Consider the following 115,343-nt stretch of genomic DNA (forward strand, 5'->3'; position numbering starts at 1 on the left):
GATGGGTTATGCCAATTGTCCACTGTCGTCAAGAAAGCGCTCTCTTTCATTGTTTCAAAAACGCGCATGGCATAAAAAATGAAAAAAATGAAAAAGCAGCTTGACGTAACCGGACGCTTTCGCTTAGAGACTTTTCCGCGCTGAACGCAATGCGTTTAGCGGCAAGCATAATCCCCGGTGGCTCAATCGGCAGAGCGGGTGACTGTTAATCACTAGGTTACAGGTTCAAGTCCTGTCCGGGGAGCCAGAGTGCAAAGCCCTCTTCCATATGGAAGGGGGCTTTTGACATTTCGCAGAGAATACGCGCAGCCACGCCATATGGAAAGAGAAATTTCATTTTCTGAGTTTTTTTCCTTGACGGACCAAAGCGAACTCCGTATAGCTCTCTCCTCGTTGGACGCGAGTTCATCTCAGCGGTCCACATAATCCCCGGTGGCTCAATCGGCAGAGCGGGTGACTGTTAATCACTAGGTTACAGGTTCAAGTCCTGTCCGGGGAGCCAGAGTGCTAAGCCCCTTTCCGAAAGGAAAGGGGCTTTTTCTTTTTCCATGAGAATTACAGCTGAAAACAAGCCAGCCATGCTGGACACAGGTTTGAGGAAAGGCTATTTGTGCCGGACGCGATTCAACGCGCAGACGCCAACCATGACTGCCTCCGGCAGAAGGAGACATGATGAAACGACTTGTACTGGCGGCTCTCATCACCTGCCTGTGGACCTCCCCCGGTTTTGCTGACGATAAATTCGGCAAGATGGACAAGGACGGCAACGATTCCGTCAGCTGGGAAGAATTCGAAGCCCATCACCCCAACATGCGCAAGGCTGCATTTGAAACCATAGACAAGGATTCCGACGGCGCCATCTCGCATGATGAATGGCACGCCTTCATGGGATCGCATGGTGCCGACGGCAAGGCCATGGGCGGCGGAATGGGCCAGGGCATGCAGATGCCTCCCAAGGGCGGCAAGGGAATGCCCCCCGGCCATCCCCCCACGGGCAAGGACGGGGGAAAGATGCTCATAGAGCCCCCCAAGAAAGCGGAATAATGAAAAAAGCCGGCGTTGAGCCGGCTTTTCTTATGCGCGTCATTAGCTGAAATTTAAGCGGAAGCGGCTTCAATAGTCCGCGATTCGGGAATGTACCTGAAGGTCACCGCCTGCAACGGGCTGGAAACGGTAAACATCGCCTCGCCAATGGTGACGACCGTACCCGGATGTACAACACCCGTCACCTTTATGGTGGTATCCTTCATCCGCTCTGCCGCCTTCTGCCTGGCTTCAAGCAGTATCTCCCGCAATGTATCAAGACGTTCTGTCAGCTTGTCCCGCAACCCCATGGCCGCCTCTATCACTTTATACTGATCAGGACGGGCATGCATGAGAATCTCCTCGGCGGGTGCTTCCCCGAACTTTGCAGACAGCTTCGCCAAGGCCTCCTTCACGCTGTCACGCTCTTTCTCTATATCCCGGGTGGCTTTGGAGCTCGCAGCCAGAATGATGTTTGTGGGAGTGCCAAGGGCATTGCCCACTTCCAACGCCCTGATCCCCTTGCGGCAGGTGATGCTGCCGCCTTGAATACGCCCACGTCCGGATGTGGCGAGTACCATTCCACCACACATGATGGTCGAGTGGAGTATGGAGTCATGCACGATCACATCCTCCCTCGCCTCAATCATGGCTTCGGAAATGAACTTGGCCGTCACGTTGCCGCCGCACCGGACAAACCCCTTGCCCTGCATGACGATTCCGCCGCTCACTTCAATATTTCCACCGGCAATGATGCGGGCAGATTCAACCGCCTCGCCCACCACAACAGCCCCGGGAGCCTTGACGGAAAAGCCGGAAAGCACTGCCCCCTTAACCTTTACGGAACCGGTGGCAACCTGCACGTTACCTGAGCTGAAATCCACGTCTCCCTTTACTTCCACCACTTCCTGCACAGACAGAACACCGCCGACATACTGGGCCAGCCCTGATATCTGAGCCACCGCGCTACAACCGTCCTGCGCCAAGACCACACTCTTGTCCAACGTCACGTTGGCCGCCTTCCCCATCTCGGCAGGCAAGGTTTCGCCATACACGTCCATTCCGCTGATGCCGGCTGTCGGAGGATGGATGACTGCCACGGTCTCACCGCTCTGCACGGAAGGCATGATGCCCCGGTTGCGGAAGTCAATGCTACCGTCCGACGCGGCCTTGCCCACCGCTGCGGCATCGTCCTCGCGCTGCAACATTTCCACAAAACCGTCCACACCGTGAAGCGGCAGCCTGCCACGGGCCAGAACCACATCCGCTTCCGGGCTTCCCGTACGCTCGCTCCGGGCCAGAGCGCTGGTTATGGCGTCAATGTCGATCAATGCATCAGGCACGTTCATGGCCTGCAACATGAGGCGCACCCGTTCCGCACTCACAGGCTTTGCCAGCATGTCCCTGTAGTACAGTGTTGCTGTGACGGTCAGCCTGTCCTCGGAAATACGGACCAGCGGCCTGATATTGATGGAAACATCCGTAATGGATACAAGTCCGTACACTGAGGGAACGATTTCATTGGAGCCTTCATCAAGATAACAGTTGCAGTCTGCAGGAATGGTTATCTCGCGAGGCTTGTGAGGAGACTGGGGGGGAAATTCAGTTCCATCCACGCGCATGCCGGATTTGGGCGGGGTGGCAGGCACAAGATTGCCAATAGGCTGGCCGGGAAAGACCGGAAAACTCGTGTTGCCGTATGGCACGATGCAGGCATCCGTACCGTTTTCCGGCTGCAGTCCCCGTGCAATGACTATTCTGTCGATGGGGCTTCCGCTGGCAATGCACTCCAGCAGTTTCTCCACCCCTTTTATGCTGACAGGAACTTTTACTCCCGCTTCGCGCAACAACTTCTGAATACGCTCGATAGTAAGCGGCCTGCCGTTACCCCGAGGAGGAATATATCGGGCCACTCCGACTTTCATGCGGTCCTGCGTTCCCGAAAAGCGAACGGATGCATCCGCGTGTTCAGGCGGCGCCTCGCCTTCCTTCTGAACAGCCGAGGCCACTGCAGCAACCGAGTCTTTATCTGATACGGCACAGCCCATTTACTACCTCGTTACAGAACATCGTATGGAATCTGTTGCCCTCAATGCAGGCGGGAGATGCACCTTTTCTGCATTCGCAGACGGCTGACAAATCTGATACGGTGGCTGCCGTCTGCTATACCAGTCGCATTGTTCAGGTAATACAGCAAAACAACAAAGGCAAGTAAAGCCCATCAAAAGCGGTTGTAAGCACTACACTCTCCCCTCGCCCAAGCCCTTTTGCCTTCCCAAGCTTCCCCTTGCCAGGAAAGCCCGCCATCCCTATATTCCGCGCATGAAAAATGCACCTGCACACACTGACCACCCTGCCGGGCGCACCCCGCTGCCCCAACCTGCCTTTCTGCCCATGACCCGAAAGGAGATGGACGCGTTAGGCTGGGATGAACTTGACGTCCTTATCGTCACCGGCGACGGCTACGTTGACCACCCGAGTTTTGCCGCCGCCCTGCTCGGCCGCTGGCTCATCGCCCACGGCTACCGTACGGGCGTCGTAGCGCAACCCCGCTGGGACACTACGGATGACGTTACCCGTCTGGGCCGCCCTGCCCTGTTCACGGCCGTAACCGCAGGTGCTCTTGATTCCATGCTGGCCCATTACACCGCCTTCCGGAAAAAGCGCCACGACGACGCGTACACCCCGGGCGGCAAAGCCGGCGCACGCCCCAACAGAGCCGTCATCGCCTACACCAGCCTCATCCGGCAGGCATTTCCCGGCATGGGCGTAGTCATCGGCGGCATTGAAGCCTCCCTGCGCCGCATCACCCACTATGACTTCTGGACCGACAAGCTGCGCCGCCCCATCCTGCTGGACAGCAAGGCAGACTGCCTTGTCTACGGCATGGGTGAGAACGCGCTGTTGCAGATTGCCAGAGCCATGGACGTCCACGGAGGACACTCCGGCATACCCTTAAGGGAACTGGTGGTCGGCATCCCGGGTACGGCCGTCATGGGCAAGCCTTCCGGCCATTTTTCCGACCTTGCAGACATGGGTATCCCCGCACCGGCAACAGGCCTCTCGCCAGATATTCCCGAAGACGCTCCCGCCTACCCGCTGCCCTCACATGAGGCAATGGAAGCACAGCCGGAGCTGCTCATGACCGCAACACTGACCCTTGAACGCCACGTACATCAGGCTCAGTCATGGGCCGTGCAGCCTGTTGCGGGCAGAGCCGTCCTGCTAGCTCCGCCTGCCGAGCCGTTGTGCGAAGCGGACATGGACAGACTGTATTCCCTGCCCTTTGCCCGCAGAGCACACCCCTCGTACACGGAAGCCATTCCTGCCGATGCCATGATCTGCACGAGCATCACCACCCATCGCGGATGCGGCGGCGGATGTTCGTTCTGCTCGCTTGCCCTGCATCAGGGGCGCCGCATTGCGTCGCGCAGCCACCAGTCCGTTATGGATGAAGTCAGGGCATTGGCGGGCTCCAAGAAATTCAACGGCTCCATCAGCGACGTGGGCGGCCCCTCCGCCAACATGTGGCAGGCAGAGTGCGCAGCCGATCCTTCCAAATGCACCCGAGCCAGTTGCATGCACCCAAAGATATGCCCCCAGTTCAAGGTCAACCAGACCGAAGCCGTGAACATGCTGCGCCGTATTCGTGACGAGGAAGGCGTAAAGCATGTCCGCGTAGCAAGCGGCGTGCGCTACGACCTTGCCCAGCAGGACGACACGGCTCTGCGCGCCTACACCATGGAATTCACCGGCGGCCAGCTCAAGGTGGCACCGGAACATATTTGCGACACCGTTCTCGACCTGATGAGAAAGCCCGGCCTGCCGGTTTTTGAAGCCTTTCTGCAAGCCTTTGAACGGTATTCGGAAAAGGCGGGCAAAGAGCAATATGTCATCCCCTACCTCATGAGCGGCTTTCCCGGCTGCGCGGATGACGACATGCGCCGCCTTGGAGACTGGCTGAAGCGCAGAGGCTGGAAGCCCCAGCAGGTACAGTGCTTCATTCCCACCCCCGGCACCGTGGCCACAGCCATGTTCTATGCCGGCATCGCGCCGGACGGCAGGCCGATAACCGTTGCCAGAACCGATGCCGACCGCCTGCGCCAGCATCACATTCTCATGCCTGAAATGGGCCGCAAGGGAACCGGAACGCAAGGGCGACAGGAAAAAGGCCGCAGTCATGGGCAGGCAGGCCCCGGCAAAAGCCCTGAAAAACGTCATGATGCCAGAAAGCCAAACAGCAAAGACAGTAACTGGTCCGAAGAGAGACCCCGGAACGCCGGAAGCGACAACCGTCAGAAACATACCGGACAAAGCGGCGACGGACGGCAAGGCACACACGGCGGGAAAGGCAGATCACAGGGCGGCAGGGGCAGACGCTAGACAGCCTGTCCCGAACCGATAGCTTACGATACGTTCTCACCGGAAGTCGCGACCAATGGACAACCTTCGGCAACAGCGAATGATTCAGAGGAAAGCGGAGAGTACGGGAAAACTGTCAGACGGGCTTGCAATCCGAGGGCATGGGGATACCGCTCTTTTCCATGACTTCAACAAGCGCATTGCGGGCGTCCACCTTCATAGCGCTCAACAGGACACGCGCATCGGACGAACACAGCAGCTCCGAACACCGCTGAACCGCACCGGCCTGTTCTGATACGGCCTTACCCGTACTGGCAGAACAGGCCACCGGAACATGCTCGCACAGAGCCTTTTCCACGGTATGCACGATATCAACGTCCACGGAACGGGGCATAAGCACCCGTTCAAACACAGGAGCCTGCGCGTCCTTCTGCAACAGGGCAAACACCGCGGCAGCCATTTCCGGCGCCTTGCGCAGCAGATGCCTGAGCACCATACCGCACACGCCATAGGTTTCATGCGCAAGCATTGAAGCAACCCCTTCGGTGCTACACATGGACAGACAGTCAAAGGGCAAGGCATGAGCGCCTTCCGCCAGCAGCTTGCTGACCTGTATGAACGTATCCGACGTGAAGCTGCGCATCAGCAAACGGCCCACAATGCCCTTGTCCACCACAAGCGGACTACCGCAGGCAATACCGGGATTATCTTCCGCACATATTTCCGTTGCCTGCGACGGGAACAGTGAAGGTAGCGTGGCGATAGTGCCCAGAAAACGGGCAGCCTTTTCAGGCGTGCACATGCGCAGAATGTGCGAAGTATATGCCTCGCCCATGAGCAGGGAGCGCACGGCCACACGCTGCTCCATGGAAAGGGTACGCAGAACGGAAGCGCGTCTGCCCATCCGGCGCACCAGCTCTTCCTGCAGTTCCTTGCTCATGCGCTGCAAAACCCGCAGACGCCTGTCCTCCGACATCTGGTAAAGCACCACGGAAGCCAGCAGCGGATGCGATTCACTCAGCACAACGCTCAACTGCTCGTCCGAAAGAATACGCAACCTGAGGAATGCCTCATCGTCCGTCTCCGTGGAAGCGGGCATGAGTATCCGCCTGTTGCTTGCCAGCAGCATCTCCAGCGGCCGCAACATATCAACAGGGAAGAGGAGCATCAGACGACCGGAGAACTCGCCGTCGGAAACGGAAAATGAAACGAGGATACACTCGTCCTGCTCACCGAATTCGATGATCGGCTCATCGGGAGCAAGCACCCTGTAGCGGGAGGTCTCCACCTCGAAGAAGGGGGCAAGCGCCCACTCCAGATCAAGCTGAAATACGTGCAGACAATGTGCAGCAACCGCCTGCGAGGCCCGGGAAAGCTGACTATCCTTGGCCTGCGGATGCAGTTCGGGGAACGTACGCTCCGGCCCTCTGTCCATAAGACGTGATGTGATAAGCTGGACAAGATCGCTGTCCGCCCCGAACAGAGCCACCCCTTCCAGCGGCTGCATCGTAAGCGTTGCAGACACCGGCTTCGAAAAGCGTGACCATGCCGCAAACTGCACTCTTCTGGCTGCACCGGGAACAACCACCCAGCGACGCGTGGACAGGGCATACAACCTGCGTCCGATGGCGGTTCCCAACCGCCCCATCACCCTGTCCAACGTGGGGAATCGCAGGGGTACCTCGGCCACATCCTGCCCCTCTCCCGCCGTGCCGGAGGGACCGAACTCCGGTATGGAAAGCAGCTCCAGCAGCTCTCCAAGATCAGACGGCAGATAGCCTTCGCTACCCCCGCTCCATTGTCCATTGCGTGACGCGGCGCTTTTCTGACGGGCTCCGAACAGGGGAAGCACAGCCCCGCCTCTCTCGGGGCCGGAGGGAGAACTGCCCTGGCCGGAATCTCCGCTCCTCAGTGGATTGATTCCGTCGTCCCCCGCGCCGGAAAGAGCGGATTCCCAGGCTTCATCGCCAGTCGGCAGTTCATCGTCCTTTACGGAATGCTCGTCATTCAGCAAAGGATCATACATCCTGTCCCCGTCAATGATGCCGTCCAGCATGTCCCCCCCAAAGCCATTGGGAAAGAGCTCATCCGAATCCGGATCGCTGCCTGAACGCGAGGCAGAAGTGTCATGATATGCATCGGAGACATAAGAAAAGCGCGATGCCGCCTGCTCTTTTCCTTCCCCTTCTGCCCCAGCCCCGTTGTCCACGGCACGACCATGCCCCCCGCCGCTGCCGAACAACTGCAGAACCTTTCTTTTCACTTTCTTCTGCTTCATAGCCGAGACCGTCCGTGGCTTGGTGCAGCCACTCCGTACCCTGTCACAAACCAGATATGCTCCGGCATGACCAGTACAGGAGTTTTTACAGCAATCAAATAGGGTTGGAATATATCCGCATTCTCATGTATGACTTTTTCTCAGACGCGGATCGCTACGGAATCCGGAATGCGGCATCCTGATGTATGAAACCTGACAGGATTTATCGCATAAATCCGCGCTCTGTGGAAGATAATTCCGTTATGCGACAGTGAGGGGAAGGTTATGAGCCGCTACCGCAAATTGTGCATCTATCACACTCTGGACGGCCTGCGAGAAGGTCTGTCGCACTTCTCCGGCCCCAGCCGCGCCGCGCTGTTGCTCGCACTGCATCCGGACGACCCCATCCATGTCCTTGACCCCCAGTTTCTGCTGGACGGCCACCAGCCCAAGCTGCGCGAACTGTTCATCGAATCCGTGGAATGGCAGGGAGCCTGCCCCACTCCGGACAAATTGCGACCGTACGAACTGTGCCCCTACCCTGATCCGCAGCTGACCGGCCTTCTGGCCTTTGGCGGCAGCAACAGGGATGTGCCCTTTCTCATGTGGTTTACGGAAGAGCACCCCGACTTCTGCTCCACCGGCCCGACCCGCTGCTGGCTGGAACACGCAGCCGCCCAGCTGGTGCTGGATCTTGCTGCCAACAACGACATGCGGGACAGTGCTTCCGGCTTTGTCCTGCAAAGCTACGCAACCCATGCCGTACGCGACTATATTGTGGATCGCCGCAACTCGTCCGTCGGGCTTGATACGTACCTGCGGGTCTACCCCACGCTGGACACCATTCTGGGCATTTCCCACACCCGGGAAGAAGGTGCATGGCCACGCGGTGCCCTTGTTTTTGTAGAGCCCATGTTCCTGAAGCATCTGGATTTTCTTGCGAGCTTTCCGCGAATGGAACAACCTTCCCTCGCCAACCTGCGTCACTGCCGCAAGTTACTGCAAGCGGTGGAGGAAACGCACCGAATGCTCGTTTCCGACGGCAAGACCATCGTAGGCATCACACAGGATAAGCTGCCCCCCGGAAGCATCATTGCCAACTTTGAAGGCCGGCACGGCTTCCTGTATCTGGATGATGAACTCATCTGCTCATTTGCAGACGGCGCCTTCCAGTCCACAAACCGCAGAGCCAACCTTGTGCAGCTGGAAGAAGCCCTGCTGGAATCTCGTCTGTCCTACGACACGCAACATGCCCTGTTCCGCATCGTCACGGATATCGTATCCTGCGCACAGGAACGCAAGCATGGCTGCACGCTGGTGCTCGACCTTCGGGCCATTCCCCGCAACCTTGCAGGACAGACGCTGCACTCACCACTGGACCTGACGACGAAAGACGGTATCGAACTGGCCTGCTCCCTTGCCAAGGTGGACGGCGCACTGCATATCGGTCACGACGCCAACCTCTACGGCTTCGCCTGCCTGCTGGACGGCAGAGCAGTGCCCGGTGAAAACCGCGCCCGCGGAGCCCGGTACAATTCCGCCGTACGCTTTACAGCGGCAAATGACGACCTTATCGTCATCGTCGTATCATCGGACAGGCCGGTCTCCATCATTCAGCGCGGGATGGAACTCACGGCCCGCTGCTCATGGACGCCGCTGCCGGGTCGTGCACCGGAGCCCCCCACGCTGGAAGAATGGCTCAAACTGTAGCCTGCAGCCCAGAAAGAAACCCGTACCAACCGTACGGCACAGCAGAGAATATCCATGCCGAAATACTGGCTCATGAAGTCCGAACCGGGCTGTTTCTCCATTGACGACCTCAGGAATCTTCCCGACGGCACAAGCCCGTGGGACGGCGTCCGCAACTATCAGGCCCGCAATTTCATGCGGGACGAGATGCGCAAAGGCGACATGGTGCTTTTCTATCACAGCGTAACCGATCCTTCCGTGGTAGGTTTGGCAGAAATCGTACGCGAGAGTTATCCGGACCACACGTCATGGGATCCGGAAAACAGCCACTTCGACCCCAAGTCCACTCCCGAATCTCCCCGTTGGTTCATGGTGGATGTACGATTCGTTGCCAAGTTTGACCGCCCGGTCCCGTTGCGTGTTCTCAAGGCAACACCAGGGTTGGAAGGCATGGAACTGCTTAGAAAGGGCTCACGCCTTTCCGTCATGCCTGTAAGTGAACAGGAATTTTCCATCATCCGCGACCTTGCCAAAGCCTGATTCCATCCGGCGAACGCAAGTGTAAAAGGGAAACGACTATGAAGACGCAGGAAGAGCGAATCGCTCATCTGGAAGAGACGGTCTATTTTCAGGATCAGACCATCAGAGAGTTAAACGAGGCACTCACCGCCCAGCAGTTCCAGATGGATGAAATGGAAAAACGGCTGGTTGCCATGCAGACCAAACTGCGCAGCCTGCTGCCCCTGGTTGAAGAAGGCGGCATGGATGATGGTCCGCCTCCGCATTACGGCTCAGTATAATAAAAGGAGAGGAACACCGCCTCCGCCCCCCGACACGCACACACGCCATCACACTCGGACACGCCCATGAACGACTACCTCTCTGCGGTTCAGGAAGATAATCAAACGGTCAATCCCATTCTCAACCATTTGGGCATACGGGTTGAACATGCCGAAGAAGGGGCTGCCACGCTGCGCCTTGATGCCGCCCCCAGCACCGCACAGGGAGCAGGAGCCGTTTCCGGCGGCGTCATTTCCACCCTGCTGGACGAGGCCATGGCCCACGCTGCGCTTTCCGCCCAGAAGGAGCAACGCCCCATAGCTACCGTGGACCTGCACGTGCAGTTTCTTTCCGGCCTACGGCCAGAGGCAACGCTGATATGTCATGCTGAGGTCGTGAAAAACGGAGGACGCATCGCCTTTGTTCGGGCGGAAGCTGAAACCCCTGAAGGCAGGCTGATTGCCACGGCGAATGCCTCTTTCATCATAAAATGAGAGAAATGAGACAACGCATTGCGGCAAAGTGACCGATTGCGAGCCTCTCGTCGTAGCGAACTGGCAGCGGACTCAGTCTTTACAAATGATGCTCCGGCTCGCAGCAGGGGCCTGTCTCAAGGGCAAGCCCTCGGGATACCCAGTCCTCCAATCCGCCGGGGTAATTATACACATCCGGAAACCCGCTGATGACAGCCGCACGGGCGGCAGAATCGCTGCGCAAGCTGTTAACATCCTGACAATAGAAGACCACATTGGTGCAGCCCTCATTGCATAACAGCTTCTTGAGCCACCAACGCTTGAACAGCCTAGCCTGAATCGTCAGCGGCAAAGGGTAACAAATGGCCCCGGGAATATGCCCCGCCTCGTAGTCCGCCCGATCACGGACATCCACAAGGAAGATGCTTCCCCGTTCCAGCTGCTCCTTGAGCGAAACCGCGTTAATGAGCCGATACCCCCCCTCCTGCGCCTGACGGAGCAACCGGGGAGAAAAGCTGTCTGCTGATGAGTCATTCATGGTTCCAGAATACCAGAACACTCCCTGCAGGCAAGCCTTTACGCCCTCATTGCCCTCCGTCACACAACAAGGGGACAATCCACCAGATGCTGCTTGTCTCCGTCCTTTCAAGCCGTTATGTTCACCCTGAAGCGACCAATCACCCTCAAAACGTCCGGAGGGACCATGCTAGCCGCCATGACCCGGCATCTCAGAGAACCCGTAAACGGCCTGACCCACTGCATAGGCGCCCTGCTTGCCGTGGTGGGGACCATATTGCTCATCGTGCGGGTCACGTCCCCCGCCCTGCCATGGCATATTGTCACCTTCGCGGTCTTCGGCACCGGCATGGTGCTGCTGTATACGGCCAGCACGCTCTATCACTGGCTGCCACTGTCCGAGAAGGGCATCCGCCTGCTGCGGCGAATCGATCACTCCATGATCTTCGTCTACATCGCGGCCACCTACACCCCCATATGCCTCATTCCCCTGCGGGGACCGTGGGGATGGTCATTGTTCGGTTGCGCGTGGGGCGTCGCCACGCTCGGCATTCTGGTCAAAATATTCTGGATGGGAGCCCCTCGGTGGTTTTCCACCGGTCTGTATCTGGGCATGGGCTGGATGGCCGTAGCAGGCATATATCCGTTAGTTCAGTCTCTGGAGACCGGAGCCCTGCTCTGGCTGGCGGGCGGCGGGGCGCTCTACAGCATAGGAGCCGTCATCTACGCCCGCAAGCGGCCCAACCCGCACCCCAGACACTTCGGCTTTCATGAACTGTTTCATGTTTTCGTCATGGGTGGCAGCTTCTGTCACTTCATGGTCATGTACAGCTACGTCAGCCGCTATGCCCCTGCAGCCTGATTGCTGATACACTACCCCCTTTATCGGAGACCTCATGGGAATTGCAGCTGATATCGTCATCATCGTCGTTGCCGGGTTTCTGGGCGGCCTTGTCGCCCAGTTCTTTCGACAACCCCTGATTCTCGGCTACATTCTCGCCGGCATACTTGTGGGCCCCTATACGGGAGGCATCACCGTATCCGGCATCCATGAAATCGAACTGCTTGCAGAAATAGGCGTTGCGCTGCTGCTCTTTGCACTTGGGCTCGAATTCTCGCTCAAGGACCTCAAGCCGGTACGCATGATCGCCCTGATTGGCACCCCGATTCAGATCATCCTGTGCATACTCATAGGTTTTGCGGCAGGCCACCTTGCAGGATGGGATACCGTTCCCTCCCTGTGGTTCGGGACCTTCATTTCGCTTTCCAGCACCATGGTCATTCTGAAAACGCTGGAAGGGCAAGGCTGGCTCGGCACACTTTCAAGCCGCGTCATGATTGGCATGCTCATTGTGCAGGACCTTGCCGTAGTTCCCATGCTGATCATCATGCCCAAGCTGGGCATGCCCGACGCCGGATACACCGACCTTGCATGGGCTGCACTCAAGGCCGGCCTGTTCCTTGCGGGCATGATGGTGCTGGGCACCCGCATCATGCCGCGCATACTGCGACTTGTGGCCAGTTGGAATTCCCGGGAACTCTTCATGCTGGCCTGCAGCGGTATCGGTCTCGGCATCGGTTACGGCACATACCTGCTCGGCCTCTCCTTCGCTTTCGGGGCCTTCGTGGCTGGCATGGTGCTCAGCGAATCCGATTACGGCCACCAGGCGCTGAGCGACATCATTCCCCTGCGCGACCTGTTCGGCCTGCTGTTCTTCGCCTCCATGGGCATGCTGCTTGATCCCCGTTTCGTCTACGGCCACCTCGGCATCATTATCGCCCTTGCCGGAGGCGTCTTCCTGCTCAAGGGCCTGCTCTTTTCCCTGCTGGGCAAAGGCTTCGGTTACGGCAACGTTGTGCCGCTGGCGTTGGGATTGGGCATGTTTCAGGCTGGCGAACTCTCCTTCCTGCTGGCACGGGTAGGCGTGGACAGCGGCAGTCTGCCGCAGGAGCAGTACTCGCTGTTTCTTGCCGTCGGCATTCTAGGCATGATTGCCACCCCGCCGCTTTCGGCCATGACAGCCCCGCTCTATTCTCTGCGCAGAAAATACATGCCCGCGCCGGTTCTTCAGAGCGTAAACATCCCCAGCGAAGGTCTGGAAAATCATGTTGTCATTATCGGCGGCGGCAAGGTGGGGCAGTATGTGGCCGACATTCTCTCGCGCCTCTCCTTCCCCATTGTCGTCATTGAGACCAACTCGCGACGCTTCGAAACATGCCGGGGAAAAGGAATTCCCACCATTTTCGGTGATGCCGCCCATGAAACTGTGCTGGAAGCCTCGCATCTGCACAAGGCATGCCTGCTGCTGATCACAATTCCTTCCATAACAGACGCCTCGCTCGTGGTACGCCTGGCCCATACCATCAAGCCGGAACTGGCTATTGCCGCCCGTGTTTCCGGCGAGGAGCAGATGGACGAACTGGCCGCCCTCGGTGTGCGCCAGACCATTCAGCCGGAGTTCGAGGCCGGGCTTGAGCTGACCCGTCAGGCACTCCTGCATCTGGGCCTTCCCGTGGGAGAGATCCAGCGTTTTTCCGACAACGTGCGCCACGAGCGCTATGCCGCCATCATCGAAGAGCATCCGGAATACCGGACCCTAAGCCAACTCGGCAACGCCGCCTCAGGCATGGACCTTTCATGGATTGCCATAGGGAACGACTCATCCCTCAGGGACAAAACCCTCAAGGAACTCATGCTGCGGTCAACCATGCACATCACGGTCGTCGGCGTACTGCGCCACGGACAGCTGCATGCCAACCCAGGTGCGGATTTCGTGCTGATGAAAGATGATATCGCCGGAGTGCTCGGCTGCATGCAGGATACGGAACGCTTTGCCCTGCTTGCCCAGCCCGTGACAGGCAGCGCCTGATCCGGCAAATGGAAACTCGGATAGAGGGTGATTCCCGTAAAAACAAAGCCCGGCTTCTGCCGGGCTATTCTTCTACCTTGTTCAGGGAAACCTCCACAACCAGATTGCCGTCCGGCGTGGTAAAGGGAATGGAAAGAATGGGCTGTTTGTTGATGTGGCTCAACGTGTGGTTCTTGCCGATGATGACAGAAGGGGTTGAAGCCTGAAACTTCATACCTTCATTGGCAAGATGCGCACGGGCCTGCCCTGCGATCATGTTGGTCAGCTCACCTACCGCGTCCGCAATTTCGTCATTGATCTTGGAATATTCCTCTCCAAGCATGTTGGAAACGATACGCAGAATACACTTTTCATCAAGCGTGAGAGATATCACCCCGTCCGCATATCCCGTAACACCGATCAGCCCTGTCACATCCCCCACCGCAGTGCGGCGGGTATTGATATAGGGCTTGCCGGGGCGTGCTTCCACCATGGCCATAGTGCCGAGCACGTCGATTACGGCTGCGAGAAAAGGGTTGATAAAGCTGACGTTGTATTGCGAACTCATGAAAGTCTTTCTTTCAGTCGGCGGCCGTATTGTCAAGAGGAGACGAATGCCAAGAGGCCGGAACACAGCTATTCCGGCCTTTGCATGCACTACAGGAAAGAAGCAAAGAGTTCATCAATATGCGTGTCGAAAAGTCCGACAATGGAAACAAGGTCACTGGGTTTAAGCCCGAGACGTTCCCAGGCCCCATCTTCCAGCCCGGGCAACACATACATGCCGCCTATGGAAATCTCCATTGCGTTGGTCATGTTGTCCGCGAGTTGAATAATGGCAGCCCCCTGAGGGTCCTGCGCCTCTGACGGCTTGTGATGCCAGGTCATGGCATCAACCAGGGTCTGCGGGAAACGCCATTCCGTCAGAATCATATTGCCCACCTCGGTGTGGTCGAAACCGAGAATGTCGCGTTCCGCATCCACCAGCGGCAACATGTTCTCACGGGCGTACAGCAGAGTCTGTACGGAAGCATACGGCAGTTTCTTGAAGATGATCAGACGCCCCACGTCATGCAGCAATCCGGCCGTAAAGAATCTGTCCGCCTTGAGACCGGGAATTCTGGATGCAATGAGTTTGGCAAACACGCCGCAGCTGACGGAATGCCTCCAGAAGGTTTTCACATCCATGAGTTCCGGCGGAATATCCTTGAACACCTTGATGGCCGAAATACCGAGAGCAAGGTTTGAGACTTCCGTTACCCCGACAAGGGCAATGGCGTGTGCCACGTCCTCTACCGTTTCCATGAGTCCGTAGAAGGGACTGTTGACCAGCTTGAGAAGCTTGGCAGTCAGTTCCATGTCGCTGCTCACGATACGGGCAACGTCGTCGGCCGAACTGACGGGGGAGTCCAACACTTCCTTGATGCGGAAATACACGTCAGGGAACGAGGCCAGCTGCGCTTCGCTATCGGCCAGCGTTTTGGGATCAACAAGCCCCGGCGTAAAGGTATCCTTCAGGTACTCAGTATTACGGGTCAGACGCGCATCATCTTCCGGTATTTCCCATCCCATTCCCAGCGCCGCGCTGGTACGGAACACACTCAACCGGAACAACTCGGCTATGGCGTCATTGTCATGGTCCGTATACATGAAAAAATTGCGCACATATTCTTCGCTGAGCGCCATCTGGGCTGCGGGCGAGTCGGGTTTCATGCCATTCCTCCGTTTGGCTGATTACGCCTTTGGACATGTATGCATGTCCGGTCCGTTGCCATCAAACGCAACTACTAGCCTTCCTTGCGGTAGCACATGCCACCGGGCTTGAGCACCGGCTTGAACGCAGTGGAAAGCTTGTGAATGCTTTCCGAATGGCCGAGGAAAAGGTGCCCTCCGGGAAGCAGGTTGTCATAGAACGCGCTGATGACGCTCTGCTTCATGGGATCATCAAAATAGATGATCACGTTGCGGCAGAATACTATGTGCGATTTGGGGACACGCTTGAGCGCCATGCCATCACTGAGGTTGATGGGGCCGAAGTTGATCAGTTTCTTGATGCGCGGCTTAACCCTGTAGTTATCGCCTTCCTGATCAAAATACTTGGCGATGATTCCCTTTGGCGTGGTTCGCAGGGAATACTCGGTATAAAGGCCCTCTTTGGCCTTCGCCAGCATGGCAGGAGAAAGGTCGTTGGCGGAGATGCGGATATTCCACCCGATGACCGACATGCCCAGCACCTCGCTGATCATGATGGCAAGCGTGTAGGGTTCTTCACCGGATGAACAGCCTGCAGACCAGATGGACAGCTCCTTGCGGCCTGCAGCCTCCTGCTCCTTGATGACATCCTTGAGAATCTCGTTCTGGAAAATGCCGAGCTGGCGGACATCCCGATAGAAACTGGTCTCGTTGGTGGTCACCTTTTCGCAGAGCTTGTCCATCTCAAGAGTTTTGTTACGGTCAAGCCTGAGATAGTCGTAGTACTCTTTGAAGGTCTTGAGTCCGAGTTCCTGCAGGCGAGACCCAAGACGGTTCTCCAGAAGATACTTCCGCTTGTCGGGAATACTGATGCCGGTCTTCTCGTAGATGAAGCCGCTCAGCTGAGCAAACTCTTCATCCGAAATCTTGGGAGTTTTACGCAAGCTGAGCCCACCGGAAAAAGAGCGCTCCTGCTTGGCGAAATCAGTCATAAGGCCGCCGGTTCTGCCGCCGGGCAGCCCGGTGGATGTCGTCGTCCGGGAACCGAGAGTGGAAGCTCCCGTCCCGAATTTACCGGATGATAACAATGCCATTGTTTCCTCATTTGTTATCAGAAGGTTATCAGGAATAACTCACAGTATACCTTGCCGAGAAACAAAGGCAACAAAAACTTACAGCATCACTCAGACAGAACCTTGCCCTGCAGCTTTTTGCCGAAGAAGCGCAAAAGGATATCGTTCACCGCCTTGTGCACGGCCTTTCTGTCTACTTTTTCTGAATCCCTGCACACAGCCGGATAATTTGTCCGCATGCGTTCGGAACATATGGCATGCAACGTAAAGCTGGTGGCATCAGACAGGATGAAATAGCTTGTCTTCTCAGGCAGCAGGGTGCGCAAATACTGGGCATGCAGTTCCGGCCAGTTCATGGCATCGCGCTCGGCTTCGATCAGGATGGAAGGCACCTGCATGGACGCCACGCCTTGTGCATTGAACAGCATGCCGTATGCCGGAGCCAGGAGCGCGACACACTTCACCCGTGGATCATGCCACGGACGGCCGCCCGCAGGCTGCAATTCTTCTGCTGTCTTGTTCATGAAAAGGGCCAGTCGGGCATGAGCCCAGTCCGAACAATACGGATCATCCGGCTTGGCTTTAGTGCAGTACGAACGGAGCCCTTCCGTATCCGGCATGGCTCCTGCCAGCAGCATGGCTGCGGCAGCGCCCGTTCCATAACCGATCACGCCGACGTTGCTCATGTCCGCCACCGGACCGATTTCGGGGTGGGCCTGAACGGCATCAAGTGCCAGCTGAAGATGGTAGGGTCTGTCTGTCACCTGATGCTCTGTGTAGATGCGTGAGGTATCGAGATAGTTGTCCCCGGGATGCGTCGGAGCGACGACAATGAATCCCTTGCGTACCAGAAACTCGGCTGAATCATGATGAGACAGACCGGATTCTGCCGAAGCATGCGAGAGCAGAATGACTGGGAACTTGCCCTCCTCAGGCTTTCCCTCGCGTGCCGCAGAAATGGCGTAAGGGTCCAGAAAGACGGAACGTTCCGGCCTGACGGTGGGATACCATACATAAATGGCTATACGCGCGCCGGAGTGCTCTTCCCATTCATTCAGGATGTGCAGCCCCACCCTGTTCACGCCATCACGCGCGCCAAGGGCATGCGCCGTTCCGGCAAGCAGCAGACTCAGCCCGAGACAAAGGCAAATACCCAAGGCAACCGCGCACAACCTGCGCCCTGCTGCAACACCAAACGTTCCGGCACAACCCACCCGACACAAAGAGACTCTTTCCATAAAAACTCCGATGCGAAATTCCGCAACAGGTAGCCTATCCCACGCCCTGAAGCAAGCATAACAAGAGCTGGCGCGGGCTCCCCAGCCTCCACGTCAAAAATGCACGTTCCCCGGTTTTATACCCGCAAAAAAGACCTGAAATTAATTAATGTCGACAATCGACTGTTTTTCTTAGGGATTGCCTTTCATGCTGGAATTCATGTATATTCCCCTGCTTCTCACACTTACGATTTTTGTGGTACATTCAGCATGAAAGTGCGTGAGAATTGCCGAAAAATGCAGCAACACCCTCGAATTACGCTTTTGTAGAAAAAAACTTACGAAGCATTTGGGTATTTAAACAATTTTTGACAATTCCGTCTTTCCACGTTAGTGTCCCGCACAGTAAGCTCCGAAATCCTATACATAGGATCGGGGGTAAAAATCGTAGGTTGAGGAGAGTGGTTAGGGATCATCTTTACTCCATATGTTGAGCGACAATGAGGAGAGCTTCGATGAAGAAACTGATTCACGCGCTGTTACTTGGACTTGTGCTGTCACTGCTGATGGCGGGGATTTCCTGGGCCGACACCATCAAAATTGGCGTGCAGGCTCCCCTGACGGGCAAATATGCCTCCGAAGGGCAGGACATGAAGAACATTGTGGACATTCTTGCAGAAAAAGTGAACGCCGCTGGGGGCGTGAACGGCAAGAAGGTTGAGATCATCGCGGAAGACGACGCTTTCGACCCCAAGACGGCCGCACTGGCCGCACAGCGCCTGACCACCAGCGGTGTGGTCGCAGTTATTGGTACTTACGGCTCGGCCATCACGGAAGCCGCACAGGGCATCTATGATGAAGCCGAAGTCATCCAGATCGCCACGGGTTCCACCATGGTGCGCCTTACTGAAAAGGGCATGAAGAACTTCTTCCGCACCTGCCCCCGCGACGACGCACAGGGCGCAGCCGCTGCCAAGATCATCAAGGAATTCGGCAGCAAGCGTATTGCCATCCTGCATGACAACAGCTCCTACTCCAAGGGCCTCGCTGAAGAAACCAAGGCGCTGCTCGATCCTTCCACCATCGTATTCTACGATGCGCTGACTCCCGGCGAACAGGACTACACCGCCATCCTCACCAAGGTTAAGGGCTCCAACCCCGACCTGCTCTATTTCCCCGGCTACTACAACGAAGCTGGCCTGCTGCTCCGCCAGAAGATGGAAATGAAGTGGGACGTGCCCATGCTGGGCGGTGACGCCACCAACAACGCCGACCTCGTGAAGATCGCCGGCGTTGAAGCTGCAAAGGGGTTCATGTTCGTTGGCCCTCCCGGCGTTAACGACCTCGACGATCCCGCTACCAAGGAATTTCTTGCCACCTATCAGGCTCGCTTCAACGCCATGCCTGCCTCCATCTGGTCCGTATTCGCTGGTGACGCCTTCAACGTGACCATTGAAGCCATCAAGCAGTCCGGTTCCACCGAGCCTGCCAAGATCGCTGAATACTTCCACAATGGTCTCAAGGACTTCCCCAGCCTCACCGGCACCATTTCCTTTGATGCCAAGGGGGACCGCGCTGGCAAGTTCTACCGCCTGAGCAAGGTTAACGAGAAGGGCGAATTCATCCTTCAGTAACCTTTCGGTCCATTAACGGAATGCGGGCGATGCGCTCGCCCGCATTCCGATTTTCTTCGTGTTTCATCTGCTACCACGGGACACTCCATGGAAGAGTTTTTTCAGCAACTGACCAACGGTCTTGCGGTGGGCGGCATCTATGCCCTCATCGCATTGGGCTACACCATGGTCTATGGTGTACTTAAGCTTATCAATTTTGCTCACGGCGATCTGTTCACCATAGGGGCCTTTCTCGGCCTTACGCTGCTCACTTCGCTGGGACTGACCGATCACATGGGCGCGCTTGTCGGTGTTCTGGTACTGGCCGCGATGGTTATCGCGCTGGTAGGTCTCATCGGTTTTCTGCTTGAACGCACGGCCTACCGTCCGCTGCGCAACTCCCCCCGACTCTCTGCCGTGGTGAGTGCCCTCGGGGCTTCCATCTTTTTCCAGAACGCCGTGATGCTCATCTGGGGAGCCCGGCCTCTGGTCTACCCTCACAACATCCTGCCCAAGACCGCCATTTCGATCTTCGGCATGGATGTTCCGCTGGTCCGGCTTATCATGCTGGGTACATCGCTCCTGCTGATGTACGGCCTGTACTATCTTACCCACAAGACCAAGATCGGCGCAGCCATACGTGCTGCCGCCATTGACCAGGGTGCAGCCAAACTCATGGGCATTGACGTGAACCGCGTCATCGCGCTTGTGTTCTGCATCGGCCCCGCACTGGGCGGTGCTGCCGGCGTCATGGTCGGTCTCTACTACGGCCAGATCAGCTTCACCATGGGCTGGTTGTACGGTCTCAAGGCATTTACCGCCGCTATTCTCGGTGGTATCGGCAACATTCCCGGAGCCATGGTCGGCGGCCTGCTGCTCGGCGTCATTGAGGCGCTTGGCGCCGCCTACATCTCCATCGCATGGAAGGACGCCATTTCCTTCCTCGTTCTCATTCTCATTCTGATAATCCGGCCCACCGGGCTGCTCGGCGAAAGGGTGGCAGACAAGGTATGATGGATAAACGCACACTCACTCTCTTTGCTGGCTGTATCCTGTTCGGCATTCTGCCGATGTTCATCAACCCGTACTGGACTGACGTATTCAACAACGTCGGCCTCTACACCATTCTGGCACTCAGCCTGAACATCATTCTTGGTCATGCCGGACTCTTCCACATGGGCCACGCGGCATTCTACGCCGTGGGCGCATACACAACCGCCATATTGAACACGCAATACGGCGTACCGGTCCTCTACACCATGCCGCTGGCGGGTGTGCTTGCTGCCGTCTTCGCCATGATCGTGGCGCGTCCCATCATCCATCTGCGCGGCGACTATCTGCTCATCGTGACCATCGGCATCGTGGAGATCGTCCGCATCTCCCTGGTGAACGACGTATTCGGCCTGACCGGCGGCGCCAACGGCATCTTCGGCATCGATCGCCCTATGCTGTTCGGCTTCAAGATCAAAAGGCCCGAGCACTTCTTCTATCTGATATGGGGCTTCTGCCTGCTCACCATCTTCTTCATGCACAGACTTGAGAACTCCCGCTTCGGCAGAGCCCTCAACTACATCAAAGAAGACGACGTGGCTGCTGAAGGTTCCGGCATCGACACCGCGTACTACAAGCTCATAGCCTTCGTACTCGGCGCATTCTGGGCAGGCATGACAGGCACCATCTTCGCCGCCAAGATGACCATCATCTCGCCAGAATCCTTCTCCTTCTGGGAGTCCGTGGTACTCTTCACCATCGTGATCCTCGGCGGCATGGGTTCCATCCGCGGCGTGCTCGTGGGGGCCTTCCTCATCATCGGTCTGCCCGAGCTGTTCCGCGACCTTGCCATGTGGCGCATGCTTGTCTTCGGCCTTGCCATGATCCTGATGATGATCTTCCGTACGCAGGGCCTCATACCGCCCCCGCCGCGAAAGTACGACGTAATGGCGTACCTCAAGGATGCCGTGACCACCGTCAGGAACTCTGTGGCAACCGCCGAAGGGGGAGCGCGCTGATGAGTCTCGTACAACTCAAGGACCTGACCAAGACCTTCGGCGGCCTCGTGGCCGTAAATGACGTATCCTTCAATGTCGAACTAGGCTCCATCGTGGGCCTCATCGGCCCCAACGGTGCAGGCAAGACCACGGTTTTCAACCTGATCACCGGCAACTACATCCCTGACACCGGACAGGTGCTCTTTGACGGCAAGGATCTGGTAGGCATGCGCACCAACCGCATCGTACAGCGGGGCATTGCCCGTACCTTCCAGACCATCCGCCTGTTCCAGAACATGAGCGCACTTGAAAACGTGCTTTCCGGCTGCCACTGCCGTATGCAGTCCGGCGTGTTCGCAGCCATGTTCCGCACGCCATCGCAGAAACGCGAAGAGAAACTGGCCATAGAACGCGCCATGAGCGAACTGAAGTTCGTGGGCCTTGCGGACCAGTGGAACAACGCCGCCAAGAACCTCTCTTACGGCAAGCAGCGGTTGCTTGAAATTGCCCGCGCCCTTGCCACACAGCCACGCTTCATCATTCTTGATGAACCTGCGGGCGGCATGAACGACCAGGAAACTCAGGAACTTATCGAACTCATCAAGGCCATTCGCGACAGGGGCATCACCGTGCTGCTCATCGAACACGACATGAGCCTTGTCATGAAGGTCTGCGAGCACCTTGTGGTGCTGGAATACGGAGCCGTCATCGCACAGGGCGGCCCTGAAGAGATCAAGAACAATCCGCGCGTTATCGAGGCCTACCTCGGTGCCGACGACGATTTGCTCTAGGGAGATTGCCGGATGCTCGAAATTCGTAACCTGCACGTGAACTACGGCAATGTGGAAGCCCTGCACGGAATCAACATCTCCGTGCAAAAAGGAGAGATCGTCACCATTCTCGGCGCGAACGGCGCGGGCAAATCCACCACCCTCAACGCCATCTGCGGCCTTGTCAAAGCGACCAAGGGCGAAATTTTGTTCAACGGAGAGCCGTTGCACACCCAACGGGCTCATACCATTGTTTCCAAGGGTATTGCCCAGTCGCCCGAAGGACGCCGCGTATTCTCCACCCTGACTGTGGCGGAGAACATGATGCTCGGCGCCTTTACCATCAAGGACAAGGCAGTCATCAACAAGAATGAGGAATGGATCTACGACCTGTTCCCCCGCCTTGCCGAACGGCGCGCCCAGCTTGCCGGTACCCTTTCCGGTGGCGAGCAGCAGATGCTTGCCATTGGCCGGGCGCTCATGGGCAACCCCCGCATCCTGTTGCTGGACGAGCCATCTCTGGGTCTTGCCCCCATTCTTGTGAAATCCATCTTTGAAACGGTTCGCACCATCAACTCCCACGGCGTGACCGTGGTACTGGTGGAGCAGAACGCCCGCGCAGCCCTGAAACTGGCCGACCGCGGCTACGTCATGGAAGTTGGCAACATCGTGATGGAAGACAAGGCAGATAATCTGCTCAACAATCCGGACATCCAGAATGCGTATCTGGGCGGCGGCCACTAGCCCCTGCCATAGACCAACAAAAAAGCCCTCCTTACGGAGGGCTTTTTTGTTTTCACATCATTATTACATAGTACTCAGCGCCAGATTATCCGCACGCCGCATGGCGTTTTTGAGATCGCCCAGCACATTGCCTTCACCAAAACGATTCAGGGTACCCAGCTTGCCGAGCACGCTGGCAACGCGCTCCTGCAGTCCGCACACAACCAGCTTGATGTTCATCCGGTTCGCATGAACGATGAAGGTTTCAAGAGCATGAATGGCTGTGGCATCAATTGTCGGCACGTTATCCATGCGGATGACGATAACCTTGGGCGATTCCCGCAACGTGTGCAGCACGCCGAGAAAACGCTCCGCGACCCCGAAGAAGAAGGGCCCCTCAATCTCATAGATCATGACGGAAGAGGGGCAGAAGGCACTGCCCTCACAGGCGATCTTCGACTCGTTGGAAAGCCCCTCGGCCTCCGCACTTCCGGCACTGCCCAATCGCAGGTTGCCCACCTCGCTCATGCGGCGCATGAAAAGCAACGCGGCGAGCACCACGCCCACCTGCACAGCTACGGTCAGGTCCACCAGAACAGTCAGCAGGAAAGTCGTTACCAGCACGAATACGTCAGAACGGGGGGCACGGAGCAGACGAGCAAACTTATGCGCCTCGCTCATGTCCCACGCAACGATACACAGAACGCCCGCAAGGCTTGCCAAAGGAATAAGTGAAGCCAACGGAGCCAGGCAGATCATGAACAGAGCCAACGTAATGGCATGAATGACACCGGCAACGGGAGACGCAGCCCCAGCACGAATATTGGTTGCAGTACGCGCTATGGCACCGGTTGCGGGAATACCGCCAAACAGGCCTGAGGCCACGTTGGCGATGCCCTGCGCCACAAGTTCCGTAGAGGGTTCATGCCGCTCGCCGGTCATACCGTCCGCCACCACCGCGCTGAGCAGGGACTCGATGCCGGCAAGCAGGGCAATGGCAACGGCATCAGGCAGCATCTTTGCGGCGAGACCGAAGAAATCCTCGGGCATGGCGAAAGAAGGCAGCGTTGCCGGAATACCGCCAAAGCGGGAACCGATGGTTTCCACCTCCAATCCCCCCAGCCAGACAACCAGCATGGATGTGGTAATCCCGACAATGTGTGCGGGTATCCGCGGACAAAAACGACGGATGAGCAACATGGCAAAGATGGTCACACCGCCGGCAATGGCAGCTCCGTGCTGCATGGTGCCTATCCCTGTCCAGCAGGATGCCAGTTTGCCCAGAAATTCCGGAGGCTGTGCGCCAATCTGGAGCCCGAGCAGGTCTTTGATCTGCGAAGAAAAGATGTACAGGCCGATCCCGGCCGTAAACCCTGTTGTTACAGGATAGGGGATAAACTGCAGCACTTTGCCGAGTTTGAAGAACCCCATCAGCATAAGAAATACGCCAGCCATAAGCGTGGCAACCACAAGGCCTTCATAACCGTGCCGCGCAATAACGCCAGCCACGATCACGACGAAAGCACCGGTGGGGCCGCCTATCTGAAAACGGGAGCCTCCGAGCAGCGAGATGAGAGCCCCGGCAACAATGGCCGTGAACAAGCCGCGCTCCGGCGGCGCACCGGAAGCAATGGCAAAGGCCATGGCAAGCGGCAGTGCGACGACGCCCACCGTCAGACCGGCGCAGACGTCTCGCGTTAAATATGGTAGGGGGTAACCTGCCTTCAGGACGGAAAGCAGGGCAGGCCTGATCTTAAACGAGAACAGGCCGGAACGCTGATCACTCATGGTAACCTCCGAATAGAATCCTTGCGAACAAGGCTCTGAACGGCATGGTCACGGTCCGGCAGCGGCTTAAGTGTGTCGGGCCGCCCATACCCGCAAAGACACAAGGCCGCTGGAGGCGGCCATTTCTTGAGCGGGTTGTCGTCAGGGCTGTCGTATAAAGTACTCACTAACCCCCCATAAAGACAGTTGCAACACCTTTTTTTAAGAGTAAAACTCACACAAAACAACGTAACATGGCAACTTTAAAGATATACCCCTCCCCCAGCCTTAAACACCATGACAATAGTGCAGGAGACATGAATCAAACTTTACGGAAAATGAAGCATTGTGCTTGACACCCGAAAACGAACTGTTATTCTGATTTTAAGGTTAGGAAACGTCCTAGTGAAACCTTCAGCCAACATCTAACGCAGTTTGTAGGCTTAAGGCCCTGGCCAGAATTAAACACCGATACCAATTCTGAACCGGGATCTCCGCGCAAGCGGAGGTCCCGTTCTTCATTCCCCCCTGAGCAATCCCTCAACCCCCGCAAATCTTACTCCATTCTTCCCCCGCTTTTGTTCCGCCTTGACGCCCCAGAACAAACGAACTATCATAAAAAGTTCGCAAATTTGGATTTTTACTTCAATATCAAGAGGTTGCAGTTGAGCACGGACAAACGGCCCGACTGGGTCGCCCCAGAACATCTGCCCGCGCACGTATCTATCATCATGGATGGTAATGGCCGCTGGGCCAAAGCCAGAGGGCTTGAACGCACGGCAGGACATCGCGAAGGCACGGAAACGGCCCGCAAAATCGTCCGCGAAGCCCGCTCCATAGGCATCCGTCATTTGACCCTGTACACTTTTTCCAGCGAAAACTGGGCTCGCCCCAAGCAGGAAGTGGGCTTTCTGTTTGAACTGCTGGTTTCCTTTCTCAAGGATGAACTGCCCAGCCTGATGGAACAGAATATCCGTCTGCTGGTTCTTGGCGACATCGGCGCATTGCCGCTTCCTGCGCGCACCGCTCTGCAGCATGCCATGAAAAAAACCGCCGGTAATACCGCCATGACACTGAACCTTGCACTCAACTACTCCGGACGCGGCGAAATCGTCCGGGCAGTGCGCGCCATCATGGAAAGCGGAATTGCCGCCAAGGACATTACCGAACAGAGCATCTCCGACTATCTGTATACATCCGGTCAGCCAGACCCCGACCTGATGATACGCACCAGCGGCGAGTTGCGTCTCTCAAACTTCCTGCTCTACCAGCACGCGTACAGCGAATTCCATTTCACCCAGACCTATTGGCCCGATTTCAGCGTGGATGAATTCCGCTCCGCGCTTACCGCATACGCCAACCGCGAACGGCGGTTCGGCAAGACCGGAGACCAGATCAAGGCATGACCGACTCACACAAGCAGCGGTGGATAACCTCCATCGTCGTCCTTCCCTTTCTGATTACCGCCCTGCTGCTCGGCGGCTGGGCTCTGCTCGCGGCTACCATCATTGTCGCGGCTCTCGGACAGTTCGAATTCTACTCCATGTTCTGGCCCGGCAAGAGCAATCTCCCCTACAAGGTGATCGGCTGCCTTCTTGGAGCCGGCCTTCTGTATGGCGCTTTCATCGACAGCCCGTATACCATGCTCGCCTGCATCACCGGCGGCTTCTGGGTAGGCAGCCTTGGCTTCCTGCTGAGCTACGGCGCCGGCGAAAGCCATTCTGCCCGCTTCGAACAGGCGCAGGTGCTCACTGCAGGCATCCTGTATCTGCCGCTGGTCATCCAGACCGTGCTGCGCTTCTCCCCCGTTGAGACCGGCCTCATTCTGCTGGCCTGCTTTGCCTCCGACATCGGCGGTTTCTATGCAGGCTGCAAATTCGGCAAGCACAAGATATGGCCTACCGTGAGCCCCAAGAAGACGTGGGAAGGCTCCATCGGCGGCATGCTGCTGTGCACACTGGTCTGCCTTACCATCGGCACCGTGTTCGGCACGGCTCCGTGGTGGGCATGGCTGCCGCTCGGCCTGTTCCTGAACGTATCCTCACAGCTTGGCGACTTCTTCGAATCCGCTCTCAAGCGCACGCTGAACATCAAGGATTCCGGAACATTGCTGCCCGGCCACGGCGGCATTCTCGACCGCATAGACTCCATATTGCTCGCCCTGCCCGCCTATGCGCTGGCGCGTGCCGTATATACTTTCTTCTAGGATTACCGGAGAGTTGCCCACATGAGCTCCCAGTCCACGGACTATACGCTTGATCTTGAGCGGCTTGATGACCATCTTGACCGCGTCATGCAGATCATCGGAGACTACATCCGCACCGTGCGGACCGATCCGGTCATTGCACAGACCACCTATGAGAATGTGCGGGCTTTGTTCCCCTCGGAACTGCCGCGCGAAGGCCACGATCCCGATCAGGTGCTGGACGAGGTGGTGGCATCATTCCCTCCCGTCAACACCCGCATCGGGCACCCGCGTTTTCTGGCCTGGATCACCACCAGCCCATCTCCGGCAGGCACCATCGGCGAGCTGCTCAGCGTAGGCTTCAATCAGGCCCCCCTTTCCTTCAAGGGCGGCCCTGCTGCCACGGCACTTGAAAACATCGTCCTCACATGGTTCGCCGAGCTGTTCGGCTACGGCGAAGGATGGGGAGGCACCCTTGTTTCCGGCGGGACAGTGGCCAACCTCATGGGCATTACCGTAGCCCGTCAGAAGCACGTGCCCAATGTTGCGGAAAAAGGCTTGCAGGGCATGGAAAAGCCCATAACGCTCTACGTTTCCGATCAGGGGCACATGTCCATCTCGCGCTCGGCCATGCTGCTGGGTATCGGTCACGATCATGTACGCAGCATTCCTTCCGACGAAAATTTCCGCATGCGTGTGGATGCCCTGCGCGAAGCCGTGGAGGCCGACCGCAAGGCGGGCTTTCATCCCTTCTGCGTTGTCGCACAGGCGGGTTCCGTTTCCACCGGGGCCATTGATCCGCTCGACGAACTGGCGGACTTCTGCGCCGAGGAAGGGCTCTGGCTACATGTGGACGCCGCCTACGGCGGTGCCGCACTGCTCTCAGATATGCACCGGCACAAGCTGAAAGGCATAGACCGTGCCGATTCCATCTGCGTTGATCCGCACAAATGGTTCTTCGTACCGCTGGAGTGCGGCATCACGCTCTTCAAAAGCAGCGCACAGCAGAAAGCCACCTTCAGGGCCAAGGCTGCCTACCTCGGTCAGGAATCCGACTGGGACCTGAAGAACACCAATTTCCAATTGTCCCGCCAGGGACGCGCTCTCAAGCTGTGGTTCTCCTTCCGCACATACGGTACCGAACGACTGGCCTCCATCGTGGACCGCAACTGCGCCATGGCCCAGCTGTTCCTGTCCCTCGCCGCAGATTCACCGCACTGGGCGCCTGCGGCACCCGCAGAGCTTTCCATCGCCTGCGCCCGCTTCGTGCCTGAAGGTCATGAACACTGGGCTCAGGAAGTACTGGACCAATTGCAAATCGACATTCTTGCGGAACTGGAGCGCAGCGGCACAGGCTTCCTCACCCCTGCACGCATCGGCGGCAAGGCGGCGGTACGGCTGTGCATTGCCAACCACCGCACCACTGAAGACGACATCCGGCTGCTCTTTGGCGTAATGACGGAAATCGGGCTGCGCCTCTCTGCCAACGGCGCTCAGGCTTTCGTCACCCGGACACAGGATTCCCGAGCATGATCAATTACATCTCACCGTTGCCGGACACTTCGTGGTCGGACACCTTCCCCCGTTCTGTCGTCATTCTCGGCTCCACCGGTTCCATTGGCACCAGCGCCCTGCAGGTACTGCGCGAGCAGCCGCACATGTTCAACGTGATCGGTCTGGCCGGTGCCCGCAATATTTCGCTGCTGGCCCGACAGGCTGATGAATGGCGCCCGCCCTACCTTGCCGTTCTGGACGCAGCCACAGCGAACAGCCTGCGTTCCGCCCTGCCCGATGGGTACAACCCGACCATCCTCTATGGACCGGAAGGCTACGCACAGATAGCCTCACTGGAAGAAGCCAGCACCGTACTTTCCGCACAGGTAGGGGCGGCCGGGCTGCGTGCCACATTCGCGGCTGCACAGGCAGGCAAGGTCATTGCGCTGGCCAACAAGGAATCGCTGGTGCTGGCCGGAGACCTCATTCGTGAAGTCTGCCAGAAATCAGGGGCTTCCCTTCTGCCTGTGGATTCGGAACACAACGCCATTTTTCAAGCCCTGTGCGGACACGACGGCGCGAACGTACGCCGCATCATCCTTACAGCCTCGGGCGGCCCTTTCCGTGGCAAGGACAGGGAGTTCCTGCAGACGGTCACCCGCGCGCAGGCTCTGGCACATCCCAACTGGTCCATGGGCGCAAAGATTTCCATCGACTCGGCCACCCTCATGAACAAGGGCCTTGAAGTCATTGAGGCGCATTATCTGTACGGCCTTGCTCTTGAAAACATAGAAGTGGTTGTGCACCCGCAGTCCATCATCCATTCGCTGGTGGAGTATTCCGACTGTTCACAGATAGCCCACATGGGCCCGCCGGACATGCGCATTGCCATCGGCTACTGCCTCGGCTGGCCCAGACTGCTGTCCACGGGAGTAAAACCGTTGGATCTTGTGACGTGCGGCCCCTTGACCTTCGAGCAACCGGATATATCCTCCTTCCCATGCCTTGAACTGGCACGCGAGTCTCTGCGCGGCGGCAACGGCCTGCCCGTGGTGCTCAATGCAGCCAATGAAGTGGCCGTGGAAAGCTTCCTGCACGACCGCATCAGCTTCCTCGCCATTCCGGAACTGATCGAACGGGCCATGCGTGCCCACGATGGACATGCACCCAAAACCATTGACGATATTGAATCGCTAGACGCTGCTACCCGCGCACGCGTGCGCGAATGGGCGACCTAAACCCACCCCCAGCACGGAGCAAATCATTACCATGACCAGCGCCATAGCCATAGGTCTTGTCCTTGGCGGACTCATCTTCTTTCACGAACTCGGCCACTTTGCCGTTGCCCGCCTGTTCGGCATAGGCGTTCGGGCCTTCTCTCTCGGCTTCGGTCCTGCCCTGCTCAAGAAGCAGTACGGCAAAACCGAATACCGAGTTTCCCTCGTTCCGCTGGGAGGCTACGTCTCCCTTGCCGGTGAGAACGACGACAATGACCTTTCCGGTGGCTTTACCGAAGAAGAAAGTTTCATCAACCGCCCCACATGGCACCGCATGTGCGTCATCGTTGCCGGTCCCCTCGCCAACCTGATTCTGGCCTTCTTCATCTACTGGGGCCTTTTCTGGAGCAGCGGCCAGATGCACATGGCACCCGAAATAGGTGAAGTACTTCCCGATGCGCCTGCAGCTGCCGTGGGCATTCACACCGGTGACTCCGTTGTGGATATTGCCGGCACCCCCATAGTCTTCTGGAATGACATTGCCGACACCGTTGGCAAGAGCAACGGCAAAGAGCTCACCGTCACTGTTGACCGGCAAGGAAAAATCCTGACGTTCAACGTGGTGCCCGAGCGTCTTGCCCGCAAGAACATATTCGGCGAAGAGGAAGAAAGCTTCCTCATCGGCATTGCCGCTTCCGGCAAGACCGTTTCGGTGCCCCTGAGCGGCAGTTCCGCAGCCATCGCCGGACTTGAGCAGACCTGGGAAATGATCGGAATAACCGCGCAAGGCTTTGTCAAGATTGTCCAGCGGGTCGTTCCGATGGATAACGTTGGCGGCCCCATCATGATCGCACAGATGGTCAGCAAGCAGGCGGAGCACGGCCTTGCCGCGGTGCTGGCGCTGGCCGCACTCATCAGCGTGAACCTCGGTCTGCTGAACCTGCTGCCCGTGCCTGTCCTTGATGGCGGGCATCTCGTGGTGCTGCTCATTGAAACCGTCATCCGCAGACCGGTACCGCCCCGCGTGATGGATATAGCCTCCCGCATCGGCATCATGCTGCTCATAACCCTCATGATCTGGGCCACGTTCAACGATGTACGCAGACTCTAGCCTCACTCTTGTTCTGAACGGCGCGGAAGCGCGTCTGCAGATTGCCTGCGGCAACGGAGCCGAACTCGTCTTTTCACAAGAATGGTTCACTCCCCGTCATGGCATGCAGGTACTTGTACCGGCTCTCATGGACGGGCTCACCCGCATGGGGCTCACCCTGAACCATGTAGGCCGCATTGCCGTCATCCGTGGCCCGGGATCCTTCACCGGCCTGCGGCTGGTGCTTTCCACGGCGCTGGGTCTTGCCCGTCCCCTGGGGTTAACCATGGGCGGCATAGACTACATGAATGCCCTCGCGACAGACGCCCTTGCCATGACCGCAGACGCCCCCGTGTGGACGGTTACGCATGCACGCAGGGGTATTGTACACATTCAGGGCTTCCGCAACGTGAACGGGGAAACTGAAGCACTCTGCCCTGCAGATTCCGCCACACTGGAAGAAACTGCCACACGTATCAAGGCAAGCAGCAGCACCCCTGTTCTGCTGGGTTCCGGCTTACGGAAGAATCTTGCATTCTTCATGGAACAATGCCCGGAGGCCCTCATCCTGCCCGAACGCTTTGACCATCCCGCACCGGAAACCTTGCTGGCGCTGGCTCAGCACATCGAATATTCCACAGAGCCGGTTGAGCCACTCTACATCCGCCCCTGCGATGCAGAAGAGAATCTGGACAGCATTGCCGCCGCCAAAGGCCTTGACCCGCAGCAGGCCCGGGCAACGCTGACAAAGCTCACCACGACATAGCTGCCTCAAGCAAACAAGACCCCGCCTTCATAAGAAGGCGGGGTTTTTCATTTCCGGACAGGATGATGCGTACCTTCGCCGATTGCTGAGCACCTCCACGCTAAAGAAACCGGATTCTCAGCCGATAGGTATTACCGGAGGCATAGTTTGTCCCGCTTCTTCCCCAAGCACATGCTGGCACCAGCCTTGCACTGCATTGAGTGGAGTATTCTATCTGGGAAAAAAATGCCCGAGGTATCTTATGGCTGAATTAATGTCTGGCGGTATACATTTTTCCGGTCTCGCATCCGGTAGCGATTTCGATTCGATGATCACTCAGCTCAAAAAAGTTGAGTCCATCCAGATGAATCGCATGAAGCTGTGGAAGGGCGACTGGCAAAAACGTGTTGATGCCTTCGGCACCATCAACACGGAAATTCAGAATTTCCAAAGCACGGTCCAGAAAATGGATACCATGGCGGAATTTCTTGCAAAATCCGCCACCAGTTCGTTTGACACCGTTGCCACCGCCACCACGGACTCCAAAGCTTCCGAAGGCGTATACAAGATAGAGGTCGGACAGCTGGCTAAAAACTCCATGTGGACCTACAACACCGGATTTGCCAGCAAGACCGCCAAGGTCAATACGTCCGGCGCAAACCAGACATTTCAGTATACTTACAAGGGTAAACAGCGCACCCTGACGGTTGCCAGCAACACCACCGTCGAGGGGCTGGTCAACCTCATCAATTCCGATCCGCAGAACCCCGGAGTCAAGGCTGCGCTCATCAAGAACGGAGATCAATACAACCTGCAGATTCGGGGTATGGGTCTTGGCGCCGCGAACGCATTGAGCATTGATGCCGGCACCAATCTCACCAACCTGCAGGCACCGGACAGCCCTCTTACCAACTGGAACTATCAGGCTGCCCAGAATGCCTTGATTCGGGTCAACGACTGGCCAGCAGGCAGCTTCATCGAATCGTCGTCCAACACGGTTTCGGAAGTCATTGAGGGCCTTACCATCAACCTCAAGGATGTAGGCACAACCCAACTCACCGTCGGAACAGATCTCGAGAAGATCAAGCAGAACATTCAGGACTTCGTGGACGGCATGAACGCCGTGCGAACTAAAATGCTTGAGCTGACCAAAGTTGACTCCAACGCAAAGGCATCCGACCCCAACGATGAAAGCTCACAGTTCGACGCGGAAAAAGGATCGGTTCTTACCGGTAACTACGGTGTGCAACTGCTTTCATCGCGCCTGAAATTGGCCGTTTCCGGCAGAGCCGAAGGTTTTGACTACTATTCCGACGCCAACGGCGGGGAAGGCGACTATTATTCCACGCTGGCGCATATCGGCATTCTCACCGTAGCGGACCAGAGCGACAAGGATAACGGCCTGCTGCGCGTCGACATGGAAAAACTTGATGAAGCCCTTGCCAAAGATCCCACGGCCGTTGCGGAACTCTTTGCAGCGGACGGTATCGGCACCACGGATTCCCAGGATTTTTCCTTCTACTCGCAGGTCAAGGGAATCACCAAGCCCGGCATTTATGACGTCAGCTATGATGTGGATGCCACCGGCAACATCATCAATGCCAAGATAGGCGGACAGAACGCCAAGGTTGACCAGAATACTCACCAGATTTCATCTCTTACCGGCGACTCTCGCGGTATGGTCATTCAGGTGAACAACCTCGTTGCGGGAAGCTATTCCGACACGGTCCGTCTCAAACAGGGCAAGGCCGGTCAGATGGACGCCCTCCTCAAGGATGTGCTCAGCTCGGACGGAACGTTGAAAATTATCGAGAAGAACTATGAAGATATCATGGATGAGATCGATAAGAAGATAGAACGCGAGACATCGCGAATCATCCGCTGGGAACGCTCCATGCGATTGAAATTTGCCCGGCTGGAATCAACGCTCACGAAATACAACGGCCAGATGGAATCCCTGAACAAGCAGGTAGCCCAACTGGCGCAGCAGTAGGAGAACTAAATGCAGAAAGCAGCCAAAGCATATTTCCAGACACAGGTGGCCACCACCTCGCAGGGGAAGCTGCTCCTGATGCTCTATGACGGCTGCATCAAATTCCTCAATCAGGCAAAAATCAAGATCGAAGAACGCGATTACGCCCAAAAGGGAATACTTATTTCCAAGGCGCTCGATGTCATCAACGAACTCGATAGCAGCCTGAATGCGGAAAAGGGCGGCGAACTGGCGGAGAACCTGCACAAACTGTACTTCTACTGCTCAACCCGACTGCTCAACGCCAACCTCAAGATGGACATTGGCTACATTGACGAGGTCATCAAGATTCTGTCCGGCCTGCGCAGCGCGTATGCCCAGATCATAGATACGCCCGAAGCCACAGCGGCGGCCGCCATGACCACCCCCGTACAAACGGGACAGACGCATGTGTCCCATGTTCCGGCAGGCGGCATTCCCAAACCTGCGGCCTTTGGCGCCAAGGCACCGTTGCCCAAGGCAAACGCATTTGCCATGCAGACACAGGCGGCTACGGCACCTGCCCCGGCTAAAGCAACAGTTCAGACTCCCCCGCAGGCTCAGACGGCCTCACCCGCACCGCAACAGAAGCAACAAACGGTGCAGGAAACCGCCGCAAAGACACCGCCTGAACCGGCCATACCGCAAGAAAAGGCAGCCAACGACACCACTCCTCTGGACTTTTCCGGCAGACGCCTTTCCGGCGCCGCCATGTACAGAAAAATCGCAGCGCACAATACCCCATAAAGAAAAAGCGGGAGGCCGAAACCTCCCGCTTCTTTTTTCATCCATCGGACAACGAAGGCTAGAAAGCCTTGTTGCCTCCTTGCGCCTCGGCCTCACGTTCTTCCCGCCGCAAAGGCTCCGTCCACGCGAGAAGCGGCTTGGCCATGTCGCGGGACAGGGCCTGCATGATGGCTCCGGTAGGGTCGGATGGCAGACGGGTCCGCGCCGAAAAAATGATGTAATCTCTGGTCAGCTCGCTCTGCATCATGCCCGCATGTGCCATGGACCAGATAAGTGCGCCAGTTGCGGTATCATACACCTCGACCTGCAATGCCACATACGTGTCACTGACCGAACCGCCTGCCATGTAGTTAGTGATGTACCCGCCCACCGCAAGGTCGGCACCACGCTGCCGGGCAAGAGAGATAGCCCGCTCCGGCGTATAGTAATCGGCGTAATCAGCAAACTCGATGATGGGAAAAACCTCCTGTGCCAACCAGTTCTGCCACACCATGCGCGAAAGCTCACGACTGATATGGCGCCCCTGCGCCACATCCATCTTGGGCATGAAGGGGAAGAACAGAACCGACGGCTGCACCACGGGCTCCTCTTTGGGGCGCAGATAAACCTGCACAGGCCCCTTGCGCACCCATTGATCCCAAACGATCTGGGGCGTGGACCCCAGCGACGAATTTAAGGCGTCGGGCGCCATCCTGTCCGCCGACTCTTTGACGCTGTCAGGGATAAATCCGGAAACGCTCTCGGTCACCTTGGAGCCTGAGCATCCGAGCAGCATAGCTGCTGCCAAAACAAAGGCAATATATACGCACCGTTGCAGATAGAGCATAATACCCAACCTTCTAGCTTCGTTCGTCAGGATTGCATCACGCCATTACGTGACATCCCACAAAATGCAAGATCAATGCCTGATTTAGGCTTAGCTGAGAAAGCGAGAGGAGCGGGACAGAACCCACAAGAGTACGGGATATCCCTGCGAAGAGGCGGAGGGCAAAAGCACGGCAGCTGACAGAGGGCAACCCTGCCGATACACTGCGAATAAACTGGGAAAGAACTACTGAATCCTGTCCGTGGGAGACGGAACACTCTGCATGGAATCGAGCAATTGGGCGCGAGAGCGTACCAGCGAGCTATGGAGTTCCAGACGGCGCTGCGCGGAAAGACGACGAAATTCCAAACGTTCCGTCAATTCAATGAGCTGCCTCACCTCGCTGCGAATGCGTTGAATGCGGGCGGTTCTGTCTGGCACATCGGGATGGACCAATTCAGCAATACCAGCCAGCTCCTGCAGTTCGACAGCGAGCAGGCGGATACTCTCCGGAGATATCTTGCGAGAATATCGTATCCGGTCACGAATCTCTTCCGCTATGCGCTTCAGCCATCCGAACATATCGCACTCCGGCTTTATCGACAGCCCGCCTAGACTCCCGCTCCCGTCTCCAGCCCCATCATCCAGAATACTGCAACAAGAATAAGCATGCATACAGGCAAAACGGCCAGTATAGTCTGTTTCCAGTCCGCCTCGTGGGCATGACGCAAACCGACGAACACCAGCGCGAGGAACCAGAGCTGCGCACCAATGGTGCCCACGAGAGGCAGAACACCCGCCAGTCCGGCCGCACTGCTGTAAGCAATGACACGGAAGGTGGTTGCAAAGGATTTGCATCTGGAAAAGGAGATGCGCAGCAACAGATGGCACAGCACGGCCATGACCAGAAGCCTGCCCAAAGCGACCCCGAAAAGCCCACCGGCCATGAGCCCCAGAGAGACCCCTTCAGGCGATGCCGAAGGCAGGGCAAGACCGGCCGCGTGCAGGGAGTCTCCCCACAAGCTGTACAAAAGCGCCAGAGCGCCGGTTTCCAACCCCACGGCAAGCAGCATGGTCAGCAGGAAGAACAAAAGGGGCGCTGCGAAGCCACCGGCCCCTTGAATACAACTGAAAAAGTGAGTCGGCGAAAACAGTGCCTGACGGAGGGTTTCTGACCATGCGGCAACAAGGCTGAGCTTGCCGCGATTCTCCCAGGGAATCTGCATCTCCACGGAAGAATGACGGATAAAGGCACTTACGCCGGAATGATCGCCTTCCCCCATGGCGGCAATGGCATCCCATATGTCGCCCTTACCGCCGTGATCTTCAAAATCACTGATGGTGCCGAGATGTCTGTGGGGCTTGGATGCAGAAGCCTTCGCAGCATCGGCCTCCTCGGCCGCATGTTGCTCATCGGCGTAAGCATCCGCCTCGGGGGAATAGACAGCCTCATCGTCGTATCGGTCTGCGTCATGCTCCGCAGCCGGTTCCGCTAGGTCAGCTTCCTCGTCATATGCATCATCGTCTGCCCAGCGATTCTCGTCGACGACCTGGCCGTAGCTCTCATCACCGCGTTCTTCAACCACGGCGACAGGTTCATACGTGTCAGGCGTATCAGGCGAGTCAGGCAAATCCCCGAAAGATTCCTCGCTGTCCTGCTCCACATCATCTGCTTCCGGCTCGACCTGCGCGACATACGTAACGGGCGTAACGGGCGTAGTGTCGGGCTGGGTCTGCTCAGCCACATCCCGCAGAGCCGGATGCACATAGGGAGAATCCTCGACCGCAATGGGCTCTACCGCCGGTTCGGCCTCCGGGAGATCCACGACATACTCCCGAAAACGAAACTTGAAACGGCACTTGGGGCAGGTCGCAAGCTGGGCCGTGGGTGGAATCTTCGCAAGGTCCACCTGGCGTTCGAACAGACATTCAGGACAACGTATGAGCATGAACTATCCCTTTAAAAAATATAACCCATTGTACGACCTGCATATTGGCAAATCAAGAGAGAGAGCCAAAAAGCGCACAAATTATAAAAATATTTTTAAATCAACACAATAGGAAAGAATATGCGGCAATTTACAGCAAGCCGAGGTCACGCATGGTCAGGCCCACGATGACGAGCAGCGAGAGGAACAGCAAACCAACGGAAGGCAGCACGCGCCCTGTGGTAGTTCCGTGCACCGTTTTCAACCCTACCACGATGATCCACAGACGCATCAACCCGCCAATCAACGCACCGACAACCGGAACGATACTCAGCAGATCCGCAGCGCTGGAATAACACACCACGCGCATGGTTGCCCGCGAGCCCCCCTTGGCCACACCGGTCAGCACCAGCCCCAGATGCAATATGCCGGAAAGAGCGTACAGATACAGGGTCAGTACAACGGGACTGAAAAACAGAAGTTGCACCAGTTCCCCCACATCTGCCACGGATCCGGTAAAGGCCTCCGGCAAAATGGGGTTACCCACGGCCGTCTGCCAGAATGTCTCAAGTCCTATCCCCAGCAGAGAGGCAATCATATAGTAGCTGAACGGCACAAGAAAGGAGACCTCACGGCTCATCGTAGCAAAGAACCCCTGAGGACGCTGAAGGATATGCCGGGTAGTGGCAATGAAGGCGTTAACAAAGCCCACCTCCCTGGCGTGTGCCCAAATCTCGGCTTCCGCCTGTTTGGGCTGCGCCCACGAAGGCATGGGGCCTTCTTCCGGAGCACCACGGTACGACTGCTCATCCTCTTCATACGCGGTTCCGGCGTCGCCGGAATCCAGAGAAAAATCCGGCTCGTTTTCGTCAACGGCATCACGAAAGCGGAAACGATGCCCGCATTCCGGACAAGTCGCGAACGTCACGGAAGGCTTCAGAACAGCTTCATCCACTTCTTTGCCATATCCACACTGGGGACAACGAATTTCCATGCAGAATCCTTGCGTTATCAGAGTACCCGCATTCCGGCGGCAACGGCCGGCATACGTAGCGGCTGCCGCCTTTGCAGGCTGCAACAGCTCCCGACTTGTACGGAAAAAACCGCTTCACGGCAAATGTCTAGATGAGGGCAGGCCTGCTGCCATGATAAAAAACAGGCTCAAGAAGGAAAGGCAACCCAGCCGATTGCCATGGACACGAGCCATGCTGCAGCCGAAACATGCAAAGCCATGACGGGCAGCACCCTGCTCCACGGTGAACGGTGGGCAAGGCGAAGCCCCACAGTCTGCACGCCCAGCCACCAGATAAGGGCAAGGTATGCGCCGTTGCCGGGGAGAACGACAAACAGCCAGCAGGCAGAGGCATAGCAGACCGTCTGCAGGGTAACGGCATATCCCCGCTCTCCGGACTGGGCAAGCCGGAGAAGGACATGCAGAAGCCCGGAGTACAAAACGATGGGGATGGGAAGCAATACCGGAACCAGCAGAGCGTAGCGGACAAACTCGGCCAGTGAAAGACGTGCCGGAAGAAACTCCACCACAGAGATCAACGGAACAGAACTCGGAAGCAGCACGGGTAACAGGAACAGAAGAAGATACAGCAGCCCCTGCTGTAACAAGGGAGTCACGGCGGCCACCTGCATGGCGAACCATAACGCCCTGCGATCCCAGATCCCCTCAAACGACATACCGAAAACCCGCTGCTGATAGAACAGCACACACCACACCCGCTCGCCAAAGCTTCCGGCAAAGCCCCCGTCTTCTGGACCGGAAGGCTGCTGAGAGCCAAGCTCAGTTTCAGCGTAAGAGGCCGCTATTTTCTGCCCTTCACGCTCCCTGCGGCTCGCGAACTCATCCTCCTGCCCGGAAGCAGAATCTGAAACACGCCCGGGTCTACAGGAGTCCTCGTGAAAACCATCAGTCATGCGGAATACCCTGCCTCACGAAAAAGACACAGGAGACAGGCAGGAAAAAGGTATCAGGCATTGACCATCCCAGCCGTAACAATAAGCAGAAGAATAATGATAAAGGGCAACACCACTGCCAGCACAACCCGCCACATCGGAACGCCATGCGCATGCCTGAGCCCCACCAGCAAAACAAACAGCCCCCAAAGGCCCCCAAGAAACTGTCCGATAAACGGCACAAGGTACAGCACATAGGTGCTGGCACCGAATCCGCATACCATGGCGGTTGCGCCGAATCCCTTGCGAGCGCCCCCCGTAATCTTCAGGCAACCATGAATAATACCCGCCGTAACCAAGAGGAACAGCGGAGAAATCACTGCAGTGATAGTGACCATGCCAAGCGCCATGCCCAAGCCCAGGAAATTCCCTCCGAAGGCCGTGATGGCTTGTTCCGACAACACATCAGACAGGAACGTGGTAATGGCCCAAGCCCAAACCTGCCCAACGGTCAGACCAAACGTGATACAGATGATGTAAAAAGGAAACACGCCAGCCTTGCGCCACTCGGTGCCTGCACGGCCGAAAAACTCAGCTGGCGTGACCAGCACGGCACGCACCGTGGCAATGAATGCCGACAGCCAGCCCACTTCGTGCCTGTATGCCCATGGTATGCCAGCCACCGCCGGATCAACGGAGGGGGCAGTTCCCCCTTCGCCGGACGTTTCCGGGGAACCGGCCGCAAAGGACTGCTGTGCCCCTGCCCCGATCTTCTGAGCACCGGCGTTCAGGTTCCCTGCCGCCCAATCATCTCCGGCAGGCTCGGGTTGATCTTCAGGGCCTGACGCTTCCAGCCCGAAATCCGGCTCCTCACCACGAAAACGGAAGCGATGGCGGCACTGGGGACAGGTGGCGTATACCATTTCCGCCGGAATGACGGCTTCATCCAGTTCCTTGGTATATTGGCACTGCGGGCAAACAAGCTTCACGAACTTCTCCTTGATTAGGCTACACCTATGGCGTCTTTCATGCGTTTCACATGGTCACGGGCAACAGCAGACAGGAGTCCTGACCGCACATCCCTTCCATGACGCCGAACAGCTCGCAGGACACTGCGGGGTACTCCTTGTTCAGCCTGTGCATGGCTTCACGGCCTGCGGCTTCGTCAAAAGTACGCAGTTTCTGCGCCAGCATGTTCATGTCCTTCCACAGATGGCTGTAATGATCAATATGCATAGTCAGGGTCAGCGCCAGCGGTCCGGCCACGTGGCGAACCACCTCGTGCACATTGCGCTCGAAACGTGTCTGCGGGCCTCTGCGAAACAGACGCAGCTGCACATCCGGCCACAACCCGAATCCGGCGCGGCACTGCGCTTCGGAACCTATGCGCGTCCAGCGCGGGAAAACATATCCGCCCACCCCCTGACGCATCAACGCAGGCAACACGGCCCATGCCTCCGGCGACAATCGCTCGTCACCGTCCAGAAACAGTATCCACTCCGTCGAGCAGGCAGCCAACACTGCATTGCGTTGGGCGGCAAAGTCTCCACCCAAAGGACGCGCCACCTGCCGGACCGGAACCGCACAACTCTCTGCGGCAGAGCGTACCGATACCGGCAATGCTTCCATAGTATCAGCATCCCAGACCAGCACAACCTCATGCACCCAGTCCGGTACATGGGCAAAAAACTCGTGGAGATTCGGCTCCTGAGGATGCGCAATGATCCCCAGCGTCAGAGGGCCGTCAGCTCCCTGCTCCGCCTTGCCCCCTGCCAAAAGGGCACTCCCCGTGAACAGACGTTGCCATCCGCGACAGGCTTCCTTCTCCTGCTCCGACAACTGCGGATGCAGCATCATGGCCGTATTGGCAGACGTCAGCCCCGCCTGCGCAAGCAGGACGAGCAACGCCCATGAAGAAACATCCGTCACCAGACGGTGCCTGCCAGCCTCCCGCCACCAGCCCATATGCCCCCGCTCCATGGCCTGACGCACACGCTCCGGGTGCAGTTCCAGCACCGTGAGCGTAACATTGTCGGGCAAGGCAGCCGCGATGGCGTCCGGCAACCTGCCGTCGCCGCACCCCAGCAGCAGAAAATGACTGCGGCCAGTACGCTGCGCGGCCCGCAAGGCCTGCTGCAGATGCCGCTGCACGGTATCGAAAGAGTTCTCCGGCAACTCGGGCAGAGCCCGTTCCCCCATACGGAAGGGCAGAACCGCTGCGGAATACACGTGCAACTGGTCGCGGACAAGACGTGCAGCATCCGAACTCACAGCACACCTCCGCAACGCTCAAGAAGCTCCCTGTATATCTGCTCCAGTTTGCGCACCACGGTCTGCACGCGGAAAAGACGCTGCGCCTTTTCGCGACCGGCCATGCCCATGCGTCTGGCCTCGTCGGGATGTCGCAGCAGATGGAGCACGGCTTCGGCATACTCCTCGGCCGACCTGGCGACCAACCCCGTTATGCCGTGTTCCACAAGCTCCAGCTGGGCATTGTCCCTGAGCCCTGCTGCCGGATGCGTCACCACTGGCAGCCCGCAGGCCATGGCCTCAGCAATGACCAGCCCGAAACTCTCGCCCGTATCGTTGGCATGGGCCAGCAGGGAGATGGAATCAAAAAAGGTGACAAGTTCCCCGTCCGTGAGCACGGGAGCGCAGAATTCCACGTTGTCCTCCAGCCCCTGCTCCGCAACGTAACGATGGGCCTCGTCGATGCCGCCCACAATCCTGTAACGCATATCCGGCAACGCCCGCACAGTGGCAGGCAGAAATTCCAACGCCAGCGCCGACCACTTGCCGGGGTCGGGACGGGAGATTCGCCCGATGACAGGCCGCGCATAGTCACGCTGCTCCGGCGGCAGGGCATGGGCAGCGAAAAAATCCGTATCCACAGGATTGTAGAGCACCTGATAACGGGGCGGGGCAACGGCAATGCCCTCCACCTGCCCATAGCGGTGTGCGCAGAAACGGGAAACAAAAAAAGTGGCGTCCAGCGCGGCCCCTCCCGGGGAATCATCGTGGCGTCCGAACACGTTGGTCTCCACCAGAACCGCCTTACGTCCCTGCCTGTGCATGGTCTGCCGGTACAGACGGAGCGGACGCATCAGAACCGGTTCCGGCCATCCCCCCCGGTGCACGTGGATAATATGCGGCCGCAGGCGCTCCAGCACAGCAGCAACATCACCGCCCACATACGTCTGTATGCCCGCCTGCCGCAGCAACCCGGCTCTGGGGCCGTCGGCAGGCGAATGAACGGCAACGGCAAAGCGCTCGGGGGCGGTATAACAGGCGAGCAGTTGCATCACCTTTTCCGTACCACCGGCACCAAGCCCCTGCACCACATGCAGCACTCTGATTTTATTGACGGTCATAGGAGAAATTATAGCGACATCAGCGCAGAAAGAAAAGGGAATCAAACCGATTCTTCAACGGAACATGTACACCACGTGTAACGCGGAAAACAAGCGAAAGGCAGAACATGAACAACAATGATCCCACACCCTTTACTGTTCACGCGACCAACCTTTATTGATAAAGGAAAAGCCTTTGCCCTGAGGTCCGGAGTCTGGTACAGGGGAATGCCGTCAGGAACGACTACTGATATGGGCTTGCCAACCCTGTTATAGGCGTTATATTCCCAGACGGAGTTTTTGCATCCCGTGATTACGGAAGGGGACTGAGCGGCAGGCAAGGAACCTGTGCGCGTTCCGGCCGCAGAAGTGCAACCGGCCCCGTCCATCATGTATAAGGAGTTACGATGATTGGTATTTCCAAACTCTACTGTGGCCAGGTAGAACCGTCCGACGCACTGCGTTACGGTCGCCATTCCGGAAAGCTTCCTTCCCACCTGCTCCAGTTCTCCGCAGACAAGAAGCCCGTGGTCGTATGGAACATGACCCAGCGCTGCAACCTCAAGTGCGTCCATTGCTACGCACATGCCGTAGACCCTGACGGCAAGGACGCCATCAGCACTGAAAAGGGCAAGGAAATCATCCGCGATCTGGCCCAGTACGGTGCACCCGTCATGCTGTTCTCCGGCGGCGAACCGCTGGTGCGTCAGGACCTTGTGGAACTGGCCAAGTATGCCACCGATCAGGGCATGCGCGCAGTAATTTCCACCAACGGCACGCTCATCACCAAGCAGAAGGCCAAGGAACTGAAGGAAGTGGGCCTTTCTTACGTGGGCATCTCCCTCGACGGCATGGAAGAAGTGCACAACAAGTTCCGCGGCGTTCCCAACTCCTTCAAGAAGGCACTGGAAGGCATCGAGAACTGTAAGGCCGAAGGCCTGAAGGTTGGCCTGCGCTTCACCATCAACAAGCGTAACGCTCCCGAAGTGCCCAAGATTTTTGATCTGGTGCGTGATCTGGAAGTACCCCGCATCTGTTTCTACCACCTCGTATACTCCGGCCGCGGCTCCGAACTGATCAAGGAAGACCTGGATCATCAGGAAACCCGCGAAATGCTCGACCTGATCATGGACCGCACCCGAGAACTGCACGACGCAGGCATGCCCAAGGAAGTTCTCACCGTGGACAACCATGCCGACGGCCCCTACGTGTGGATGCGCATGCTGAAGGAAGACCCCAAGCGCGCCGAAGAAGTATTCGAACTGCTGCAGTTCAACGAAGGCAACAGCTCCGGTCGCGGCATCGGCTGCATCAGCTGGGACGGCTCCGTCCATCCCGACCAGTTCTGGCGCCAGAAGGTGTTCGGCAACGTACTTGAGCGTCCCTTCTCCGAAATCTGGGACGATCCGAACATCGAACTGCTCGCCAAGATGAAGGACAAGAAGAAGCACGTTGGCGGCCGCTGTGCCACCTGCCGCTTCCTGAACATCTGCGGCGGCAACTTCCGCGCCCGTGCCGAAGCCTACTACGGCGACGAATGGGCACAGGACCCCGCCTGCTATCTGACGGACGACGAAATCCGTCCCGAATAGCACGCAAGCACAATGACACTACGCCTCCGGCGGGTAGAGGAATCCGCTTCCCTGCCCGCCGGAGTTGTCTGAACCTCTTTGCAGACCAGCCCGAATTTGCGGAGGCAACGCTTTTCGGGCCGCAAACATTCCAAGGAGCCTCAGGTGGCAGACTTCTTTCGTGGACGGCGCCTTCGCCGCACAGCTGCTCTTCGTGAACTGGTAAGGGAAAACGAGGTCCGCGCGCAGGACCTGATTATGCCCTACTTCGTTGTGGATACCGACGATGCTTCGTTCCGCAAGCCGATCAGCTCCATGCCCGGACAGTTCCAGCTATCTCTTCAGGAATTCGAAAAGCAAGTGGATGCCGCCGTCAAAACCGGCCTGCGCTCCATCATCCTGTTCGGCATTCCCAAAACCAAGGACGGCGTGGGTTCAGAAGGTTATGCCGATGACGGCATCGTGCAGAAGGCGGTTCGCCTGTGCAAGCAGCGCTGGCCCCAGCTGGTGGTCGTGACCGACGTGTGTCTTTGCGAATACACCGACCACGGTCATTGCGGCATTCTGCGCAAGGAGAACGGCGATGTCACCGTGGAAAACGACGGCACGCTTGCCCTGCTGGCAAAAACCGCAGTTTCCCATGCGAAAGCCGGGGCAGACATCGTAGCCCCCTCCGACATGATGGACGGCCGCGTGCTCGCCATCCGCGAAGCACTGGACGAAGCCGGTTTCGAGAACATTCCGGTCATGTCCTATGCCGTGAAATATGCCTCCGCATTCTACGGCCCCTTCCGCGAGGCTGCCGAGTCCGCCCCCCAGTCAGGCGACCGCAAGTCCTATCAGATGGACCCCGCCAACAGCCGCGAGGCCCTTCGCGAAGCAACGGCGGATGTGCTGGAGGAGGCCGACTTCCTCATGGTGAAGCCCGCAGGCCCCTATCTCGACATCATCCGCATGGTCCGCGACGAATTCGACCTGCCCGTGGCCGCGTATCAGGTGAGCGGTGAGTACTCCATGATCATGGCAGCCGCACACAACGGCTGGGTCAACGGCGATGCCGTTGCCATGGAATCGCTCATGGGCATCAAGCGCGCCGGTGCGGATCTCATCATCTCCTATTTTACCGAAGACTTCCTCGCACGAGGACTGGTGAAGTAATATGCACGATCACAAGAATTCCGGCTGCCCCTGCGGCCATGGACAGAAGCCTCAGGGCCATCCTGCCGGCCATCAGGGCGGTCATCCTGGTGGTCACCCCGGCGGGCATCCCCAAGGACATCCGGGCGGAGCAGCCCACGCAGACGGCCTCGCCGGCATGAAGGCCCGTACCCTTGAAGACGGTACCCCCGCCTGCAAGCTCATCGCATGGGAAGTGACCCGCTCTTGCAACCTCGCCTGCAAGCATTGCCGCGCCGAGGCGCATGAAGAGCCGTATCCCGGAGAACTCTCCACCGAGGAAGCCAAGGCGCTTATCGATACCTTCCCCAGCGTGGGCAACCCCATCATCATCTTCACCGGTGGCGATCCCATGATGCGCAAAGACGTGTACGAGCTTATCGCATACGCCACGGACAAGGGTCTGCGCTGCGTCATGTCGCCCAACGGCACGCTCATCACGCCCGAGACCGCGCAGAAGATGAAGGCATCCGGCGTACAGCGCTGCTCAATTTCCATCGACGGCCCCGGTGCCGAATTCCATGACGATTTCCGCGGCGTACCCGGAGCATTTGACGCTTCCATGCGCGGCATCCAGTACCTGAAGGATGCGGGCATCGAATTCCAGATCAACACCACGGTTACCCGCCAGAACCTGCCCTACTTCAAGGACATCTTCTCCCTGTGCGAGAAGATCGGCGCGGTTGCGTGGCACATCTTCCTGCTGGTACCCACCGGCCGGGCAGCCCAGATGGGCGCAGAAGTCATCACTGCCGAAGAGTACGAAGAAGTGCTCAACTGGTTCTACGACTTCCGCAAGACCACGGACATGCACCTGAAGGCCACCTGTGCCCCGCACTACTACCGCATCATGCGCCAGCGGGCCAAAGAAGAAGGCATTCCCGTCACGCCCGAAAACTTCGGCATGGACGCCTTCACCCGCGGCTGTCTCGGCGGCACAGGCTTCTGCTTCATTTCCCACGTGGGACAGGTACAGCCCTGCGGCTACCTTGAACTGGACTGCGGCAACGTGCGCACCACGCCCTTCCCGGAAATCTGGCGCAGCTCCAAGCCGTTCCAGCAGTTCCGCACCAAGGAAGAATACGAAGGCAAGTGCGGCGTCTGTGAATATCACAACGTGTGCGGCGGCTGCCGCGCCCGCGGATATTCCATGAAGGGCTCGCACATGGCGGAAGAGCCTCTGTGCAGCTACAACCCGCGCAAGTGCGGCTAGCTGCAACAGATTTGAACTTCACTGCGGCTCCGCCTGTGGGCGGAGCCGATCTTCATGAGAAACCGCAGTGGCAAAGCCCTCTGCAAGGCATCAAAGAGGTAGGCATGACCCAGCAGATGGACGCGTCCCTTGACGCAGTCGACCGCAAGATTCTTACCATCATCCAGTCCGGATTCCCCGTGGAGCCCCGTCCCTATGAGGCTATCGGCGAAGCCGTGGGCCTGACGGAAGCCGAAGCGCTTGCCCGAGTCCGCTCCATGAAGGAACGCAAGATCATCCGCCGCATGGGCGCCAACTTCAATTCCAAGGGGCTCGGCTGGCGCTCCACCCTGTGCGCCGCCAAGGTGCCTGCGGACAAGATGGACAGCTTTGTCGAAGAAGTGAACAGCTACCCCGGCGTAACGCACAATTACCTGCGCGACCATGAATTCAACATCTGGTTCACCTTCATCGGCCCCAGCTGGGATAACGTCTGCGATACACTGGACGGCATAACCCGCAAGACCGGCATCGAGATTCTGAACCTGCCTGCCAAACGTCTCTACAAGATCAAGGTCGATTTCAATCTCGAAGACTAGCCAGCTCCTGTTCCATGCAACAACAAAGGAACGCTCCCGCGTTCCTTTTTTTTGGCAAAAAAAGAATCATGGAGTTTCATTATACCCCCATTGTGTTATGAAGGAGTATCTGGCTGAATTCCTAGCCAGACTCTAAGACTTACCAAAAGAGTGCCGAAAAGCAGAACGGCTATGGCAAGACTATTATCAATCATACTGGCGCTCGCCTTCCCCCCTGCTCTCCATGCTGCCGAAGGCTCCATTCCTCACGCCCATCTGGACAAGGCGGACTGGATGCTGCTTCTCGGCGTCGTGGCTTTTGCCATCACCCTGAGCATCTATCTTGTAGCAAGGCGCTTCAGGATTATGCATACAAGCATGGAACATCTGACATCCCTTCTCAAAAACCATTCCGAGGAAATCACAGAGCTGGATGCCGCCAAGGAAGCCTACAAGAACCTCTACGACCTTGCCCTCGTCGCCATTTTCCGCTCCACCATGGACGGTTCCCGCTTCCTCGCCATCAACCAGACCGGTGCACGCATGTTCGGCTACGCTACAGAAAAGGAGATGCTTGCCAGCGTCATCCCGAAAGACGTCTATCTGAACAAGGAGCACCGGGCTGAAATGCTGGCAGAACTCCATAGAGCCGGACAGGTGCAGAATTTTCACTGCACGTTCGTCAGAAAGGACGATTCCACCTTCCATGCCATTTTTTCGGCAAAATTCAATCAGGAAGAGGGCTGCGTGGAAGGCACCATTCAGGATGTCACGTCCCTGAAACTGGCAGAACAAAGACTGGAAGAGAGCCGGGATTTTCTGCAGAACGTCATCGACGCCATTCCCATTCCTGTGGCCGTGCGCAACACCAGCGGGATTTTCACGCTGGCCAATGACGAGTTCGCCGCAGTGGCCGATGTGCCCAAGGAAAAACTCATCGGCGGGCATCCGCGTGATATTTTTCCACTCCCGGTAGTTCTGATGCAGGAAGAGTATGACCGGGAACTGCTGAACGCAAAAGGAAAGGCAACGCAACGCGTTGAACAGTATCGCCCGCGGCTGCAGCCTCCTGCCACACATCTTGTCTACGAAAACGTTCTGCTGGATAGCAACGGAAAGGTCGCCGGGCTTGTGGGAGCCACAATCGACATAACGGCCCGAAAGCGCATGGAAGAAGAGCTGCGCAAGGCAGAGGAACGCTACCGCAATATCTTCATGAACTCCATTGAGGGCATTTTCACTTCCACAGTCGGCGGTACAGTCATCTCCGCCAATCCTGCCATGGCACGATTATACGGCTATGACACCCCTGAATACATGCTCAAATCCATACGCAACTTGGCCATTGAGCATTGGGTGTACCCCGAAAAACGTGCAGAAATGCTTAAAGAACTTATCAAGACGGACCACCTTTCCGGCTATGAGGCGGAAATACGCAGACGCGACGGAGAACACATATGGGTATCCCTCAGCATTCGGGCCATCCGTAACAACATGGGAATACTGGAAGCCTTGGAAGGCGTCGCCGTGGATGTAACAGGAAAAAAACGCTCGGAGCAGGAACTTGCCCAGCGCGCCAACACGGACCCGCTTACCGGGCTTGCAAACCGCGCCTACATGGAACAGACCATGGAGCACATGGTGGCGCAGGCCAAACGGTCCGACAAACAGATCGGCGTGCTCTTCATCGACCTCGATCAATTCAAGCCGATCAATGACACATACGGCCACGAGGCCGGCGATACGCTGCTCAGGGAAGTTTCAAGCCGGCTCAAAGCCCGTCTGCGCGAATCAGACGTTGCGGCCAGAATAGGCGGCGACGAGTTTGTCATCATTCTGTGGGATATCAAGGGAAGAGAAGCCCTCTACCGCGTAGGCAGACCGCTGCTGGAAGAACTGAACAAGCCATATGCGTGGGAGAACAGAGAACTGCGCATAGGAGCAAGCATTGGCGGCAGCCTGTATCCCGAACACGGAGAAACCCCGGGAGACCTGCTGCGCTGCGCCGACAAGGCCATGTACGACATCAAGCAGTCCGGCAAGAATGCGTTGCGCATCTCTCCGCCGAGCAATGACAACTGCCGGGTGGAACCCTAGAAGCGCACGTCATCCAGAGAAGCAAACGCTGCAATCTGCCTCGTTATTCCCATCACCTCAAATACCTGACGGAAATTGGCCGACAAACCGACCATGGCAATGCGTTGGCCTTCCGTACGGGCGTTGCGGACGCATTCCGCCAGTACGGAAATGGCTGCGCCGTTGATGGAAGTGTTCTCCGCAAAATCCAGCACAATGTTGTTCCGCGAACGGGCGGCATGCCGGAAAGCGTCTTTCAACGCGGATTCCGAAGAAGTGGAAAGGGTGCCGCGCACGGCAATGACGGCATCACCTTCACGCAGATAGATGGAAATGGCCGCAGCCTTGCTCCGGGCCAGTTGTATGCGCTCTTCCGCACGGGCCAAGGCACCTTGCAGGGCCTCACGTCGCACGGGCTTGTTGATGAAGTCCGTGGCGTCCAGATTCAAGGCTTTGATGGCAAGGTCCATGTCGCCATGACCAGTGATGACGATGACCTCGGTAGCCTGATTCTCTTCCTTGATCTTCTGCAGCACCTCGATGCCGTCCATGCCGGGCATCTTGATGTCGGTCAGCACCAGCGGAGGGTGCTCAGCCCTAAGCACCTCCAGCCCCTGCTCACCCGATTCCGCCGTCAGCACCTCATGCCCCATGGCATTGAGAATGAGCACAAACATCTTCAAGGTCGGCATTTCATCATCGATAACAAGAATACGCATCGCTCATTCCTTTTCTGCCCGCATGGCCGGATCACGCTTTCGGAAAGCGCAAGGTAAAGGTCGTTCCTTCGCCCTCACGACTTCTGATGCCTATATCCCCTTTGTAGTCGCGCACTATCCCGTAAGAGATGGCCAACCCCAGACCCATACCCTCTCCGGTAACCTTGGTGGTGAAGAAGGGTTCAAACACCTTCTCCAGCACGTGCTGCGGAATGCCGGTGCCATTGTCGCTCACAGACAGGCAGACATGCTCCCGGTCCACAAAGGTACGAATCTCAATAAGCCCGCGCGCAGCCTTTTCCATACCCTTGCGGCGCTCGATAATGGCATCGCGCGCGTTGGTCACAAGGTTGAAGAGCACCTGCTGCAGACGGTTGTCCTGAGCGGTTATTACAGGAAGCTCCGTGGCAAGATCAACCTTAATATCAACCTGATGTAACAGGAATTGCCTGCTGATTAGCGAAGTGACGGCCTGTACCGTTGCATTCAGGTTCACGTCCTCATCAAAAAGATCCGCCTTGCGGCCAAACGAACGCAGGGTATTGATGATGCCCGAAGCACGATCCACCTGCGCGCTCATCTCCGTTACCACCTGCCTGAAGTGCTCGGGATGAATGGTTACGCCCTGCTCCAGTGACATGGCCAGAAAATCGCTTCCCATGCGGATGGCATTGAGCGGCTGGTTCAGTTCATGCGCAACGCCTGCAGACATTTCACCCAGCGACTTCATCTTGGATGCCTGAATGAGCTGGGCATCCTTCTCCACCACCTCCGTCACGTCCGTTGCTGCCACAATAATGGCGGGGCGTCCCCGGTAGCTGATGGGGCAGGCGTTCACATTCACGAACATGGGCACCCCGTTCTTGCGGTGATGCACCACGCGAGGCGTACGCACGCAGCCGGCCTCGTCACCGCCGCCCTCAAACAGCATCATGCATTCGCGGGTCTGCACGGGGCCGAGAGTTGTAAAATCCATCCCCACCAGTTCGTTACGGGAGAAACCGTAGACCTCTTCCGCACGGGGGTTGGCATCAAGCACCTTCTGAGTAGTGCAATCCACAACGAAAATGGGATCGGGACCGCTGTTGAACAGGGAGCGGTAGGTATTCTCAGACTCGCTCAACCGCCTGCGGTACAAGCGGATGGACCACACCATGTTGCGGAAGGAGTCGGTCAGTGTCGCCACCTCGTCCCCGTCCTCGTGCTTGCGATAGAACACGCATTCCTTGCAGCGGCGCAGGGTCTTGTCATCCGGCCTCTTCTGCTCCCCTTTGCGCTGGTCGTCAAAATGCCAGCAGGGCATGTCCGTATCGGAAAAAGCGGGACAGTCCGTAATGTTCCACCTTCCGTCCGGCAAATCGAGAATCCCTGAAGAATCAAAGCTTCCGCGCGAGAGGTCATCGGAAATACGCGTCAGGCGCACCACCGGATCAGTGATGTATCCTGCCAACCTGTGCGAAATATAGAACGTGATGATGATGACCGCGGAGATGAACCCGAGAAACATGACGCGCAACTTGGCCACTAGGCTGTCGATATGCTCCTTGGACAATCCCACATGTACCGTGCCGATACGGTAAAGGCCCTCTTTGACAGGCACCGCAATGTCATAGGCTTCATGCCCCAGCAGACTTACCAGACGCACGCTCTTCTGTTCGCTTTCCCCCAGGGGGTTGGTGCCAGGCAACTCATCGGGGAAAGGACGGGTGAAGGTATGGCAGAGCACCCGCTTATCCACGTTCTCCACATAGATGTAATCGACAAGATGCTTGCGTTCCCGCAGCTGTTTTTCGTCAAAAATAAGGCTCAGCAACTCCGGAATGTTGTCCTCAAGCAGGTAGGTACCGCCGCGTGCCGCGATACTCTGGGCCACGGCCGTGCCACGCAACTCGAGCTCCTGCGTGAGGCCGGAAACCAGAATCCAGCGGGCAAGCAGGGCGATCACACAACTGATGATGAGGATCACCGCGAGAATGGAAATGAAGAACTTGTTCTTGAGATTCAGTCGGGCAAGCGCCTTGAGGATCATTGCGCTCCTCCCTGGTCGGCAGAAGCTGCGCCACCCTGGCCGGCGGTATCAGACTCCGCAAGCACGGCACGGAAATCATCCACCAGTTCGAAGCGTCCGTCACGCAGCACGGAGAAGAAAACCGACTCCATCCCCTGGTGATCCTCAGGGCTGAAGGATATTTCGGTCGCCCCGCCCAACGAAAAGTTCGAAATGGTCTCTATGGCATCAATAAAACCCTCCCGTGTGAGATCGGGCCCTGCACGCCGCAATCCTTCCACCAGCACAAGGGCATTGATGTATCCTTCCAGCCCTACTGCGTTGGGAATCTCGTCGGGGAAAAAGCGTTTCAGATGTGCCACGTAATCGCTGGCAACCTCCATGATGCGGGGGGCTTCAGGTGCCGTGGGCGGAGGCACCACCAGCGACAGAACAACCGGACTCTTCAGGTCATGGGGCAAACGACGCACCAGCTCTTCCCCCCCCACAAAGGAAAGGTTGTAGAACACGGCCTTCAGTCCGGCAGCGTCGGCCCTGCGTATGAATTCCGCACAGGGCTCGTAGGTGCCGACCATAACCACAGCCTCGGGGCGCTCTTCCAGAATGCGCTTGAGACCATCCGTCACATCATTCGTTCCCCGGACATAGGAACCTCGGGCAACCGGAGCCAAGCCCAGCTCCCTGAGCACCAGCTCTGCTCCGGTCAGACCGTCAAAACCATATGCGTCATACTGATAGAACACGGCAATGCGCTTGAGACCCAGGTCCTGCACCAGATGCAGCACCGCCGCCCCCGTCTCCTGATAATAGGAGGCACGCACGTTGATCACATACCGGTTGAAGGGAATGCGAAGACCGTTCGCGCCCGTGAACATGCCCAGCAACGGAACACGGGCCTCTTCCACCAGCGGCAGAATTCTCATGGTTGTGGGGGTTCCCACATAGCCGAACAGGGCAAAGATATTGCCGTGGATCATGAGCTGCTGCGTGTTGGCCAGACAGCGGGGCGGGTCGTAGCCGTCGTCCCGGGCATCCAGCACAATCCGCCGCCCGTGCACCCCACCGTTTTCATTAACAAACTTGATGTAACTGAGGGCACCGCGCAGGGTCTGCTTGCCCAGATAGCTCGCATGCCCTGTGAGCGGCAGGGAGGAACCAAGCCGGATTTCCGAGTCTGTCACGCCTTGGCCGGCATACCCGTCGTACTCATAGGCATCACCGCCATCGCAACCGGTCAACATGGCAGGCGGCACAAGCCAGACCAGGCAGCAGAACAATAACACGTATGTTCGACGTAACACGAAAGGCACACGTTGCAGCATAGTTGTCAAAGCAGCACTCCTAAGGCTTAGGCATTACTCCTACATCCTCAGATAATGTATGGCAAGAATGCAACACATCCGCTCTTTCAGGCACAAGACAATTGCCATGTCCGTCAGGAATGCCTACGATGGAAAAGAAACTGTTCCCCTGCGAGGTACCATGACCCGAAAGACACCTCTGTCACTCCTGCTGGCCCTGCTCCTGCTTCTTACGTCAGGCGTGTTCAGCCTCTCCACGGCTGCGCAAAATGCTGCCGAAGCACCCCAGACCGGAACTTCCGGCGAAGCCGGAGAATCCACCGATGCCGCCAGAGCCTTTCCCAACCTCCTGCTGCCCGCAATAGCGGATTCCGCGAAATACGGACTGCCGCCCAAGGCCGTGCAACTTGGGGAGCTGCAGGAAGAGTTCATCATCATCAATATATACAGCTGGTTTTGCGCTCCCTGTCAGGCTGAAGGACCGGACCTTCGTGAACTTGCGGAACTCATCGGCCCCGCAGGGACCGATGGCACCATCCGCATCATCGGCATTGCTGCCGGAGACGACAGTTCACTTACAAAACGTTTCCGCAAAAAGCACAACCTGTCCTACGCCCTGTTTCCGGACCCCTCTCTGGCTCTTCACGGACTGATGCTCTCTCCGCCTGTACCAACCTTTTATGTCGTACGAAACACCACGGACGGCCCGAAACTGCTGGGCACCCACATAGGTGCCATTCAGGGAAAGGCAAAAGAGTTCTACGACAATGTCATGCAGATAGTGAAAAAAACGCAAGAATGACGGCACGACGGCGAGAGGTTACGCAAATAAACGGAAACGCGACCGGTGCCTCAGCAAACTCCGGCAAAGCAGTACAGACAAGCAGCCCCTAACCCCCTTGCGCTAGGTAATGCTACACGATACACAGGCAAAATGATTCAACACTCAGCCAGCAGATCTTCCATTCTGAACGGCCTGCGCTCCGAGTCGGACGCGCGGGAGTACATGCTTTCCCATTGCTGGCCCTCGCACGAACGCTTCTGCCCCCGCTGCGGCGAGAAGAAGCATTACGAGCTTTCCGGCGGCAGATACCGCTGTGCAGAGTGCAAATACACATTTCAGGACTTCAGCGGCCGCTGGATAAACAATGGCAACCTCTCGCCCCTGACATGGCTCAGGGTTCTGGACCTGTTCATCCGCGAATACACGGTGCACGAACTGTCCACCGAGCTGGAGCTTTCCTACAACGCGGCTTACAAGGCTGTGACCACCATCCGCTTTGCCATCATGGCGCATGCCGTTGACGCAGCGCAGATGTTCGGACCTGAAACCGGCCTCGGAGCCTACCTCAAAAACCGCAAGCTGACCGGCGACCCCAAGGACAACCGTCGCCCGCCCATTCCCGTCTTCGGCATCATGGAACGAAACGGATGGGTTTTCATCGATATTGTCTCCGGCATTGCGGCGGAAACGGTATTCCACTTCAATCACAGTTTTCATCTGGCCATGCACCGCGCAGGCAACATCGTCTACACGAACCGTTACCGCCACTATGATGCACTGGTTTTCTGCGGAGACGATTCCCTTCCCTACGAATACATCCGCAAGAACGAAGCCTCCGTTCACCTTGAGGAAGGTTCCTTCTGGGCCTTCGCCGGGCAACGCCTCAAACTGTTCAGAGGCATTACCCCCCAACGTTTCCCGCTCTATCTGAAGGAACTGGAATTCAGGTTCAACAACGACTCTGCCGACCTGTTTGAAATACTCTCGCGCTACCTGTGCGATATCGTACCTGAATATTAGTCTTGTGCTCCCGCCCCCTTCGATAAAACGTTCCTGCCTGTCGCAGGAACAGTCTCCATCCGCATGAACCATGACGCACCTCTGCCCTGTTTCTCATGCATACGCGATGGCAGAAGAGTGATAACAGCCAATGACATACGTTGAAAACGAACGGGGCCGCCGGAGATAACTCCGGCGGCCCCGCACCGTTTTGCATAAGGCGTCACCTTCGGCCACACGACAGCCAGCTATGGGCAGCCCCGGTTAGCCCCGGTTAACCACGGTCAGCCACGATTACCCTGATGCGAAATGTGATCAATGACATCCTCACGGGTCTTGCCGCTCAGATCAAACACACGGTCACGCAGCTTCAGCATGACATTATGCGCCTGAATCAGTTCTTCCTCGGAAAAACCGACATAAAGATCCTTTTCCAGTTGCAGAAACAACGCGTGCATCTCTTCCAGCAGCGGCTCGGCCTTGGCGCACAGTTCCACAAGCTTGACCCGCCTGTCTTCGACGGAAGGATTCCTGCGAACCAGTCCATCCTCTTCCAGTCGATCCAGCATGCGTACCAGCGTGGGGCTTTCAATGCCAAGCAGGTTGGCAATGCGCTTCTGCGAAACAGGCTCGCCCAGTTCCTCCAAGGCCCAGAGCACAACCCAACGGGCGCTGCTCACCCCATGCTCCTTGAACCGGGCATCAATGATAGAGCGCAATTCACGGGAAATCTCGCTGACAGTCAGCCCCAGTTTGCTTTTGCCGTATCGGGGGCGAATCCTCTTCCCCGACAAAGTACCTTCTTTCATCCTTCTCTCCTCAACAGACGTCTATATCGTCATGCACCAGCAAAGTACAGTGCCGCCCCTGTCACGTTCTACTCATGCTCAGGGGCGGCACGTAACAAGCGGATTAGTGCGCTGCGGACTCTTCCTGTCGTTCCGGCTCACCGGAAGCAAGCCGCTCGCGTTCTTCAGCACGTGCCTTGCCACTCGCAAGCAGCGAAACACCTCTGAAGAAAGCGGGAATGAAGAACGTGGCGATAAAGGTTGCCGCCAGCATACCGCCGATAACGCTGGTACCGATGGAGTGTCGGCTGTTTGCGCCTGCGCCGGTGCTTATAGCCAGCGGCACAACGCCAAGCACGAAGGCCAGCGAGGTCATGATGATGGGACGGAAGCGCAGACGCGCCGCCTCTGCCGCAGCAGCCATGTAACTCATGCCTTCGCGGTGCAGTTGCACGGCAAATTCCACGATGAGAATGGCGTTCTTGGAGGCAAGGCCTATCAGCGTCACCAGCGCAATCTGGAAGTACACGTCGTTGGAAAGCCCCCGTAACCAGCTGGCCAGAATGGCCCCGAAGAGCGCAAACGGCACCACCAGAATGACCGAGAGAGGCAGGCTCCAACTTTCATACTGCGCGGCAAGGATCAGGAACACCATGAGCAGGCCGAGCACGAACACGAGAGAAGAAGAGCCGCCCGTGGCGCGTTCCTGATATGCCGAACCGGTCCATGCCAACGTGTAGTCTTCGGACAGGTTTTCACGAACCAGTTCTTCCATGGCTGCCAGCGCCTGACCGGAGCTGTATCCGGGGGCGGGACCGCCAACCAGCTTAGCCGCGGGGAACACGTTGAAGCGCTCCACCACTTCGGGACCGGTGGTCTGTTCCACCTTCACCAAAGCCAGCAGCGGCACCATGTCGCCATTATCGGAACGGACAAACACCTTGCCCAGATCTTCCGGCCTGCTGCGATAATCCGATTCGGACTGAAGCTGCACGCGGAAGGTACGGCCAAGCTTGTTGAAGTCGTTGACGTAGAAGGAACCGAAGGTGGCCTGCATGGTCTGGAACACCCGGCTGACCGGCACTCCCATGGCTTTGGCCTTTTCACGGTCCAACTGGATGTTCAACTGGGGAGAACGCACACTGAACGTTGTGTTGATCTGCCCCAGCTCCGGGCGCTTGGAAGCCGCCGCCACCAGTTTTGCAGTCTGGTCCGCAAGGTCGGTAAGGCTGCCGCCGCCACGGCTCTGCAAATAACCTTCAAAACCGCCGGTGTTACTCATGCCGGATATGGGGGGCATGTTGAAGGCAAGGATAAACCCATCCAGCACGCCGAATCCACGCTTGAACACCTGTCCCACCAGATCGAAGGAGGATTGCCCCTCACCCTTGCGCTCAGCCCAGGGCTTCAGCGTAATGAAGCTGGTACCAGCGTTGGTCTTGTTGGTACCGGAGATAAGGTCAAGACCCGTCAGAGAGATGGTGTCCTGCACTTCGGGAATGGAAGAGGTGATGCCGTCCAGTTTGTCCATGGTCGCCTGTGTACGGGAAAGGGAAGCCCCGTCCGGCAGCATGGCCATGGCGATGAGATTGCCCTTGTCCTCGTTGGGCACCAACTGCCCGGGCACGATCTGGAACAGGGACCACGTAGCCGCAATGAGTCCGCCGAACAGCACCAGCGCCAGAGCGCCGCGACGCAGCAGCAGACGCACGCCGCTGGTGTAACCGTCGGTCAGTCTGTCAAAGAAGCGGTTGAATGCCTGCAGCGGAGCGATGACCGTGGGATGCCCCGGCTTGAGCAGCAGAGCGCACAGCGCAGGCGTGAGCGTCAGAGCCACCAGACCGGAAATGATAACGGAAACCGCAATGGTGACCGCGAACTGCTTGTACATTTCACCGGCCAGACCGCCCATGAAGGCAACGGGAATGAACACGGAGCAGAGCACAAGCACAATGGCCACAACCGCGCCGGACACTTCGCCCATGGCCTTGATGGTGGCCTCGCGCGGCGGCAGGTGCTCAGTTGTCATAATACGTTCCACGTTCTCGATAACCACGATGGCGTCGTCAACAACGATACCGATGGCAAGCACGAGGCCGAAGAGCGTGAGCGTATTGATGGAAAACCCGAGCAGGTACATGCCCGCAAAGGTACCGATGACCGAAACGGGGACGGCGAGACAGGGAATGACCGTGGCGCGCCAGTTTTGCAGGAAGAGGTAGATGATGGCGAAAACGAGGATGAAGGCCTCGAACAGGGTGTGCACCACTTCCTCTACGGAAATACGCACGAACGTCGTGGTATCGTAGGGAATGGCGTACCCTATGCCATCCGGGAAACGGTTGGCCAGCTCCTGCATCTTGCCGGTAACAAGGTCGCCCACTTCAAGGGCGTTGGCTCCGGGAGACAGATAAATGCCCAGCGCCACGGCCGGACGACCGGACATCTTGGCGCGCAGCGAATAGCTGTTCGCCCCCAGTTCCAGCCGTGCAACATCCTTGAGGCGCAGAATGGTGCCGTCCTGATTGGCGCGCAGGATGATGTTCCCGAACTGTTCAGTATCGGTCATGCGGCCCTGCGTGGTCACGGTGTAGCTCAGCTCCACGGGAGAGGAAAGCGGGTCGCGTCCGATGGCACCCGCCGCGAACTGGGCGTTCTGCTCCTGAATGGCCGAGGCGATGTCAGCAGGCGTCAGCCCCAGCTGGGCAAGCCGGTCCGGCTTGAGCCACACGCGCATGGCGTAGTCCTGCGCGCCGAACACCATGGCGTCACCCACGCCGGGCAAGCGCTTCAGTTCGTCCAGAACGTTCACCAGCGCGTAGTTGCTCATGAAGATGGTGTCATAACGACCATCTTCAGAAGAGAGCATGATAACCTGCAGCAAACTTGAAGACTTCTTGCTCACCGTCACGCCGAGAGTGCGGACTTCCGCAGGCAGAGACGCAAGCGCCGCCTGCACGCGGTTGTTCACGTTGATGGTGTTCTGGTCGGGGTCGGAACCGACCGCAAAGGTCACGGTCAGGGTCAGGGTGCCGTCGCCGGAGTTGACCGAGCGCATGTACAGCATGTCTTCCACGCCGTTGATCTTCTGCTCGAGCGGCGCGGCAACGGTCTGCGCGATGACCTCTGCGCTGGCACCGGGATAGGAAGCCGTGACGCTTACTTCAGGCGGCACGATTTCCGGAAACTCCGCCACAGGCAGGACGCGCATGGACAGAGCGCCCGCCAGCACGATGACCAGCGAGACCACCGTGGCGAAGATGGGACGGGTTATGAAAAAACGGGAGAACATCAGTTGGCTCTCCCCTCTTCTGCATGAGCGGCATTGCCGGATTCGGCAACGGCAGCGGGAGCCGCATTCTGTGCCACGGGCTTACCGTCGGCCCCCAGCACCATAACGGCTCCGCCGGGGCGCACCTTCATGATGCCATCTACAACAATACGTTCTCCGGCCTCAAGGCCGCCTTCCACAACAATGCCCTTCTCAAGGGTCTGCCCAAGCTTCACAGGACGGATGGTCGCCACGTTCTTGTCGTCCAGTACATAGACCATGGGGCCTTTCTGGCTGAACAGAACCGCACGCTCGGGAATGACAAGAGCATCCTTGTAGTAAGCGCCTTCAAGACGCACGCGCACGAATTCGCCCGGCAGAACAAGGGCGTCGGGATTCACGATCTCGGCACGGGCGCGGATGGAACCCGTCTGGGGGTCCACGTAACGATCCTCGAAGGTCATCTTGCCGGTCTCTTCATACACGCTGCCGTCGGCCAGCTTCAGCCGAACGTTATAGCCATTCGCGGGAATGACCACCCTGCCCTCGTTCACCATACGGCGCAGGAGCATGGACTCCGTGCCGGGAATGGCGAAATTCACATAGAGGGGATCAAGCTGGGTAATGGTGGTCAGCAGGCTGCCAGCCGAGTCGGTGGTAATCAGGCTGCCTTCCGAACGGGTCTCCTGGCTGGTGATGCCGGAGATGGGGGCGCGCACCTGCGTATACCCCAGATTCAGCTGATCCGCCTGCAGCTTTGCTTCGGCTGCAGCAACTTCCGCCTTTCCGGAGTCGTACGCGGCAAGCGCATCGTCGCGTTCCTTGGCGCTGACAACACCACGGGCGTACAGGTCAGCCACACGCTTGTATTCAAGACGAGCCTGTTCAAGCTTGGCGCGCAGACTGGCAAGCTCGCCGCCAGCCTGAGCCGAGGTGGCACGATACTTTTCGGGGTCCAGCAAAAAAAGGACATCCCCCTCGCGCACATAGGAACCTTCGCGATAGGTACGCTTGAGCAGCAACCCCTGCACGCGGGCGCGAACCTCTACGGAACGGGCGCCTTCCGTCTGCCCGACGTATTCATAATCAATCGGAACATCCATGCGCTCCATGACCACAGCCTGCACCGGTGCGGGCGGCATACCATGGGCAGCCTGCGCGGCGTCCTTATCCTCACTGCACCCGGCAAGGACAAACAGCACGGCGGCAACGCACATCATCCGGAACGCTTGCGAAATCACATTCATATGAACCTCGTAACTAATGGGATCGAAACTATGTCTGAGACAATTGTTAGCCTGCTAATTATTGCTCGAGACACATGCATTACCGCCGCCCTAAAGTCAAGTGATCAAACAATCATTTTACAACTCTTCACAGCTTCACAGTTCAGCCTTGTGTCAAACCCGAACGAAGATATTAAGACCTTCGAATATAATCCTGAAATCAATGGCAATATGCGTATAAATAGTGTCATTCAAACAGGAAGGTGAACTTTTTTGTATCGCTCCATCCAATGGGCTATTGGTGCATTAATAGAAAAATCCCGTCCAACGGATCAGCGGTGCTGCCGATCCGGACGGGAAAACAGAGGAACTATGGAAACAGTTTTACGTCCCGCAACCGGAGAGGCTTCCGGCCTCCCCTTTACCGGACTCGGACACGACCTTGCCCCCGTTGCCGCACACGCTGCTCTTCTCGAGTGGGTACCGGCACCGCGCAAGGCCGTGCTGCTTCAGGACCCTTCGGGCTTGCACCCGACGCGTCCTGAGACGTTGCCCGCAGTTGCCGGATTCGGGCTTCTCGTGGCGCTGGGCCGCGAGATTCGGGGACGCTAGGAACGCAACACCCAAGGAATCGAAGGAGGCAGAATGTCAGTCTCACGCAGACAATTCCTCAAGCTCACGGCCGGAGCGGCCACCGCCAGCGCGTTTGGCGGACTCGGCTTGAGTCTCTCCCCCACCGTGGCACAGGCGCAGTTGCTGAAGCTGCACTGGGCCAAACAGACCACCTCCGTGTGCTGTTACTGTGCCGTCGGCTGCGGCCTTATCGTGCACACCGCCAAAGACGGACAGGGCCGGGCCATCAACGTTGAAGGCGATCCGGACCATCCGATCAACGAAGGCGCTCTCTGTGCCAAGGGCGCATCCATCTGGCAGCTCGCAGAAAACGACCGCCGTCCCGCAACCCCCATGTATCGCGCTCCCTACAGCAATGAATGGAAGCCCGTATCGTGGGAATGGGCCTACGAACAGATCGCAAAGCGCGTAAAGCAGACCCGCGACGAATCTTTCCAACTGAAAAACGAGAAGGGTGAAGCAGTCAACCGCACCGAGGCAATCGCCTCCGTCGGCTCCGCCGCAATGGATAACGAGGAATGCTGGATTTACCAGAGCTTCCTCAGATCACTCGGCCTGGTGTTCATAGAACATCAGGCGCGGATTTGACACAGCGCAACTGTAGCGGCTCTGGCAGAGTCGTTCGGACGCGGTGCGATGACCAACCACTGGATCGACCTCAAGAACAGTGATTGCATTCTGATAATGGGCAGCAACGCTGCCGAAAACCACCCCATTTCCTTCAAATGGGTGCTGAAGGCCAAGGACAAGGGCGCAACCCTTATCCATGTGGACCCCCGCTTCACGCGTACTTCGGCCAAGTGCGACATGTACGCCCCCATCCGCTCCGGTGCGGACATTCCGTTCCTCGGCGGCATGATCAAGTACATTCTCGACAACGAGATGTACTTCAAGGACTACATCGTCAACTACACCAACGCCGGCTTCATCGTCGGCAAGGACTACAAGTTCAAGAACGGTCTGTTCTCCGGATTCGACCCCAAGAAGGGCTCCTACGACAAGACGAAATGGAACTTCGAACTGGATGAGAACGGCGTACCCAAGCGTGACGTCACACTGAAGAATCCGCGTTGCGTCTTCAACCTGATGAAGGAGCACTACAAGCGTTACACGGTGGACAAGGTTTCCTCCATCACCGGTACGCCCAAGGAAGACATCCTGAAGGTCTACAAGGCATTCGCCGCCACGGGCAAGAAGGACAAGTCCGGTACCATCATGTATGCCATGGGCTGGACCCAGCATACCGTGGGCGTGCAGAACATCCGCGCCATGTCTATGATCCAGCTTCTGCTTGGCAACATCGGCGTGGCGGGCGGCGGCGTGAACGCACTGCGCGGCGAATCCAACGTGCAGGGTTCCACCGACCAGTGTCTGCTCGTGCACATCATCCCCGGCTACATGGCCACCCCCAGTTCCAAGTGGCCCACCCTTGTGGAATACAACAAGGGCAACACCCCGGCTTCCAAAGATCCCATGTCCGCAAACTGGTGGGGCAACAAGCCCAAGTACATCGCCAGCCTTCTCAAGGCCATGTACCCCGGCGCCACACTTGAAGACGGCTACAACTGGATGCCCAAGCTGGACGGCCACAAGCCCATGACCAACTACTACTGGCTGTCGCTCTTCGACAAGATGTCCCACGGCCAGTTCAAGGGCTTCTTCGCATGGGGGCAGAACCCCGCCTGCGGTGGCGCCAACGCCAACAAGACTCGCGAAGCCATGGGCAAGCTGGACTGGATGGTGAACGTAAACATCTTCGACAACGAAACCGCTTCGTTCTGGAAGGGTCCCAACATGGAACCCGGCAAGATCAAGACGGAAGTATTCTTCCTGCCCTGCGCGGTTTCCATTGAAAAAGAAGGTTCCGTCACCAACTCGGGCCGCTGGATGCAATGGCGTTACGCAGGTCCCAAGCCCTTTGCCGCAACCAAGCCCGACGGCGACATCATCCTTGAGCTGATGGAAAAGATCCGTGAACTCTACCGCATGGAAGGCGGCACTTTCCCCTTCCCCATCACCGGCCTGAACACCGGCGACTGGCAGAACGACCACGGTCATTTCGATCCGCACAAGGTAGCCAAGCTCATCAACGGCTACTTCCTGAAGGACAAAGAAATCAAGGGCAAGCTCTACAAGAAGGGCGAGCAGGTTCCCAGCTTCGCCTTCCTGCAGGACGACGGCTCCACCTGTTCCGGCAACTGGCTCTACTGCGGTTCCTACACGGAAAAGGGCAACATGGCCGCCCGCCGCGACAAGACGCAGACCGCCGAACAGGAAAAGGTTGGCCTCTATCCCAACTGGGCATGGTGCTGGCCGGTAAACCGCCGCATTCTGTACAACAGAGCCTCTGTTGACCCCAAGGGCGTACCCTACGCACCAGAAAAGGCCGTCATCAGCTGGAAGGACGGCAAGTGGATAGGCGACGTGCCGGACGGCGGCTGGGACCCGGGCACCAAGCATCCCTTCATCATGCAGAAGCATGGCTACGGCCAGATATTCGGCCCCGGCCGTCAGGAAGGCCCCTTCCCCGAGCACTACGAGCCGCTTGAGTGCCCCGTGCTGGAGAACCCCTTCTCACCGCAGCTGCATAACCCCACCGCGTTCAAGGTCGCAGGTGAAGACCGCGCAGTATGTGACCCGCGCTTCCCGTTCGTCGGCACCACCTACCGCGTGACCGAACACTGGCAGACCGGTCTCATGACCCGCTTCCAAGACTGGCTCATTGAAGCGGAACCCCAGCTCTTCTGTGAAATCAGCGAAGAACTGGCCGCCCTGCGCGGCATTGAAAACGGCGAGCACGTCAAGGTCTCCAGCCTGCGCGGCGAGCTCGACTGCGTAGCCATCGTGACCAAGCGTATCAGACCCTTCAAGGTGCTTGGCAACGAAATACACATGGTCGGTCTGCCCTGGCATTACGGCTGGGTAACCCCCAAGAACGGCGGAGATTCCGCCAACCTCCTCACTCCCTCCGTGGGCGACCCGAACACCGGTATTCCGGAGACCAAGGCGTTCATGGTTGACGTGAGAAAAAAGCAGGGAGCGTAAGCCATGGCTAAGAAGTTCTTCATCGACCTTACCCGTTGCACGGCATGCCGAGGCTGTCAGATTGCCTGCAAGCAGTGGCACAAGCTCCCCGCAGAGGAAACCATCAACTGGGGCTCGCACCAGAACCCCCGCGACCTCTCGTTCATCACCTACAAGCTGGTGCGCTTCACGGAGATCATGAAAGACGGCAAGGTGGACTGGCTGTTCTTCCCCGAGCAGTGCCGCCACTGTACCGAACCGCCCTGCAAGGGGCAGGCGGATCTGGATGACGAACGCGCAGTGCTCAAGGATGAACTGACCGGCGCCATCATCTTCACCGAGTACACCAAGCTGGTAGACGGTCAGGGCGTACGCGAAGCCTGCCCGTATGACATTCCGCGCCTTGATCCCGAGTCCAAGATGCTCTCCAAGTGCGACATGTGTCTGGACAGAGTGCACAACGGCATGAAGCCCGCGTGTGTCCTTTCCTGCCCCACGGGAACCATGAGCTTCGGAGAAGAGGATGAGATGATGGCTCTGGCAGAAGAGCGCCTTGCCATTGTCAAGAAGCGGTATCCCAAGGCCGTTCTGGGCGATCCCCACGACGTGCGCGTTGTATACCTCTTCCAGGAGGATCCTGCGGAGTACTTTGAGAAGGCCGTTGCCGATGCTAGCCCGCAGCTCATGAACCGCAAGCAGATGTTTGCACGCATCATGGGCAGGCAGAACCGTAAGGCGTAACTGCCATACGGTGACCACAACCTGAAACTCTCCGGCGGGCTTCTTCTCTCAACGGAGGAAGTCCGCCGGACTTGTTTTGCTGCCCTCCCGTTTCCCGCACAGGGCAGCACCGCACGGCGCACAGACCTGCCGGTTGTGCACCGAGAATGAAATGTATTGTTCGTGCTGTTACACCCGACAGCACTGCACCTCCGATTCTCTCGGAGACTCATCCCTGCCGCCTGCGTTTCACCCGACGCAGGCGGTTTGGGTTGAATGAGCACCCTGTAATTTGATTATTATTCGCCAACTGATCTTGATCGGCAAAGCATATCTGGTAGTCTTACTATATGGTTTTCTGTCACACCTCTGCGGGAGAGTCGCATGACCAGAAGAACACATAACAAACGAGGATTAACGCAAAACTTTTATATAGTAAAAGGACTTGCGACAGAAGAAGCGCAGCAGGCAGAACAATTGCGTGCTCCCAAATCCAAAAACCTTTACATAGTGAAAACCGATGAGGAAACAATCCATAAATATGCCGATACGATATACGACTTCGTAGACAACACCGGAATTTTCCTCCTCATAACCACCGACCGTAATTTTTACACCACGTTTAAAGCCGCCCTATCTTATGATCTAGGCCTTGAACCGGAATTCATACGGCTGATTCACGACATAAAACGCGGAGCGGAGCTAGTACACCTCTGCGCCAGCCGCGGACTTACCCCCATGATATTTCTCCAGCGCACTATAGACTGCGAATTAACTCTGTCATTTCTGCAGTTCATGAAGGCTACCTTTCCTAAGTTTCCCATCATTCTGATCTCTCACGGCGTGGACAAGCATAGGCTCTACCAGTTCTACGAAGAGGGGGTAGACAGCTGCCTTGCCATTCCTACCTGTGCCAACGAGGTAATCAAGAAAATTGCGAGCACCATAAAACCGCAGAACGAAATCCAGCTCCTGCTCAATGAGGGTAACGGAATGCTTGCCGACAGGCTGTTTGAAGACGCCATAGAAGTAGCAAACACCATCCTGTTGCAACTCCCGAACAACAGTGCGGCACACATACTCAAAGGAGACGCACTCAAGGGGCTCATGAAAAGAATTGAAGCCCTGGAGTCATACGAAAAAGCTGAAAAATGTTGCCAGAACATCATTGAACCATGCCAACGCATTGCCACCATACACCTTGAGGACGGCAACTGGGACAATGCACTGAAGTATCTAAAAATACTAGATAAATCCGCGCCGCTTAACTACAATAGAAAAATCAAGATTGCACAGATTTACATGGAAAACGGCACGCCGGATGCGGCCCAGTCCTATTTTGATGCGGCCATCAGAGCTGCAAAATCCGAAGCACTGAATAATGTTGGCGAAATGATCATGAATATCGCCGACATTGTACTTGATCACGACCCCATTCTCGCGGCGGCCTATTACAGGCAGAGCCTCAGAACCATAAAGGGCACCAACAGCCCTCTGGCCATGAACACGTATAACCGGCTCGGCATATCGCTCAGAAAGCAGGGGCTTTGGAGCGAAGCGGTTGAAGCCTACTCTGAAGCGGCACGCTTTGCCCCCAAGGATGAGAACATCCAGTACAATATGGCGCTGGCCTTTGCTGAAGGCGGAGATTTCGAATCGGCAAGCGGACGGCTTGCCAACGCCCTGAAGCTGAACCCGGAACTGTGCAAAAACAGACCGGAGACAGCCCTCGCAATGGGGCAAATATTCGCAAAAGCCAATCAGACAAAGGTTGCCCTGTTCTGTCTTGAATGCATACCTGAAGACAACGCCTTATACGGCGCAGCGGCAACACTGGCCCAGCAGCTTACCTCCGAGAGGACATAAGCCCTTTCTGCCAATCGGCTTCCACCCTGTTCCTCCGGGACTCCTATCGGCATTCATAGTTATCAACGTCTCTCCAATCCTGCATATCGCCTTTGTCTTCGGGCATATTCCGCACTTCCCTTGCAGCCCGAAACAATGCTAGTCTCCTGCGTACACCCACAGGAGAAGATACATGAAAGCTGTCGGCATTGTCGGCTACAAGAAATCAGGCAAGACCACTCTCACGGCAAAACTGGCCGAAGCCCTTGAGGCCCGCGGCCACAGAATCGCCATTGCCAAATTCACCCACCACGGTCTGGACAAGGACGGCACGGACACCGCCACTTTTGCGGGCCCCAACCGCACTGTCATCGGGCTCGGCCCCGAGGAAACAGCCATTTTCTGGGGAGAGAAGCGTTACCTCATTGACCTGCTGCCTCTCGCGCAGGCGGACATTCTGCTGGTGGAAGGTGGTAAGGACCTCACGTGGCTTCCGCGCATTCTATGCCTGAAGTCCGCATCGGAAGCAGAAGACCTCGACAGAGGCCTTGCCTTGGCAACCTATGGCGACGTGGCCGCCCCCTATCTCAAATCATACCGTCAAGATACTCTGGACAAGCTTGCCGCGCTGGTTGAAGAACGGGCCTTCCTGCTACCCGGGCTGGACTGCGGTGCCTGCAACGCCGGAACCTGCGAAGGCGTTGCCAAGTCCATTGTCAAAGGCAAAGGCGTGATACGCGATTGCAAGAGCGTTAACACCGAAGGCTTTTCCATTACCGTGAACGGTTCGCCCGTCGGTCTCAATCCCTTTGTGGAACGTATCATCCGCTCCAGCATCACCGGCATGCTGGGAGAACTCAAAGGCTACGCTCCGGGAGAGGTGGTCATCACCATCAATAACTGACCCCCACCTATACATGATACAACAAGGGAGGCGGGCAACCGCCTCCCTTTATTCTTCACGCCTACTTGGTCAGCCCCATCTTCCGGGCTCTGCGCAGATTCAACAACTCCACGCCAAGGCTGAAAGCCATGGCAAAATAGATGTAGCCTTTGGGCACATGAAGACCAGCCCCCTCGCCCACCAGCGTAAAGCCCACCAGAAGAAGGAAGGCCATGGCCAGCATCTTGAACGAGGGGTGCGCTGTCACAAACTCGCCTATAGGCTTGGCTGCAAACAGCATGAGCCCCACAGAGGCAATCACGGCAAGCATCATGATCGGCAGATGCTCCACAAGCCCCACCGCCGTGATGACGGAATCCAGCGAAAAGATGATGTCGAGCAGCACGATCTGCACAATGGCAGCACCAAAACCGGAGGCGCGAGGCGCGTTTTCCGCATGGGAGTCCTCCATCTCATGATGGATTTCCATGGTTGCCTTGGTCAGCAGGAACATGCCCCCGACCAGCAGAATCAGATCGCGCCCTGAGATTTCCCTGCCGAGCACTTCAAAGAGCGGGGATGTCAACGACATGACCCACGATATGGACGCTAGCAAGACCAGGCGCATTCCCATGGCCAGCAGCAAACCGATTCTCCGGGCCCTGTCACGCTGCGAGGCGGGAAGACGGGAAGTGACAAGGGAGAGAAACACTATGTTGTCGATACCGAGCACAATCTCAAGCACGGTGAGCGTGAGAAAACCGATCCACGCATGGGGATCAAGCAGCCATGTGAACATGGAAAATACCTTGTGCGGACAGGAGAGCGAAAACCGAAAAGCCTGCAGACGGTCCGAGCGCCCTTCAGCTTTCAGGTCTTGCCAAGGTTCCCCCGCATGCGCCAGAGCCGGAACGGCCCGAGATTGTTGGTGCATGCTTTCCGGCACACGCCGGAAACGGCTACTCCCCTGATGAGGTGAGGAAGGAACTATCTGCCTCAATCTGCCTGCCGTCAAGAAAATCGAGCCCAATTCTTCCGCTATACCAGCCACAAAGGCCAATCACTCAAAAATAATAGTGTCACCCCACTTGATAAGCAGAAATTGTTTGTGTAAACAACCCATACTTTCGTAACGCGGCAAGGCGGCCCCCAGAAGGCCTGCCCGCATAATGCACGCTAATGGCGCAGGAAACGGAGATACGCATGTACTTCAAAAACTACGACAATACGATCCATTTCGAAATCATGGTCCGTGTTGCCAAAGCTTTTCACAGCGAAGACTTCGAAGCCGCCGTGGACCGCATACCGCAGGAAATGCGCCCCCGTTCCCAGAAAAGCTCACGTTGCTGCATCTATCGCGACCGCGCCATAATCAAATATCGCTGCATGGCAACGCTCGGCTTTGCCATCGAGAATGAAGACAACGAACTCAAGCCTCTTTCCGCCTATGCCCATGAAGCGCTCAACCGCGAACGGCTGAGCGGGAACATGATCACCTTCATCGATGAGGCCTGCAACGGCTGCGTACGCACCCATTATGAGGCCACCAGCGCATGCCGCGGCTGCCTTGCCGAAGCCTGCGTACAGCACTGTCCCAAGGACGCCGTGCAGGTAGTGAACGGCAAGTCCGTCATTGATCCGGACAAGTGCATCAAGTGCGGCAAGTGCATGGACGCCTGCCCCTACCACGCCATTGTCTACATCCCCATCCCCTGCGAAGAATCCTGCCCCACCGGCGCCATTTCCAAGGACGTGAGCGGCAAGGAAGTGATCGACTACGGCAAATGTATTTTCTGCGGCAAATGCATGGCCGCCTGTCCCTTCACGGCCGTACTTGAACGTTCGCAGATGATTGACGTGATGCAGGGCCTGAAGAAAAAGCAGTCCATGGTTGCCATGATAGCGCCTGCCATTGCGGGCGAATTCAACGCCAGCATGAAGCAGCTGGCGACCGCGCTGCGCAGGATAGGCTTTGCCGATGTGGTGGAAGTGGCCGCAGGTGCGGACATCACCGCCCGTCTTGAAGCCAACGAGTTCATTGAGCGTATGGAACACGGGGCTCCCTTCATGACCACCTCGTGCTGCCCCGCGTACACGGAGCTTGTCCGCAAGCACATTCCCGAACTGGGGCCCTTTGTTTCCGACACCCGCACCCCCATGCACTACACCGCCCAGATGGTGAAAGAGCAGGACGATAATTCCTGTACCGTCTTTGTCGGCCCCTGCGTGGCCAAACGCCACGAGGGCACCAACGACGAACTGGTGGACTACGTGCTGACCTTTCAGGAACTGGAAGCCATGTTCCAGGCACAGGGCGTTGTCATTTCGGAATGTGAGGAAAGTGAATTCGGCATTGCCGGCTGCCGAGAAGGCCGCAGCTTCCCCGTGAGCGGCGGAGTGACTGCAGGCATCCGGTCCATGATCAATGAGCGCGCCGAGATTCTGCAGCCCACCATTGTGGACGGTCTGAATTCAAAGTCCCTCAAGGAACTGAAAAAATTTGTAAAGCAGGGTGCCCCTGGTAACTTTGTGGAAGTCATGGGATGCGAAGGCGGCTGCGTGGCCGGTCCCGCAACCATCGTACCCGCCCGCAAGGCCACCAAGAAGTGCACCGACTACGCATCATCCAGTCCAAGTGCTCTCTGCGCCGAGAGGGCCGCTGACTGACCCACACGAGAGAAAAAAACGGAGTTTGCCCACTCCGAGTTTGATTATGCCTGCAAACCTTTCTCTCTAGCCCACTGGACCGGGGCAGCCCACATCCCCGGTCCACTTTTCCAGCACTGCGGGGGCGGCGCAACACTCCTATAGCACCCCCCAATCCCCAGCTCGCCCCCGCAGTACTACAGGCAAACGCATCAGGAGTTTGTATGCGTAACACCACCCGCCACCTTCCGGACTTCATTGACCACAACCGTATAGAATCTGCCCTTGCCGGTGCCCGAAGCAGCCGCAAGGACGATTCCCTCCGCATTCGCGACATACTGGAAAAGGCTGAAGCCAAAGCCGGTCTGTCCATGGAGGAAGCAGCCTGCCTGCTGCGTGCAGAAGCCCCCGACGATGCTCAGGCTATTCTGGAAACTGCCTCCCGCCTGAAGAAAGCCATCTATGGCAATCGCCTTGTCCTGTTTGCTCCACTCTACATTACCAATGAGTGCTGCAACCGCTGCCTGTATTGCGGTTTTCAGGACACCAACACCAAGCTTGAACGACGCACCCTGACGGACGATGAACTCCGCGAGGAAGTACGCATTCTCGAAGCGCAGGGACAGAAACGTCTCCTGCTGGTGTATGGTGAGCACCCCACGCTGGGCGCGGAGTGGATAGCCCGCACCATGCGCACGGTCTATGAGACAAGTTCGGGAGACTACGGCCAGATACGCCGCGTGAATGTGAACTGCGCACCGCTTTCCGTGGAAGACTTCCGCATTCTCAAGGCTGAAGGCATAGGCACCTACCAGTGCTTTCAGGAAACCTACCATCGTCCTACCTATGCGGCCATGCACCTGCGAGGCCCCAAGTCGGACTATCTCTGGCGCCTCTACGCCCTGCACCGCGCCATGGAAGCCGGCATTGACGACGTGGGCATGGGCCCGCTGTTCGGCTTGCATGATCCCGACTATGAATTGCTCGCCACGTTGAACCACGCGGCACAATTGGAAAAGGACTGCGGCGTGGGCCCGCACACGGTCTCCTTCCCACGGCTGGAGCCCGCCCTTGGTGCAGACGTGGCAAACCGCCCGCCCCATGCCCTGACGGACGAACATTTCACCCGCATTGTGGCCGTACTGCGCCTTGCCTTGCCGTATACCGGACTCATCCTCTCCACACGGGAATCAGCCCCCCTGCGGACCAGACTAATCGAAGTGGGCGTATCACAAATCTCCGCCGCATCACGGACCTATCCGGGCGGCTATGCAGATGCGCAGCGCGCTGCCAGCCAGAACAGGAACAGACCGGCCTGCGACTCACATGCGGCCGACCATCTATCGTCAAACTCAGGCAGACCGCAGGCGCAACAATTTGCCACGGGCGACCACCGCTCTCTGGACGAGGTGGTCCATGACATCGTGGCCAACCACGGCTATCTGCCTTCATGGTGCACAGCCTGCTACAGGGCGGGCCGTACCGGCGACCATTTCATGGATCTCGCCAAAACCGGGGGCATCCAGAAATTCTGCCATCCCAATTCCCTGCTCACCTTTCAGGAATACCTGCTCGACTACGCAAGCCCGCAGACCCGCACGGAAGGCGAACAACTCATTAAACGCGAACTGGAAGCCCAGCCCGAATCCCGCCGCCAGAAGCTGCAAAGCCTGCTGGCGCGTATCCGAAACGGAGAAAGGGACTTATACATCTGATTGCACATGCAATGGCCCTTGCCATGACAGAAGCCCGGCAACAGCTCCGATACGAAGCAATAAAAAGGGGCGGGATATAACTCCCGCCCCTTTCTTCATTCATATGGCAGTGTCCGGCACTACCTGGAATCCTGCTTCACCTTGAGATATTTCTCGGTAATACGATCTACCGTGCCGTCTTCATACATTCCCTTGAGGGCCTCATTCATACGCGCAATAAGTGCATCCCGTTCCGGCACGCCGGACATCTTGGAAACTATGAGATACGCCCCCTTTGGAGGCACAACCGGAACCGGCAAAGCTACCACCCTGCCCGCAAGGCCCTGCTGGTCAAGAAGGGTCATGGTTTCATAATAATTTGCCACGATGCAATCCAGCCTGCCATGCAGGAGTTTCTGGATGTTGGAATCCGTATCACCGACCTCCTCCACCACGAACCTGCCTTCGGAAGCGGCCTGAGCAAATTCATCCCCCAGACAAAACCCCCGATTGGTACCAATACGTTTTCCGAACAAGTCCTTCGCACAGGAAAAGGTAAACTCGGATCCTTTCAGAACAAAAACACTATAGATGCTGTTATGGATGGGATACTGCAGATACGTAGCGTAAGCTGCCCTTTCCTTTGTATAAAAAGCGGAGAAACCTGCGTCACTGAATCCCGTTTCCACATTGGAAAGCACCCTGTTCCATGGATACGTCTCAATGTCGCAGGAATAGCCTATTCTTGCACATAATTCGGTTACAACCTCAATATCTATCCCCTCTGCTCGGCCATCCCGCTCCATAACGAAGGGATAGAAGTCCTGGAGGGTAGAGATATGAAGGTTCTTCTGCCTGGCATGGCAAACGGAACAGCAACCGACAGCAAGGGCGACTATCCACAACAGAAAAACCAACCGCCTCATGCTGCCCCCTTGCATTTCTGGCGTATTATAACATCAATTGATGGTCCTCAAACCTTACAAAAGCCTCCCATGTTTAGTACGGCGCACAAAAAAAGTAAATCACCAAGATTTAAATATTAATGGTAACCAAACACAATATCGCATCCAACCTGCTTACAGGATTTCCGACTGGCTAAAAACAAGGCTGCCCGACTATTCGGCTGTGCGGAGCGGCGGATGCCCCACCTGCTCAGGCCACTTCCTACACGGCCTCCCGAGCGAGACTGTCTATCTCAAGTGGCTCGCTGGCTTCCTCGTTACGGGCAAGGGTAATGGCGCTCTTTGCGCACTGGAACCGACATACTCCGCACCCCATGCACAATCCGGCATCCACAACCGCCACAGCGTCTTTCATACGAATGGCGCTGAACTGACATTTCTTTGCGCACTTGCCGCACCCGACGCAGAGCTCTTCATCCACCTGCGCCAGATACCCTGAGGATTCCAGCATGGGAACGCCGTTGAAGTGGGCGCGCATGGCCCCGCAACAGCACGCGCAGCAATTGCAGATGGCATAATAACGCCCCAGTACCGCCTCCTTGAAAAAGGCATGGGTCACATGACCTCGCCGATTCTCCTGCTCAATCACGCGCACGGCTTCGTCCGGCGTGATGCGACGGCTCTTGTCGGGATGATGCTCTTCTATGAAGGTCACAAAGGGTTCGCCAACGATCATGCACACATCTATCGGCAAGCAGGGATTCTCGCTGTTCACGCGGCAGGGGCAGTCGAAGAGCACAATATGGTCGGGATGTTCCAAAATAAGGTCTTTTGCCGAGGAATACGGCAACACCTTTTCCAGATTGGGGAGGGCAATATTCCGCCTTACCATGATCAGCTTGCGGGCGGATTCGGTCCGCAGAACCTTGCCGTGGTATGTGTCCGCAAAGCCGCCGGTTCCCTTGGCGGAGGCAAAATCGCCTTCCTTCCAGAGGCCAAGGCGGTCGGCTATCCAGCACAGAGGCTCGTTGAGATACCGGGCAAGGGGATGATGCCCCTTGCCGATGCCGATGTAGAAATAAGGAAAACGCAAATAGAAATAGCCGTGCAGAAACTCCGCAAAGGAGAAGTCCTCTTTCTTGCGGAACTCCCTGTACAACTGCACAGTGGAAGGATGGGCCATGTGCTCCAGCACTCGTTCAAACTGCAACATGTCGTATATCTCCTTTCGTGCCGTGTGGTCCCTGAAAGCGGACGAAAGAGACATAGGAATCATGAAGGGAACCTGCCGGAACCATACCCTATTTCATAAAAGGGTAACAAGCATTGAGTCAGTCTGACTGCTTGCTCCGTCTGTAGCCGTGGGGAAAAACAGGATCATAGAGTTTGGAATAGCGTTCTGATCCGTCTTCGCCGGGAAGAACGAGAAACACGGTCTGGCGGGTCAGGCCATACTCGCGTACCGCGTCGCACAAGCCCCCGACAGTTGTGTGCACCACCAGCTGATCCGGCCAGCCCACCCTGTAAGCGGCAATGACGGGCACATTGTCTTCCAGCCCCCCGGCGCGCAGCTCATCCACAATACCCTGCGGATTTGCTGTTGAAAGATATATGGCCATGGCGCATCTGTGACGGGCCATGTCACGCAACTTTTCCGTTTCCGGAACCGGCGTGCGCCCTTCAAGGCGGGTAATGATGAAGGACTGGGAAAGATCGGGAACCGTAAGAGACGTTGCCGTGGCTGCCGCAGCAGCAAAACCGGCGGTAACCCCCGGGACGACGGCATAGCGCACACTCTCGGCTTCAAGAAGGTGCATCTGCTCACGTATGGCTCCGTATAGAGAGGGGTCGCCCGTATGCACGCGTGCGACCATGCCCCCGCTGGCGACAGTGCGCATGATGCAGGCATGTGTCTCTTCCAGATTCATGGAAGCTGAATCCACCACCTCAGCCCCCGTCCGGGCATTGGCAATGACAGCCTCGGGCACGAGGGAACCGGCATACAGCACAAGGTCAGCCTCTGCGATGAGTCGCTGCCCTTTCACGGTTATGAGTTCGGGATCTCCCGGTCCTGCACCGATGAACCAAACCGAAACATCAAATCCTTCCTTACCCTCACCCTCTTCGCCATTTCCGGCGACACCGTTATGATCCCGCATCAATCTTCCTGAAATACCGTTTAATTATTGAAGCGATAGTGCCATCTTTATGCATTTCCCGCAGAGAACAATCTACCCTGTCCCGTACAGCCGTCAGTTTACGCAGCCGAGAAAAGGCCAGAAACGAAGAAACATTTTCCACGGGCAAGCCAAGAGGATTCAGCATCTGCGACATCCCGATTTTCTCGGCTTCCGTAAAGGCCACATCATAATCGCTGGGAATGAGCTGCACCTTGCCGGATATCAAGCCATTCATGAGTTCCTGTACGCTATAGTACTCAACAACTCTCGAAAACAAGCCTCTGCGAAGCGCGTCATCCACAATGGGGCCGTAACTGTATCCCAGCACCACGCCCACGCTCTTGCCGGCAAGCAGGCGAATATCCCCGTCCCAGCGCAAGGTACGGTCAGTGGCAAAAAAGCTGACCCTGTCGTGAAACAACTCTTCACTGCAGAAATCAAGAAACTCTGCCCTGTCCGGTTTCCAGTAGACGTTGATGATGCCATCCACACTCCCGTCCTTAACCAGATGCATTCCCCGGGCCCAGGGCAATGGCCTGATCTCAAAGGGCAGTCCGGTACGGCGCATGGCTTCTGCCACGATTTCCACTGCCGCCCCGCGAACCCCGAAAGGCGCAGCCGGATCTGCAACAATCTGCGGCGGGTACTCCGGGGCAACCAAAACAAGAGGTTCTGCCCTGACTGTTCCAAAACAGCAGAGAGACAACACGAGAACGCATAGCGTTATGCAACGTTTCACCGTATCCCTCCCATGCTGTTCGCCACCGCAGTCATTCCGTAATCACCTCAGATTCTTCCATCACGGCATCATGCTTGTACCTAACGTTCCGTAGCGTAACGCTTGTAAAAATCTGCTATCATCCGGTCAATCTCTCCACGGTCACGCATGGCCTTCAAGGTACTGTCCAGCCTGTCTCGAACGTGCTTCAGCTTCCGCATTTTCGAAAAAGCCACATATGAAGGCACACTCTCCACCATAGGGTCAAGTGCCACAAGGCCTTCTGGTGCGCCTGCGGCCTCCCCCAGAGCGTAGCCAACCTCGTAGGTACTGAGAACGGCATCGACCTTGCCGCTGAGAAGCGCTTCCACGCATTCCATCATCGAATAAAACTCGATGCTGGCAAGCTCTCCAGCTGCCATGGCAACGCCCACGCGCGGACCATAGCTGAAGCCAAGGGCCACACCGATGCGCTTTCCCTTGAGGCTTGCGAAATCACCATTCCACCCAATATTTGTGCCTGCACGGGAAAACAGGAAGATACGCTCGTTGAAGAGAACCTCGGAACAGTAATCAAAAAACTGTTCACGGCGAGGCGTAAGGTACAGATTGAACACGCCGTCCACAACACCCTGCTCGACCATGTACAACCCTCTGGCCCAAGGAAGCACCTTGAACTCGTAGGTTACCCCCATACTGTCCAGAGCGGCTTCAACAATTTCCACTGCAAGCCCTGACGCCCCATGGGGACTTGCGGAATCCGCATAAGTGTGGGGCGGGTATTCGGGCAACACAAAGGTCAACTTCTCCGCAGAGGCTGAAACGGCAACACAAAAACATTGCACAAGAGCTAACAGCAGCAGAAAACGTTTCATCACACACCTCCGGGCTTCTCTGCCGCGATGATGAACACGGGATTCAGCCCTTCCAGTCGGATATCACCAGCAAGAGGAGTTGTGACGGAAGACTGCAGCATGGTTATGTCCACAACCCAGCCGAGCTTTGTCAGATAATGGCGGCAACGTTCAAGAGTTCCCAGCAGAACGCAGTGGATGACCAGCCGCCCCCCGTCCTGCAAACGCGGGCAGACGACATCCAGAAGTGATTCGTCCTTGCCGAGCCCGCCGCCTATGAACACCCGATGAGGATCCGGCAAATCCTTGAGACAGGCGGGCAGTGTGCCGTGAATCACCTCAAGCGACAAGGCCCCGAAGCGCTTCCGGTTCTCGCGGATCATACCCACGCGATTGCCGTTGCGCTCAACGGCATGCACCTCGCCGGAGGGTAGCAACGCACAGGCCTCTATGCCCAGCGAGCCGCTGCCGGCACCGAGATCCCAAAGCACGTTATCAGACTCAAGGCGCAAGGCCGCAAGACCTGCTGCACGCACAGGCCATTTCGTGATCAACCCCTTGTCTGCCTCATAGGCCTCGTCCGGGGTTCCCATGACAAGCGGCGCTTCAGGCCCGCCCTTGCGCTCCAGCAGAACAAGGTTGAGGCGGGAAAAACTCTTGGTGGCCGCCTTGGCAAGCGGATAACGGTCAAAATACTCTTCCTCGCTGCCAAGATTCTCGAACACCCACATGGAGAACCATTCAGCCCCCCTGTCCAGCAGACGTTGGGCAATGGCGGCGGGAATATTCCTATCGTCGGTGAGCACGGCAACCCAGCTGCCGCCCCGGAGAGCATTGTAGAGGGGAACATAGTCGTCACGCCCGTGCAGGGAGACGGAAATCACCTCCTGCCACGGCACTTTTGCCAGTGCAGCAGCCGCCTGCAGCGAAGTAACATTGGGATAGAAATGCACGCCGTCCGGCCCGAATTCATCCACAAGGCGAGCCCCGATACCATAAAAGAGGGGGTCGCCGTCCGCGAGCACGACGACGTCACGTCCGGCTTCTTCGCTGGCGGCTATTTCCGAAAACACGGACTCCAAGGGAGACGTAATGGATACCTTGCTTGCCGGATGATCCTCAAACAGCGACAGCTGCCTTTTTCCCCCTACCAGCACCTGAGCACCATCAATGATGCCTGCATGCAGTTCCGGCAATGCCTCGGAATCCATTCCCAATCCGACTACCTGAATGGGCATATGCGCTGCTCCCCTTTTATCCGGCAGTGATAGCCGTCCTGCGACCTAGGCGACAGCGAACTGTCTGCCGTCAAAGTCGAAAACATGCACTGTCACTGCAACAGTTCCCCCAGTCCAGTGCATGGCTTTTTGCTTAGCACGTCTGGCAATGGCGACTACAATATCCTGCATGTACGTTCCGTTATCAATTATTTCCAGAGCCTGCCGTGCAGTATTGGCGTTTCTCACCTGCACGGCAATATCATCCGGAGCCCCCGCTTCCCGGCACCAATCGGCAAGCAGGGAAAAGTCCAGGTCCACTGTCTGGGCATGCGTGTAGGCGTGTCCCTGAGCCAGTTTGACCAGTTTGCCGAAAAAACAGCCCCACGCAATCTTCGTAAAGCCCTTTGCTGCCGCCTGCTCCAGAGAAAAAGCCGCAAAATCAGCAGCCTGCACAAAAGCGAGCTGCGGCCATTCCGGATACTGGGCCATAAGCAGACGTTCGCTCCGCCTGCCCGTGGAAAAACCGATGCATTCACAGCCTGCGGCCCGCGCAACATCCAGCCCCTGGGCAATGGTCGCCATCCATGCACTATGACTGAATGGGCGCACGGTTCCCCGCGTTCCGAGAATGGAAATCCCCCCCATGATGCCAAGGCGGGCATTCATGGTGTTCTTTGCCCGTTCAGCGCCATCCGGCACCGAGACAAGCACCTCCACGCCGCCGGTATATCCATAACGGACACACAGCTCCCGCACCGCCGCAGCAATCTGCTTGCGCGGTTCCGGATTGATGGCTGCCTCCCCTACAGGCACGGGCAATCCCGGCAGGGTAACCCGCCCCACCCCTTCGCCGCCGTCCAGCGTCACGGTTCCGTCCGCTCCGGCCAGACGGACACGGGCCTGAATCAGTGCGCCGTGCGTTGCGTCGGGGTCGTCACCGCCGTCTTTGATCACTTGCCCCGTTGCAGAGGGAATCTCACCCTCATCGGCAACAAAGCAATTCACAATAGGTATATCGAGGCGACTATTCTCATTTCCATCATCAGGTGGAAAGGGCGGCAGGGGCACATTCACGACCTCGGGGCCAGTTCCCCCCAGCAAAAGATGCAGTGCGGCTACGGCAGCAGCCGTGGCGGCCGTGCCCGTGGTGAATCCTTCACGCAAACCGTCAGCGCGGGAAGCTTCGTATTCTGTAGCATTCATGATGTTACACTGAGAACAGACTATTATGATTGAATAACACGCTGCCGCGCCTGACCGCATCTGATTGCATCCGGCCTCTATTGGTCACAACAGGTCACAAAGGGTCACAACTGGCAACAGCCGCAGATCTATTTGTTGATGGTCCGACGCTGCACGGCCTGCTGGCCGGATATGCCCACCCATATGGCGAAAATGGCCATGCAGGCTCCGAGCAGGCCCAGCGGACCTGTGGGGCGATCAAAAAGCAGAATGTCCCAGATGAAGGAAAGCGTGGGCTGAATAAGCATAAGCAGCCCAGCCACCGCGGCGGGAAGTTTGGGGAGTGCGGAAGAAAGCAGTACCCATCCCACCCCCTGACACAACAGTCCGTACGCTATCAGGTAGCCTCCGTCCTGCACGGTGGGAATGACGAAGGACACGTCATGAAACTGGCTTGAAATTCCGCTGAACAGAGCCGTGCCCAACGAGACCATGGCCATGTTCATGATGAGGGGAAGCTTGCCAGACACACCTTGGGAACGCCGCAGCGTGAGAATGTAGCAGGCGTAGAACACGGCGGTGAGCAGACCGAATATGACACCGGGAATGGTGCCCTCCGGCAGGCCGTCCATGTCCACGCCGAGCAGAAGCCACAGCCCGCCCATGGCCAGCGGCAGCGCCATGACCAGCCTGAGGGAAAGGCGCTCCCTGAAAACAACCGCCCCGATGAAGGCGAGAATGAACACCTGAAAATTGCCCAGAATGGTTGCCAGTCCCGGCCCCACATACAGGATGGATCGGTGCCATGCCTCCAGATCGAGGGCGAAGAAAAAGGCAGCAGCCAGCACGATTCCCCATATGCCTTTGCTGGCTCCCAAACGTTCGCCTCTGGCAAGGGCCAGAAGCAGCAGGGCAACGCCACCGAAAAACACACGGTAAAAGACGGAGGTGCTGGGACCGACGTTAACCAGCTTCACGAACACGGCCGCGAAACTGATCATGGTGCCACCCGCCAGTACACGCAGCAAGGGCCCCAAGGGCAACTGTGCCGTCGAGGTCTGAACGGATGGATAGGAACCTGAGCCGGAGTCGGCCCGTGAAAAAAACTTCTTCATCAAAGCGGTATAGCCTGCCCGACTCGGCGCTGACAATGGTTAAGATTAAAGCGCACCGGCCTTAAGCAACGCTTCGCGGGCATCCTGATGCTTGCCGCGCGCTTCGAACGCCCGAGCCAGCTCCAGCCATGCGGACTTCAGATCGGGACGCAGCGCCGCAGCCTGCCGGGCCAGCACTTCCGCGATTTCCGGATCCTCACCGCCATCAAGGTAGAGTTTGGCCATGAGTTGCAGGGCAAGAGCGTCCTGCGGGTTATGGATAAGCGCCTGATGCAGACATTCACGGGCTTCGTCCAGACGCCCCTGCCGCATGCACAACCGCGCAAGGTGACGCTGCACAAGAGCCTGATTCTCTTCCAGCTTGGCCGCGCGGTTATAGTACTGGCGGGCAATGCTGTACTTCTTTTCAGCCTCGGAAAGCTGACCGAGCCGTATCAGGGCAAAGAAGTGGGAAGGATCCTGCTTCAGGCATTTGCGATAAAATTCGCGGGCAGCCTTCACTTCGCCCATGGTGTGACAGACGTTACCCAGATTGTAGAGGGCCATTACGTCCTTTCGGTTGCGCTGCAGCGCCTGTTCGAACTGCTTGCGGGCCTCCTGCGGTCTTCCCAGTCCGGCATAACACACGCCGAGCGAGTTCCACGCCATGGTGTTGCCGCTATCGGCCAGCAGGGCACGCTTGTATTCCTCGATGGCTTCAAAGGTGTCCCCTTTGGAAAACAGCTTATCCGCACTAATATTGAGCGCCAGTGAATCCATAATGCCGACCTTGGGCTTGGGGCAGAGCATGGCATACTCCAACGCCTTCAGACAGTTCTCAAGGCTGTCCGCCCTGCGGTAGCTGAGGAAAGGATGGCAGGCCACGCCGGCCGCAGACTCAATCTGCAACTTCGCATCAAGGGTTTCGCACAAAAAGGTATACTGTTCACGCATCTGGGCAGGAGTGACGTTGGCATGGAAATAGATGAGCGAATTCAAACCGTAACGCCCGCCAAGCACACCCGCTCCAAGAATGCTGCGACAGACTTCCGCCGCTTCGGCCACAAGCTGCTCGGCATGAGAAGCCCGATTCCCGTAGCCTCTGTCAGCCCCGGTCAACCGCAGCAGCGCCACGGCAAAGGTCTCACAGGTCTCGCGCTCCCTGCTGAAACGGGCCAGAAAATCCCTGTGGCGATACAGACCGGTGATGGGGTCAAGATGCGCTTCCTCGGAGTCCGAGGGAGCGGCAATGCCCTTCTCTTCCGGCATGAGAGTGATGCGGTCTCCCGGCTCTATGGCCCATGTGGGATCGCCAAGATGCATAATCTCCGCCAGCGCCTGCGTTTCACGAATTTCCATGAGCACAATCTCGCCCTTGTACATGGGCGATTTAGCACCGTTCCGGCCATTGCCGCCGTTTTCGGCTGACGCGATCTTGCGGGAATCATATTCCGTGGACCACACGGAATAGCGCCCGCCTTCACGGGCGCCCATGGATCGTCCGAGGCTGACCATCACGCGGCTCATGGGCATGGTTTCCAGCACCTTGCCGCCTTCCACAAGGATGCGGTTGTAGCCCATGACATATTCCATGGCCTCTCCCACGCCCTTCTCTCCGGCAATACCCGCCGCAATGCGGGACTTTCTCAATAACAGGCGGGCCTGCTCGCTGATTTCGCGTTCAAAGAGATAGCCTTCAAAATCCTGCGGATAGGCGGCATATCCCGCACAGGCATTCACGCCCACATTGTCGTCGGTGAGTTCATGCACAAGGCGTACGTCGCGCAGGGCACGCACGGCTTCCTTGGCAACCTTGCGGCAGATGCTGACCGTGCCGCCGGGGATGAACATGGTAAATTCGTAATCGCCCGTACGGGAAACAAGGGCGGACTCAGGCGCGGAGGCGACAAGGGTGTCTGCGAGCAGCACAATCAGCTCATCGGCAAAGATGAAACCGTAGTCGCGGATGACGTTTTTCATGGAGTCGAAGGCAAACGTCACCACGCCCATGCAGGCGTGATAACCGCCCTCTGCGGAGGAGGCATTGATGTCGCAGCAGCCGTCACCGGCCGGACGGAAGCACTCGCGGATAAGCTCCACCTCACGGCAGATGGCCTGCTTGAGATACTGCCGCGAGAACAGGCCCGTGGCAGGATCGGTAATGCTCATCTTGTAGAGCCGCAGCTTTTCGAGCGCCAACTCTCCCATACCGGTCAGAAGCGGCAGCATACCCCGCCGTCCGCGCATGCTCACCCCACGTGCCACGAACACGCCGAGCAACTCACCCTGCAGCATCAGTGGCATCAGGACCTTGCGATCCGGCGCATCCCACACGGCCTCGGCTGACTGCCTGCCCTTGGGGAAGTAGAGACTGTATGATTTGAAGGGAAGAAAACGGCTGACAGCATCCGCGAGGAGATGGTCGTAAGTGATCAGGTCATGCCGTGTCAGACGAGTCCGCGTGCCGGTGAAAATATCCTGTTGCGCCTTCATGCTGGAGGTATACATACTGAGGCCGCAATTGGGAAGTACCTGACAGATCATCCCCTTTCACACACACCTCCCCAGCCTGCAAACCTTGCATCGCCAGCCCCGATGGGGTAGCTATTTTGCCTGTGTCGCGCGCTTCTCCGAACTCCCGGACATCGCCGGACATCACAGGACAGCGCCCGACAACGACGACAAAAACTTACTGGAAAGACAGGAAAAAGGAGCCCCCATGAGCGCAGAAGCCGTACTGACAGCTATCAAGGAGCGGCGCAGCATTCGCAAGTATACTGCTGAGCCGGTAGACGATGAAGCCGTTCGTGCCATTCTGGAGGCCGGACGATGGGCCCCCAGCGGGATGAACAACCAGCCTTTCCGCTTTCTCGTGCTGCGCAAGGACGATCCCCGTTTCGAGACCCTTTCCGGCCTGACCAAATACACACACATCGTGAAGAGCTGTCCGGTAATGATCGGACTGTTCCTCGACAAGAAGGCCACCTATCACGAACACAAGGACCACCAGTCCGCAGGCGCCTGCGTCCAAAACATGATGCTGGCCGCTCACGCGCTGGGACTGGGCACCGTATGGCTGGGCCAGATGATGAACAACGCCCCGCAGGTTCTGGAAGCCCTGAGCCTTTCGCCGGACGACTATGAGTTCATTACGGTCATTACCATAGGCCACCCTGCGGAAGCGGGCAAAGCGAACCGCCACCCTCTTGATCACTACATGCTGGAGACATTCTGATGCAGGTCAAAACCTTTCCCCTCGGCCCTCTGGACACCAACTGCCACCTCGCATGGCATGACGGCCTTGCAGTTGCTGTCGATCCCGGCGGAGATCCTGCCCGAGTGGTGACCTTTCTCGAGAAGAACAACCTCAAACTCACCCACATTCTGAACACGCACCTGCACTTTGACCATATTTACGGCAATCAGGCGTTGCAGGAAGCAACCGGCGCTCCCATCCTTGCCTGCAGCATGGACGCGTACATGCTGGATTCGGAACTGGGCACCGGTGGCATGTGGGGGTTCCCCAAGGTCACTCCCTTTGCCTTTGAAACCATAGAAGAAGGCGATCACACGTTCATGGGCCTGCCTTGCAAGGTGCTGCACACCCCCGGTCACTCTCCGGGCAGTCTTTCCTTCTACTTCCCCGATGGGGGCGTGGTCTTTGTGGGCGACCTGCTGTTCTACCGTTCCATCGGACGCACGGACTTCCCCGGCGGCAGCCTCAACGCACTCAAAGGCTCCGTGACGACCAAGATTTTCACCCTGCCCAAGGAAACTGTGGTATATTCCGGCCACGGACCGGAAACCGCTGTCGGCGACGAACAGCTGAACAACCCATTTTTCACGGAGTTTGTAAGGTAATCTGGCATGATACAAACAACTCCTGATCCGATCGGCGTAACGGAACCAATAGACTTGCGGGGCAAATGCTGAGGAGTCAGCCTGGAGATAAGTTGGTATCTCCGTTTTCACAAAGGAAACTCCATCACCTTTCTGGTCGCGAATGACGCTGCCGGACAAGTTGAGCATGCCCTGCACATAGAAACCGGCTGGACAGTTTCCATCTCGCCGGAAGCCGACGGATCAGGAGGCCTGCGTGCCGAGGCGACCCGCAAGGTACCGCGCTAGGCACAGGGCAAATACAGCAGCAACAGACAGGCAGGACAGACATGACGAAACAAGCTTCCCTATCCTCCACAAACGGCATAGACGCCCCCATTGTTGCCATTTCCTGCAGCCCCAGAGCCGGAGGCAACAGCGACAACGCCTGCAAGCTGTTCATGGAAGGCGTAACCGCCGCAGGCGGTACGGCCCGGATGGTTCTGCTCCGTCATTACGATGTGCACCACTGTGTTTCCTGCCACCGTTGCGAACGCGACCCCGCCCAGGGCTGCTACCTGAGCGAGAAGGATCAGAGCAACGACCTTTTCCGCATTCTGCTGACAGCTCCGGTCATCTTCTTTGCGTCTCCCATATACTTCTATCACGTGCCGTCGCACTTCAAGGCGTTCATAGACCGCTGCCAGTGTTTCTGGATGCGGTATCAGGCCGGAGAATCAAGCATCACAGGCCTGCCGCCAAGAAAGGCTTTCCTTGCCATGATGGGAGCACGACCGCGCGGCGAGAAGCTCTTTGAAGGCAGTGTGCTGACCCTGAAGTGCTTCCTGCAGCCTTTCAACTTCACCCTGCAGCAACCGCTCCTGATGTATGGACTGGACGGCCCGCGGGATCTGGTAAACAACGATGACGACTGCGAAAACCTCCGCCGCATGGGCATGGACGCCCAGAAAGCCGTTGAGGAATATCTGGCGCAGAACAAAGGCTGATATCGCCGCATGCCGCACAGCCTGTTTTCCCGCCTTGCAGATTCGTTGCGCACCTTCGCATACGTTTCCGGACTGAGCACGAAACGTTGCACGGTCTGCGGAACCCCGTATGCGACACCGCATGCTGCCACGGAATCCGGTGCCCCGGTCCTCCCGGCTATCTGTCCCGAATGCGCAGACACCTTGAAGCCGAGACGCGGGGGTTACTGCAGCCGTTGCGGCCTGCTCTTCGCTGACGAGACGCTCCCTCCCGCCCCCTGTGCCGCATGTTTGAAGACACCACCGCCATGGGACTCGCTGACCTTTGTGACAGCCTATGACAAGGAGTGCCGCCACAGCATCCTGCGTTTCAAATTCCACAATGCACTGGAGCTTGGGGCCGTGCTCGGCGAAGTGCTGGCCAGACGCTGCCTTGAGACCGTGCAGGTTACAGGCAGGCCGGATGCAGTTGTGCCCATTCCGCTGCATCATGACCGCCTGCATGAACGCGGCTACAATCAGACACTGGAACTGGCACGCCCTGTGGCACGGGCTCTTGGCGTTCCGCTTCTGCACCTGCTTCACCGCACCGCCGCAACCCCGCACCAGATAGGACTTAGCAGGGAACAGCGTCGCAAAAACCTGAACAGTGTTTTTAAGGCAGATGCTGAGGTAACGGGAAAAACTGTCCTTCTGGTCGACGACATCATGACCACGGGCGCTACCATTCAGGCAGCCGCGCAAAGCCTGATCAATGCAGGCACCAAAGCTGTGCATGTGGCCGTTGTTGCCCGCACCCCGGACAGCATTGCCAAATAGCGAGTGGCAAACAGATGAATATCGGAACCATCACGTGTCTGGCCATGGCCGCCCCCCTTGCAGTATGCGCCATACTGTTTACCCTTCTGGGGGAAAAAAGCAGCATGCTTATCAGCGGGTTCAACACGCTGTCGAAAGAAGAAAGGGCACAGTACGACCGCAAGGCATTATGCAAGGACGTCAGAAACAGGCTTTTTCTCTGGACCGCACTGCTGACAGCAGGCGCTCTGGCTGCACACCTTCTGCATCTCTATTGCGGTGTTGCCGCCCTCGTTCTCTGGCTTATCCTCTTTCTCAAAGGCGTCCGTGCAACGCCTGAAGCTGCCTTCAAGCAATACAGAACAATAATGCAGGACAACCATACGTCCTAGCCGACGCACCTCGCTTCGACCTGACCTGCACCCCGATACCCCCAAGGCTTTCCCTCTCCCGTCCTCGTCTGCAGACATCCTCCCGCCTGCCGCCTTCTCTGCCGTTGAACTTTGCACCTTGCGAGACAGATGCAGAATTCATGCAACACAGAGCACCATATTGACATTTTCGGCAACAAGTACAGAAAATCTGAGCTCCACAACACAAGCCAGGCATGACACACCATATAAAAGCCATCATTCCAACACAGAGCAGCACATCAACAGGCGAGAGCGCCACAAAATCAAGAAACAATGCAACTTCTATATTGAAACGCTTTGCAACGCATTAAAACAATACAACCATACCAATCTCCATTCACATTTAGATCTACCCTTAAATAAACTGTAAGAAACGTATCTTCAACAAGACAGAATGCCGACAATACTTATGACTGGGCGATCAATCTATCAAAACTACATGAAAAACTACAAAATTGTAGTTGACAAACATGTCAATTCCCATGATTTTAGCGCGTCCCCAATAAAATATTTCAAAATTGTCGGAGAAGATAATGTTTCAATGGTCCAAATCTAATGATGTTCTGGGTACTGTGAACCGCGGCAATGCCATTGAATCCGGCCTGTGCACCCTGTGCCGTGCCGACTGTCAGGGCAAGTGCGAAACGTGGGTCAGCGCCATGCGCGGCCGCGAAGTGCTGTATCCCCGTGACTTCGGTACCGTAACCGCAGGCAGCGGCAACACCACCCATGTAGGCGTAAGCTACAACTCCCTGCGCATTCAGGGTAACAGCTATGGCGCCAACGGCATGGGCGATAACGGCAAGGCGCAGAGCGGCGACGTGCTCTTCACCGACGTTTCTCTTGAAACCAGCTTTGGCGCGAAGGAAAAGACCAAGGTCAAAGTTCCCTTCATGACCGGCGCGCTCGGCTCCACTTTCATTGCCGCCAAGTACTGGGATTCCTTTGCCGCTGGTTGTGCGCTCGTGGGCGCTCCCATCGTCATCGGCGAGAACGTGGTTGGCGTGGACCGTCAGGCTGAACTGAAGAGCGGCCGCATCACCAAGGCACCCGAACTGGAGCGCCGCATCGACACCTACCTGCGCTACTACGACGGCTACGGCGCGATCATCGTGCAGCTGAACGTGGAAGACACCCGTAACGGCGTTGCTGAATACGTTGCCGAAAAGTACGGCGACAAGGTGATCATTGAACTGAAGTGGGGCCAGGGCGCCAAGAACATCGGCGGCGAAATCGAAGTTACCAGCCTTGACTACGCCACCTTCCTGAAGCAGCGCGGCTACCTCGTGGACCCCGATCCCGAGCTGCCCGAAGTGCAGGAAGGCTTCAAGAAGGGCGCCATCAAGAGCTTTGCCCGCCACAGCCGCCTCGGCTACACCAACCTTGATTCCGTAGACAAGGTACGCGCCGAGTTCATGAACTCCGTGGCCTACCTGCGCTCCCTCGGCTTCAAGCGCATCTCGCTGAAGACCGGCTCCTATGGCATGGAAGCACTGGCCATGGCCCTGCGCTTTGCCACCGACGCCGAACTCGACCTGCTCACCATCGATGGTTCTGGCGGCGGCACCGGCATGAGCCCCTGGAACATGATGGAAAGCTGGGGCGTTCCCTCCATCCTGCTGCATGCCAAAGCATACGAATACGCAAGCATGCTCGCAGCACAGGGCAAGAAGGTCGTTGACCTGTCCTTCGCCGGCGGCTTTGCCAAGGGTCCCGACATCTTTAAGGCTCTGTCCATGGGCGCCCCCTACACCAAGCTCATCTGCATGGGCCGCGCAATGATGGTTCCCGGCTTCCTCGGTTCCAACATTGAAGGCGCCCTCTTCCCCGAGCGTCGCGCCAAGGTAAACGGCAACTGGGACACCCTGCCCGCAGCCGTTGCCAAGTACGGTTCCACCCCCGAAGAAATCTTCGTGGGCTACCAGGATGTGAAGAAGATGCTGGGTGCCAACGAAATGGAAACCTTGCCCCTCGGCGCTGTGGCCATGTGGTGCATGGTGGACAAGCTCTCCTGCGCTCTGCAGCAGCTTCTTGCCGGTGTGCGCAAGTTCTCCCTCTCCGAGATCTCCCGCGCCGACATCGCATCCGGCAACCGCGAAACCGCTGCCGAAACCGGCATTCCCTTCATCACCGACGTTATGGACGAAAGCGCCCGCCGCATTCTTTCCATGCGTTAATCGGCTGCCGACACAAGCAATACAAAAGGCCGGAGCAAATGCTCCGGCCTTTACTTTTGGAAAACAACCACGACCCTAGAATTCAATCAACTAGTCATACAGTTTGATCAACATATTCTCATCTTCAAGCTCAAGAGCTTCAGCCAAAGAAATCAGTGTCGAGAATCGGGGCTTACGGTCCGGTTTTTCAAGGCGTGATATTGCCGCTGCCGTTATGCCGATCCGCTTTGCCAACTCTTCTTGCGTCAAATGCAAATACTCCCGCCATGCCCGAATCGGGCTAACTCCACCCAAAACTGCGTGAGACACATCTATCGGAAAAAACACCTCTCCCTCACCTACGGATCGCGCAGCGTCCTCAAGACGCAGATACTCTTCCACAGGAACAAGCACATGAGTAACCTTGCCCCCTTCCTGAACAGTTGGAAACCTATACTCCATCTCGCCTCCTGGTATTTTACTTCCGCAAGACTCCAACGAGCATAGCTCAATATTAACATTAAATAAACATACAATTGTAATCAAAACAACAAAAAGGCCGGAGACTTTGCTCCGGCCTTTTTCTTTTTTCTCTACCCAAAACAGTAACTACCCCAGATTCTCCGGCAGCCCTTCCGCCCAACGGCGAATTTCGTCCCGCACGCGGCGGTAATGGCCCAGCGCCTCTTCCTCTGTGGCGGCGTCCTTGGCCAGCTTTGGCGGATCGTCAAATCCCGCATGAACGCGACGGGCACTGCCGGGAATATACGGACAATTCTCACTGGCGTGTCCGCACACGGTCACGATGTAGTCATAGTCCTGCTCAGGCAGCTCACTCACCAGCTTTGACCAGTGGGATGAAATATCCACGCCAGCCTCGGCCATCACCTTCACGGCGTTGGGGTTCATGCCGTGCTTTTCGATCCCTGCGGACCAGACATCAAACATGTCACCTTTGAGGGCACGCACCCAGCCTTCAGCCATCTGGCTGCGGCACGAATTGCCCGTGCACAGCACAAGCATCTTTTTACGACTCATGGAGCCTCCCGTTTTCTCAAAAAAACATCCGTTCGCTGCATCGTGGCGACGGCCTGCATTCTGTATATCGACATGGTGACGAACAGATGACATTTGCGCAATATCCTTTCAGCAATTAGATTGCCCGCACAAACAATCACAAAGACCGCTAACCTCTTTTCATGATTCACGTATCGTTGTAGGGTATCGTTATTCCACCTTTGAACGGAAAAGAAGGGTTACATGGCTCACCTTACCACGCTGCTTGTTCATCCGGATGCCAACGTGCGCGCAAGACTCCGCGCCCTGCTGGAGCCGGTGCCGTTTGTGCGGGTGCTGGGTGAGGCCACCTCAGCGCAAGAGGCGCTCCAGTTGCTGGAGGCCATCCCGTACGCCATATTCTTTCTCGGCATCGGCCTGAACGGTCCCATGGGCGGCCTTGAGCTTGCCCGCCTGCTCATGGGCCGCAAACAACGCCCTGCCCTCGTCTTTCTGGCGGAAGACGAACAGCACGCCTTTGCCGCCTTTGAACTGGAAGCCACGGACTACCTCATCTTCCCCTGTCAGGAAGACCGCTTCGCCCGCACGGTTGACCGCCTGCGCCAGTTCAAGACCCACTACAACCTTGCGCCCGAACCTTCCTCCCGCTGGAAGGAACCGCACGCTCCTGTCGTAGTGGAGCACGAGGGCGATTACGACTCGCTGGAAGAAACCGTGCAGCTTCCCCTTGCGGATGAGGAGCAGGAAACCTTCCTCTCCGCGCTCAAGCAGGCATGGGATTACAGCAGCAAGTTCCGCCCCGTGGAAATCGAACGCCTTGCCATCACGCTGGAAGGCAAGACCATGCTCCTGCCCTACAACGAAATCATCTTCGTTGAGGCGTATGAGGATTATTCCTACGTGCACACCGCCACGCAGAAGTACCTTACCTCATACCGCCTGAAAGTGCTGGAAAGCCGTCTGCGCTCACACCGCTTCTTCCGCGTGCACCGCAAGTACCTTGTCAATCTGGACATGGTTACGGAAATCGCCTCGCTTCCCGGATCAAATTTCATGCTGCGCACCGCAGGGCGCACCCGCATAGAGCTACCCATAAGCCGCCGCAGGCTGGCCGAACTCAAACAGGTACTGGGGCTTTAGTCATGACGAAACAGAAAAAACACAATGCCCCCGCCTCCAACGTTACGGCTCAGTGCGACGCGCCTGCCACCCGAGCGGCCATGCGGGGAACCATAGACAACCTGCTGGTTGAAGAGCGCGTTTTCCGCCCGCTGCCCCGCATTGCGGCAGAAGCCACCGTGAATCCGCAGGACGTGCTGGCCGCGCGCCGCCACGCCGACGCCGACTGGAAAGGATTCTGGGAAGAAGCGGCTGACGAGCTGCAGTGGTTCCGCAAATGGGAAAGCGTGGTGGACGAATCCAACGCCCCCTTCTACCGCTGGTTTACGGGCGCGCGCTGCAACATCGTACACAATGCGCTGGACCGCCACATCGAGACCGTGAACAAGAACCGCCTTGCCCTGATCTGGGAAGGCGAACCGGGCGATTCGCGCAAGCTCACCTATTTTGAACTCTACCGCGAGGTGAACCGCTTCGCCAATGTGCTGCGGGACCTTGGCGTGCAAAAAGGCGAGCGGGTGCTTATCTATATGCCTTCGCTGCCGGAAACCGTCATTGCCATGCTGGCCACCGCCAAGATCGGGGCAGTACACAGCGTGGTGTTTGCCGGGTTCTCCTCCGGCGCACTGGCCGACCGCATTGAGGATGCACAGCCCCGCGTCATGGTGACCGTGGACGGATTCTACCGCAACGGCCGGGTCATCGCACTCAAACCGCTGGTGGATGATGCGCTGGCCCACTGCCATTCCATCGTGCAGAATGTCGTGGTGGTGCACCGTGCGCACCTTGATGTAGCCATGGACGACAAGCGCGACCGCTGGTGGCACGACGTGATGCTCCACCAGCCCACAGAGGCGCTCACCGAGGTCGTGGACGCCAACGATCCGCTCTTCGTGCTGTACACGTCCGGCACAACGGGCAAGCCCAAGGGTATTGTCCACTCGCACGGCGGCTACATGGTGGGCGTGCACCGCACGCTCAACTGGGTATTCGACCTGAAGCCCACGGATATTTTCTGGTGCACAGCCGACCCGGGCTGGATAACCGGCCACTCCTACGTCATTTACGGCCCGCTCATGGCCGGCACCACCACCCTGCTCTATGAAGGGCACCCGCTCTATCCGGAAGCCGGACGCCTGTGGTCCATGGTGGAACGCTGGGGCGTGACCATTCTCTACACCGTGCCCACCCTCATCCGCATGCTCATGCGTTTCGGCACCCAGTATCCCGCAGGGCACGACCTGACCACCCTGCGCCTCCTGGGCACCGTGGGCGAGCCCATTTCCCCCGAGGCATGGGTGTGGTTCCACAAGAACATCGGCCGCGGCCAATGCCCGCTGCTGGACACATGGTGGCAGACGGAAACCGGCATGATCATGATCTCGCCGCTGCCCGTTTCACTGCTCAAACCCGGTTCGGTCACCAAGCCCATGCCGGGCATCGAAGTGGACGTGGTGGATGCGCAGGGCAACTCCCTGCCTCCGCGCACCGGCGGCTATCTGGTGGTAAAACGCCCATGGCCCGCCATGATGAGCACCGTATTCAACGACCATACGGCCTATGTGGACATGTACTGGTCACAGTTCCCCGGCTGGTATTTCGCCGGCGACGTGGCCCGCAAGGACGATGACGGCTACATCTGGATTCAGGGCCGTGCCGACGATGTCATCATGATCGCAGGGCACCGTGTGGGCACGGCAGAACTGGAGGCGGCACTGGCATCGCACCCCAGCGTGGCGGAATGCGGCGTCATCGGCGTGCCGGACGAAATTCGCGGCGAGGTGGCCAAGGCCTTTGTGGTGCTTCATGACGATGCGCCCCCGCTGGGCACCTTCGTACAGGCAGACGATATGGAAAGCGAACTCATGGAACATGTGCGCCGCGAGCTTGGCCCCGTAGCCGTGCTGAAGGCAGTTGAATTCCGCAAGGAACTGCCCAAGAACCGTAGCGGCAAGATCATGCGGCGCATTCTGCGTGCCGAAGAGTTCGGCGAAGATGTGGGCGACACCAGCACGCTGGAAGAAGGCCCGTTCTGTCTGCGCTGATCCTCAACTCCAGAACTGTTTCCTGCCTGCAACAAACAACACGGCCCCGCATATGCCAATGCGGGGCTTTCTTTTCATGGTGCAGCAAAAGTGGATACGGCAAGGCTTACGGCAACTTTGTCCCCAGAATCCAGCCTTCCGTCCGACGCATGCGGGGCAGAGTTTGCGTATCCGTATGCAAACCTTCGGCCGCAGCACCACCAATCGGCTGAGGCATGCCCCATTCCGGCAAGCGACTGGCGCAGGCGGCCTGCACGGCGCAGAGCAAGGCGTCCAGATAATCACCCCGCCAGTCCTGCAACATGGTCTCTGCAAAGGATTGCGGCATATCCAGCTCCAGTCCGGCCGTTTCCTGCACATGGGCAGAAAGCCCCTGCAGCAGACGCGCCCTGTTCTCCGCCCGCAATCCGCGCTGCTGTTTCGACCCTTCCTTGTAGGAATCCCGCCCGATGATAGCACGGGCCACCAGAGCGGGATAGGCTTCCAGCAGAATACGGGAATCTCCACGCATGCGCAGGGGAAAAACATCGGCCCCGCTCTCCAGAATAACCGGCGCAAGGGCATGGAACATGCGCCCCACAGGTACATAGGCAAGACTCATGGGACTGACCGACTCAGCGGCAATATCCGTTGCCCGACGTATGAGTTTGCTCCCCTTGGGACGTTTTGCCATGACGGAATAGATGGCCTGTGCATAGGCTTCGCGCGACAGGTTCCCCGCGTGGCGCACATAGGTTTCCCATTCATCGGGCCATCCGGCTGCCGCAAGAAACTCCACCGCCTGCCCGAATGGAAAATCCAGCCCTGCGATCCAGTCATGCTGAGCATCAGACAATGGGCCTTCACCGCCATGTCTCTTCGCTTCCGCAAGAACCTGCCGCAATGCCTCCAACGACTCCAGCCCCTGCAACGCGAGCAGGGAAAGCCTGTTTCCCTGCAAGGAACAGATGGCATACGTGATAGGCTTCTGCCGCGAAGGCGCGGATGTCATGTCGAACCCGCAGATGGTATGCATGAAGCCTCCTCCACAAAAAAAGCGGCATGTTGCCATGCCGCTTCATGTATTTCCACTTTCTTCCCAAACAACAGGCCGCAGACCGGAATCACGGAGCATGAATATCTCCCACCCGACGGAGACGTTGCTGCCTAATCGTCTTCCGGCTCCTGTCTGCATTCGGGCGGCGTCATGGTCTCATGGTCGTAGAACACCAATTCAGGCACGGCAGGAATCTCACCTGCTTCGGCAAGGCGCTGGTAGAAGAGCTTCAGCCCTTCCTGCTCCTTCTTACGCAGGTTGTAGACAAGTCCCTTGGTGAAGTAGGTGCGCATCTCATCCTTGGAAAGGTAGCCGGTATCAGCAGCCATGGCGACCATCTGCTCCATGTTCGCCAGCCCCCAGTCCTTGGCTCGGATGAACAGCGTCGCCGGGTCGCGGTTGAAGCAGCCATCCTCCACGGCCTTTCGGGAGATGACCCACACGCCGAAGATGAAGGGCAGGCCCGTCCATTCGCGCCATGCCTCGCCAAGGTCCATACGATAGGGATAGCGCTCATCGGAACGCAGACGCAGGGCATCGTCGCCGATGCACAGGGCTGCAGTGGGCAGATCGCCCGCATCGATACGCTCCATGACCGATCCGGTCTCATATTCCACGTTGATCTTGAGGTAATCGCGGAAGAGCATGCGCAACAGACAGGCAGACGTGTGCGACTGCGCCGTGGTGAGCACGGTTTCTCCCTCAAGCTCCCAGATGGGCTTGCGGCTGATGAGCAACACGCTCATCACGGGGCCGCAGCTGCCGATGGCCATGTCCGGCACCAGATAATACTGGTCGGGATGGCGGGCATACTCCACGGACGAAGCGGAGGCCACGTGCAGTTCGCCGCGCGCCATCATGTCGTTCAGTTCAGCCGGAGCGCCATACACAAGCTTGAAGTCACGCCCCATGACGCCACTTTCCATGGGGTAATAGATGGGCAGCACGTTCAGATAGCGTATGCGCCCGATGCGAAGTTCCTTCTCGGTCAAACTACACCTCTGGCTGGGGATCGATGAATTCGTAGGTCATGTTGCGCTGGCGCGGCTCAAAGCCCGCTGCACGGACGATCTTGTGGATTTCCGCGCGCGACAGACGGAAGGAGACGCCTGCGGCAGCCACCACATTCTCCTCGATCATCAGCGAACCGAAGTCGTTTGCGCCGTAATACAGGGCAAGCTGGGCAATTTCCGGCCCCATGGTCACCCACGACGCCTGAATGTTGTCCACGTTGTCCAGCACGATACGGGACAGGGCCAGCACGCGCAGGTAGCCGGGAGCCGGTTCGGGAGACACCTTGATGTTGGTGTTGCCGGGCTGGAAAGTCCACGGAATAAAGGCCGTGAACCCGCCGGTGCGGTCCTGCACCTCGCGCACGGCAAAGAGATGCTCAAGGCGATGCAGATGCGTTTCCTCATGCCCGAACATCATGGTCGCCGTGGTACGCAAGTCCTGATAATGGGCCTCTTCCATGACGTCCAGCCAGCGGGATGCGCTGCACTTGTTGGGAGAAACCTTGCTGCGCACCTCGTCCACCAGAATCTCCGCACCACCGCCGGGAATGGAATCCAGACCGGCTGCACGCAGACGGGCGATAACCTCTTTCACCATCAGCCCTTCCAGTTCCGCAAAGAACACGATCTCAGGCGGCGAGAACGCATGCACATGAATGGAGGGATAGGTTTCCTTGATCCAACGGATCATATCCTCATACCACTCCAGACGCAGGTCGGGATGATGTCCCCCCTGCATGAGAATCTGAGTACCGCCAAGGGCGATGGTCTCCTCGATCTTGCGGGCCAGTTCCTCACGGGTGATCACGTAGCCGCCCTGCTCTTCCGCCTTTTCCGGCGCACAGAAGAAGGCGCAGAAACGGCAGGCACAGACGCAGATGTTGGAGTAGTTGATATTGCGGTCCGCCACGTAGGTGACGATGTTGTCGGAATGCTTGCGCATGCGCACGGCATGGGCAAGCGAGGCCAGGGTGAACAGGCTTGCCTGCTCATAGAGCACCCGCGCCTCGGCAAAATCTATGCGCTCCGCACGCAGCACCTTTTCGGCAACGGCGGTGACAGCCGGATTCTCGTTGAATGCGCTGCCGGACATCATGCGGCACCTCCCTTGCAAGCACAGCCGCAGGTGCCGGATTCCGGCGGCACGGGGTTGTAGAAGGCATCACGACGCACAGGAGTGAAACCGGAACGGCGGATCATCTCGTCAAGCTGCGTCGTGGTCATGGCCTGATCGGACTGTGCACCGGCATCGTGGCCGATCTTTTCTTCCACGATGGTGCCGTCCAGATCGTCCGCACCGAAATACAGGGCTGTCTGCGCCATCTTCACGCCCAGCATCACCCAGTACGCCTTGATATGCGGAATGTTATCCAGCATGAGTCGGCTCAGGGCAATGGTCTTCAACTTGTCCATGCCGTTGTGCTCGCCGTAGCGTTCTTCGGGCAATTTCAGCAGGCTGTTCTCCGTGAGGAAGGGGAGCGGAATGCAGCAGGTGAACCCGCCGGAAACATCCTGCTGACGGCGCAGGCGGTCCAGATGGTCCAGCCTGTCCGCAACGGATTCGATATGCCCGAACAGTATGGTGCAGTTGGTCGAAAGGCCAAGGGAATGCGCCTCGCCATGCACGCGCAGCCATTCGTCCGCCGTGGACTTGCGGGGGCAGATCTTCTCACGCACCGCCGGTGCGAATATCTCTGCACCGCCTCCGGGCATCATCTCCAGCCCAGCAGCCTTCAGCCGGGTCAGCACTTCCAGCGTGGTAATACCTTCCAGCGTGGCGAAATGTGCAATCTCAACGGCAGTGAAAGCCTTGACCACAATGGACGGGAAAGCCGTCTTCACCTTGCGGATGGCTTCTTCGAAGAAGGAAAGCGGCAGTTTGGGATGACAGCCGCCCACAATGTGAATCTCGTTGAAGGGCATGCCGCCATGATCGGAAATCTTGGCGACGATATCATCGACGGAAAGAAGATACGCGCCGGGCTGGTCGGCCTTTTCCTTCTGGAAGGCGCAGAACAGGCAACCGTTCACACAGATGTTTGTGTAATTGACGTGTCTGTTCAGAACGTAATAGGCTTTGTCGCCGTTCAGACGGGTACGCACGTGGTGCGCCAGCGCGCCAATGGCGTTCATGTCATTGCAGGCATAAAGCTGCGCGCCGTCTTCGACGCTCAGGCGTTCACCCGCGAGAACCTTATCATAGATGCGTGCCAGCCCCAGTCGGGCATAATGGTCGGCAGTGAGCATGGATGTCCTCCGCTGTTTGGCGGCGTTGCATTTCCTTCCCGCATAAGGCAGGACATGCTCCGCCGGCTGGAGAGTATCGGCTCAGACCCCCGCCATGTCAACCTCAAGCACAGCAAACCGGCCCCATTAGGGCATAAGGATACAACGCATGCAGCGTTTTGAACTCGGCATCTCCCCCTGCCCCAACGATACATACATTTTCTACGCCCTTGCCAATGGCAAAATCGACATGCCTTTTTCCGTGGACCTGTTCATGGCCGATGTGGAACAGCTCAACGCCCGTGCCCGCAAGGCTGACATAGCCGCCACCAAGCTTTCCGTCGCGGCCATGGTGGATGCGTTGGACAACTATATCCTCCTGCGCGCAGGCGGCGCCCTTGGCTACGGCTGCGGGCCCATCATGGTTGCCAGAGAAAACGCCTGTGTATCCAGTCTTGCCGATGCGCGCATCGCCATCCCCGGCCGCATGACCACTGCCAACATGCTGCTTTCCCTGCACGGCGTGCACAAAGGAGAGCGTGTGGAAATGGTGTTTGACGAAGTCATGCCCGCCGTGGCACGCGGCGATGTTGCCGCGGGCGTGGTGATTCATGAGGGACGCTTCACCTACGCCGGATACGGGCTGGAAAAACTCTTCGATCTCGGCAAGTGGTGGGAAGACACAACCACATTGCCCATTCCGCTGGGCGCCATTGCCGTACGCCGCGATCTGGGCATGGAGACGGCCCTGGCACTTGAAGATGCCATACAGCGTAGCCTCGCCTTTGTGCAGACCCACCCGACAGAAGCCCGTCAGTGGATCAAGCAGCATGCGCAGGAAATGGACGATACGGTCATCGACCAGCACATCGCCACCTTTGTCAACAATTTCAGTATGGAGCTTGGACAGGCAGGACAGGACGCCATTCGCATTCTGCTGGAAAAGGCCTTTGAAATCGCAGGCCGCCCCATGCCCGAACTGCCCCTGTTTGTGGAGGGATAGCTATTAGGTGCAGTTAGCTGGCGCTCCTCTATTGCCTTTATTCACGACATTAGGCTAACATTGCATAATGGCAGGTCTGATTTGCTTTGCGACCGAACCGTCCGGTGGCAACCGCTGTAATCCTTTCATCACGGACTTCTGGCCATGTCGGAACCCACCAATAAAAATGAGGAAATGATCAACAACTTCCTGCGCATCAGCGACGAGCTGAATCAGTTGAAGGATGTTGACACCATTCTGGACAGGACGCTCCTTGAAGTACGGGCGCTGGTCAATGCCGATGCCGGTTCCATTTTCCTTGTGGAAGACGGCCAACTCCGTTTCAGCTACGTGCACAACGACACGCTTTTTGCCAAAGATGCCACCAACGCAGCAGTGTATTCCAGCGTTACCGTCCCGATAACCGAACATTCCATTGTGGGATATTCCGCCCTTTCCGGCGAAATGCTCGTCATTGACGACGCCTACAACCTTTCGCCGGACCTGCCGTTCAAGTTCAACGACTCGTATGACAAGACCACGGGGTACCGGACCACTTCCATACTGACCATCCCGCTCAAAATCGCGCAGGGCAAGCTGGTGGGCGTGATGCAGATCATCAACGCCAAGGACAGCGAAGGGCGCTCAATCCCCTTTGACAATCAGGCCAAGACATACATACCCCTTTTCGCCAACAACACAGCCATTGCCATTGAACGCGGTATTCTGACCCGCGAACTCATTCTGCGCATGATGAAGATGGCGGAACTGCGCGACCCCACGGAAACAGCTGCCCACGTACAACGGGTGGGGGCTTATTCCGCAGAAATCTATCACCGATATGCTCTGAACAAAGGTATTCCTGTAAAGGAGCTTAAACGCACCAAGGATCTTCTGCGCCTCGCCGCCATGCTGCATGATGTGGGCAAGGTAGGCATTTCCGATGCCATTCTCAAAAAACCGGGGAAACTTACGGATGACGAGTTTGACATCATCAAGCTGCACACAGTGTATGGCGGACGGCTATTTGAAAACTCCACCTCAGACCTTGATGCCATGTGCCGCGACATAGCCCTGAACCACCACGAACGCTGGACAGGCGGAGGCTACCCGGGGCACATGAACGACCTGTTTGATGGCCCGCCCCATATTGGAACGCATAGCAAGTCAGGCGAAGAAATTCCCCTTGTGGCGCGCGTCTGCGCACTGGCAGACGTTTACGATGCGCTGACCTCGCCCCGTTCCTACAAGGAGCCGTTCACGGAGGAACGGACACTGGAGATCATCAACAAGGATAGCGGCACCCACTTCGACCCTGAGATCGTTGATGCCTTCCTGCAGATATACGACGTCATTCTGGCCATTCGCGCCAAGTACGCATAAAAACAAAGGCTGCAACAGCCCAAGCTGTGCAGCCCTCCGCAAAACGATCAAAGCGCCCTCTGCCCCAGCACATCAGGTCACGATATGTACGGGAAGAATTTCCTGTCTTCCTTCAGAAGATGTTCCCCAACTACGTTACGCACAAGAAACGTAAATAACTCCGAAGCGGCTAATTCTCCGGCCCGGAACCGCCTTATACTCGTCTCCATCCCCGTAACCAAAGCATCATGAATCTTTCCATGCTGTTCAGCTTCAGGGTATCCTGCATCTCGGATAATGGCATATTCATTTTGAAAATGCGCTACAACATGCCTGAAAAGCTCATCTGCAATATCCGCAACCTTGGAATCAGCCTCACCGGAAACCAGCGCCTTGAGAAGCTCATTCCCCACATAAAACAAATGTTGGTGCTCCCTGTCCACAAGCACATTTCCAGACTCATATCCTTTTGCCCACTGCAACCGGACAAAGCATTCTGTCTCCTCCCGCCTCGGACGTATATATTGTTCCGTCAAATCGGTAAGAACCGTCCTGTTCCGTCCGGTCCCTTTAGCCTGATAGAGCGCAGCATCTGCAATCCTCATCCGGTTCTCTAAAGATTCTCCACCGACAAAGGTTACCCCCCCAATGCTAACGGTAAACCTGACAACGCCTGATTCCGTAACAACTTCAATACTACCAACATGCTTTCTCAGCCTCTCGGCAAGCGCAGATGCAACTTTGGCGTTCGCCCTCAACAATAATGCACCAAACTCTTCTCCACCCAATCGTCCGAAAACATCAACTTCTCTGAGACACGCCTTACACGCAGCCGCCATTTTTCGAAGCACTTCATCTCCAACAGCATGACCGTATGTGTCATTGACATGCTTGAAGTGATCAATATCAATCATTAACAATGTTTGAATCTCAGAAAACCTTTCCCCTCTCCTTATCTCACGAGAAGCAACCTCCACAAAATGCCTTCTGTTGAATACAGATGTAAGAGAATCTTCTCTCGATATCCTTGCCAACTCTTGCTCAAGCTTCTTTCGCATGGTGATATCCTGAATCTGAGAAATAAAGAAACGAGGATTTCCACCACCATCAAAAACCAATGAAACTGACAACAAAATATCTATTACGTGTCCATATTTATTAAAATAACGTTTCTCCATCTGATATGTTTCAATATCACCGGAAATCATCTTATGCACATAAGCCAAATCTTCCTCAAGGTCGTCAGGATGCGTTATGTCCTGAAATGTTTTGCACAGCAACTCACTTTCAGAATATCCAAGCATATTACATAACGCATCATTAACCTTCAGCCATTTTCCATCCAAAGCAACAAGAGCCATACCTATTGCTGCATATGTAAATGCATTCTCAAAAAGATACTGATTATCTTTTGAATCCAAAACAATATTGCCGCTATCCAAACACATACACAACTCCATACAACACAACAATTACACACTATATTTTCAGCGGGACACCGACATACGTTCAGCCACACCCTTCCAGTCATATCTGTTAACCAAACAGCATCTGCCACACTCACCGTTACGCCAGAAGAACAGTCGACCCGATGGTGTTACGGGCTTCAAGCGCTCTATGCGCCTCGGCAGCATCCCGCAACGGGAAACTCTGGCCAATGGCAATGTTCACGACCCCTTTCTCCACCACTGCAAAGAGATCCCTTGCATGGGCAAGCAGATCTTCACGAGCCTCGGTATAGTGCATGAGGCTGGGGCGGGTAAGGAACAACGAGCCCTTGGCCGACAGAATGCCGGGGTCAAAGGGCGGCACGGAACCGGAGGATTGCCCGAATGAGACCAGCATTCCCATTGGTCTCAGACAATTCAGCGACTTCATGAAGGTGCTCTTGCCCACGGAATCATACACGACATCCACGCCATGTCCGGCGGTTACCTGCATGACCTTGGCCACAAAGTCCTCATCGCGGTATAGCACTGGGTGATGACATCCGTTGGCGCGGGCCACTTCTGCCTTCGCTGCGGAACCGACAGTGCCGATGACCGTAGCCCCCAGATGGTTGGCCCACTGACAAACCAACGAGCCTACTCCCCCTGCAGCTGCATGAATGAGAATGGTATCCCCCGCCTTGACGGGATAACATCCGAACAGCAGATAGCGGGCCGTCATACCACGCAGCATCATACCCGCAGCCTGTTTTCCAGATATGAAATCCGGCAGCGGCACCAGCCTACGTGCGGGAATGAGACGCACCTCCGCATAAGCGCCGGGAGGATTACCGGCATAGGCCACGCGATCCCCTTCCTTTAACTCGGTTACGCCGTCGCCCACGGCCTCCACAACCCCCGCTCCTTCCATGCCGATAATGGCAGGCAGCGTGGGAAGCGGATAGAGTCCCGTACGATGATACACATCAATGAAGTTGACGCCGACGGCCTCATGACGAATACGCACCTCCCCGGATGAAGGCTCACCCGGGTCAAACGACTCCCATTGAAGCACTTCTGGTCCACCGGTCGCATGCATTCGAATTGCGTGTGTCATACATTCTCTCCTTGCAGAATGGCAGGACGCCCTGCTCCGGGACTCGGGAAATGGAATCACATTGTCTCATTTATACATTATTCCGCCGAAAGGTGTGAAGCGCAAAAGCGAATGCAAGGTTAAAAGACTCCTCCCCGACAGGACAAAAAGCCGGATGCGCAATTGCGCATCCGGCCTCAGAGTATCCGAATCCAAACAGACGAAGGAAGGGAGATCTACTTTACAGACCCTACTTCGTACTTTGCTTCAATCCACGCGGTAATGCCACCGGGCTGACGATAGACGTTGGTGTAACCGAGCTTGCGTGCCCATACGGCACCGTTGTGGGAACGGGTGCACTTCACGAAGCCGCAGTAGAACACGATGGGACGATTCAGGTCGTCGCCCAGCAGTTTCTTGAAATCTTCTTCGCTCTTGCCGTCGGTTTCCTTGCTGTCCCATTCATTCATATCCGGAATGGGGAACAGGAACTGCACGGCACCGGGGATGTGATTCTTCTTGTAAGAAGCCTCGAAGGGCATGGTGTCCACAATCAGCAGATTCTTGTCCGCATCCATCATCTGCTTCAGTTCAGCCGTGGAAACAACCTTGTAGTCGCCGCGCTGCACTTCCTTGGCCAGCTTGATGGCCTTGGTTTCCAGATCTACCTCACTCTCCTTGGAGAGAAAATCCAGACAGCCGGTAAGGGAAAACGCGGTCATGAGACAAACAAGCGCAACCAGAATCTTCTTCATACAGTCTCCTCGATTTCTTGACAGGGCAACACAGTAGAGTCGGACCTTCCCGACCAGTAAAGATACGCACAGGCAAGCAGCAGTCCCGCGTCTCGCCAAAAGGCGGCTCTGAGCATGGAACCGTCTTCCACGCCCTCCGGCAGCTCCCCAGGCTCAAAGCAGCCGCAGTCTCCGATGGTCAGTCCCGCAGCCATGGCATACCCCAGCACTCCCATGAAGAGCACGGTCATGCCGGTAATGGCAGCCAGGCTGCCCCGCATATTGAAGACAAGAGCCGCTCCGGCAACCACTTCCAGAACAGGCAGCAACAGGGCCACCAGTGCGGAGAGGGGATGCGGCAGAATGCGGTATTCATCCACCACACGGGCAAAGGCCTCAATATCCATCAGCTTGCCCGCACCGGCATAGATATAGACGGCCGCAAGCGCCAGACGCACCATGACGGGGAGCCATATCTTCACATTGCCAAGCAGGCGATTTTGATGGGGGATTGCAGTCATTTCCGTTGGATAGCAGGCATGAAGAAAAAGCGGAAATTGAAAGTCAGGATACACTCACATCCTTTGTATAGATAATTTCGATAGATGAATGTCCAACTCATTTCCGGTCCTGCTAAAACAAAATCCCCCGGGCACGGAGCCCGGGGGATGACTTGCAGATACAGCCGCCTCTCATGGCGGACAGGGCACGATTAGCCCTTGGCGCGCTCTTCAAGAACGGCCACTGCGGGGAGTACCTTGCCTTCAAGGAACTCAAGGAAGGCACCGCCACCGGTGGATATGTAGGAGATACGGTCGGCAACCTTGTACTTGCCCACGGCAGAAACGGTGTCGCCGCCACCGGCTATGGAGAAGGCAGGGCTGTTAGCAACGGATTCACACAGCGCCTTGGTGCCTGCTCCGAACTGATCGATCTCGAACACGCCCACAGGGCCGTTCCATACGATGGTACCGGCCTTGGAAAGAATAGCGTCGTACATCTTTGAGGTTTCGGGGCCGATATCCAGAATCATCTCGTCATCAGCCACGGCATCCACGGGCTTGAGAACGGCTGCTGCGGATTCGGAAAACTCCTTGCCCACAACCACGTCCACGGGCACGGGAATCTCGCCGCCCGCAGCTTTGGCCGCAGCCATCAGGCGCTTGGCTTCCTCCACCAGCTCTTCTTCATACAACGACTTGCCCACGTTGAAGCCGGCAGCGCGGATGAAGGTGTTGGCAATGCCGCCGCCCACGATAAGACGGTCCACCTTGGAAGAAAGATTATCCAGCAGGGTCAGCTTGCCGGAAACCTTGGAACCGCCGATGATGCCCACAACTGGTCGGGCCGGTGTGCCAAGGGCCTTGCCCAGCGCATCCAGTTCCTGCACCATCAGGGGGCCTGCGCAGGCAACGGGGGCGAAACGGGCAACGGCGCTGGTGGTGGCCTGCGCTCTGTGCGCGGTGCCGAAAGCGTCCATGACGAAGATGTCGCACAGAGCAGCCATCTTCTTGCCGAGCGCCTCGTCATCCTTCTTCTCGCCCTTGTTGAAGCGGACGTTCTCGCAGAGCACAACCTGACCGGGGCGCACATCCACGCCTTCCAGCCAGTTCTGCACACAGGGAACTTCCACGCCCAGCGCGCTGCTCAGCGCCTTGGCTACGGGCTTAAGGGAAAATTCTTCAGCGTATTCGCCTTCGGTGGGACGTCCGAGGTGGGACATGACAATAACTGCAGCGCCCTTTTCCAGCGCCAGACGCAAGGTCGGTACGGAGGCGTTGATGCGCTTCATGGAGGTGATCTCGCCCTCCTTGATGGGCACATTCAGGTCCTGACGGATAAGCACTCGCTTGCCGGAAAGATCGAGGTCAGCCATTTTCAGCACTGCCATCGCGGTTCTCCTGTTCTTATGGGCGGTTGTTCTATGCCAGCCGCCACAGCCAGCTGTATGTGAAAGCGGCCCTGTGGCGGATGAAGATGCCAAGCAACACGGCGCGCAGCAGTTCTCTTTTCATTCGTCGGCAAAAGCCGAAAGACTGATGCGCCAGCCGGAACGTCCTACAATAAAAAACTATTTCATGCAAAAGGCCCGAACGTGCGCATCATAGCACGTTCGGGCCCCAAGTCCATAGTATATCCGGCTGCAGGCGTTGCAGCTACTTCAGCAGCTTTTCCGCCGTGGTCACAACATTGTCCACGGTAAAGCCGAAGTGTGCAAAGAGCTGTGCGCCGGGAGCGGACTCACCGAAGGAGGTCATGCCTACCACGGCACCGTTCAGGCCCACGTACTTCCACCAGAAATCTGCGGATGCAGCTTCCAGTGCCACGCGTGCGGTAACGGCGGCAGGCAGAACGCTTTCCTTGTAGGCGGCGTCCTGCGCATCGAACAGGTTGGTGCAGGGCATGGAAACCACGCGCACCTTGCGGCCTGCGGCGGTCATCTTTTCAGCAGCCTCGGCGGCAAGGCCCACCTCGGAACCGGAAGCGATGAAGATCAGGTCCGGGGTACCTTCGCAGTCACGCAGCACGTAACCACCACGCTTGATGTTCGCCAGAGCCTCTTCGCTGCGCTGCATGAAGGGAATATTCTGGCGGGTCAGGGAGAAGCAGGAAGGACCGGTCTTGAATTCCACGGCACTGCGCCATGCTTCGGTGCACTCCACGGTGTCGCAGGGACGCCATACGTGGCAGTTGGGAATGAAGCGCAGACCGGCCAGCTGTTCCACAGGCTGGTGAGTCGGACCGTCTTCGCCCACGCCGATGGAGTCGTGGGTCAGCACCCAGATGGTGCGGATGCCCATGAGTGCGGACAGACGGATAGCGTTCTTGGCGTAATCGGAGAAAATGAGGAAGGTACCGGCGTAAGGCAGAATGCCGCCGTGCAGGGCCATGCCGTTCATGATGGCGCCCATGGCGAATTCGCGCACGCCGTAGGAAACGTAGTTGGCGTTCCAGTTACCGGGCTTGAGCACAACGGAGTTGGCCCACTTGGTGCCTACGGAACCGGTCAGGTCGGCGGAACCGCCTACCATTTCGGGCAGCTTCACACCCAGAGCAGCCAGAGCCTTCTGGGAAGCGATGCGGGTTGCCAGCGTTTCACCGGCAGCGTTGAAGTCTGCAAGGGTCTTGGCTACGTGCGCATCCCAGTCGGCGGGCAGGTCGCCCTGCATACGGCGCTCGAATTCGGCAGCCAGTTCGGGATGAGCGGCCTTGTAAGCGGCAAAAAGATCGTTCCAGGCGGTTTCGCGGGCAAGACCAGCTTCACGGGCGTCCCACGCCTTGTAGACGTCTGCGGGAATCTCGAAGGGAGCGGAGTCCCAGCCGATATTCTTGCGGGTAAGTGCAATTTCCTCGTCGCCGAGGGGGGAACCGTGGGTGGAAGAGGAACCGCCCTTGTTGGGGGAACCGCAACCGATCACGGTCTTGCAGCAGATGAGGCTCGGCTTGTCAGCAACGGCCTGTGCTTCGAGCACAGCCTTGCGGATGGCTTCGCCGTCATGACCGTCCACGCCACGCACAACGTGCCAGCCGTATGCTTCGAAACGTGCGGGGGTATCATCGCCAAACCAGTCTTCCACCTTGCCGTCGATGGAGATGCCGTTGTCATCCCAGAAAGCGGTCAGCTTGCCGAGACCGAGGGTACCGGCAAGGGAACAAGCTTCGTGGGAAATGCCTTCCATCATGCAGCCGTCGCCGAGGAATACCCAGGTATTGTGGTCAACAACGTCGAAACCGTCGCGGTTGAACTGGGCAGCCATCATGCACTCGGCCATAGCCATGCCCACTGCGGTGGCAATGCCCTGACCCAGCGGGCCGGTGGTGGTTTCAACACCGGGGCAGATACCGTATTCGGGGTGCCCGGGAGTCTTGGAGCCCATCTGGCGGAAGTTTCTGATTTCGTCCATGCTCAGGTCGTAGCCGCTGAGGTGCAGCAGAGAGTAGATAAGCATGGAGCCGTGCCCGTTGGAGAGCACGAAGCGGTCCCTGTCGTGCCACTGGGGGTTGGCGGGGTTGTGCTTCAGGAAATCGTTCCACAGAACTTCGGCGATATCGGCCATGCCCATGGGCGCACCGGGGTGACCGGATTTGGCTTTCTGGACTGCGTCCATGCTCAGGGCACGGACGGCATTGGCGAGATGCTTACGAGAGGGCATTGTTTCCTCCTGGGAGAGATACGAAAAATTCGTCTTCCGCCCCCCTTGCAAGGGATTTGGAGAGCGGACCGGTTTGTTGCGATAATTGCATGATCACTATCAAACCATGCGGCACCGGCTGGCAGTCCACTAGACTGTTACGGCGCATATGACAAGCATGAATTTGCCCCGTGCAGAACACGGGGCTTATGGTCGTTACGCCTTGGCTGCTGCGGCCTCAAAGGTCTTGAGCCGCTCTGCGTAGGGGGGGAATCCGAAGAAGGCTGAGCCGGAAACCAGCACGTCCGCACCGCGTCGAACCAGTTCGGCCGTATTGTCGGGGTCCACGCCTCCGTCAATCTGGATCAGGGTCTTCAGCCCGCGCGCCTTGATCATGGCGGAAAGCTCTTCAATCTTGCGCATGGTGAAGGGCAGGAACTTCTGACCGCCGAAACCGGGGTTCACGCTCATGAGCAGCACCATATCCAGCTGGTCGAGCACGTAGTCGAGCACAGTGAGGGGGGTGTGCGGGTTGAGCGCCACACCACACTGCACGCCCTGACGCTTGATCTCGGCAAGAGCGCGTTCCACATGTACGGTGGACTCTGCATGCACGACGATCATGTCGGAACCGGCGTCAACGAAATCGCCGATGTAGCGTTCCGGACGTTCAACCATCAGATGCACGTCGAAGAACAACTTGCTGGCTTTGCGCAGACGCTTGATGATGGGCGCGCCAAGAGTGATGTTCGGTACGAAGGAGCCGTCCATGACGTCCCAGTGCACCCACTTGCATCCGGCAGCTTCCAGAGCCGCCAGTTCATCAGCCAGCCTGCCGTAATCGGACGACAGCAAGGAAGGGGAAAGAATCATGATACTCTCTCATTTCTCACCCCGTCGGCCCAAAAGGCAGACAGGGCTGTATTCCGTAAGGACGGTGCGCCCCCGCAGCCACAACGCGGGGCCGAAACCAAAAATTTTATCTGAAGCGACGCGGGGAAAGCATCTCGCGCAAGGATTCTAACTCGTCGATCACTTCCCGTACCAACGCCGTCTGAACTGCGGGCTCAACAGCATTGCCAGTGTCCTCTGCCCTGCCAGTCATCACGGCATCCGCCCCCGCTCCAGCGGCATACTGCAACAGGGAACCTTGCGCATCCGGCTGCGACGGGGGTGCAACAGGCTTGGCCACAAGTCCGCGCGGCATGGATGCCGGGGATGCATCGCCATCCGTATCCGGCGGTACGCCTTCGCCGGAAGCAATGACACGGGCAACTATGGCTTCTATGGACTGGGTATCCGGGGCGACTTCCTCTTCTTCTTCATGGGAAGCCATATAGCCGCTCTGCCCTGTACGCTGCAAGGCGCTGAGAACGGCCTCGGTCAGGGCTTCGCTGTAGAGGGGCTGGGATATTTCAGGAACCACCGCCTCGGGAGGGAGGGTATCTCCCTCCCCGAGGGGCAGCATTGAATCCTTTTGTTCGGCGAGAATCTTGCGGGCGCCTTCAATGGTCAGTCCACGCTCATGGAGCAGGTGCCGGATGGTACGCAGCATGGCGACATCCTGTTCGGAATACAGGCGTTGTCCCTTCTCCGTACGATGCGGATTGAGCTGGGGAAACTCAGTTTCCCAGAATCTGAGCACATAGGTCTTCAGATTCAACAGCTTGGCCGCTTCTCCTATCCGGTATGTCCTCTCCTGCATGAATCCTCCATCCGGGGGCGTGCCGTCTTCCAGCCATGCCCGTCACAATAACGTTCCGGGCTATGCCATGTCGGGAGTGACACAGCAGACTAAATGCGGACAGCCAGCGCCTTTTGCAGCGACTCTGCCACCTTTCCGCGCTCCTTGTCCACTTCCTTGTCCGTCAGGGTCTTGTTCGCATGACGGAAGGTCAGGCGGTAGGTCAGGTTGCGTTCCGCAGCCTTGCCCTCTTCCGCCTTGGGCACGAACACGTCGATAAGAACGATGCTTTCCAGCAGGGGCAGCTTCATGCCTTCCACGTGATCAACCACGGCCTGCACGTTCAGGGTGGCAGGAGCCATGACGGTGATGTCGCGGCGAGAAGGCGGATACACGGCCAGAGACTTGAACGCGATAGCGTTTCTGGCATGCAGGTCGCACAGCAGATCGGTATCGAGATCAGCCATCCACACGTCCTTCTTGGCGTGGTAGGCATCCGCAAGCTCGGGCTTCACGCGGCCGATAACGCCCACACAGGCATCACCCACGGTTACGGAAACACAGGGAGACATCCAGCTGTGGTCCATTTCCAGGGCAAAAGCGGCACGGCCGAGATGCAGGTGGGCCAGCAGGTGCTCCACATAGCCCTTCAGATCCTGATAATCGGCTTCTGCCTGTACCTGAGGCCATTCGGCATCAAAACGGTCGCCGTACACCAGCAGGTTCAGGCGGCCGGATTCACGCGCCGTGGTATCGGAGGTGCTGTCGGCTTCAAAGATATGCGCCAGTTCAAAAAGACGCAGACCGGTATTGCCTTGCGCAAGGTTGTGACGCAGGTTCTGCAGCAGGCCGGGGGCCAGCGCGGTGCGCAGCACATCCTGCTCCGCGGTGAGCGGATTCATGATGGGGATGCGCGGTTCCTTGGGCAGGCCGAGATGGTCAAGATCCTTCTGGCCCACAAAGGAGTAGTTGATAACTTCGTTCAGGCCGAGCCCGCTGGCCCAGCGCTTGATCTTGGCCCAGAAAAGGTATTCGTTGCGGGCGTCGTCACGGGCTTCCAGGGGACGGCTCACCTTGGGCAGCACGGGGGCAATGTTGTCCATGCCGTAGACGCGTGCAACTTCTTCGATCAGGTCGGCCTCGCGCTCGTAGTCCAGACGATGGCTGGGAGGAATGGCCTTCCAGTCGGCAGCGTCGGAAACGTCCACGGTGCAGCCCAGCTTCTCCAGCGTCTTGCGGCAGAAGGCATCGGCAATATCCACGCCCAGCAGGTCACGGGCACGCTCGGGGCGGAAACGCAGTTCAGGCGCCTTCCAAGGACGGGGCTCGGACTTGCAGATGCCGGGACGCAGGCTCGCACCGGAAACCTCCGCCATCATGGCGGCGGCACGGTTCATGGCGAACAGGCAGTTCACCTGATCCACGCCGCGCTCGAAGCGGTAGGAAGCATCGGATGAAAGGCCCAGACGACGAGCGGTTTTGCGCACGGAACCGGGACGGAACACGGCGGATTCGAGGAACACGCGGGTGGACTCGTCGTTCATCTCGGTGTTCAGCCCCCCCATAACGCCGGCAATGCCCACGCTGCGTACGCCGTCCTTGATCATCAGGTCGGTCTCCTTCATGGAGCGTTCCTGACCATCAAGGGTGACGAAGGTTTCGCCTTCATCAGCGAAATCAACCACGATGCGGTTGCCTTCCAGCAGATCAAGGTCGTAAGCGTGCATGGGCTGGCCCAGTTCCATCATCACATAGTTGGTGATGTCCACGATGTTGGAGATGGGACGCAGGCCGATGGCAACAAGACGGTAGCGCAGCCATGCGGGGCTCTTGGCAACCTTGAAGCCTTCCAGAATGCGACCGTGGAACACGGCGCACTGATCGGCATCGGCTATCTCGATGTCCACGTCGCGGGAGCAGTCCTCGCCGGATTCCTTCAGTTCGAAGGAAGGCATGGTCAACGGCAGATCAAAGGCCAGCGCCACTTCACGGGCAAGGCCGAGAACGGAAAGGCCGTCTGCACGGTTGGGGGTGATGGAGATATCCAGCACCACTTCATCAAGGTCCAGCGCTTCCACAAAGTTGGCACCGGGAACAAAGTCCTCGGGCAGAACCATGATGCCGTCGTGGTCTTCGGAAAGCCCCAGCTCGCGCTCGGAGCAGATCATGCCGTGCGAGGGCTGGCCCCGCAGCTTGGCCTTCTTGATCTGCATGCCGTCGGGCATGGTGGTGCCCACCTTGGCCACAGGCACCTTCTGGCCCTTGGCCACGTTGGGTGCGCCGCACACGATGGTCAACGGTTCGGCCTCGCCCACATCCACGGTGCAGATGGAGAGCTTTTCGGCTTCAGGGTGCTTGACGCATTCCAGAACATGGCCGACGACCATGTCCTTGATGGCGGCAAAGGGATGGATGATCTCTTCCAGCTCCAGCCCCAGCATGGTGAGCTTGTCGCCAAGCTCCTGAGGGGTGCCTTCGAAGGGAACGAATTCACGCAGCCATTTGAGACTCAACAGCATGTCAGACTCCCATGCACTGCACGGATACCGTGCGGCATGCCTGCCCGCCGCGGATGCGGCGGAAGATATGATCATTGCCGGACAAAAATGTCCGGCAAGCCCTGTATTACACGAACTGGTTCAGGAACCGCACGTCGTTCTCGAAGAACATGCGCAGGTCGCCGATGCCATACTTGAGCATGGTCACGCGCTCCACGCCGAGACCGAAGGCGAAACCGGAGTACAATTCCGAATCGTAGCCCACGGACTTGAAGACTTCGGGATCGATCATGCCGCAGCCCAGAATCTCCACCCAGCCGGTCTGCTTGCAGACGCGGCAGGGAGCCCCTTTCACGGTACCCTTTCCGCCGCAGATGCAGCAGGAAATGTCCACTTCGGCACTGGGTTCGGTGAAGGGGAAGAAGCTGGGACGGAAGCGCACCTTCGTTTTACCGCCGAACACTGCCTGCAGGAAGGCGGTAAGGGTGCCGCGCAGTTCCGCCATGCTCACCTTGTGGTCCACCATGAATCCTTCGATCTGGTGGAACATGGGGGTGTGGGTCAGGTCGGAGTCGCGACGGTACACCTTGCCGGGGGCAATGGCGGCCACGGGGGGCTTGCGCTCTTTCATGGTACGGATCTGCAGGGGCGACGTATGCGTACGCATCAGGATTTCCTCGGTTACATAGAGGGTATCCTGCATGTCGCGTGCGGGGTGATCCGACGGCATGTTCAGGGCTTCAAAGTTGTAGAAGTCGTTCTCCACTTCCGGCCCTGTCACGATGTCGTAGCCGAGACCTCTGAAAATATCGCAGATCTCGGTCATGACGAGGGTTACGGGATGCAGAGAGCCCTGCCACGGCTGACGACCGGGAATGGTGGGGTCGAAAAGGGCGAGCCGTGCGTCTTCCGCAGCCTTGGAAAGCGCATTGGTGCGACCTTCCAGAAGCTCGGTAAGCTGCTGCTTGACGATGTTGGCGGTTTTGCCGACAGCGGGGCGTTCCTCAGGCGACAACTCGGGAAGACGCTGCATGATCTGTGCGAGACGGCCTTTGCGACCGAGAAACGCAACGCGCAGCTCTTCCAGAGCTTCCAATGAAGAGGCCTGGTCCAGGCCGCTTTGGAGCTCCTGGACCAGGCCTTCAAGTTCATGGGTCAGGTTCATACCTGAGATCCCTTCTAATTGAGTTTGGATTTGGCAAGTTCCGCCAGCTTGGCGAAATCTTCCTTTTCCCGAACTGCGAGGTCAGCGAGGACCTTGCGGTTCAGTTCAATGCCGGCCAGGTTCAGGCCGTGGATGAACTTGCTGTAGGAGATACCGTGCAGACGTGCGCCTGCGTTGATACGAAGAATCCAGAGCTTGCGGAATTCACGCTTTTTGACCTTACGGTCGCGGTAGGAGTATACTAATGCGTTCTCAACTGCTTCACGCGCAGTGCGGTACAGCTTGGAACGGGCTCCGCGGTAGCCCTTGGCCAACTTCAGATATCTTTTATGGCGGCGATGTGCAGCCATGCCTCTCTTGACGCGCATGGAAACCCTCCAGGGTCTTTGTCACTCCGTGAGGCGAGAGATTGAAGCCAACGGAGTGCGTGTAAAATTGTATGAGCCAATAAACGGACGCCATCTACGCCTTAGGCGTAGGGCATCATGCGGCGTACTGCCTTCTCGTTGGTTGCGTCCACGATAGCGGACTGACCGAGATTCATCTTACGCTTCGCACTCTTCTTCGTCAGGATGTGACGCAGGTTCTGCTTGCGACGGCGGAACTTGCCGCTGCCGGTCACAGAGAAACGCTTTGCAGCGCAACGCTTGGTTTTAATCTTGGGCATGGTATTCTCCTTACCGTATTGTGCCTGTGCCGCCACGCCATACTGGCGTTTCGGCGACAAAACGCGACAGAAAACCCCCTGCATTTGCAGGGAGTTTTCATGAAATTCCTCGTGAGCAAACGCTACTCGCGCCCATTAGAGCACGCAGAGCGGGGATATTGCGATAATTTCCCGCGCAAAGCAAGCCCCAAATGCACCTATTTTTTCGGCAGGGGCACCAGCAACATCTGCAGGGTACGGCCTTCCGCGCTCGGGGGCTGTTCCACCTTGGCAATATCCCTGGTGTCTTCAACCACGCGCTCAAGGATGATCTGCCCGCGATCCTTGTGGACAATTTCGCGTCCACGGAAGAATACGGTCACCTTGCAACGGTCGCCATCTTCAAGGAACCTGCGGATGTGCTTGAGCTTGGTCTGGTAATCATGCTCGTCCGTCTTCGGGCGAACCTTGATTTCCTTGATCTGCACAACCGTAGCGTTACGCTTGGCTTCCTGCTTCTTCTTGCTCTGTTCGAACTTAAACTTGCCGTAGTCCATGATCTTGCAGACCGGCGGTTCTGCATTGGCGGCAACTTCAACGAGATCGTACCCACGCTCCTTGGCGAGGTCGATAGCGGCATTGCGGCTCATGATGCCCAACTGCTCGCCCTGATCGTCGATCACACGCACTTCGCGCGCACGAATCTGCTCGTTGCGACGCGTCATATCCTGCGGCTCCGGACGCCGGTTCTTAGGAAAAGCGATAGCTCATCCCTCCGTTGTTGAACGGTTCCTCACAATCAGCCTTAATCAGCTCTACCACTTCCTCGAGAGTCTTGAAACCGAGGTCCTCACCCTTGCGAGGGCGAACGCTCACGCCTCCGGACTCCACCTCCTTATCCCCGATGACAAGCATGTAGGGGATCTTTGCAACCTGCGCCTCACGGACCTTGAAGCCCAGCTTTTCATTGCGGATATCGGCCTCGACACGAATGCCCTGTCTGGCCAGAATATCTTTCGCTTTCAGGGCGAAATCGGCATGTGCATCGGTAATGGAAAGCAGGCGAGCCTGAACAGGCGCAATCCACGTGGGGAATGCACCCGCAAAATGTTCGGTCAGGATGCCGATAAAGCGTTCCACAGACCCGAGTATGACGCGATGGACCATAACCGGCCTATGCCGTTCACCATCTTCGCCGATGTACACCAAGTCAAAACGATCAGGCAAGGTAAAATCGCACTGCACGGTTGCGCACTGCCACTCGCGACCAAGACAGTCGCGCAGCTTGATGTCGATCTTGGGGCCGTAGAACGCGCCGTCGCCCTCGTTGATGGCGTAAGGCAGGCCCACGCGCACCAGTGCTTCGGTCAGGGCGTTGGTGGCGAGATCCCAGTCGGCATCGGAGCCGATGGACTTCTCGGGACGGGTGGAAAGTTCAAGGGTGTACTCAAACCCGAATACCGCCATCACGTCACGCACAAAGTCGAGAACGCCGATGATTTCTTCCTGCAGCTGGTCGGGGCGGCAGATGATGTGCGCATCGTCCTGCGTAAACTGGCGCACGCGCATAAGGCCGTGCAGCACACCGGACTTTTCGTGGCGATGCACGACGCCCAGTTCGAAGAAACGCTTGGGCAGCTCACGATAGCTGCGCAGCTGAGACTTGTAGATCAGCATGTGCGCAAGGCAGTTCATGGGCTTTACGCCATAGGGGGTTTCGTCGATCTCCGTGAAATACATGTTTTCACGGTAGTTGGCGTAGTGGCCGGAACGCTCCCACAGTTCGCGCTTGAGAATCTGGGGCCCCTGCACGATATCGTAACCGCGCTTCAGGTGCTCCTTGCGCTCGAAATCTTCAATAATGGTACGGATCAACGCGCCTCTGGGGTGCCAGTAGGCCATGCCTGCGCCGCCTTCTTCCTGGAAGCTGAACAGGTCCAGCTGGGCACCGAGCTTGCGGTGATCGCGCTTCTTGGCTTCTTCCAGCATGGTGAGGTACTTTTTCAGCTCCTTGGGATCGCTGAAGGCGGTACCGTAAATGCGGGAAAGCATGCGGTTCTTTTCGTTGCCGCGCCAGTAGGCCCCGGCCACGCTCATCAGCTTGAACGCCTTGATGAAGCTGGTATCGGGAATGTGGGGACCACGGCACAGGTCAACAAAATCACCGTGGCGGTAGAGAGAAACCACGTCATCAGGCACGGCGTCGATCAACTCGAGCTTGTAGCTTTCGCCCATGTCGCCGAACAGCTTCTTCGCCTCTTCCTTGGAGCATACGGAACGCTCGAAAGGCTGGGCTGCTTCGATAATCTTCGCCATTTCCGCTTCGATCGCCTCGAGGTCTTCGGGGGTGAAGGAGCGGTTGAAGTCGAAGTCGTAGTAGAAGCCGTTATCGATGGAAGGACCGATGGTCACCTTCACGTCGGGGAACAGTCGCTTTACCGCATCTGCCATGATGTGGGCCGTGGAGTGCCGAAGCAGTTCCAGGCCCTCGCGAGTGTCTACGTAAACGGGGGTGAGGGTTTCGCAACCTGCGGGAATGGTGGCAGTGAGATCAAGCATGGTTTCGCCACACTTGACCGCCAACACTTGCTTGAGCTTCTTGCCGCTCAAAGCTCCCTTCAGGGCGTCGCGACAGACGGCGTCCGCGGCGACCTCAACAACCTGTCCTTCGATAGACACGTTCACGATGGTAACTCCTGAAAAAATTTGTTGATACAAAAAACAAAAAGAGGGAGGCATTCCGCCTCCCTCTGCTCCGAATCAGTGTGGTAGGCACGAGCAGCTTTGAACTGCTGACCCCTACCGTGTCAAGGTAGTGCTCTACCCCTGAGCTACGCGCCTACACCGTTACGGCGGAGTCGGTATCTACGCACTTGGGTCGGGTTCGTCAAGCAGAAAAACATTTTTTTTGTTTTTTTCTTTCAAAACACATTCTGGCAACAACCGCCCACGGCCCGACCAGAGAAAACTTCTCCCCCGCCGCACAGCTCTGACCATCTTTTTCCATCATATAATATACGCAAACGTTCCGCTCTGAAAAAAAATAGAAGATTCCGCTCTTTTTGACGCGGGTCACATACGGGATAAGCCAGATGCTCTAGTTTGCACTCAACGACGCACAAAAAGGGCGTGTCCGCCGCAGCGGCAAGACACAGTACCGCCCGACAGGAGCAAATCAATGCTGAAGAAGTTTCTCTCGTTTTTCACCGGCGGCACCGCCCAGACCAATAACGAAACAACATCCAAAAAGGAGTTTGCCATGTTCTGTAACCAGTGTGAACAAACTGCCAAGGGTACCGGCTGCACCAAAGTAGGCGTTTGCGGCAAGCTGCCCGAAGTCTCCGATATTCAGGACCTCGTTGTCTACGCCCTGCGCGGCCTTGCTCTGGCTGCTCAGAAAACCGGCAACAAGGATGCGGCTCTCGGCCACTT

General features: G+C 57.3%; 97 protein-coding genes, 3 tRNA genes and 2 pseudogenes (1 of these 102 only partly in view). 49 read left to right on the forward strand and 53 right to left on the reverse strand.

The window, feature by feature from the left end:
• Window positions 1-171 precede the first annotated feature (171 nt).
• The 3 genes from N1030_RS07970 (at window position 172) to N1030_RS07980 (ending at window position 1,044) form a co-directional block, all read left to right on the forward strand.
• Window positions 172-247, forward strand: a tRNA-Asn gene (locus N1030_RS07970).
• Window positions 248-426: 179 nt separating this feature from the next.
• Window positions 427-502: transfer RNA gene (locus tag N1030_RS07975), tRNA-Asn, on the forward strand.
• Window positions 503-672: 170 nt separating this feature from the next.
• A complete protein-coding gene (locus tag N1030_RS07980) occupies window positions 673-1,044 on the forward strand; it encodes an EF-hand domain-containing protein (protein WP_265828743.1) in 372 nt (123 codons plus the stop codon).
• Window positions 1,045-1,097: 53 nt separating this feature from the next.
• Here N1030_RS07980 and N1030_RS07985 read toward each other — a convergent pair whose 3' ends face one another.
• The gene (locus N1030_RS07985; RefSeq protein WP_265828744.1) at window positions 1,098-2,948 is read right to left on the reverse strand and encodes a FapA family protein; all 1,851 of its coding nucleotides are present in this window, start codon (window positions 2,946-2,948) and stop codon (window positions 1,098-1,100) included.
• 397 nt (window positions 2,949-3,345) lie between these two features.
• On the opposite strand from N1030_RS07985, the gene N1030_RS07990 reads away from it, so the two are divergent.
• Window positions 3,346-5,406 carry a YgiQ family radical SAM protein gene (locus N1030_RS07990; RefSeq protein WP_265828745.1) on the forward strand — a complete coding sequence of 687 codons (2,061 nt, stop codon included), beginning with the start codon at window positions 3,346-3,348 and terminating at the stop codon, window positions 5,404-5,406.
• A 115-nt stretch (window positions 5,407-5,521) separates the two neighbouring features.
• On the opposite strand, the gene N1030_RS07995 is transcribed toward N1030_RS07990, so the two are convergent.
• Window positions 5,522-7,663: a hypothetical protein gene (locus tag N1030_RS07995; RefSeq protein WP_265828746.1), complete on the reverse strand. Its 2,142-nt coding sequence runs from the start codon at window positions 7,661-7,663 to the stop codon at window positions 5,522-5,524.
• A 264-nt stretch (window positions 7,664-7,927) separates the two neighbouring features.
• Here N1030_RS07995 and N1030_RS08000 point away from each other — a divergent pair, with 264 nt between their 5' ends.
• From N1030_RS08000 to N1030_RS08015, 4 genes are all read left to right on the forward strand, one after another.
• Window positions 7,928-9,352: a DNA integrity scanning protein DisA nucleotide-binding domain protein gene (locus N1030_RS08000; RefSeq protein WP_265828747.1), complete on the forward strand. Its 1,425-nt coding sequence runs from the start codon at window positions 7,928-7,930 to the stop codon at window positions 9,350-9,352.
• Window positions 9,353-9,406: 54 nt separating this feature from the next.
• Window positions 9,407-9,871, forward strand: a complete 465-nt coding sequence (locus tag N1030_RS08005; RefSeq protein WP_265828748.1) for an EVE domain-containing protein — start codon at window positions 9,407-9,409, stop codon at window positions 9,869-9,871.
• Window positions 9,872-9,909: 38 nt separating this feature from the next.
• Window positions 9,910-10,131 (forward strand): SlyX family protein, encoded by a 222-nt coding sequence (locus N1030_RS08010; RefSeq protein ID WP_265828749.1) that lies wholly within the window; start codon window positions 9,910-9,912, stop codon window positions 10,129-10,131.
• A 66-nt stretch (window positions 10,132-10,197) separates the two neighbouring features.
• The gene (locus N1030_RS08015) at window positions 10,198-10,605 is read left to right on the forward strand and encodes a PaaI family thioesterase (protein WP_265828750.1); all 408 of its coding nucleotides are present in this window, start codon (window positions 10,198-10,200) and stop codon (window positions 10,603-10,605) included.
• A gap of 79 nt (window positions 10,606-10,684) precedes the next feature.
• On the opposite strand, the gene N1030_RS08020 is transcribed toward N1030_RS08015, so the two are convergent.
• Window positions 10,685-11,122: a rhodanese-like domain-containing protein gene (locus N1030_RS08020; protein ID WP_265828751.1), complete on the reverse strand. Its 438-nt coding sequence runs from the start codon at window positions 11,120-11,122 to the stop codon at window positions 10,685-10,687.
• Between the two features lie 177 nt (window positions 11,123-11,299).
• Between N1030_RS08020 and trhA the strand changes: the two genes are divergently transcribed.
• A complete protein-coding gene (gene trhA / locus N1030_RS08025) occupies window positions 11,300-11,962 on the forward strand; it encodes a PAQR family membrane homeostasis protein TrhA (RefSeq protein ID WP_265829037.1) in 663 nt (220 codons plus the stop codon).
• Between the two features lie 34 nt (window positions 11,963-11,996).
• Complete coding sequence (locus tag N1030_RS08030; RefSeq protein ID WP_265828753.1) at window positions 11,997-13,970, forward strand: monovalent cation:proton antiporter family protein; 1,974 nt, start codon at window positions 11,997-11,999, stop codon at window positions 13,968-13,970.
• A 64-nt stretch (window positions 13,971-14,034) separates the two neighbouring features.
• On the opposite strand, the gene N1030_RS08035 is transcribed toward N1030_RS08030, so the two are convergent.
• The 4 genes from N1030_RS08035 to N1030_RS08050 all read right to left on the reverse strand — a co-directional run bounded on the left by N1030_RS08035 (window position 14,035) and on the right by N1030_RS08050 (window position 17,952).
• Window positions 14,035-14,517, reverse strand: coding sequence for a chemotaxis protein CheX (locus N1030_RS08035; RefSeq protein WP_265828754.1), 483 nt, complete (start codon window positions 14,515-14,517; stop codon window positions 14,035-14,037).
• A gap of 89 nt (window positions 14,518-14,606) precedes the next feature.
• Complete coding sequence (locus N1030_RS08040) at window positions 14,607-15,662, reverse strand: HDOD domain-containing protein (RefSeq protein ID WP_265828755.1); 1,056 nt, start codon at window positions 15,660-15,662, stop codon at window positions 14,607-14,609.
• 74 nt (window positions 15,663-15,736) lie between these two features.
• Window positions 15,737-16,633, reverse strand: coding sequence for a CheR family methyltransferase (locus N1030_RS08045; protein ID WP_265829038.1), 897 nt, complete (start codon window positions 16,631-16,633; stop codon window positions 15,737-15,739).
• A gap of 188 nt (window positions 16,634-16,821) precedes the next feature.
• Entirely contained in the window at window positions 16,822-17,952 is a 1,131-nt protein-coding gene (locus N1030_RS08050; RefSeq protein WP_265828756.1) for an alpha/beta hydrolase family protein, read from the reverse strand.
• A gap of 494 nt (window positions 17,953-18,446) precedes the next feature.
• Between N1030_RS08050 and N1030_RS08055 the strand changes: the two genes are divergently transcribed.
• From N1030_RS08055 to N1030_RS08075, 5 genes are all read left to right on the forward strand, one after another.
• Window positions 18,447-19,565, forward strand: coding sequence for a branched-chain amino acid ABC transporter substrate-binding protein (locus N1030_RS08055; protein ID WP_265828758.1), 1,119 nt, complete (start codon window positions 18,447-18,449; stop codon window positions 19,563-19,565).
• A gap of 87 nt (window positions 19,566-19,652) precedes the next feature.
• A complete protein-coding gene (locus N1030_RS08060) occupies window positions 19,653-20,558 on the forward strand; it encodes a branched-chain amino acid ABC transporter permease (RefSeq protein WP_265828759.1) in 906 nt (301 codons plus the stop codon).
• Complete coding sequence (locus tag N1030_RS08065; protein ID WP_420842841.1) at window positions 20,558-21,553, forward strand: branched-chain amino acid ABC transporter permease; 996 nt, start codon at window positions 20,558-20,560, stop codon at window positions 21,551-21,553. The genes N1030_RS08060 and N1030_RS08065 overlap by 1 nt, the downstream gene beginning before the upstream one ends.
• Window positions 21,553-22,323: an ABC transporter ATP-binding protein gene (locus N1030_RS08070; protein ID WP_265828762.1), complete on the forward strand. Its 771-nt coding sequence runs from the start codon at window positions 21,553-21,555 to the stop codon at window positions 22,321-22,323. The genes N1030_RS08065 and N1030_RS08070 overlap by 1 nt, the downstream gene beginning before the upstream one ends.
• 12 nt (window positions 22,324-22,335) lie before the next feature.
• On the forward strand, window positions 22,336-23,046 hold the full coding sequence (locus N1030_RS08075) for an ABC transporter ATP-binding protein (protein WP_265828764.1): 711 nt from the start codon (window positions 22,336-22,338) through the stop codon (window positions 23,044-23,046).
• A 63-nt stretch (window positions 23,047-23,109) separates the two neighbouring features.
• Here the strand turns inward: N1030_RS08075 and sulP are convergent, their stop codons facing one another.
• The gene (gene sulP, locus N1030_RS08080) at window positions 23,110-24,813 is read right to left on the reverse strand and encodes a sulfate permease (RefSeq protein WP_265828765.1); all 1,704 of its coding nucleotides are present in this window, start codon (window positions 24,811-24,813) and stop codon (window positions 23,110-23,112) included.
• A gap of 710 nt (window positions 24,814-25,523) precedes the next feature.
• Between sulP and uppS the strand changes: the two genes are divergently transcribed.
• The 8 genes from uppS to fliS all read left to right on the forward strand — a co-directional run bounded on the left by uppS (window position 25,524) and on the right by fliS (window position 34,281).
• On the forward strand, window positions 25,524-26,198 hold the full coding sequence (gene uppS / locus N1030_RS08085; RefSeq protein WP_420842842.1) for a polyprenyl diphosphate synthase: 675 nt from the start codon (window positions 25,524-25,526) through the stop codon (window positions 26,196-26,198).
• A complete protein-coding gene (locus N1030_RS08090) occupies window positions 26,195-26,998 on the forward strand; it encodes a phosphatidate cytidylyltransferase (RefSeq protein ID WP_265828768.1) in 804 nt (267 codons plus the stop codon). Before uppS ends, N1030_RS08090 begins: the two co-directional genes overlap by 4 nt.
• Window positions 26,999-27,019: 21 nt before the next feature.
• Complete coding sequence (locus N1030_RS08095) at window positions 27,020-28,510, forward strand: pyridoxal phosphate-dependent decarboxylase family protein (RefSeq protein WP_265828769.1); 1,491 nt, start codon at window positions 27,020-27,022, stop codon at window positions 28,508-28,510.
• Window positions 28,507-29,709 (forward strand): 1-deoxy-D-xylulose-5-phosphate reductoisomerase, encoded by a 1,203-nt coding sequence (gene dxr, locus N1030_RS08100; protein ID WP_265828770.1) that lies wholly within the window; start codon window positions 28,507-28,509, stop codon window positions 29,707-29,709. The genes N1030_RS08095 and dxr overlap by 4 nt, the downstream gene beginning before the upstream one ends.
• A gap of 31 nt (window positions 29,710-29,740) precedes the next feature.
• Window positions 29,741-30,799: an RIP metalloprotease RseP gene (rseP, locus tag N1030_RS08105; protein WP_265828772.1), complete on the forward strand. Its 1,059-nt coding sequence runs from the start codon at window positions 29,741-29,743 to the stop codon at window positions 30,797-30,799.
• Window positions 30,783-31,544, forward strand: coding sequence for a tRNA (adenosine(37)-N6)-threonylcarbamoyltransferase complex dimerization subunit type 1 TsaB (gene tsaB / locus N1030_RS08110; RefSeq protein WP_265828773.1), 762 nt, complete (start codon window positions 30,783-30,785; stop codon window positions 31,542-31,544). Before rseP ends, tsaB begins: the two co-directional genes overlap by 17 nt.
• 241 nt (window positions 31,545-31,785) lie before the next feature.
• Window positions 31,786-33,516, forward strand: coding sequence for a flagellar filament capping protein FliD (gene fliD / locus N1030_RS08115; protein ID WP_265828775.1), 1,731 nt, complete (start codon window positions 31,786-31,788; stop codon window positions 33,514-33,516).
• 9 nt (window positions 33,517-33,525) lie between these two features.
• Window positions 33,526-34,281, forward strand: coding sequence for a flagellar export chaperone FliS (fliS, locus tag N1030_RS08120; RefSeq protein WP_265828776.1), 756 nt, complete (start codon window positions 33,526-33,528; stop codon window positions 34,279-34,281).
• Between the two features lie 58 nt (window positions 34,282-34,339).
• On the opposite strand, the gene N1030_RS08125 is transcribed toward fliS, so the two are convergent.
• The 8 genes from N1030_RS08125 to N1030_RS08160 form a co-directional block, all read right to left on the reverse strand.
• On the reverse strand, window positions 34,340-35,107 hold the full coding sequence (locus tag N1030_RS08125) for a hypothetical protein (protein ID WP_265828777.1): 768 nt from the start codon (window positions 35,105-35,107) through the stop codon (window positions 34,340-34,342).
• A gap of 225 nt (window positions 35,108-35,332) precedes the next feature.
• The gene (locus N1030_RS08130) at window positions 35,333-35,668 is read right to left on the reverse strand and encodes a hypothetical protein (RefSeq protein ID WP_265828778.1); all 336 of its coding nucleotides are present in this window, start codon (window positions 35,666-35,668) and stop codon (window positions 35,333-35,335) included.
• A 29-nt stretch (window positions 35,669-35,697) separates the two neighbouring features.
• Window positions 35,698-37,035 carry a YIP1 family protein gene (locus N1030_RS08135; RefSeq protein WP_265828780.1) on the reverse strand — a complete coding sequence of 446 codons (1,338 nt, stop codon included), beginning with the start codon at window positions 37,033-37,035 and terminating at the stop codon, window positions 35,698-35,700.
• Between the two features lie 130 nt (window positions 37,036-37,165).
• Window positions 37,166-38,008: a YIP1 family protein gene (locus tag N1030_RS08140; protein WP_265828781.1), complete on the reverse strand. Its 843-nt coding sequence runs from the start codon at window positions 38,006-38,008 to the stop codon at window positions 37,166-37,168.
• Between the two features lie 167 nt (window positions 38,009-38,175).
• Window positions 38,176-38,940, reverse strand: coding sequence for a hypothetical protein (locus N1030_RS08145; RefSeq protein WP_265828782.1), 765 nt, complete (start codon window positions 38,938-38,940; stop codon window positions 38,176-38,178).
• 53 nt (window positions 38,941-38,993) lie between these two features.
• The gene (locus N1030_RS08150; protein WP_265828783.1) at window positions 38,994-39,908 is read right to left on the reverse strand and encodes a YIP1 family protein; all 915 of its coding nucleotides are present in this window, start codon (window positions 39,906-39,908) and stop codon (window positions 38,994-38,996) included.
• A gap of 46 nt (window positions 39,909-39,954) precedes the next feature.
• The gene (locus N1030_RS08155) at window positions 39,955-41,190 is read right to left on the reverse strand and encodes a glycosyltransferase (protein WP_265828784.1); all 1,236 of its coding nucleotides are present in this window, start codon (window positions 41,188-41,190) and stop codon (window positions 39,955-39,957) included.
• Window positions 41,187-42,290, reverse strand: a complete 1,104-nt coding sequence (locus tag N1030_RS08160) for a glycosyltransferase family 4 protein (protein ID WP_265828786.1) — start codon at window positions 42,288-42,290, stop codon at window positions 41,187-41,189. Before N1030_RS08160 ends, N1030_RS08155 begins: the two co-directional genes overlap by 4 nt.
• Window positions 42,291-42,676: 386 nt before the next feature.
• Between N1030_RS08160 and ahbC the strand changes: the two genes are divergently transcribed.
• From ahbC to N1030_RS08185, 5 genes are all read left to right on the forward strand, one after another.
• The gene (ahbC, locus tag N1030_RS08165; RefSeq protein ID WP_265828787.1) at window positions 42,677-43,861 is read left to right on the forward strand and encodes a 12,18-didecarboxysiroheme deacetylase; all 1,185 of its coding nucleotides are present in this window, start codon (window positions 42,677-42,679) and stop codon (window positions 43,859-43,861) included.
• Between the two features lie 144 nt (window positions 43,862-44,005).
• On the forward strand, window positions 44,006-44,998 hold the full coding sequence (gene hemB / locus N1030_RS08170; protein WP_265828788.1) for a porphobilinogen synthase: 993 nt from the start codon (window positions 44,006-44,008) through the stop codon (window positions 44,996-44,998).
• Window position 44,999: 1 nt separating this feature from the next.
• A complete protein-coding gene (gene ahbD, locus N1030_RS08175; RefSeq protein ID WP_265828789.1) occupies window positions 45,000-46,229 on the forward strand; it encodes a heme b synthase in 1,230 nt (409 codons plus the stop codon).
• 104 nt (window positions 46,230-46,333) lie between these two features.
• Window positions 46,334-46,807, forward strand: coding sequence for a siroheme decarboxylase subunit alpha (gene ahbA / locus N1030_RS08180; protein WP_265828790.1), 474 nt, complete (start codon window positions 46,334-46,336; stop codon window positions 46,805-46,807).
• Between the two features lie 171 nt (window positions 46,808-46,978).
• On the forward strand, window positions 46,979-48,883 hold the full coding sequence (locus N1030_RS08185; RefSeq protein ID WP_265828792.1) for a sensor domain-containing protein: 1,905 nt from the start codon (window positions 46,979-46,981) through the stop codon (window positions 48,881-48,883).
• On the opposite strand, the gene N1030_RS08190 is transcribed toward N1030_RS08185, so the two are convergent.
• Genes N1030_RS08190 through N1030_RS08200 form a run of 3 tightly spaced genes read right to left on the reverse strand, consistent with a single transcriptional unit; the run spans window position 48,880 to window position 52,890 of the window.
• Window positions 48,880-49,581: a response regulator gene (locus N1030_RS08190; RefSeq protein ID WP_265828794.1), complete on the reverse strand. Its 702-nt coding sequence runs from the start codon at window positions 49,579-49,581 to the stop codon at window positions 48,880-48,882. The genes N1030_RS08185 and N1030_RS08190 overlap by 4 nt on opposite strands.
• Window positions 49,582-49,612: 31 nt before the next feature.
• Window positions 49,613-51,610, reverse strand: a complete 1,998-nt coding sequence (locus N1030_RS08195; RefSeq protein WP_265828795.1) for an ATP-binding protein — start codon at window positions 51,608-51,610, stop codon at window positions 49,613-49,615.
• Window positions 51,607-52,890, reverse strand: coding sequence for an ABC transporter substrate-binding protein (locus N1030_RS08200; protein ID WP_420842833.1), 1,284 nt, complete (start codon window positions 52,888-52,890; stop codon window positions 51,607-51,609). The genes N1030_RS08195 and N1030_RS08200 overlap by 4 nt, the downstream gene beginning before the upstream one ends.
• 181 nt (window positions 52,891-53,071) lie before the next feature.
• Between N1030_RS08200 and N1030_RS08205 the strand changes: the two genes are divergently transcribed.
• Both N1030_RS08205 and N1030_RS08210 read left to right on the forward strand, forming a co-directional pair.
• Entirely contained in the window at window positions 53,072-53,692 is a 621-nt protein-coding gene (locus N1030_RS08205; RefSeq protein ID WP_265828797.1) for a TlpA family protein disulfide reductase, read from the forward strand.
• A gap of 132 nt (window positions 53,693-53,824) precedes the next feature.
• Entirely contained in the window at window positions 53,825-54,694 is an 870-nt protein-coding gene (locus N1030_RS08210) for an IS1595 family transposase (RefSeq protein WP_265828799.1), read from the forward strand.
• Between the two features lie 263 nt (window positions 54,695-54,957).
• Here N1030_RS08210 and N1030_RS08215 read toward each other — a convergent pair whose 3' ends face one another.
• The 3 genes from N1030_RS08215 to N1030_RS08225 form a co-directional block, all read right to left on the reverse strand.
• Entirely contained in the window at window positions 54,958-55,482 is a 525-nt protein-coding gene (locus tag N1030_RS08215; protein ID WP_265828800.1) for a MarR family winged helix-turn-helix transcriptional regulator, read from the reverse strand.
• 103 nt (window positions 55,483-55,585) lie between these two features.
• On the reverse strand, window positions 55,586-58,753 hold the full coding sequence (locus N1030_RS08220; RefSeq protein WP_265828802.1) for an efflux RND transporter permease subunit: 3,168 nt from the start codon (window positions 58,751-58,753) through the stop codon (window positions 55,586-55,588).
• On the reverse strand, window positions 58,753-59,979 hold the full coding sequence (locus N1030_RS08225; protein ID WP_265828803.1) for an efflux RND transporter periplasmic adaptor subunit: 1,227 nt from the start codon (window positions 59,977-59,979) through the stop codon (window positions 58,753-58,755). The genes N1030_RS08220 and N1030_RS08225 overlap by 1 nt, the downstream gene beginning before the upstream one ends.
• A gap of 351 nt (window positions 59,980-60,330) precedes the next feature.
• On the opposite strand from N1030_RS08225, the gene N1030_RS08230 reads away from it, so the two are divergent.
• The 5 genes and pseudogenes from N1030_RS08230 to N1030_RS08250 all read left to right on the forward strand — a co-directional run.
• The gene (locus tag N1030_RS08230; RefSeq protein ID WP_265828805.1) at window positions 60,331-60,570 is read left to right on the forward strand and encodes a hypothetical protein; all 240 of its coding nucleotides are present in this window, start codon (window positions 60,331-60,333) and stop codon (window positions 60,568-60,570) included.
• Window positions 60,571-60,603: 33 nt separating this feature from the next.
• A complete protein-coding gene (gene fdnG, locus N1030_RS08235; protein WP_265828806.1) occupies window positions 60,604-63,636 on the forward strand; it encodes a formate dehydrogenase-N subunit alpha in 3,033 nt (1,010 codons plus the stop codon).
• A gap of 3 nt (window positions 63,637-63,639) precedes the next feature.
• Complete coding sequence (locus tag N1030_RS08240; protein WP_265828807.1) at window positions 63,640-64,356, forward strand: 4Fe-4S dicluster domain-containing protein; 717 nt, start codon at window positions 63,640-63,642, stop codon at window positions 64,354-64,356.
• A gap of 363 nt (window positions 64,357-64,719) precedes the next feature.
• On the forward strand, window positions 64,720-66,201 hold the full coding sequence (locus N1030_RS08245; RefSeq protein ID WP_265828808.1) for a tetratricopeptide repeat protein: 1,482 nt from the start codon (window positions 64,720-64,722) through the stop codon (window positions 66,199-66,201).
• A gap of 166 nt (window positions 66,202-66,367) precedes the next feature.
• Window positions 66,368-67,084 (forward strand): annotated as a pseudogene (locus N1030_RS08250) (molybdopterin-guanine dinucleotide biosynthesis protein MobB); the annotation flags it as partial.
• A gap of 61 nt (window positions 67,085-67,145) precedes the next feature.
• On the opposite strand, the gene N1030_RS08255 reads toward N1030_RS08250, so the two are convergent.
• Window positions 67,146-67,862, reverse strand: a complete 717-nt coding sequence (locus N1030_RS08255; protein WP_265828809.1) for a TerC family protein — start codon at window positions 67,860-67,862, stop codon at window positions 67,146-67,148.
• A gap of 404 nt (window positions 67,863-68,266) precedes the next feature.
• Between N1030_RS08255 and N1030_RS08260 the strand changes: the two genes are divergently transcribed.
• Both N1030_RS08260 and hydG read left to right on the forward strand, forming a co-directional pair.
• Window positions 68,267-69,730 carry a 4Fe-4S dicluster domain-containing protein gene (locus N1030_RS08260; RefSeq protein ID WP_265828810.1) on the forward strand — a complete coding sequence of 488 codons (1,464 nt, stop codon included), beginning with the start codon at window positions 68,267-68,269 and terminating at the stop codon, window positions 69,728-69,730.
• Between the two features lie 203 nt (window positions 69,731-69,933).
• On the forward strand, window positions 69,934-71,424 hold the full coding sequence (hydG, locus tag N1030_RS08265) for a [FeFe] hydrogenase H-cluster radical SAM maturase HydG (protein WP_265828811.1): 1,491 nt from the start codon (window positions 69,934-69,936) through the stop codon (window positions 71,422-71,424).
• A 119-nt stretch (window positions 71,425-71,543) separates the two neighbouring features.
• Here hydG and N1030_RS08270 read toward each other — a convergent pair whose 3' ends face one another.
• Complete coding sequence (locus N1030_RS08270) at window positions 71,544-72,329, reverse strand: substrate-binding periplasmic protein (protein ID WP_338033331.1); 786 nt, start codon at window positions 72,327-72,329, stop codon at window positions 71,544-71,546.
• On the opposite strand from N1030_RS08270, the gene N1030_RS08275 reads away from it, so the two are divergent.
• A complete protein-coding gene (locus tag N1030_RS08275) occupies window positions 72,243-72,449 on the forward strand; it encodes a hypothetical protein (protein WP_265829130.1) in 207 nt (68 codons plus the stop codon). The two genes, N1030_RS08270 and N1030_RS08275, sit on opposite strands and share 87 nt — an antisense overlap.
• Window positions 72,450-72,570: 121 nt before the next feature.
• Here N1030_RS08275 and N1030_RS08280 read toward each other — a convergent pair whose 3' ends face one another.
• From N1030_RS08280 to N1030_RS08315, 8 genes are all read right to left on the reverse strand, one after another.
• The gene (locus N1030_RS08280) at window positions 72,571-73,521 is read right to left on the reverse strand and encodes an ATP-binding protein (protein WP_265828812.1); all 951 of its coding nucleotides are present in this window, start codon (window positions 73,519-73,521) and stop codon (window positions 72,571-72,573) included.
• Between the two features lie 118 nt (window positions 73,522-73,639).
• Window positions 73,640-74,467, reverse strand: coding sequence for a precorrin-4 C(11)-methyltransferase (gene cobM / locus N1030_RS08285; protein ID WP_265828814.1), 828 nt, complete (start codon window positions 74,465-74,467; stop codon window positions 73,640-73,642).
• A complete protein-coding gene (locus N1030_RS08290) occupies window positions 74,454-75,227 on the reverse strand; it encodes a substrate-binding periplasmic protein (protein WP_265828815.1) in 774 nt (257 codons plus the stop codon). The genes cobM and N1030_RS08290 overlap by 14 nt, the downstream gene beginning before the upstream one ends.
• Before the next feature lie 80 nt (window positions 75,228-75,307).
• Window positions 75,308-76,081, reverse strand: a complete 774-nt coding sequence (locus tag N1030_RS08295) for a substrate-binding periplasmic protein (RefSeq protein WP_265828816.1) — start codon at window positions 76,079-76,081, stop codon at window positions 75,308-75,310.
• Complete coding sequence (gene cbiE, locus N1030_RS08300) at window positions 76,081-77,298, reverse strand: precorrin-6y C5,15-methyltransferase (decarboxylating) subunit CbiE (RefSeq protein ID WP_265828817.1); 1,218 nt, start codon at window positions 77,296-77,298, stop codon at window positions 76,081-76,083. The genes N1030_RS08295 and cbiE overlap by 1 nt, the downstream gene beginning before the upstream one ends.
• Before the next feature lie 45 nt (window positions 77,299-77,343).
• Window positions 77,344-78,483 carry a cobalt-precorrin-5B (C(1))-methyltransferase gene (locus N1030_RS08305; protein WP_265828819.1) on the reverse strand — a complete coding sequence of 380 codons (1,140 nt, stop codon included), beginning with the start codon at window positions 78,481-78,483 and terminating at the stop codon, window positions 77,344-77,346.
• 128 nt (window positions 78,484-78,611) lie between these two features.
• Window positions 78,612-79,577, reverse strand: coding sequence for a DMT family transporter (locus tag N1030_RS08310; protein WP_265828820.1), 966 nt, complete (start codon window positions 79,575-79,577; stop codon window positions 78,612-78,614).
• A gap of 45 nt (window positions 79,578-79,622) precedes the next feature.
• On the reverse strand, window positions 79,623-82,064 hold the full coding sequence (locus N1030_RS08315) for a tetratricopeptide repeat-containing diguanylate cyclase (RefSeq protein WP_265828821.1): 2,442 nt from the start codon (window positions 82,062-82,064) through the stop codon (window positions 79,623-79,625).
• A gap of 211 nt (window positions 82,065-82,275) precedes the next feature.
• Here N1030_RS08315 and N1030_RS08320 point away from each other — a divergent pair, with 211 nt between their 5' ends.
• The 6 genes from N1030_RS08320 to N1030_RS08345 all read left to right on the forward strand — a co-directional run bounded on the left by N1030_RS08320 (window position 82,276) and on the right by N1030_RS08345 (window position 87,749).
• Complete coding sequence (locus N1030_RS08320; protein ID WP_265828822.1) at window positions 82,276-82,791, forward strand: nitroreductase family protein; 516 nt, start codon at window positions 82,276-82,278, stop codon at window positions 82,789-82,791.
• Window positions 82,791-83,417: an MBL fold metallo-hydrolase gene (locus tag N1030_RS08325; RefSeq protein ID WP_265828823.1), complete on the forward strand. Its 627-nt coding sequence runs from the start codon at window positions 82,791-82,793 to the stop codon at window positions 83,415-83,417. The genes N1030_RS08320 and N1030_RS08325 overlap by 1 nt, the downstream gene beginning before the upstream one ends.
• 308 nt (window positions 83,418-83,725) lie before the next feature.
• Window positions 83,726-84,382 carry a flavodoxin family protein gene (locus tag N1030_RS08330; protein WP_265828824.1) on the forward strand — a complete coding sequence of 219 codons (657 nt, stop codon included), beginning with the start codon at window positions 83,726-83,728 and terminating at the stop codon, window positions 84,380-84,382.
• A gap of 9 nt (window positions 84,383-84,391) precedes the next feature.
• Complete coding sequence (locus tag N1030_RS08335) at window positions 84,392-85,180, forward strand: ComF family protein (protein WP_265828825.1); 789 nt, start codon at window positions 84,392-84,394, stop codon at window positions 85,178-85,180.
• Window positions 85,181-85,194: 14 nt separating this feature from the next.
• Window positions 85,195-85,551, forward strand: coding sequence for a DUF3784 domain-containing protein (locus N1030_RS08340; protein ID WP_265828826.1), 357 nt, complete (start codon window positions 85,195-85,197; stop codon window positions 85,549-85,551).
• Window positions 85,552-86,105: 554 nt separating this feature from the next.
• The gene (locus N1030_RS08345) at window positions 86,106-87,749 is read left to right on the forward strand and encodes a glutamate synthase-related protein (RefSeq protein ID WP_265828827.1); all 1,644 of its coding nucleotides are present in this window, start codon (window positions 86,106-86,108) and stop codon (window positions 87,747-87,749) included.
• Window positions 87,750-87,839: 90 nt separating this feature from the next.
• Here N1030_RS08345 and N1030_RS08350 read toward each other — a convergent pair whose 3' ends face one another.
• The gene (locus N1030_RS08350) at window positions 87,840-88,190 is read right to left on the reverse strand and encodes a helix-turn-helix domain-containing protein (RefSeq protein ID WP_265828828.1); all 351 of its coding nucleotides are present in this window, start codon (window positions 88,188-88,190) and stop codon (window positions 87,840-87,842) included.
• A 147-nt stretch (window positions 88,191-88,337) separates the two neighbouring features.
• Window positions 88,338-88,766 (reverse strand): arsenate reductase ArsC, encoded by a 429-nt coding sequence (locus N1030_RS08355; RefSeq protein ID WP_265828830.1) that lies wholly within the window; start codon window positions 88,764-88,766, stop codon window positions 88,338-88,340.
• A 222-nt stretch (window positions 88,767-88,988) separates the two neighbouring features.
• Here N1030_RS08355 and N1030_RS08360 point away from each other — a divergent pair, with 222 nt between their 5' ends.
• Both N1030_RS08360 and acs read left to right on the forward strand, forming a co-directional pair.
• A complete protein-coding gene (locus tag N1030_RS08360) occupies window positions 88,989-89,885 on the forward strand; it encodes a LytR/AlgR family response regulator transcription factor (RefSeq protein WP_265828831.1) in 897 nt (298 codons plus the stop codon).
• Between the two features lie 80 nt (window positions 89,886-89,965).
• Window positions 89,966-91,909, forward strand: a complete 1,944-nt coding sequence (gene acs, locus N1030_RS08365) for an acetate--CoA ligase (protein ID WP_265829041.1) — start codon at window positions 89,966-89,968, stop codon at window positions 91,907-91,909.
• Between the two features lie 106 nt (window positions 91,910-92,015).
• Here the strand turns inward: acs and N1030_RS08370 are convergent, their stop codons facing one another.
• From N1030_RS08370 to mqnE, 4 genes are all read right to left on the reverse strand, one after another.
• A complete protein-coding gene (locus N1030_RS08370; RefSeq protein ID WP_265828832.1) occupies window positions 92,016-92,924 on the reverse strand; it encodes a DUF429 domain-containing protein in 909 nt (302 codons plus the stop codon).
• A gap of 131 nt (window positions 92,925-93,055) precedes the next feature.
• The gene (locus tag N1030_RS08375; RefSeq protein ID WP_265828833.1) at window positions 93,056-93,937 is read right to left on the reverse strand and encodes a menaquinone biosynthetic enzyme MqnA/MqnD family protein; all 882 of its coding nucleotides are present in this window, start codon (window positions 93,935-93,937) and stop codon (window positions 93,056-93,058) included.
• A 1-nt stretch (window position 93,938) separates the two neighbouring features.
• Window positions 93,939-95,054: a cyclic dehypoxanthinyl futalosine synthase gene (gene mqnC, locus N1030_RS08380; RefSeq protein WP_265828834.1), complete on the reverse strand. Its 1,116-nt coding sequence runs from the start codon at window positions 95,052-95,054 to the stop codon at window positions 93,939-93,941.
• Window positions 95,051-96,205 (reverse strand): aminofutalosine synthase MqnE, encoded by a 1,155-nt coding sequence (mqnE, locus tag N1030_RS08385; protein WP_265828835.1) that lies wholly within the window; start codon window positions 96,203-96,205, stop codon window positions 95,051-95,053. Before mqnE ends, mqnC begins: the two co-directional genes overlap by 4 nt.
• 148 nt (window positions 96,206-96,353) lie before the next feature.
• Between mqnE and N1030_RS08390 the strand changes: the two genes are divergently transcribed.
• Window positions 96,354-97,187, forward strand: a complete 834-nt coding sequence (locus N1030_RS08390) for a 1,4-dihydroxy-6-naphtoate synthase (protein ID WP_265828836.1) — start codon at window positions 96,354-96,356, stop codon at window positions 97,185-97,187.
• A 144-nt stretch (window positions 97,188-97,331) separates the two neighbouring features.
• Complete coding sequence (locus tag N1030_RS08395) at window positions 97,332-98,549, forward strand: GAF and HD-GYP domain-containing protein (RefSeq protein WP_265828837.1); 1,218 nt, start codon at window positions 97,332-97,334, stop codon at window positions 98,547-98,549.
• Between the two features lie 77 nt (window positions 98,550-98,626).
• Here the strand turns inward: N1030_RS08395 and N1030_RS08400 are convergent, their stop codons facing one another.
• The 15 genes and pseudogenes from N1030_RS08400 to N1030_RS08470 all read right to left on the reverse strand — a co-directional run bounded on the left by N1030_RS08400 (window position 98,627) and on the right by N1030_RS08470 (window position 114,752).
• On the reverse strand, window positions 98,627-99,976 hold the full coding sequence (locus N1030_RS08400; RefSeq protein WP_265828838.1) for a diguanylate cyclase: 1,350 nt from the start codon (window positions 99,974-99,976) through the stop codon (window positions 98,627-98,629).
• Window positions 99,977-100,094: 118 nt separating this feature from the next.
• Complete coding sequence (locus tag N1030_RS08405) at window positions 100,095-101,072, reverse strand: quinone oxidoreductase family protein (protein ID WP_265828839.1); 978 nt, start codon at window positions 101,070-101,072, stop codon at window positions 100,095-100,097.
• 215 nt (window positions 101,073-101,287) lie between these two features.
• A complete protein-coding gene (locus tag N1030_RS08410) occupies window positions 101,288-101,806 on the reverse strand; it encodes a rhodanese-like domain-containing protein (protein ID WP_265828840.1) in 519 nt (172 codons plus the stop codon).
• Entirely contained in the window at window positions 101,803-102,267 is a 465-nt protein-coding gene (locus N1030_RS08415; protein WP_265828841.1) for a MauE/DoxX family redox-associated membrane protein, read from the reverse strand. Before N1030_RS08415 ends, N1030_RS08410 begins: the two co-directional genes overlap by 4 nt.
• Before the next feature lie 230 nt (window positions 102,268-102,497).
• Window positions 102,498-103,676 (reverse strand): phosphoglycerate kinase, encoded by a 1,179-nt coding sequence (locus N1030_RS08420; protein WP_265828842.1) that lies wholly within the window; start codon window positions 103,674-103,676, stop codon window positions 102,498-102,500.
• Window positions 103,677-103,941: 265 nt separating this feature from the next.
• The gene (tkt, locus tag N1030_RS08425) at window positions 103,942-105,939 is read right to left on the reverse strand and encodes a transketolase (protein WP_265828843.1); all 1,998 of its coding nucleotides are present in this window, start codon (window positions 105,937-105,939) and stop codon (window positions 103,942-103,944) included.
• Between the two features lie 195 nt (window positions 105,940-106,134).
• On the reverse strand, window positions 106,135-106,791 hold the full coding sequence (rpe, locus tag N1030_RS08430) for a ribulose-phosphate 3-epimerase (protein WP_265828845.1): 657 nt from the start codon (window positions 106,789-106,791) through the stop codon (window positions 106,135-106,137).
• A gap of 604 nt (window positions 106,792-107,395) precedes the next feature.
• Window positions 107,396-107,623 (reverse strand): annotated as a pseudogene (locus tag N1030_RS08435) (MerR family transcriptional regulator); the annotation flags it as partial.
• A gap of 89 nt (window positions 107,624-107,712) precedes the next feature.
• On the reverse strand, window positions 107,713-110,121 hold the full coding sequence (gene pheT / locus N1030_RS08440; protein WP_265828846.1) for a phenylalanine--tRNA ligase subunit beta: 2,409 nt from the start codon (window positions 110,119-110,121) through the stop codon (window positions 107,713-107,715).
• 106 nt (window positions 110,122-110,227) lie between these two features.
• Entirely contained in the window at window positions 110,228-111,265 is a 1,038-nt protein-coding gene (gene pheS / locus N1030_RS08445; protein WP_265828847.1) for a phenylalanine--tRNA ligase subunit alpha, read from the reverse strand.
• Window positions 111,266-111,279: 14 nt separating this feature from the next.
• Window positions 111,280-111,633 carry a 50S ribosomal protein L20 gene (gene rplT, locus N1030_RS08450; protein WP_174403565.1) on the reverse strand — a complete coding sequence of 118 codons (354 nt, stop codon included), beginning with the start codon at window positions 111,631-111,633 and terminating at the stop codon, window positions 111,280-111,282.
• A 101-nt stretch (window positions 111,634-111,734) separates the two neighbouring features.
• Window positions 111,735-111,932 (reverse strand): 50S ribosomal protein L35, encoded by a 198-nt coding sequence (rpmI, locus tag N1030_RS08455; protein WP_265828849.1) that lies wholly within the window; start codon window positions 111,930-111,932, stop codon window positions 111,735-111,737.
• A gap of 197 nt (window positions 111,933-112,129) precedes the next feature.
• Complete coding sequence (gene infC / locus N1030_RS08460; protein ID WP_265828850.1) at window positions 112,130-112,636, reverse strand: translation initiation factor IF-3; 507 nt, start codon at window positions 112,634-112,636, stop codon at window positions 112,130-112,132.
• Between the two features lie 25 nt (window positions 112,637-112,661).
• Window positions 112,662-114,596: a threonine--tRNA ligase gene (gene thrS, locus N1030_RS08465; RefSeq protein ID WP_265828851.1), complete on the reverse strand. Its 1,935-nt coding sequence runs from the start codon at window positions 114,594-114,596 to the stop codon at window positions 112,662-112,664.
• An 81-nt stretch (window positions 114,597-114,677) separates the two neighbouring features.
• Window positions 114,678-114,752, reverse strand: a tRNA-Val gene (locus tag N1030_RS08470).
• Between the two features lie 418 nt (window positions 114,753-115,170).
• Between N1030_RS08470 and hcp the strand changes: the two genes are divergently transcribed.
• Window positions 115,171-115,343, forward strand: partial view of a hydroxylamine reductase gene (hcp, locus tag N1030_RS08475; RefSeq protein ID WP_265829042.1) — the 5' portion only. It continues 1,432 nt past the right edge of the window; the window shows 173 of its 1,605 coding nt (coding positions 1-173); it begins with the start codon at window positions 115,171-115,173; the stop codon falls past the right edge of the window.

It is taken from the genome of Desulfovibrio mangrovi (genome assembly GCF_026230175.1).
In the GTDB taxonomy this organism is placed as follows: Bacteria; Desulfobacterota; Desulfovibrionia; order Desulfovibrionales; family Desulfovibrionaceae; genus Halodesulfovibrio; species Halodesulfovibrio mangrovi.

Coding starts and splice junctions, on each gene's coding strand:
- N1030_RS08005 (WP_265828748.1), top strand. CDS start 9,407: ATGCCGAAATACTGGCTCATGAAGTCCGAACCGGGCTGTTTCTCCATT.
- N1030_RS08020 (WP_265828751.1), bottom strand. CDS start 11,122: ATGAATGACTCATCAGCAGACAGCTTTTCTCCCCGGTTGCTCCGTCAG.
- cbiE (WP_265828817.1), bottom strand. CDS start 77,298: ATGCCCATTCAGGTAGTCGGATTGGGAATGGATTCCGAGGCATTGCCG.
- pheS (WP_265828847.1), bottom strand. CDS start 111,265: ATGAACCTGACCCATGAACTTGAAGGCCTGGTCCAGGAGCTCCAAAGC.
- mqnE (WP_265828835.1), bottom strand. CDS start 96,205: ATGCTCACTGCCGACCATTATGCCCGACTGGGGCTGGCACGCATCTAT.
- N1030_RS08160 (WP_265828786.1), bottom strand. CDS start 42,290: ATGACCGTCAATAAAATCAGAGTGCTGCATGTGGTGCAGGGGCTTGGT.
- N1030_RS08395 (WP_265828837.1), top strand. CDS start 97,332: ATGTCGGAACCCACCAATAAAAATGAGGAAATGATCAACAACTTCCTG.
- N1030_RS08255 (WP_265828809.1), bottom strand. CDS start 67,862: ATGTTCACATGGCTGCTTGATCCCCATGCGTGGATCGGTTTTCTCACG.
- N1030_RS08190 (WP_265828794.1), bottom strand. CDS start 49,581: ATGCGTATTCTTGTTATCGATGATGAAATGCCGACCTTGAAGATGTTT.
- N1030_RS08015 (WP_265828750.1), top strand. CDS start 10,198: ATGAACGACTACCTCTCTGCGGTTCAGGAAGATAATCAAACGGTCAAT.
- N1030_RS08390 (WP_265828836.1), top strand. CDS start 96,354: ATGCAGCGTTTTGAACTCGGCATCTCCCCCTGCCCCAACGATACATAC.
- uppS (WP_420842842.1), top strand. CDS start 25,524: ATGGATGGTAATGGCCGCTGGGCCAAAGCCAGAGGGCTTGAACGCACG.
- N1030_RS08315 (WP_265828821.1), bottom strand. CDS start 82,064: ATGTATACCTCCAGCATGAAGGCGCAACAGGATATTTTCACCGGCACG.
- N1030_RS08000 (WP_265828747.1), top strand. CDS start 7,928: ATGAGCCGCTACCGCAAATTGTGCATCTATCACACTCTGGACGGCCTG.
- N1030_RS08360 (WP_265828831.1), top strand. CDS start 88,989: ATGGCTCACCTTACCACGCTGCTTGTTCATCCGGATGCCAACGTGCGC.
- rseP (WP_265828772.1), top strand. CDS start 29,741: ATGACCAGCGCCATAGCCATAGGTCTTGTCCTTGGCGGACTCATCTTC.
- ahbC (WP_265828787.1), top strand. CDS start 42,677: ATGATTGGTATTTCCAAACTCTACTGTGGCCAGGTAGAACCGTCCGAC.
- N1030_RS08145 (WP_265828782.1), bottom strand. CDS start 38,940: ATGACTGATGGTTTTCACGAGGACTCCTGTAGACCCGGGCGTGTTTCA.
- N1030_RS08310 (WP_265828820.1), bottom strand. CDS start 79,577: ATGAAGAAGTTTTTTTCACGGGCCGACTCCGGCTCAGGTTCCTATCCA.
- tsaB (WP_265828773.1), top strand. CDS start 30,783: ATGTACGCAGACTCTAGCCTCACTCTTGTTCTGAACGGCGCGGAAGCG.
- rpmI (WP_265828849.1), bottom strand. CDS start 111,932: ATGCCCAAGATTAAAACCAAGCGTTGCGCTGCAAAGCGTTTCTCTGTG.
- N1030_RS08320 (WP_265828822.1), top strand. CDS start 82,276: ATGAGCGCAGAAGCCGTACTGACAGCTATCAAGGAGCGGCGCAGCATT.
- N1030_RS08060 (WP_265828759.1), top strand. CDS start 19,653: ATGGAAGAGTTTTTTCAGCAACTGACCAACGGTCTTGCGGTGGGCGGC.
- N1030_RS08040 (WP_265828755.1), bottom strand. CDS start 15,662: ATGAAACCCGACTCGCCCGCAGCCCAGATGGCGCTCAGCGAAGAATAT.
- N1030_RS08240 (WP_265828807.1), top strand. CDS start 63,640: ATGGCTAAGAAGTTCTTCATCGACCTTACCCGTTGCACGGCATGCCGA.
- N1030_RS08230 (WP_265828805.1), top strand. CDS start 60,331: ATGGAAACAGTTTTACGTCCCGCAACCGGAGAGGCTTCCGGCCTCCCC.
- N1030_RS08045 (WP_265829038.1), bottom strand. CDS start 16,633: ATGACTGATTTCGCCAAGCAGGAGCGCTCTTTTTCCGGTGGGCTCAGC.
- N1030_RS08070 (WP_265828762.1), top strand. CDS start 21,553: ATGAGTCTCGTACAACTCAAGGACCTGACCAAGACCTTCGGCGGCCTC.
- N1030_RS08035 (WP_265828754.1), bottom strand. CDS start 14,517: ATGAGTTCGCAATACAACGTCAGCTTTATCAACCCTTTTCTCGCAGCC.
- cobM (WP_265828814.1), bottom strand. CDS start 74,467: ATGCGGGATCATAACGGTGTCGCCGGAAATGGCGAAGAGGGTGAGGGT.
- N1030_RS08420 (WP_265828842.1), bottom strand. CDS start 103,676: ATGGCAGTGCTGAAAATGGCTGACCTCGATCTTTCCGGCAAGCGAGTG.
- N1030_RS08345 (WP_265828827.1), top strand. CDS start 86,106: ATGTTTCAATGGTCCAAATCTAATGATGTTCTGGGTACTGTGAACCGC.
- N1030_RS08335 (WP_265828825.1), top strand. CDS start 84,392: ATGCCGCACAGCCTGTTTTCCCGCCTTGCAGATTCGTTGCGCACCTTC.
- N1030_RS08075 (WP_265828764.1), top strand. CDS start 22,336: ATGCTCGAAATTCGTAACCTGCACGTGAACTACGGCAATGTGGAAGCC.
- N1030_RS08185 (WP_265828792.1), top strand. CDS start 46,979: ATGGCAAGACTATTATCAATCATACTGGCGCTCGCCTTCCCCCCTGCT.
- ahbD (WP_265828789.1), top strand. CDS start 45,000: ATGCACGATCACAAGAATTCCGGCTGCCCCTGCGGCCATGGACAGAAG.
- N1030_RS08275 (WP_265829130.1), top strand. CDS start 72,243: ATGAAGGTTCTTCTGCCTGGCATGGCAAACGGAACAGCAACCGACAGC.
- N1030_RS08130 (WP_265828778.1), bottom strand. CDS start 35,668: ATGTTCGGATGGCTGAAGCGCATAGCGGAAGAGATTCGTGACCGGATA.
- N1030_RS08210 (WP_265828799.1), top strand. CDS start 53,825: ATGATTCAACACTCAGCCAGCAGATCTTCCATTCTGAACGGCCTGCGC.
- N1030_RS08405 (WP_265828839.1), bottom strand. CDS start 101,072: ATGACACACGCAATTCGAATGCATGCGACCGGTGGACCAGAAGTGCTT.
- N1030_RS07990 (WP_265828745.1), top strand. CDS start 3,346: ATGAAAAATGCACCTGCACACACTGACCACCCTGCCGGGCGCACCCCG.
- trhA (WP_265829037.1), top strand. CDS start 11,300: ATGACCCGGCATCTCAGAGAACCCGTAAACGGCCTGACCCACTGCATA.
- N1030_RS08220 (WP_265828802.1), bottom strand. CDS start 58,753: ATGTTCTCCCGTTTTTTCATAACCCGTCCCATCTTCGCCACGGTGGTC.
- N1030_RS08225 (WP_265828803.1), bottom strand. CDS start 59,979: ATGAATGTGATTTCGCAAGCGTTCCGGATGATGTGCGTTGCCGCCGTG.
- N1030_RS08205 (WP_265828797.1), top strand. CDS start 53,072: ATGACCCGAAAGACACCTCTGTCACTCCTGCTGGCCCTGCTCCTGCTT.
- N1030_RS08125 (WP_265828777.1), bottom strand. CDS start 35,107: ATGCTCTATCTGCAACGGTGCGTATATATTGCCTTTGTTTTGGCAGCA.
- N1030_RS08245 (WP_265828808.1), top strand. CDS start 64,720: ATGACCAGAAGAACACATAACAAACGAGGATTAACGCAAAACTTTTAT.
- N1030_RS08215 (WP_265828800.1), bottom strand. CDS start 55,482: ATGAAAGAAGGTACTTTGTCGGGGAAGAGGATTCGCCCCCGATACGGC.
- sulP (WP_265828765.1), bottom strand. CDS start 24,813: ATGAGTGATCAGCGTTCCGGCCTGTTCTCGTTTAAGATCAGGCCTGCC.
- rplT (WP_174403565.1), bottom strand. CDS start 111,633: ATGCGCGTCAAGAGAGGCATGGCTGCACATCGCCGCCATAAAAGATAT.
- N1030_RS07995 (WP_265828746.1), bottom strand. CDS start 7,663: ATGAAGCAGAAGAAAGTGAAAAGAAAGGTTCTGCAGTTGTTCGGCAGC.
- N1030_RS08055 (WP_265828758.1), top strand. CDS start 18,447: ATGAAGAAACTGATTCACGCGCTGTTACTTGGACTTGTGCTGTCACTG.
- acs (WP_265829041.1), top strand. CDS start 89,966: ATGCGGGGAACCATAGACAACCTGCTGGTTGAAGAGCGCGTTTTCCGC.
- N1030_RS08010 (WP_265828749.1), top strand. CDS start 9,910: ATGAAGACGCAGGAAGAGCGAATCGCTCATCTGGAAGAGACGGTCTAT.
- N1030_RS08280 (WP_265828812.1), bottom strand. CDS start 73,521: ATGTTGCAGTTTGAACGAGTGCTGGAGCACATGGCCCATCCTTCCACT.
- fliD (WP_265828775.1), top strand. CDS start 31,786: ATGGCTGAATTAATGTCTGGCGGTATACATTTTTCCGGTCTCGCATCC.
- N1030_RS08340 (WP_265828826.1), top strand. CDS start 85,195: ATGAATATCGGAACCATCACGTGTCTGGCCATGGCCGCCCCCCTTGCA.
- N1030_RS08050 (WP_265828756.1), bottom strand. CDS start 17,952: ATGGAAAGAGTCTCTTTGTGTCGGGTGGGTTGTGCCGGAACGTTTGGT.
- N1030_RS08305 (WP_265828819.1), bottom strand. CDS start 78,483: ATGAATGCTACAGAATACGAAGCTTCCCGCGCTGACGGTTTGCGTGAA.
- N1030_RS08330 (WP_265828824.1), top strand. CDS start 83,726: ATGACGAAACAAGCTTCCCTATCCTCCACAAACGGCATAGACGCCCCC.
- infC (WP_265828850.1), bottom strand. CDS start 112,636: ATGACGCGTCGCAACGAGCAGATTCGTGCGCGCGAAGTGCGTGTGATC.
- N1030_RS08355 (WP_265828830.1), bottom strand. CDS start 88,766: ATGAGTCGTAAAAAGATGCTTGTGCTGTGCACGGGCAATTCGTGCCGC.
- N1030_RS08030 (WP_265828753.1), top strand. CDS start 11,997: ATGGGAATTGCAGCTGATATCGTCATCATCGTCGTTGCCGGGTTTCTG.
- N1030_RS07985 (WP_265828744.1), bottom strand. CDS start 2,948: ATGAAAGTCGGAGTGGCCCGATATATTCCTCCTCGGGGTAACGGCAGG.
- N1030_RS08260 (WP_265828810.1), top strand. CDS start 68,267: ATGTACTTCAAAAACTACGACAATACGATCCATTTCGAAATCATGGTC.
- fliS (WP_265828776.1), top strand. CDS start 33,526: ATGCAGAAAGCAGCCAAAGCATATTTCCAGACACAGGTGGCCACCACC.
- N1030_RS08095 (WP_265828769.1), top strand. CDS start 27,020: ATGAGCTCCCAGTCCACGGACTATACGCTTGATCTTGAGCGGCTTGAT.
- pheT (WP_265828846.1), bottom strand. CDS start 110,121: ATGCTGTTGAGTCTCAAATGGCTGCGTGAATTCGTTCCCTTCGAAGGC.
- N1030_RS08140 (WP_265828781.1), bottom strand. CDS start 38,008: ATGGAAATTCGTTGTCCCCAGTGTGGATATGGCAAAGAAGTGGATGAA.
- N1030_RS08350 (WP_265828828.1), bottom strand. CDS start 88,190: ATGGAGTATAGGTTTCCAACTGTTCAGGAAGGGGGCAAGGTTACTCAT.
- N1030_RS08410 (WP_265828840.1), bottom strand. CDS start 101,806: ATGAAGAAGATTCTGGTTGCGCTTGTTTGTCTCATGACCGCGTTTTCC.
- mqnC (WP_265828834.1), bottom strand. CDS start 95,054: ATGATGTCCGGCAGCGCATTCAACGAGAATCCGGCTGTCACCGCCGTT.
- N1030_RS08270 (WP_338033331.1), bottom strand. CDS start 72,329: ATGAGGCGGTTGGTTTTTCTGTTGTGGATAGTCGCCCTTGCTGTCGGT.
- N1030_RS08065 (WP_420842841.1), top strand. CDS start 20,558: ATGGATAAACGCACACTCACTCTCTTTGCTGGCTGTATCCTGTTCGGC.
- hydG (WP_265828811.1), top strand. CDS start 69,934: ATGCGTAACACCACCCGCCACCTTCCGGACTTCATTGACCACAACCGT.
- dxr (WP_265828770.1), top strand. CDS start 28,507: ATGATCAATTACATCTCACCGTTGCCGGACACTTCGTGGTCGGACACC.
- N1030_RS07980 (WP_265828743.1), top strand. CDS start 673: ATGAAACGACTTGTACTGGCGGCTCTCATCACCTGCCTGTGGACCTCC.
- N1030_RS08090 (WP_265828768.1), top strand. CDS start 26,195: ATGACCGACTCACACAAGCAGCGGTGGATAACCTCCATCGTCGTCCTT.
- ahbA (WP_265828790.1), top strand. CDS start 46,334: ATGACCCAGCAGATGGACGCGTCCCTTGACGCAGTCGACCGCAAGATT.
- rpe (WP_265828845.1), bottom strand. CDS start 106,791: ATGATTCTTTCCCCTTCCTTGCTGTCGTCCGATTACGGCAGGCTGGCT.
- N1030_RS08195 (WP_265828795.1), bottom strand. CDS start 51,610: ATGATCCTCAAGGCGCTTGCCCGACTGAATCTCAAGAACAAGTTCTTC.
- N1030_RS08325 (WP_265828823.1), top strand. CDS start 82,791: ATGCAGGTCAAAACCTTTCCCCTCGGCCCTCTGGACACCAACTGCCAC.
- tkt (WP_265828843.1), bottom strand. CDS start 105,939: ATGCCCTCTCGTAAGCATCTCGCCAATGCCGTCCGTGCCCTGAGCATG.
- N1030_RS08370 (WP_265828832.1), bottom strand. CDS start 92,924: ATGCATACCATCTGCGGGTTCGACATGACATCCGCGCCTTCGCGGCAG.
- N1030_RS08295 (WP_265828816.1), bottom strand. CDS start 76,081: ATGAAACGTTTTCTGCTGCTGTTAGCTCTTGTGCAATGTTTTTGTGTT.
- N1030_RS08400 (WP_265828838.1), bottom strand. CDS start 99,976: ATGTGTTTGGATAGCGGCAATATTGTTTTGGATTCAAAAGATAATCAG.
- N1030_RS08135 (WP_265828780.1), bottom strand. CDS start 37,035: ATGCTCATACGTTGTCCTGAATGTCTGTTCGAACGCCAGGTGGACCTT.